The sequence below is a fragment of the Novispirillum itersonii subsp. itersonii ATCC 12639 genome (genome assembly GCF_000381985.1).
GTDB classification, from domain to species: Bacteria; Pseudomonadota; Alphaproteobacteria; order Rhodospirillales; family Rhodospirillaceae; genus Novispirillum; species Novispirillum itersonii.
This window is the reverse complement of the sequence record NZ_KB907338.1, coordinates 286,349-401,691: the sequence shown is the minus strand read 5'-3', so window position 1 is coordinate 401,691 and position 115,343 is coordinate 286,349. Positions and strand designations below refer to the sequence as shown.

Genomic DNA, 115,343 nt, shown 5'->3' with positions numbered 1-115,343 from the left:
TGTCCAACCGCCCGGCGCAGGCCTGGGCGGAATACCAGAAAGTGGTCAGTGATGAAGGCTCGGTCACCCTGCGCGCCGTGCAGGTGGTGGCCGACTTCCTGCGCCGCAACGGCCGCCAGCCGGAAGCCGAGGCGCTGTTTGACCGCTACCGCGCCGATCACCGGGGGTCAGAGCTGATCGAGGCCGCCTATGCCGCCTTCCGCAGCGGCGATGGCCGGGTGCTGCGCACCACCAAAGACGGGCTGGCCGAAGCGATGTACGGCTCCGCCACCTCGGTCGCCGATGCCCAGTCGTTCGATACCGCGCAGGCGTTTGTGCGGCTGGCGCTGCTGCTGCGCCCCGATTTCCCCTATGCCGAGATGATGGTCGGCGATCTGCTGGCCCGTCAGGGCCGCTTTGCCGATGCCGCCGCCCAGTACGCCACCGTGCCGAAAACGGCGCAGACATGGTTCCCGGTCCGCCTGAAGCTGGCCGAGGTCTATCAGGAACTGGGCCGCATCGACGAGGCCCGCAAGATCCTGACCGATCTCGCAGCCCAGTACCCCCACGCCGCTGACCCGATGAGCGATATGGGCGAGCTGGAACGCCGCCTGAAGCACTGGGACGCCGCCGCCGCCGCCTACCGCAAGGCGCTGGACCGCCTCGGCACCCCCAGCCGCGCCCACTGGCCGGTGTGGTACAGTCTGGGCATCGCGCTGGAACGCGGCAAGCGCTGGCCGGAAGCCGAGCAGGCCTTCAAGACGGCGCTGTCGCTGGAGAAAGATCAGCCCAACGTGCTGAACTACCTCGGTTATTCGTGGATTGACCGGGGCATGAACCTGCAGGAAGGCAAGGCGCTGATCGAACGCGCCGTCGCCCAGCGCCCGAACGACGGCTATATCGTCGACAGTCTGGGCTGGGCCCTGTACCTGCTGGGCGACTACCCCGGCGCGGTGCGCGAGCTGGAACGCGCCATCACCCTGAAGCCGGGCGACCCGACCATCAACGACCATCTGGGGGATGCCCTGTGGCAGGTCGGGCGGGAAAACGAGGCCCGCTTCCAGTGGCAGCGGGCGCTGGATCTGAAGCCGGAACCGGAAGACCTTGAGGCCGTGCGCGCCAAGATCGAAGCCGGTCGCCTGCTGAAAAAGCCGGACCAGAAGAAGAGCAAGTAAACCGCATACCCACCCCCTGCACCCCGGTTTTCCCCCTGCGGCCCTGCGCCGCCCGGGGGCCGGGGACGGAACAGGAGTCACTGCACCATGCCTGCCCAGTCTGCCCCGATCCGCGTTGCGGCCCCGGCCAAGGTCAATCTGACCCTGCATGTCACCGGCAGACGGGATGACGGCTATCACCTGCTGGACAGTCTGGTGGTGTTCGCCGGGGTGTTTGACCGGGTCACGGTCGAGGTCGCCGACAGCCTGAGCCTGACCGTGATCGGCCCGCAGGCAACCGGGCTGGGGGCCGTACCGCCACAGGACAACATTGTCCTGAAAGCGGCGCAGGCACTGGCGGCAGCCACCGGCGTCACCACCGGGGCAACCATCACGCTGGAAAAAGCCCTGCCGGTCGCCGGGGGTATCGGTGGCGGCAGTGCCGACGCTGCCGCCACCCTGCGGGCGCTGATGGCGCTGTGGGGCGTGACGGTCCCCCGCGATGCGCTGATGGCCCTTGCCGCCGGTCTGGGCGCCGATGTGCCGGTGTGCCTGCGGGGCCGCCCCGCCGACATGAGCGGCATCGGCGAGCAGCTGCGCGATGCGGTGCCGCTGCCCGGCTGCTGGCTGGTGCTGGTCAACCCGGGGGCCCAGCTGTCAACCCCGTCCGTGTTCCGGGCCCGCAGCGGGGCATTCAGCCCGGCGCTGCCGCTGGAAACCCCGCCCCGGGATGTCGATGATCTGGTGACCGCCCTGAAGGTCCGCCGCAACGATCTGACCGCCGCCGCAATCTCGCTGGCCCCGGATGTCGGGCTGTGTCTGGCGGCGCTGACGGCCCAGCCCGGCTGCCGCCTGAGCCGGATGTCAGGCAGCGGTGCCACCTGCTGGGGCCTGTTTGCCACCGAATACGACGCCCGCACCGCCGCCCGCGCCCTGCGTCAGCAGCAGCCGGGCTGGTGGATCGAGCCCGCCCCAGTGCTGCCCGCCACCGCCGACCCGTTCGCGCTGGCGGCAGAGCCGGTGCTGCGGCGCTGAACCGCCGCAGCACCGCCCACGCTTAACGCCCGAAGTAGCTGTCAGCAATCGCATAGCCAAGGGCGCGGTAAGCTTCCAGCTGATCCTCATCGAAAAACTGGTCGGCGGTACTCTGCTGCGGGAAGGCCGGGTTCTGGGCGGCATAGGCATTGACCGACACCGGCAGCCCGCCGATCAGCGTGGTCTTGAAGTAGACAATGGTGCCGGTGCTGCCGTCGGCATAGGTGACCGTGCCTTCCGCCCAGCCCGCCGCCGCCTGCCGGGTCAGAAAACCGGCATCCCCCTGCGGGATCAGCGCCTTCAGCGCCCCATCCTCAAAGCGGATCACCGCCCCGAAGTCGGCATAGACCCGCTCCACCGCCACCCCCAGATCGGCAAAACGGTACTCAGGGTCTGCCGCGGCATCGACCACATACAGGGTCTTCACCCGGCGGCGGATCAGCTCGTAGACCCCCAGATTTTCAAAATGTCCGCCATCGGCAAGCTGCCGGAACGGCGCGCTGACGCGGTATGCCGCCCCAAACAGCGCCGACAGGCCGGGCCGCCAGATGTTCGGCACCGGGTCCGGTTGCCCGGCACCGTAGCGGGCCCGCACCCACAGCCCCAGCTGTAACCCCAGCAGACCCATCAGCACCGCCACCGGGGTTGACCGGGTCGGCCCCTGCCCTGCCGGGCCGCCATAGGGGTTGACCGCCGCACCGGAGGTCGCCATCGCCGTCGCCAGTGACAGGGCATCCGGCCCGATACCGCAAAAGGCTTCGGCATCGACCCAGCCGGTGACATCGCTGCCGCACCGCCACGGCGACAGCACAAAGTTACAGGCCCCCCGGCCCCGCAGTTTGGCATCGGTGGCATCCACCAGCACCAGCGCGGTATTGATCAGATGCAGCGGGCGCGGATTATCCCGCATCTGGGCCAACCCGGCACAGTTGGCCTGCTGGGCCAGCGGCTTCCAGCCCGCCTCGCCCGCCGCCGTCGCCGGATCCAGCGCCGCGCGGTCCGGCATGAAGGCTTCCATCAGGCGGTCACGGTACATCCGCCCCAGCGACACCAGATTCAGGTTGATCAGCCAGCCGCAGGCCAATGCCAGCACCAGACCGCCAATCCCTGCCGACAGCGCCCGCCAGTCGCCGCCCATCAACGCCTGCAGGTGCAGGGCGGCAATGAAGGTGACAACCGCCATCCCCGCCACCAGCAGGGCAGCCGCCCCGACCAGCACCGGGGTCGATGCCAGAAGGCCCCCGCCGCCTTCCTTTCCGAAATCACCCTTCAGGAACGCCCGCAGCGCCACCCCGGCAGCAACGGCAATCCCGCCGGAGCTGACCCATGCTGATAATTTTGCTGACAGAAAGGGCAGCGCTGCCACCCCCAGAACCGCGACCGTCAGCTGCAACAGCACCCCGATCCGCTGCTGCGAACGGGTCCGCCGCCGGTAGCGCTTATTAACGGCCTCGACGGTATTTTCAATGCCATGCGCCCCGCGCAGGAACAGTAGGATCTCCAGCAGAAACCAGCCCCCCAGCCCCGCTGCCGCCCACAGCAGGCCGTGGCGGTCAAACAGCAGCGGATACACCCCCGGCAGGGTCATCAGCAGAAAGACCAGCAGCAGCAGCCCCATATAAAAGAACAGATGCACCAGCATGGTGCGCAGCACCACCGCCAGCAGCGACGTTGCCGTCAGGCGCTGCCCCGGATCAAGGTAGTTGCCACGCGACCGCAGCCGGTCCGCCAGCCGGTCAAGGGCCTGCACAAAGCCCTGCCCCCGGAACCCCAGATGCGCCAGCCACGACAGCGCCGCCCCGGTGTAGCCACCGCCGGACACCGTCGACAGATAGTCCAGCGTCTCCATCCCCCGCCGCCCGGCATAGGCCTGCGCCACGCCCAGACTGAACGATGCGGCGCGGATCCCCCCGCCGGACAGGGCCAGCCCGCAGGACGGGCGGCCATCATGCCCCAGCAGGGCGGCTTCCTCCGCCGCCAGATCCAGACCGGGCGGAGACCATGCCGTGGCAGGCCTGCGGGTGTCAGACATGTCCGGCGCCGGATGGTCAGGGGAAGCAGGGGACATCTGACAGATCCTTATTCTGCGGGGGCCCCGGCACCGGAAGGCCGGAGAGAACACCTCACAGAATTACACCTTTAAAGAGATTTTTCCCTAAAAATAACCGCTCCCTGCCTCTCCCCGGTCGCCGCCCGCCCGCTCAGGGCAGGCTGGCGGCGATGACCGGGGATCGGTTCCGGGGGGCCGGTTCCGGGGGGGGGGGGGGCGGTTACTGAGTAATCCGCGACAGCAGATCCGGGTCCGTCACCAGCATGCGGACGCCATGAGCATGGTTTTCCTGAAACGGATTATCCGCCAGCCATTTTCCGACCGAAGTAATATCAACCTTCACGACTTTGGGCCGCACGCTCCAGGTCACCTGAAACGGCGACCCCTTCTCGTTGTAGCTGGGTCCGGTGGTCGAACCGGCATAAACAACCGGCTGCCCCAGCGTGGTTGGCAGGTTTGGCACCTGATTCAGGCCATTGATTGTTTCAATCCGGGCCATCTGGGTGAAATCGGCAGCCTTCGGGTCATTGACCAGCACCGCAACCACGGCCTCAACCCGCAGCTCGGGATTTTTAACGGTTTCGCTCAGACAGGTGGCAAGAGTCGGGCCGACCGTTGCCTTCGCCGTTGAGTGAACGAAATGGATTTCAACGGTGTCACCCGGCACCAGTTCCCCGTGCTCACTCAGGCCGACTTTTTCCGCTGTCGGTGCCAGTTCAGCGGCGGTCAGTGTGCCATTGTACTTAAAGCCGGAATGGTTGCCCTGCCCGTCACCGTTTCCGGCGTAGGTGGTAAAGTCCCCGCCCTTATGCTCGGCGTTGGTATGCAGGTGGATATCGCACAGCGCCATCTGTGTCACCGGCGGTGCCAGAGTAAAAATGCGGGGGTTCTGACCGGCCACCGCATCCAGATCGCGCGGAGACTGCGGGCCGAATCCCGCGTCTTTGGTGGCTGCGCTCAGGGCCGCCCGCTGGGCTGCAATCGCGGCATCCGGTACCGCCGCATGCTCTGCCTGCGCTGCGAAAGCAGCCGCCGACAGTGCAAAAACCGAAAAAGACACAGCCGCAGCTGTCAGCGACAAAAGACGTCCTGTCATGGCCTTCCTCACCCCTGAAGATGATGTTCTGTTGTTCCCCCGAAGCACAGGGCCCCGGATTTGGCCGGTCTCCCCAAGGATCCGGCGACAGACAGCCTAACGCGAACGCATGTACACAAACAGAGAGCCATTCTCACTATGCGGGTGATCCCGATAATACCGCCAGATGCATCCGGCCCGGGACGATCGAGAGGACCGGGACAGCGATGCCCCTGAATGTCAATGCCTCAACCAAAAACTTAAAGGGGAATTGACTTATAATTTCTCTTTTAGATTTTAAATCCGACACACTCTATGATCGCCTGACCGGCCCCCCGGTAACCGGCCCTCAACAGGAGAAGCACCGCCTATGTCGCCTGACAGCTACATCGCCTCCATCGGCACCACGCTTGCCCCCTTTGCCCCCACCGGGTGGCTGCCCTGTAACGGGCAGACCCTTCAGATCAACGCCTATCAGCCCCTTTACAGCCTGATCGGCAACCGCTACGGCGGCTCTCCCACCGACGGCACGTTCATGCTTCCGGCGTTCAATCCTGACGGGAAGCCCGACAAAGACGGGCGTCTTGTGGTGATCTGCGTTAACGGTATTTACCCGGCACGGCCTTAACTGCCACGGATCTGGTCATCCAGACGCGGCTCGCGGATTCCGTCAGGGTCGAGGTGAATGATCACCTCGGCCTTGGGGAAGGCGGCGCAGATCGACCGTTCCACCTGATCGGCAATGGCGTGGGCCTTGCGCAGCGGCAGACTGCCATCCACCTCTAAATGCACCTGAATGAAATCGTGCAGCCCGCTGGAGCGGGTGCGCAGGTCATGCGCCCCGATCACCTGCGGATGATCGGTGGCCAGTGCGATAATCCGCGCACGGTCCTCATCGGGGAACTCGCGGTCCATCAGCATGTTGAAGGAATCGCGCCCGATCTCCCACGCGCCTTTCAGCAGGATCAGGGCGATCCCCAGCCCGAACAGCGGGTCAATCCACGCCAGCCCCAGCCATTTGCCCAGCCCCAGCGCCACAATCACCGACAGGTTCATCAGCACGTCGCCGGTGTAATGCAGGCTGTCGGCCCCCACCGCCACCGATCCGGTGCGCCGCACGACGTATTTCTGGAACTGTACCAGCCCCAGCGTCAGGGCGATGGAGATCACCATCACCACCACCCCGACCAGTTCCGCCTGCGGAATCTGCGGATCGCGGAAGCGGTTGAGCACTTCAGACAGCAGAAACCCCGCCGACCCGGTGACAACCGCCGCCTGCACCAGCCCGGCCAGCGGCTCCGCCTTGCCGTGCCCGAAGCGGTGATCGGCATCGGCGGGCTGCACCGCATGGCGCACCGCCAGCAGATTGACCAGCGATGCCAGACAGTCGAGGGTGGAGTCCGCCAGACTGGACAGCATCGCCACCGACCCGGTCATCATCCAGGCCACCGCCTTGATGGTCACCAGCGTCAGCGCCACCCCGACCGCCACCAGCGTGGCGGCGGTCATCAGACGGGCGGCTTTGGGATCAACGGCAGCCATCGGCGGACTCTCCCGGCAGGATACGGTTACGGGTACAGACGCTCGGTTGACCAGCCGCCATCGGCCTGCCGGGTATAAACCACCCGGTCATGCAGGCGGAACGGACGGTCTTTCCAGAACTCAATGCGCTGCGGCACCACCCGGAACCCCGACCAGTGCGGCGGGCGCGGAATACTGCCGATGGCATAGCGGGCGGCATATTCGGCCACCCGGGCCTCCAGCTCGAACCGCCCCTTCAGCGGGCGGGACTGCTGCGACGCCCACGCCCCGATGCGGGAATCGCGGGGCCGGGAGTTGAAATACTCGTCAGCCTCGGCGGCGGACACCGGCTCAACCGCGCCCTCAACCCGGATCTGGGCGCGCAGACTTTTCCAGTGCAGGCACAGGGCGGCATGGGGGTTGGCCAGCAGCTGCTGGCCCTTGCGGCTTTCGAAGTTGGTGTAGAACACGAACCCGCGCTCATCGAACCCCTTCAGCAGCACCATGCGGGATGTCGGGCGGCCATCGGGGGTGCAGGTCGCCACGTTCATGGCGTTGGGGTCATTGGGTTCCGCTGTTTCGGCAACCTTCAGCCACTGCCCGAACTGGACAAACGGATCAAGGTCGGCATCAAGGGTCAGCGCGCTCATTCCGGGGAATCCTTCCCATCAGCAGCAGAGGGGGAGTCTGCAGACATCGTACAGGCCGGGCGCAGGAAACCGCCGCCATCGCCGTATAACCGGATCTGGAGGGGGCGCCCGACTCTCCGCCCGGCAGCATAAGCACCCCCGCCGGATTTTGCCATGCTTTCGCCACGCTTCCGGCTCACGGTGCGCAACAGACCGTCCCGGCGACCGGGATGGCCGCCTTTTCCGGGGTTAAAACCCTGATAAACTCTTGATGTCAGCCCCGGAACGATTAAGTGTTAACGTCTGACTTCCTGCCCTGTCTGTCCGTCTTTCTGTCTGCTCAGGATTACCGATCATGACCTCCGCTTCTATCCGTTCCCCTCTGCGCAAGGCCGCGCTTGCGGTCTGCACCGTTGCCCTCGCCCTGTCGCTGACCGCCTGCGAAAGCGCCCGCAACGCACCGAAGCAGACCGCAGGCGGCCTGCTGGGGGGTGTCGGCGGTGCCGTTGTCGGTGCCCAGTTCGGCGGTGGCACCGGCAAGCTGGCTGCCACGGCGGCAGGGGCCCTGCTGGGGGCATGGCTGGGGTCGGAAGTCGGTAAGTCACTCGACAATGCCGACCGTGCCGCCCTGCATCAGGCCCAGACCAGCGCCTATTCTGCCCCGGTCGGCCAGCCGATCACCTGGAACAATCCGCAGTCGGGCCATTCCGGCTATGTCACCCCCACCCGAGACGGTACCGCCAGTGACGGATCCTATTGCCGTGAATTTCAGAACACCGTGACTATTGATGGCAAGACCGAGCATGCCTATGGTACGGCGTGCCGTCAGTCTGACGGCACCTGGAAGATTGTGCAGTAAGCTGCGGTGACCTCCTCCCCTGACGGGCGGGGCACCGCCCCGTCTGTCAGGAGAACGGAGTTTCCATGCGGGATCCCTATGAGGTTCTGGGCATCAGCCGGTCCGCCAGTGCCGAGGACATCAAGAAAACCTACCGCAAGCTGGCGCGCAGCCTGCACCCCGACGTCAACCCCGGGGATGCCAAGGCCGAGGAACGCTTCAAGGAAGTGACCGCCGCCTACGACCTGCTGTCGGACGAGACCAAACGCGCCCGCTTCGACCGGGGCGAGATCAACCCTGACGGCACCGAGCGGATGCGCAACCCCTGGGGCAATGCCCGGGGCGGACACGGTGGCGGACATGGTGGCGCCCAGCGGGGCGGCTTTGGCTTCGACTCGATGTTTTCGGAAGACGACCTGTTTTCAGAGATGTTCCGCTCCGCCAGCCGTGGCTCCGGCGGCAGACAGCACAGTGCCCCGCGCAAAGGTGCCGACGTCCACTATTCGCTGACCGTCACCTTTGAGGAAGCGGCTCTGGGGGCCGCCCGCGCCATCACCCTGACCAACGGCAAGAAGATCAACGTCAAGGTCCCCCCGGCCTGCGAAGACGGCAAATCCCTGCGCCTGAAGGGCATGGGCAGCCCCGGCCAGCTGGGCGGGGCCGACGGCGACGCGCTGGTGGAAATCACCGTTGCACCGCACCCCCTCTTCCGCCGTGAAAAGCAGGATGTGATCGCCGAACTGCCGGTCACCCTGAAGGAAGCGGTGCTGGGGGCCAAGGTGGTGGTGCCGACCGTTGACGGCCGCGTCACCGTCACCATCCCGGAAGGGTCAAACAGCGGCACTACCCTGCGCCTGCGCGGCAAGGGGATCCCCGCTGCCGCCAACAGCGAAAGCCAGCGCGGCGACCAGCTGGTGCGCCTGCGCATCACCCTGTCAGACCCGCAGGATGCCGCCCTGAAAGCCTTCCTGACGGACTGGGACGATACGGCCCCCAACCCGCGCGTTAAGCTGGGGCTGGAAGACTGATCTTCTGCAGGTGGGGCGCCCCTTTATCAGGGCTCCCCGCCTGCGCTGATCTGCCATACCGTCACCATGCCCCCCAGAAGGGGGGTGCCAGTGACCTGCCAGTCCCCGCCCTCAGGCAGGGCCTGCATCAGTCCGGCATGATCCACCGCCCGGCCCGGCTGCCGCGTCGCCGCCCACAGCAAGAGCCAGCCACGGCCACGCATCCGCCGTAAGCCCTGCCGGTGCAGCCACCGCCACGCCCGGCGCAGCGTCATCTCTGCTGTCGGCTCAACCAGCAGCAGGGTGCCACCGGGGTGCAGCAGCGTCAGCAGATGCCCCAGCCCCTGCCGCCGGTCATCCATCACCGCCAGCAGCGACCCCGCCGACACCACCGCCCCCCGCAGCGGACTGACGGTCAGCATCTCCAGCGATGATACCCGGAACGACAGCCCGTCAGCATGATTACGCGGGGTGCGCTCTGCCGCCACAATCATCGCCGGATCACGGTCAACCGCCGTGACTGTGTAGCCCCGGGCCACCGCCAGCCGGGCCAGAAGCCCGGGGCCGCAGCCGACATCCAGCCAGTGCGCCCCCTGCCCCGGCGGCAGCAGCGACACCGCCCGACGGTGCAGATCCTCATAAAATCCGGCCCCCTGCACCCGCCGGAACAGCGCCGCCGCCAGCCAGCCCATCAGGTGCCCCGCCCGTCCGGCTGCCGCTGCGGCCAGCACAGCAGCAGAACCACCACAAACACCACCGGCAGAAACGAAGCGGTGCTGACCTGCGCCAGCGTTACCGCCCCGGCCAGCAGAAACCGCAGCGTCACCAGCCAGTCCAGCGCCTGCACCCCCACCATCGCCCCGATCCATGACCGGGCCGCCGCCGGATTCCGGGCTGCCAGCCCCATGCCATAAGCAAACCCCAGACAGCGCGCCGCCATCATGCCGAACAGCCAGTCCGCCCAGCCCGGTGCCGGGGACAGCCCCAGCAGGGCCGCCGCCTGCGCCGGCGCCAGCAGAAACGCCAGCCCCAGCACCGCCTGTATGGCCGCAATCCCCCACAGCGTGACGGTCAGCACCGCCCGGCGGCCCGGCGTTGAATCAACCGCGCGCACGCCTTCTGCCACGGGCCCGTGCGGAGCCCGCTTAAACACTGGTGTCATTTTCTCTATCCCCTGTGGCGGGACCGGGAGTATTTTTCAGCGTCGGATCACAGCGGCGATGCCGCAAAACCACCTTGTGGCAGTGCCGCAGAACCATCCTGTTCCTGAAAGAAAACACTCTCCGCTGCGGGCCCCATGCCCACATGCCCGCCACAGACCAGACTGTAGGCTTTTGACTTTGCGGCGGGAAGAGGTTACTTTTTGGTAAGTATTGGAAAAACCATCAGTTTTTGAAAATTTTTTAACTTCAGAAAAACGTTTCCGGTCCCGCGTCAGAGGTTTCCCCATCAAAGGTTACGGCCATGCCCGCTGCTCCGCCCGTTCTGCCGCCTGCCGGATCCCCCTGCCAGCCGGATTGCCCGGTGGCGCTGGCGGCGCGGATTCTCGACGGACGGTGGACCACCCGTATCCTACGCGACCTGCTTGGCGGCACCCGCCGGTATTCCGAACTGCTCCACTCCCTGTCCGGGATCAGCCCGAAAATGCTGTCGCAGCGGCTGCGCTTTCTGGAACAGGAAGGGTTGATCGAAAAGACCACCTACCCCACCGTACCGCCGCGCACGGATTACCGCCTGACCCCGCTTGGCCGACAGGTGCGCCCGGTCGTCGAGGCGATGGCCGCTTTTGGCCGTCAGCTCACTCCCAGCGGATAACCCGGCGGTAGGCATACCACGTCGCATGCCCCAGCACCGGCAGCGTGATCATCAGGCCGAGGAAGCCGGTCAGCAGCCCGATTCCGGTCAGCCCGGCAATCACCGCCGCCCACAGCAGCATCGGCCCGGGATTGGCCAGCACCGCCAGCCCGCTGAGGTATCCGGCGGCAAAGGCATCGACCCGGCGGTCGAGCAGCAACGGCAGGCTGAAGGCCGAAAAGGTAAAGCCGATCACCGCCATCCCGCCGCCCACCACCGTACCGACCGCCAGAAACAACAGGCCGTCCGGCGTCAGCAGCGCCTCGAACGCCGCATGCCACGTCAGGGCGGTATAGGGGAAGAACAGCGCAAAGATCAGGGCCGCGATCCGCACCCAGATCATCATAAACAGCATCAGCAGCAACCCGGCGGTGATGACATGGAAGCTGTTGTCCTGCCACGCGTTCAGGGCCCGCCACAATGACGGCGGCCGGCCCTGCTCGGCATCCCGCGACAGGGCGTAAAACCCCAGCGCCAGCAGCGGCGCGATCAGCAGAAAACCGGCGATCATCGGGGTGATCAGATACAGCATCCCCAGCGCCTTCAGGCCGAACACCAGCCCGTAGCCGAGAAGGACAAACACCGCCCCATAGGCCGTACTGCGCCCCGGATGACGGCAGTAATCCCGCCAGCCCAGACGCAGCCAGCCCCACACATCGGCCCTGCCGATCAGCATCACCCGGTCGCCGTAGGGCAGCATATTCAGCGCCCGCCGCCGGTCAGCGGCAGGATCACGGCCCGGGGCCGGGACGGGTGAAGGACCGGGGACTGGATCAGGAGCGGTCATGGCGGGTCATCCCTACCGGGGCACCTGTCTGCCATTATGGAACCGTTCTACACGACAGCAAGCAGACATCCGGCCACCGCTGTCGACTCCCTTAAAATTATTGGTTGTTTGTTTGGTTTTTTGTTTTTTGGTCCCTTGTTTGTTTGGTCCCTCACGCGCCGGGCGCGGGCCTCCGCCCCTTGGCTTACCCGCTCCCTCCCGGCAGATCGCGCATCACACGGTCCAGCGGCATCGACAGGCTGATCGCCTGCATCCGGGCCGCGCCGGTCAGGGCCTCGGTCAGGGCCGGTCCCAGCATTGCCTGTTCCAGCCCGGCGGGTAAAAGGTCCGCCGGATCCGGCAACCCGATCTCCAGCGCCAGCAGCAGGTCCTGCACCGTTGCATCATGGGGGGAGCGGGTTGACACCCAGCGCCCGTTCTCAGCACGGGCAACAAAATGCGCTGCCGACAGCCGGTTCAGCAGCAGGATCACCGCCTCTTCCGACAGGGCCGTCACAGCCAGCAGCCCCTGCCGGTCCAGCCCGGCCCCGCGCGGGCTCGCCCCCTCCAGCGCCCGCAGCAGGTCCAGCGCCATCACCAGACGCCCCAGCCCGCCGTGGTCCGACAGGCCGATCCGGCGCAGCCGCCATTCCGGCAGGGCTGCCGACAGCTCCGCCCCGCACAGCACCACCACCCACGACAGATAGATCCACACCAGAAACAGCGGGGCCACCGCCAGCGTGCCGTAAATACTCTCATACGTGCGGACATTGCTGATAAAGGCGACAAAGCCGCTGCGCAGCAGCCAGAACAGCGCCGCCGCCGCCGCCGCCCCCAGCAGCGCATCCCACAGCCGTACCCGGCGGTTGGGCACCAGATAATACAGGCCGACCAGCCCGGCGAAAGTCACCGCCCCCGGCGCCAGAGCCGACAGCAGATCCAGCAGTACAGGCACCCCCTGCTGGCGCAGCCCCTGCGCCATCACCCATGACGCCAGCGAGAACATCCCCCCCAGCAGCAGCGGCCCGACCGTCAGGAACGCCCAGTACAGCAGCACCCGCAGCACCAGCGGGCGCGGGCGGCTGACCCGGAAAATCACATTGAAGGTGCGCTCTATGCTGGCCAGCAGCAGCACCGCCGTCACGGTCAGCCCCAGCGTGCCGACCAGCGTCAGCCGCCCCGCTGCCCCGATGAAACGCGCCAGATTACGGTGCAGGGTGGTGCCGACGGTGGGCACGAAATTATCAAAGATAAAGCCCTGCACCGCCCCGCGCACATCCTCAAACACCGGGAACAGCCCCAGCGCCGCCAGCGCCAGCGTCAGAAACGGCACCACCGCCAGCAGCGAGGTATAGCTGAGGGCCCCCGCCGCCCGCAGCACCGCGTCGCGCTGCGCCCGCCGGGCCAGATGCAGCCCGAAAGCCGGTAACCCGGATTCCCGGGCCGTCAGCCGCCGAACCGACAGTTTATATCCGCCCGTTTTATGCCCGTTTCTGGCATTCATCGCTTTTTCCGGCTCCCCTGCCCTAACGGCATCGTCTTCACACTCCTCTTCCGTAATCTTTGACGCCATGCACAACTGGTGTAGGATGCCGCCTTCTTTGTAGCACTGCTGCACGGATTTAACACAGACAGAGGGTTCCCTGATGACCGCGTCCTCCCAGCTTATGGCGGGCAAAAAAGGCCTGATTATGGGCGTTGCCAACGACCGCTCCATCGCCTGGGGCATCGCCAAGGCCTGCGCCGCCCAAGGGGCTCAGCTCGCTTTCACCTATCAGGGGGACGCGCTGGAACGCCGTGTGCGCCCGCTGGCAGAAAGTGTCAACAGTCCGCTGGTTCTGTCCTGCGATGTCACCGATTCTGACAGCATGGACGCCTGCTTCGCCGCCATCGCGCAGGAATGGGACGGCCTTGACTTTGTGGTGCACGCCATCGCTTTCTCCGATAAGGAAGAGCTGAAGGGCCCGTACTACAACACCACCCTGCCCAACTTCCTCAACTGTATGCATGTGTCGGTGTATTCCTTCACCGACGTGGCGCGCCGCGCCCAGCCGCTGATGAAGAACGGCGGGTCGCTGGTCACCCTGTCCTATTACGGGGCGGAACAGGTGATGCCGCATTATAATGTGATGGGCGTCGCCAAGGCCGCGCTGGAAGCCAGCGTGCGCTATCTGGCCGCCGACCTCGGCCCCAACAACATCCGCGTCAACGCCATCTCCGCCGGTCCGATCAAGACCCTTGCCGCCTCCGGCATCGGTGACTTCCGCCTGATCCTGCGCTGGAACGAACTGAACGCCCCGATGGGCCGTAACGTCACCATCGAAGACGTCGGCAACAGCGGCCTGTACCTGCTGTCCGATCTCGGCTCCGGCGTCACCGGCGAAGTGCTGCACGTTGACTCCGGCTATCACACTGTCGGCATGCTCAACCCCGCCAGCGCCGGGGAGCTGTCTGACCTGCTGGCCTATTACAAGAAGGACTGATCCCCCGTGTCTGGCAACGGTTTCGGCACCCTGTTCCGCTTCACCACCTTCGGCGAAAGCCACGGCCCGGCCATCGGCTGTGTGGTGGATGGGGTGCCGCCGCGCATCCCCCTGTCGGAAGCTGATCTTCAGCCCTGGCTGGACCGGCGCAAACCGGGCCAGAACCGCTTCGTCACCCAGCGGCAGGAGCCGGACGCCGTCCGCATCCTGTCCGGGGTGTTCGAGGGACAGACCACCGGCACCCCAATCGGCCTGCTGATTGAAAACACCGATCAGCGGTCGAAGGATTACGGCGAGATTGCCCAGCAGTTCCGCCCCGGCCATGCCGATGTCACCTACTGGCAGAAGTACGGCATCCGCGATTATCGCGGCGGGGGCCGTTCCTCCGCCCGCGAGACCGCGATGCGGGTGGCGGCGGGCGGTGTTGCCCGGGCTGTCCTTAATGCACTGGTGCCCGGCGGGGTTCTCATCCGCGCCGCTCTGGTGCAGCTTGGCCCGCACCGCATCGACCGCAGCCGCTGGGATTGGGAGACGGTCAACACCAACCCGTTCTTCTGCCCTGACCCCGGCGTGGTCGCAGACTGGGAAGCCTATCTTGATTCCGTCCGCAAGGCCGGGTCTTCCTGCGGGGCAATCGTCGAAGTGGTGGCGGAAAACGTGCCCACCGGCCTCGGTGCCCCGGTCTATGACAAGCTGGATGCTGATCTGGCCAAGGCGCTGATGTCGATCAACGCCGTCAAAGGTGTCGAGATCGGCGACGGCTTCGACACCGCCGCCTACAGCGGCGAGGACAACGCCGACGAGATGCGCGTCAACGCGGACGGCGGCATCCGGTATCTGTCCAACCATGCCGGGGGGATCCTTGGCGGCATCTCCACCGGCCAGCCGGTGATTGCCCGTATGGCGGTCAAACCGACCTCCTCGATCCTGACCCCGCGCCAGAGCGTCGATATCCACGGGGCGGATGTGGACGTGCGCACCAAGGGCCGTCACGACCCCTGCGTCGGCATCCGCGCCGTTCCGGTGGCGGAGGCGATGATGGCCGTCACCCTCGCCGACCACCTGCTGCGCCACCGTGGGCAATGCGGGGGATGACACTGTAAAAAAGGAGCCCTGGAGGCTCCTTTTTTATATCACGAGACTGAAGAAGAGGTCCCCTCAGGGCTCCGTCAGGCGCCCGGCACTGTCTCCGCGCCCTCGCCAAGGGCCTTCTGCATGAACACCACATCCAGCCAGCGGCCAAACTTCAGCCCGGCGGCGGCGAACCTGCCGACATGCTGAAAGCCCAGCGCCGTATGCAGCCCGATTGATCCGGCATTCCCGGAATCACCGATCACCGCCACGATCTGGCGATAGCCGCGTGCCTCACATTCCGCCAGCAGGGCGGTCAGCAGCAGTCGGCCCACCCCTTTCCCCTGACAGCCGGGGGCAATGTAGATCGAATCCTCGACCATAAAACGATACGCCGACCGCTCGCGGTAGGGCCCGACATAGGCATAGCCCGCCACGCTGCCGTCAACAGGATCCACCGCCACCAGATAGGGATAGCCGCCGCCCAGCACCTTGGCCCGGCGGGCAGTCATATCCGCCAGCGACGGCGGATCTTCCTCAAACGTGCCGGTGCCGGTCAGCACATGGTGCTGATAGATGGCCTGAATGGCGGGCAGATCGACCTCTTCCGACGGGCGGACCACAAGCAGGGTGCTCATAAAACAGGCTCCGGGGCAGTCTGAACGGGGTTTTGCATAAGGTTTACCCTTGTACTCCGCCCCCGCCGGAACGGCCAGAGACGCCGCTGAAACTTTTTTGAAAAAAGGTCTTGCATCAAACCGTTGGAATGGGTAAAAACCCGCCACGCCAACGACGTCCCCATCGTCTAGAGGCCTAGGACACCGCCCTTTCACGGCGATAACCGGGGTTCGAATCCCCGTGGGGACGCCACTCTCCTCGCAGAGTGCCACATCGAAAAGCGCATCTGAAGATCAGCTTCAGACCCAAACAAGGCTTGCTGGCCTTGTTTTTTTTATTTGTGCCCCGACCATAAACGGCTCACCGTTTCCGTTGAGCAAACAGGCAATGGCCGATGCGATGACACCCCCCTCACGGGTTCACCCATGCCGCCGCCGTCAGCGCCCCATCCGGGCCGTAGTGAAAACGGGCGCGGCGGTTGTCCTGCCGCTGCAGGCGGAACCAGTCGAGCGCCACCGCCTGCACCACGATCACCCCAAAACAGGCGCGGCCTGCGCCATCTGCCGGGGGCTCCGCCCCAAGCGGCTGCCCCGGCCCGGCAAAGGCACGCTCATCCCCCGGCGGGCCACCGGCATAGGTGCTGCGGGTCCACGGCGGCAGACGGTCCCATGCTGCGGCGGCTGTCGGGGTCTCCGGGCCGTGCAGGGTGGCGGTGCCGGGCAGGCGCAGTTGCAGGCGGGTCTGCGCACAGTATCCGAGGACGGTGACGCGCCGGTCGGCGATCAGCTCTGCCCATTTCGGGCTGCGGATATCGGTGTGGATTTCCAGCGTCCGCCGGGCCGGGTCACAGGCCCGCAGCACCACCATCCGCGCCTGCGGGGCCGCGGCGGCATCAACGGAACAGAGCGTCACGGTCCGGAAGCCCGCATGGGGATCCGCCGCTGCCTGCTGCAATGCCGCCCAGCCCGCGGCCTCAATCTCTGACAGGGTCATCGCCCCCCTCCCGTACCTTATCCCGACAGAATAGCGGGTTTCGCCCGGCCCGGAAGAGGGGTGCCAAAAGAGGGGTGCCAAAAGAGGGCAGGCAAATCAGTCGATCGCCCCTGTCCCCGTCATTTGACCTTTCCATCCAGCAGGGGCTGCACCAGATTGGCGTAAATCGCCTCTTCCGCCGCTGACCCGGCCAGCCCGACCACCATTTTTCCCGACTGAAGGGTCTCCGCCTGTTTGCGGGTGTAGGCGGTCTGACCGTTCAGCTCGTCCATCGCCCCCTGCAGATATTTGCCCACCACCCCTTCGTGGAACTCAACAGCCCCCATCGACAGATAAGCGGCAATCCCGGTCAGGGCCTTCGGCGTGTATTTGGTGGCGGGATCATCCCGCTTCAGGTCTTTGGTATCCGCCGCCAGCATGATTGCAATGCCGGGGTTATCAACCTCGGCCATCACCATGCCGAAGTTAAGGCGGTACAGGCACTGGGCGGTGACAACGGTGTCGAGATTGGCGCGGCGGAAGGCCGCCGTCTGTTGCAGGGCCTGCTGTTCTTTCACCGTGGTGACAGTCTGTGCCTCGGCCTCAAGGGCGGTGAGGATCGCAGTCTGGTAGGGGCGCTCGCCGCTGAGGCAGGCGGCAAACGACTGTGCCAGCGCCGGATGGGTGCGGAAGGCGTACAGGGCCCGCAGCCCGGCATACGCCTCCTCCTCAGCCTTTGCGGCGGCGGCAGCGCGGTTTTTGACCATCGCTTCAGTCATCGCCGTCATTTCGGCCACCGCAGCGGTCGATCCGGCGGCGATCAGGGTGTTGGCATCGTCATACAGAAAGGCATACAGCGATGCCCACTTGCCGTTGATCCGGTCCGCCCCCACCGGCTTTTCACCGTTGTAATTCAACAGCGGCTGTCTGCCGCGCCGGGTGCTGTCGCGCTGGCTGTCAACCCGCTCCGGGGTGGTGACATCGTCAGCAAACATCAGAAAAGTGTCCGTCTCCACCAACCGGACCGCGCAGGCATCCAGAATGGTGTTGTACTGGCGCACCAGCTCTGCCTGCTTCTGCGGTTCGGGGGCAGCGGCCCGGATCCGGCGGCTGATCTCCGCCGCCAGCGTGCCCTGTGCGGTATCAAAACGACGGGCAGCGGTGGCGGCAAGCGTATCAGACGACACCCGCTCTGTCGCTGCGGCCCGGACCGCCGCAGTGAATGCCTGCACCGCCGGACTGGCAGCAATCCGTTCGCAGGCCGGATGAAGCCCCTGCTGAATATCCTGCGTCTGCTGGCGGGCGGCAACCGCAGCCCGGCCCAGCGCTTCCAGCCGGGCCGTGGCCTGCCGGGCATAGCCGGGCACAAAACTGTCTGCCCCCTGCATTGCCACCGCCATCGGCAGCACCCAGCGCGGATTCATTCCACGGAACGGCAGACCGGTCGCCGCTTCAATCTCCCGGGTGTTCAGTCCCCCCAGCCCCGATGCCCCCATACTCTGGCGCAGCTGGTCACCCCGCCGGTCCGGGGCGGCATCATAGAAGCGTGGCAGCTCCTGCCCCAGCGGATTAAGAAACAGCACAGCCTGCGGGGCCAGACCGGACTCCGTCTTCATATCGCTGGCACAGGCGGCAAACCACGGCAGATACTGCTGCACCACCTGATCCTGATTATAGGCATCCTGCCGGGGGACCGCGGCGTTGATCCTCTCCAGCAACCGGGCCTGAAGGCTGCCGCTGTCATCATCAATGCCCTGCGCATATAGGCGGGCCAGATCTTTACGGCGGGGGTCCGCCTCCGGCAGGGCCGCAACCGCCTTGGCGACGGTGATCATCGCCACCGCGTATTCTTTCAGCCCGTCAAGGCTGCGCAGGCGGTCACAGTAACTGCGGGCATCGGTCGGGCGCTGCCCGGCTGTATTCGGGCCCGCCGTATTTGAACCCGGCACAGTCTGCGCTATGGACGGAGCCGTCAGGACGGGCTGGCTGGCAGAAACCATCAGGGCAGCGGCCAGAATACGGCAGCGGAGCGACATCGCGGGCATCCTTATGCGCAATGGGGCAAAACAGGGAATAGCCCCACTGTCGCCCGATACAGATGCCTTGAGAATCAGCCGGATGGACCATAGACCACAGGTTCAACCCTGCCCCGAAACGCCCTGCGGCCCAAAAACGCCGGGGTTGAGAGTCAGGCGACGGGCCGCAGGAAAGCGGTGATACGGGCCAGCACCCCGGCCTCATCCTCGCGGTGCGGCATATGGCCGTGACCGGGCATAATCACCGCCTCCGCCGGGCCGCTGACCCCGGCGGCAATGGTGCGGGCATGATCGGGGCCACCGTATTCGTCATCAGCCCCGTGGATCACCAGCGCCGGGCAGCGCACATCGGCCAGCAGCGGGCGCAGCGACCAGCCGGCAAAGGCAGGGTCCAGCCAGGTATCGATCCACGCCGACAGCACCCATGCCGCCTGCGGGCCATGATAGCGGGCCAGCCGCTCCACCGCCCCCGGCTCGGAAAACGCGGCTTTCGCGGCAGACACCCCGGTATGGATATGGTCATCGTTAAAGGCCTGCGCGGCGATGCTGACCAGCCCGGTACAGTCGGTGTGGCGGGCGGCGGTGCAGACCGCCATGCCGCCACCGACACTGTGCCCCATGGCAACAAACGGCCCGATCCCCAGCGCGGCCCGCAGCTGCGGCACCACCACTTCGGCCTCTTCCAGAACGAAATCGCCGCTGACCGTGTCAGTCCGCCGGTCAGCCTGCCCGAACCCCAGCCGGTCGTAGGCGATCACCCGCCGCCCGCTGGCCCGGGCCAGCGCCTCCGGCAGGCCACGCCACAGCGTAATCGAGCCCAGCGAGTCATGGAACAGCAGCACCGGTGCCGCACCGGTATCCCCCTCCGGCAGCCACTCCTGCACCGTCACCTCTCCGGCGGCATGGGGCAGTGTCACCGCCACGCGCTGGATACGGGTCCGGCAGGGGGAAAGGGTCGCGGCATCAGTCATGGCGGCATGGTCCGGGTCAGGGGGAAAGGAAAGAGCGGCTGATAACATCATACAGCGGGGCAACTTGACCAGCCCCGTCCCCCCTCTGCCCTGCATCGCAAAAAAATATGGATATGGTCCCGTTGCATCACAGTAAAAGCCGCAGGACCCTGCTATAAACCGCTTTACAGGAGATCATCCAACCAATACACGCATAACGCACTTATCTTGTGGGGCAGGAGATAGCTATGGTTTCAACACCCGTCAAAGCCGCCGGAGCCGCCGTTGCCGTTCTGGGGGCCGCCGCCGCAGGCTGGATCGGTGCCAGCCATGTGATGGCAACCAAGACCGAGGCCGCCTTCCGCGCCTATGCCGCCCGCCCGGGCACCGAAACCGGCATGGAAATCACCAAGCTGGAACACACCACCGGCCTGCTGTCGGCCAAGGGATCGTTTCAGGTTAAGCCGGTACTGACCGGAGCCGCCATCCCGCCGGAAGACCTGCCGGTCGGCGAAGTCACCTACAGCCTGTCTCATCTGCTGCTGCCGGGCTCAGCCGCACGGATCAACTGGTCGGTCAGCCCGACCGGCGAGATTGACAAAAACCTGACCGAAGTGCTGGGCAAGCGCCTGACCCTCAGCGGGGCCGGCAGCGTCGGCTATCAGGGCCAGATCAAGACCGATTACACCCTGCCGGAAATGAAGGTGAACAAAGACGGCGAAAGCGTCACCACCGCCCCCGCCGGCGGTATGGTGGAAACCGACGGCAAAGCCGCCCGCTTCACCTTCACCTTCCCCAGCGCCGAACTGCGCGGCAAGGGAGAGGCCATTGACGTCAAAGGCTTCTCCGTCACCGGCGATTACTCCGATATCGCGCTGGGCCTTGGCACCGGCACCGTGGCGCTGGAGAAGCTGAGCAGCACCGAAGCCCAGGTCGAAGGGCTGAAATACACCGCCGAGGCGCTGCAGAACGGTGACCGGCTGGATATCCGCATCGGCACCCGCCTGAAGAAGGGCGCCGCCAGCGGCCAGACCGTGTCTGATGCCGCACTGGACATCCACATCACCGGCATGGATCTGGCCCCGCTGAAGCGGATGTCGGACCTGATGGAGAAGTCTGACTTCCTGCAGAACATCACCGCCGAGGAAGATGAAGCCTTCCGCAAAGATCTGCGTGGGGTGATCAACAACGGGTTCGGCATCTCCATTCCGGTGCTGACCGGCACCCTGAACAGTGACCAGATCAACGGCACCGTCGCCGGTAAGATGGCGGTGACCATCGGCAAAGCCCCGTCGGCCACCGGGCCGGTCTCGCTGACCACCCTGCTGTCGTCATCGGGCGAGATCAACGTGTCCAGTAAAAATCTGCCGAAGGAACAGGTGCAGATGGCCGTTGCCACCGGATTCGCCGTCGCCACCGCCGACGGTCTGAAGTCGGAATACTCCCTGAAAGACGCCGTGCTGAAGGTCAACAACCTGCCGCTGGCCGCCGAACAGGTGAAAATGGGCCTGCTGACCGCCGATGAAACCCTGAATGCCCTGCTCGACCAGCCGCTGGCCGAAAGCGGGCTGCTGGGGGGCGGCCTGTATGATGACACTGAGGAATATCCGGACGAGGGCGAGCTGGAAGAAGAAACCCCGCCGGAACCCGCCGTGACACCGGTGCCGCCGAAGAAGTAAAGCCAGACCAAGACACAGACCCCGGACAGAGCCACCTCTGTCCGGGGTTTGCCTTTCTGACCGCGTTCTGTCTGACCGCGTTCTGTCTGACCACGTTCTGTCTGGCCGGGCCAGACCTTTACGCCGGGCGAGGCTGCATCCACAGCCGCAGGGCCACCAGCGCCGACAGCGCCACCGCCGCCGCCCCGGCGGCAAACACCGCCGCCAACCCCCGGCTGTCCGCCAGCACCCCGGCCAGCGGGCCGGTGATCCCCAGTGCCAGATCGAGGAAAGCGACATAGGCCCCCATTGCCAGACCGCGCGTCTGCGGCGGGGCCCGGCGCACGGCCTCCACCCCGAAACCGGGGAAGGCCAGCGAATAACCGAACCCGGTCAGCGCCGCCCCCAGACAGGCCATCGCCGCTGTCTCCGCCCCCCAGATCACCAGCATTCCGACGGCTTCGATCAGCACACTGACCAGCGCCACCCGCGCCCCGCCCAGACGGTCCGGCAACGACCCGAACAGCAGACGGGCAAGGATGAACGCCACCCCAAAGGCGGTGAACACCAGCCCGGCATCGCCCCAGCCCCGGGCGGTGAACAGCAGGGCGGCAAAGGCCGAAATCACCCCCAGCCCGATGCTGGACAGCGCCAGCCCCAACCCCGGCACCCACACCGCCCCCAGCACCCGGTAAAACGGGGTCCGCCGGACCGCCGACGGTGCCACCGTCCGCATACCGCCCAGCAACAGCCCGGCAGCCAGCGGCAGCACAACCGTGGCCAGCCCCACCCCGGTCATCCCCCAGCGCGCCGAGACGGCCACCCCCAGCGGGGCCCCCAGCGCGAAGGCGCCATAGATGGCGATACCGTTCCACACCATCACCTTCCCGGCATTCTGCGGGCCGACCAGCCCGACACCCCAGCCCAGCGCGCCGGTGATGATCAGGCTTTCCCCCACCGCCAGCACCACCCGCCCCAGCAGCAGCACCGCCACCGACAGCGCCGGAACACTCACAAACGGCAGGGACAGCACCGTCACCACGCCGGAGGCCGCCGCCGTCACCAGCCCGGCCCACACCGCCCGCCGACTCCCACGCAGATCGGCAAAGGTGCCCGCCCCGGCGCGGGACAGCAGCGCGGCGGCAAACTGCGCCCCCACCACCACACCAATCACCACCGGCCCCATGCCCAGCACCGTCTTCAGGTGCAGCGGCAGCACCGGCAACTGCATGCCGATGGTCAGAAAGGCCAAAAACACAGCCACCGTCAGCGGCAGCAGGGTGGCGAACACCCGGCTGTCGGTGGCAGGAACAGATCCTGTCATCGCAGATATCCTTCAGAGAGTATGCCGGAGCATCCGGCAGTGCATCGGCGGGCCGGTGCCCCCGGCCCGCCGACGTGCTATAAAACCTGATGGTTTCGTCGTGTTTGATCCTGCGCCCGTCGGGGATCTGCGGCAATTCGCATTCCCGCCCTGAAAGGTCCGTCGTCATGACCAACCGCCAGAACCCGCAGATTTCCTCACGCCGGACCCCGAAGCAGGCCCGCTCTGCCGATCTTGTCGCCGCGATCCTCGAGGCTGCGGTTCAGGTTTTGCGCAGCGACGGTGCCACCCGTTTCACCTCTGCCCGGGTGGCGGAGCGGGCCGGGGTCAGCGTTGGGTCGCTGTACCAGTACTTCCCCAACAAGGCGGCGATCCTGTTCCGCCTGCAAAGTGATGAATGGCGGCAGACCGCCGCCCTGCTGCAACAGATTCTGGCCGATGCCACCCTGCCCCCGCCGGACCGGCTGCGGCGGCTGGCCCATACTTTTCTGCAATCGGAATGTGACGAAGCCGCGATCCGCGGTGCCCTCAGTGATGCCGCGCCGCTGTACCGTGACACCCTGGAAGCGCAGGAGGCCCGCGCCGGAACCGCACAGGCAATGCAGGCCTTCATCGCCACCACCCGCCCTGATCTGCCGCTATCACGGCAGGCACTGCTGGCCGAGTTGCTGATCCATACCTTAAGCGGAGTCGGTAAACAGTTTTCCGCCCGGCCCCGCCCGGCGGAGGAGATCACCGCCTATGCCGATATGCTGAGCGGGATGCTGTGCGCCGCCCTGACCGCCCGCCACCCTGATCCCCCAACAGGCTGACAGGCCTTCCCGTTCCGGCGGAAATAGGGTATCTGCCGCTGCTAGCCCCTTTTGCCGGACCACCATCGCATGACCCCGCAGGAAATTCAGTCCCGAGTGCTGTTCAAAGATCGCCTGATTCTGGTGATCAACAAACCTGCCGGGCTGCCGGTCCATGCCGGGCCCGGCGGCGGCCCCAATCTGGAAGACTCCTTCCGCCATCTGTGCTTCGAACATCCCCGCCCCCCGGCGCTGGCCCACCGGCTGGACCGTGACACCTCCGGCTGTCTGATCCTTGGCCGCCACCACAAGGGCCTGAGGCGGATGGGCAAGCTGTTCCAGCAGGGTAAGGTCGGCAAGGTTTACTGGGCGGTCTGCACCGCCGCGCCGGAGCAGGACAGCGGCACCGTCAGCCTGCCCCTGCGCAAGATGACCCCCACCGGGGGCTGGCGTATGGTGGTTGACCCCAAGGAAGGGCAGGAATCAATCACCGATTACCGCGTTATGGGGCGGTCCCGCGATGGGCTGGCGTGGATTGAATGCTACCCCCGCACCGGCCGCACCCACCAGATCCGCGTCCATATGGCCGCCATCGGCGCGCCGCTGCTGGGCGACCCGCTGTATGGTCAGGCCGACCGCCGGGCCATGCATCTGCATTCCCGTTCCGTCACCATTCCGCTGTATGCCGAAAAGCCGCCGATCACCGTCGATGCGCCGCCGCCGTCGCACATGGTGCAGGCCCTGCGCGCCTGCGGCTGGCAGGACTGAGCCCTAAGCCCTGAACAGGCTTGTCCGCCCAGATATACCCTTACGGATGATACTGCTATTTTCTCGTTTTTGGGGTATGGTTTTTCTTATCTGCTGCCGTGCGTCACGCCACGCAACAACAGAGGGGGGATGACAATGCCGACCAAAGCCATTCTGGAAAAAGCCACCCTGCTGGAAAATCTGGGCCCCTTTGTACTGGTCTGGGAATCGTTGAGCGTGGTCTGCCTGCTGGTGCTGGAAGCACTGGGCCTGCCAACACCGCTGAAGACCGCCGGTGTCGTCTCCGCCATTATGGCCCCGGTTGCCATTCTTGCCCTATGGCAGCTGGAACGCACCTTCGTCGCCACCGGCATGGTGACTCTTAACGACCCGGACACCACGCCGGAACCGGCCCCGGCGGAATAAGGCCCGCCGTCAGTAGGTCAGCACATCCGGCCCGGTCCCGTCCGACCAGTCTTCCGGCCACGCCGGGCCGAGCGGCACCTTGCCCAGCCCGCCGGGCCGGTCGAGAATGTAGGTCGGCAGCCCAAGCCCGGACACCCGCCCGCGCAGACGCTTCATCAGGGCCCGCCCTTCTTCCACCGGCAGCCGGAAATGGCTGGTCCCCGATGCCAGATCGGGATGGTGCAGGTAATAGGGCTTGATACGGTTGCGGACCAACGCCCGGAACAGAGCCTCCAGCGCCTCCGGGGTGTCATTCACCCCGCGCAGCAGCACGCTTTGCGACACCAGCGGAATCCCCGCGTCGGCCAGACGGCGCACCGCCGCCACCACCTCCGGCACAAATTCATCGGCATGATTGGCGTGAATCGCCACCCACGGCACCAGACGAGGGGCCGCGGTCAGCGCGGTCACCAGATCACAGGTGATCCGCGCCGGATCATGCACCGGAAGCCGGGTATGCCAGCGCACGATTTCCACCTGCGGCACCGCATCCAGCGCCTCCGTAATCCGGCGGATGCGGCGCGGTGACAGCAGCAGCGGATCACCGCCGGTCAGGATCACTTCCCACACCTTCGGCTGGGCGGCGATATAGGCCAGCGCTGCATCAAGCTGGGCGTCGTTCAGGGCTTCGCTGCCCGGCCCCACCACCTCGCGCCGGAAGCAGAAGCGGCAGTAAGCGGCACAGACATGCACCGGCTTCAGCAGCAGCCGGTCAGGGTAACGGTGAACGATGCCCGGCAACGGGCTTTTGGCGTCATCGCCGATCGGATCCGCCACTTCATCCGGGGTGGTCACCAGTTCCCGCGCGTCGGGGCGGAACTGCCGCACCAGCGGGTCATCCGGCCCGGCCCCGGCCATCAGCGCCTCGAGGAACGGCGTGGTCTTCACGGCATAGCGGCGGGCCACCGCCTCCAGCTCAGGGGCGGTGCCGATCCCGGAAACGGCAGGGGGGACGGTGTCAGTCATCATGCCCCGCCCTCTATCCCGCCCGCCGGGGAAAATCAAGCCCAGACGGAAAAGGACTTTTCGCCCCGATGGCCCTTAGCCCCGCCGCCCCAGCCGCCGATATCCCCGCTGCCCCAGCCAGTACACCGCCTGCGCCAGCACCAGAGAAAACGGCACGATCAGGCCGACGTTATAGCGGGGGATGCTGACCGAGATCAGCGCCTGCGCCCCGACCATCATACCCAGCGGCAGCAGCAGGGCCAGCAGGCCGGTCCGCTGCGGATGGCTCAGACCACGCAGCACCGGCACCAGCAGCAGCAGCGCCGCCAGCCCCAGCAGGCTGCCGACAAACAGACCGCGCCACGCCAGCAGCACCGACACCAGCAGGCTTTTCACCGGGGTATTGAAGAAATGCTCTGACCACAGGAACGCCTTCGCCTCGGCAACGCTGCCCTTGGCCAGCGCCATCCGGTGCAGGACATCGCGACCGTAGATGTAATAGCTGTGATCCCCCCAGGCCAGCTTCTCGGCAATATCCTGCCCGAACAGGGCAATGGCGGCGTTATCACCGAAGTCCGGCAGGTAGAACAGCACCCCGGCGGCCAGTTCCCGCCAGCCCATCGCATTGTAGCCCAGCCGGTCTGACAGCGGCGCCAGCATGTAACCGCCATCAGACAGACCGACAAAATCCATCACCAGATAATTCCGCAGCAGCAGCGGTGCCATCGCCAGCACCCAGCCCAGTGCAAAGGCCCCCCAGCACTGCCCCCAGACCAACGCCCGGCCCCGGTGCAGCACAAGCATACCCGCCAGCACCAGCAACGACCCGACCGGCAGAGCGCTCCACGCCGGTTTCACCAGCGCCATTCCCCCCAGCGCCAGCCCGGCCAGCAGCCATGGCAGCGCCCGGCCACCGGCCCGCACCGCCCGCATCACTGCCAGCAGAAACAGCCCGCTCATCATCATGAAGGCCGGCTCACTCAGCACATCATGGCTGTAGGCCCGCATTTCCTTGAACGACAGCGCAAACGCCAGCGCCAGCGCCGGACGCAGCCAGTCCCCAAACAGCAGCCGCGCCACACTGACCAGACAGATCAGAAACACCGCAATCTCGACGGAATACATCGCCTTCAGAGAGGTCATTCCCCGGTCACAGGGGGCATGGATGCTTTCCCGCACCGCACATTCCAGCGCTGACCGGGTCCGGTCATCCAGCGCGGCGGCCAGCGCCAGCTCCAGCGAGGTGAACACCCCGCCCTGCGGCAGCCCCGGGGCCGGGGCCTGAGCCGGATCATATGCCCAGCCGCCAGTCAGCACACCATGCTGATACAGGTTAAGGCCCGAGGCGATATAGCGCGGGGAATCCGGCTGGATTCCCAGCCCTTTCTGGAAGATGTGTCCGGCCATCACCGCACAGGCGATCAGCACGCACAGCGCCAGCCCCTTCATCCCCTGCATCATGGCAAAGCCCCGCATGACACCCCCCACAAGAACGGCCCTGTCGATCACTGCTTGTTCAGCGGCACCGTCTTACCCCAGATCGCCGCCTGAAGAAACGGCCTATCCTGTCCGTCCCCGCCGCCGGAAAACAGACAGGGCGGAGATCTGCTCTCCGCCCCCTGTGATGATCCTGCTTTCAGGCCCGGCCGCAGACAGAGCGGTCAGTCGCCGCCCCGGTCCGCCAGATAGCGGTTGGCGGCCACCAGAATGTCGCGCTTGCCGACATGGTTGGCGGCACTGATGATGCCTTCCGCCTCCATCTTCTCGACAATACGGGCAGCACGGTTATAGCCGATCTGCAGATGCCGCTGGATAAAGCTGACCGAGACCTTCTGTTCCCGCAGCACCAGCGCCACCGCCTGATCATAGGGGTCGTCATAGCCGCCTTCGCCCATGGCAGTGGCGTCAAACACCCCGCCTGCATCATCATCGGCGTCGGTGTCGTCTTCTTCCTCGGTGATGGTGTGCAGATAATCCGGCTCGCCGCAGAAGTCTTTCAGGTGGCGCACCACCCGCTCGACTTCCGTATCAGAGACAAACGGCCCATGCACACGGGTCACCCGCCCGCCGGAGGCCATATACAGCATGTCGCCCTGCCCCAGAAGCTGCTCGGCCCCCTGTTCACCCAGAATGGTGCGGCTGTCGATCTTGCTGGTGACCTGAAAAGAGATCCGGGTCGGGAAGTTTGCCTTGATGGTGCCGGTGATCACGTCAACGCTGGGGCGCTGGGTCGCCATGATCAGGTGGATCCCCGCCGCCCGCGCCATCTGTGCCAGACGCTGGATCGTGGCCTCAATCTCTTTACCGGCCACCAGCATCAGGTCAGCCATTTCATCGACCACCACCACGATATAGGGCAGTTCGGTCAGGTCGATGATCTGGTCTTCAAAGGTCGGTTCGCCGGTTTCGCGGTCAAAGCCGGTCTGCACCTTGCGGGTCACCTGCTCGCCCCGGGCGGTCAGCTCGGCGGCACGCTCGTTATAGCCCTCGATATTGCGCACCCCCAGCGCCGCCATATTGCGGTAGCGGGTTTCCATTTCCTTCACCGCCCACTTCAGGGCAACCACCGCCTTTTTCGGGTCGGTCACCACCGGAGTCAGCAGGTGCGGGATACCGTCGTAGACGCTGAGCTCCAGCATCTTCGGGTCCACCATGATCAGGCGGCAGCGCTGCGGCGACAGCCGGTACAGCAGCGACAGGATCATGGTGTTGATGCCCACCGATTTGCCTGATCCGGTGGTCCCGGCAATCAGCAGGTGCGGCATCTTGGCCAGATCGACCACCACCGGATCCCCGCCGATATCCTTGCCCAGCACCAGCGGCAGACGTCCGGAATGGTCAGCATAGGCCGGGCTTTCCAGCATCTCGCGCAAATAGACCGTCTCGCGGGTGGCGTTCGGCAGTTCCACCCCGATGGCGGAGCGGCCCGGCACCACGGCAACGCGGGCCGTAACGGCGCTCATCGAGCGGGCAATGTCATCGGACAGGTTGATCACGGTCGAGGATTTGGTGCCCGGCACCGGCTCGAACTCAAACAGGGTGACGACCGGCCCGGCCTTCACTTCCATGATCTCGCCACGGACCTTAAAATTCTTCAGCACGGTTTCCAGCATCCGCGCCTGCCCGGCCAGACCGGCCTCGTCGGAGTCGTCATCCTCCCGCCCCGGGGCAGCCTGCAGCAGGGTCATCGGCGGGGCCGGATACTCTTCAGGCTCAGCGACCGTCTCCGCCGCCGGATCCGTTGCGCCGTCTGCGTCGGTGTCGGCGTCGGCATCGGGCGCACCGTCAGGTCCGCCGCCGATCACCGCGCCGAACTCTTCAGCCGTCACGGTCTCAGCGTCGGGGAACACCGCCCCGAACCCGGCAGAGAAGTCGGGATCTTCGACCGGTTCGCCGGTCAGTTCATCGGTTTCGGCAAAACGGGCAATGGTTTCCGGGTCAAATGCCGGGGCCCCGTCAGCCGCAGCAGCCAGAATATGCTCCGGCAGAATCCGCACCGCGGCGGGCTCTTCCACCGGGGCTTCCGCCTCTCCGACGGTCAGGCCGGGGTCGGTCACCATGCCGGTCTCATCCCCGTAGACCGCCGGATCATAAGCAGCATCATAAGCCGCAGGCTGATATGCCCCGTCGTCATATCCGCCGCTCTCGTCAGGGGCGGCGATGTCCGGAACGCTGTCCGGGAGATCATCCGGGGTACCAGCCGCATCCAGAGCGGCATAGGGGCTGTCATCCACCGCCTCTTCCCCGGCGAACAGGGCAGACAGCACCTGATCGTCAACCGCCGAGGCCGCCTGAGGCGGCTGCGGGTACGGGGACATGCCAGCCTCGGGGGCCATCATACCCTCAGGGGTTTCCCCCTCGGCAGGACCCTCATCAAAAATCACATCCCCGGGGGTTCCCTCAGCCGGGGCGGGGGCAACGTCGTCATCGGCATGGGCCACCGCCCACGCGGCATCGACGGCCTGCGCGGTCAGGGTCTGGGCCGGGGAATCGGACAGCGCCTCTTCCCAGTCACCGGGCTTTTCTTCCCGCACGCGGATCAGGGCTTCCTGCCATTCGACCCCGGCGACAAAGGCAAAGGCGGCCATTGCCGCCAGATGCTCGTCTTCCTGCGCGGTACCATAGGCAACCGTGCCTTCCGGGCGGCCGGGCATGTATTCCACATCCCATTCCCATGCACCGTCGGGCCAGACATGACGGGCAAGGCGATAGGGTTTGGAATTAACCGCACACCACAGATTGAACTCGCCTGCCGTCAGCTTCTCCTTAAGCTCAGAAGGGGTGCCACGACTGGTGAACTGTTCAACGGACATGCGCCCGGTACTCCATTTATCAAGAGGTCACAACAGGATCAGGAATCAGGAAACGCGGCGCAGCCGTCAGGACTGGTTGGTCAGGCGATAGGCGCTGACCAGCAGCTTGACCACCTCGCCCTGATCATCAAACAGCGGCAGGACCAGCCGTTCCCACTTCTGCACCTCGCCGTCAAAATCGGCTTCGTACAGGCGGGCGACAGGGATGCGTTCCCGCACCACACGGTCGTATTCCTGCTTCAGGATATCGGCCTGCTCCTTCGGCAGCGCCGCCACCGACTTGCCGACGGTATCAGCATGGAAGGCGCTGGCAAAGGTGCGGCCATAGTAGGCGTAGACGAAATCATCGCCATCCACCGACACATCCAGCACCACCAGATTATCCAGCCACGGGCGCAGTTCGACGGGCTCCAGATCCTGGGCCATCGGCAGGTGTTCGCCTTCACACAGCTTCAACCAGCGCTGGTAAAGCTCTTTTAACTGTTGATGGCGCAAAATCAGGACGAGACGGCTCATGGTGTCACTTGGCCCCACGGATGTTCTGGTTTGGTTTACACGACCAGTCTGGCATGTTGTTTACGTCAGCCCCACGGTGCCTTCAAGCGGTTCCTCCGGCAACGGGGGAAATTTCATTATCTTTCAGCGTTTCCGCCGCCTGCTCCAGCGCCTCGACCGCCGCCTCGAACGGCAACATTGCCGAGCCGTGGCGCGACCGCACCATCTGGGCGGGCCGCAGGATCTCCAGATCCTCCCACCGCCCGCCGGGGAAGGTGACCTCCTCCCCCTTCAGCATGGCGCGGACCAGATCGCGGATCCGTCGCAATTCAACCACATCGCACCCCACCGCCGCTGTGATGACAATCGCAGACGCCGCCGCCGAAAGGGCGCAGGCGCGGACCGCATAGCCGGTGGCAGTCACCCGCCCGGCGGCATCCAGCACCAGATCAAGGGTGATCTGGCTGCCACACAGCGGGCTGCGGCGTTTTACGGTCACGGTCGGCGCGGGCAGCCGGTGATCTTCCTTCACCGCCGCCCCCAGCGCCTTCATCCGGGTTGAATAGAGGTCAAGCAGGGCGTCATCCATAGCCTTAGCATCCTTTATCACAGCAACTGCGTCCAGCAGACAATCACAGCGGATGGAGATATGGGGCATCTGCAGCCTGGCCGCAAACCCGGTCGCCCCACCCAGCCCCAGCCCCAGCCTCAGCCCACATTATGAAACGGTCAGTTGACAGCATACAGATCCCGATGCATACGCTTTCGGTGGGGAAAAAAATACCCATCCGCCAGCCGCCGGATGGGATGGGGAAGTCAATCATCGATGCAAACGCTTATAAAACCGGCCACCGCCGGGCTGCACACCCGCAGCATGATCACCAGACTGCTTGGTGTTATCGCCGCAGCAATCCTGTTCATCTTCTCTGCCTTCGCGGTCTACATGGACCTGCATCAGCGGCAGGTGATCCGCGACGATCTGGAAAGCAGCCTGTCTCTGCTGGGGCAAAGCACCAGCGACAGCATCCACAACTGGCTGGAAGCCCGCAGCACCCTGATCACGGCACTGGCAGACATGGCAACGACCGATCCGGCGCCGGATCGGGTCCTGCCGCTGCTGAAGAGTCAGGCCTTCACCGGGGCCTTTGAGAATGCCTTCGTCGGCACCGCCGACGGCACCTTCACCATGTGGCCGCTGGCCAAACTGCCGGATGGCTTCGACGCCCGCACCCGCCCCTGGTACGTCAGGGTCAAGGACAGCGGGACGATGGTTCTGATCCCGCCATTCATGAACGTCGCCACCAAACAGCTGACCATGACCATCTCCGCGCCGGTAAAGCCCGGCGGGACATTCAACGGGGTCGCCGCCGGCAACTTTAATGTCAAAACCCTGTCAGCGATGATTGATGCGATCAGGCTCGGCGGACTGGGGCACGCCTTCATCACGGATGCACAGGGTACCGTGCTGATTCATCCGGATCCCGGCATGGTGACCAAAACCCTGAAAGATCTGTTTCCCGGCGAAACCCCGGCCATCGGCCCCGGCCTGCAAAGCGTCAGCGGTCCCGCGGGCGGCTCTCTGGTGGTCTTCACCCCAATCCGGGTTCCCGGTGCGGAATGGTCGCTGGCTCTGGTCGCAGACCGCGACCGTGCCTTCGCAGGTTTACAGGCATTCCGTGTTTCTGCCCTGATCGCCGGGGTTGCCGCCGCCCTGATCCTTCTTCTGCTGCTGCATCAGGGCCTGCACCGCATTGTTGCCCGCCCGCTGGCCTCCATGACCGCCGCCATGCGCCAGCTTGCTGACGGTCATACCGGGGTTGCCATCCCCGGCGAAGGACGACAGGACGAAATCGGGGCCATGGCGGCAGCCGTGGTGATCTTCCGTGATAACGCCCTGCAGCGGGAACGGCTGGAGCAGGAACAGGAGAACGCCCGCAAAGCCCAGCAGGAACGGGCTGACCGGGTCGAGCAGGCGATTACAGACTTTGATGCCCGCATTTCCTCTGGCCTCGGCAGGGTCGCTGCCTCAGCCCTGAAAATGGAAGAGACGGCCCGCACCCTGACCGCAACGGCAGAACAGTCGGCGCAGGATGCCACCGCCGCCGCCGCCGCGACGGAAGAAGCATCGGTGAACGTGCAGGGCGTTGCCCAGTCCACCGAACTGCTGGCCACCAGCATCGCCAGCATTTCTGACAGGGCGCAGCAGTCACGCGATGTCGCGGAACAGGCCATGTCAGTCACAGAAAAGACGGATCTCACCGTTCAGTCTCTGGTCGAGGCAACCGAACGGATCAGTCAGATCGTCGGCCTGATCAACGATATTGCCAATCAGACCAACCTGCTGGCCCTGAATGCCACGATTGAATCCGCCCGCGCCGGAGAAGCCGGAAAAGGCTTCGCCGTTGTCGCCAACGAGGTCAAAAGTCTGGCAACCCAGACCGGCCGGGCCACGGACGAGATAGGCCGCCAGATCGGCGAGATCCAGCGGGTCTCGGCGGAAGTGGTCGAGGCAATCCGCAGCATCGGAAGCGTGATCGGCACCATCAACGGCCTGTCCGGTGATATTGCCGGGGCGGTGGACGATCAGGGGCAGTCCACCCGCGAAATCGCGCAGAACGTCGCCGAAGCGGCCAAGGGCACGCAGGAAGTCTCCCGCAGCGTCATCGGTGTGACCGATGGATCCCGGCAGACCGGGGAGAGCGCGGAGCAGGTGCTGTCTGCCGCCGCCGATCTGGCCCGGCAGGCTGATACCCTGAAACAGGATGTTGACCGTTTCTTCGGGCACATCCGCAGCCTGTAACATCTGATGGGGATCCATCCGGTCGGGGTTCACCCGGCAGGCCCCCTGACCGGCATCGCATAAAGGGGGCCTGTCTCCGCGGCCCCCTTTATGCCCTTACCCTTTCAGCAGGGCCTTGACCGCCGGGGACAGCACCGCCGTCCCCCGTTCGGCATAGGTTTCGTGGTTCTTTTCGATCTCGGCCAGACGGTAAAGGTAATTGACCATCATCCCCGCCGACTGGGCCATGCCCTTGGCCGAGGTATCGCCCAGCCAGTTCAGCCGTTCGATCCGTGCCCCGTTGGTCAGGTGGAAATGCGCCACCGGGTCCAGCGCCGTCGGCGCCGCCCCCTTGCGCCCGGCCCGCTTTTCCTGCGCCAGATACCGGGCGGTCAGCCGCAGGATCACCGGCTGGAGCATATCGGCCTGACCGGCATCATGCCACCAGCGCACCCCGCCGATGGTGGCCGACAGCGGGGCCACATCCAGCAGCGGTTTCAGGGCCTTCGCCTCTGCCGGGGTCAGCAGGGCCGGGCCACCGGCCTTTTCCGCCTGCTCCTGCTGGGCCAGCCAGCTGAGGAACCCCGGCACCGGGGACAGGGTGGCAAAAGTCTTCAGACCGGGGAATTCCCCCAGCAGCACCTCGACCACCTTCTTGATCAGGAAATTGCCGAAGCTGATCCCGGCCAGCCCCTGCTGGGCGTTGGAGATGGAGTAGAAAATCGCCGTCGTCGCTTTCGCCGGATCCCCCAGCGGGGCCGAGACATCCAGCAGATCCTGAATATTGCCCGCCATTTCCGGCAGCAACGCCACCTGCACGAAAATCAACGGCTCATCGGGCATGCGCGGATGGAAAAAGGCAAACAGGCGACGGTCAGAATCAAGACGGTTCTTCAGGTCATCCCAGCTGCGGATGGCATGCACCGCCTCGTAAGCCATCAGTTTTTCCAGAATCGAGGCCGGGCTGTCCCAGGTGATCCGCCGCAGCTCCAGAAAGCCGACGTCAAACCACCGGGTCAGCAGATTGCGCAGATCGGTTTCCAGCCCCTTCAGCTCCGGGTGCTGGCGGGACAGGGCCATCAGCTCCGCCCGCATATCGACCAGAAACTTCACCCCATTGGGCAGGGCGTTAAACTGGGTCAGCAGCCGCAGGCGCGGCGCTTCCAGCGCCGTGCGCAGGGCCTCTTCCGACGCCGGGCGCTTTTCCGCCGGGGCCTTGGTCAGCGCCTCGACCGCCGCATCCACCGCCGCGCGGTCAACATCGAAATCAGCGGCCATCACGGTCAGAAACCGCCGCCGCCCTTCAGGATCCAGCCGCAGATAGGCCTTGCCCAGCGCTGCGGCCCGCGCCCGCGCCGACACCTCCCCCCCCTTGGCCTCAAGGCAGGCGTTCATCTGTTCCCGCACCCGCCCCAGATCATCGGCGGGCAGAGCGGGCTGAATATTCTCCACCAGATCCGGGGCACGGCTGGACACCAGTTCGTGCCACAGTGAACTCAGCCGATCAAACAGGCCGGGGGCGACATATTCGTTCATCGCAGAGTCCTTTCTCTTATGGCAGATCGGTTGACAGGTCAGTTCGCTGGCCGCATTTCCCTATAATCATAAGGCGTTTTTAGGGCAGACGGCACTCCCTTCCGTCAGGAAAATCACCCCGCCGTTACCGCAGAGCCCCCAGAATGTCCGGCAGGGCTTCGGCCAGATCCTCGGCAATCAGGCCGGGGCCGAGGCGGCGCCCGGCTTCGGCATGCAGCCATGCCCCGGCGGCGGCGGCGGCAAAACCGCCCATCCCCTGCGCCAGCAGGCCGCCGATCACCCCGGCCAGCACATCACCCGACCCCGCCGTCGCCAGATCCGGCCCGGCATTGGCGGTGATGCAGGCCGTGCCGTCGGGGGCGGCGACCACGGTATCCGCCCCTTTCAGCAGCACCACCGCCCCGCTATGCCGGGCCGCCTTCCGGGCCCGGTGCAGGCGCGGGCCGTCAGCCGCAAACAGCCGCAGGAATTCCCCTTCATGCGGGGTCAGCACCACCTGACCGCTGGCGGCCGCGATGGCAGAAAACAGAGTCTCGGCATCCCCGGCGAAACTGGTCAGGGCATCGGCATCCAGCACGCAGTGCCGTCCGGCGGCCAATGCCGCCAGCACCCGCCGCCGCAGCTTTTTCCCCACCCCGCCGCCGGGGCCGAGGACATAAACGGTTTTGCGCAGATCATCGAGCAGCGCACGGAAGCTGCCACGCCCGGCCAGCGGGGCCACCAGCGTTCCCGGTGCATCGGCGGCATAGACCGCCGCCGTCTCCTCCGGGGCTGCCACCGTCACCAGTCCGGCCCCGCTGCGGCGGGCTGCCCGCGCCACCAGCCGGGCCGCCCCGGTCATCTCTGCCCCGCCCAGCACCACCAGATGGCCCCGGGCGTATTTGTGATCCTGCCAGCCGGGCTGCGGCAGGGCCCACAGCGCCGGGCCGTTCAGGAAGGTCTGCGGGGCAATGTCGCCCAGCACACGGTCGGCAATGCCGATATCCGCCACCACCAGCGCCCCCCGCGCCTGCCGCCCCGGATACAGGTAATGTCCCGGCTTGGCGCGGAAAAAGGTGACGGTCGCCACGCACTGCGGGGCAACCCCCAGAATGGCCCCGCTGTCACCCTGCACCCCGCTGGGCACATCAACGGCAATACACGGCAGGCCAAGGGCGTTAACGCGGTCAATCACCGCTGCCGCCACCCCATCCACCGGGCGGCTGAGCCCGGCCCCGAACAGGGCATCAATCACCAGCACCGCCCGGTCGAGCAGGGCCGGATCCAGCGGTTCCACCGCACCGCCCCAGCGCCCGGCCATCACCGCCGCATCCCCGCGCAGGGCCGCCCGGTCCCCCGACAGCGCCAGCCGGACCGGATAGCCGCGCCCGGCCAGCAGCCGCGCCGCCACAAACCCGTCACCGCCGTTATTGCCCGGCCCGCACAGCACCACCACCGGCCCGCGCTGCCCCGGGCAGCCACCGGGCAGATGGCGGAGCCAGCGCAAGGCTTCCTGCGCCACGGCCCATCCTGCGGCCTCCATCAGGGCAAGCCCCGGCAGCCCCCCGGCTATGGTCCGGCGATCGGCGTCATACATCTGATCAACGGTCAGCACCGCCGCCAGCGCTGCGGACGAAGATAAAGTCGGCATCGGAAAAACCCCCTGTGCTCTGGCTGCCGGTGGAAAACACCGGCAGGAGTTCACGCAAACACGGGCACGGCTGATCGCCCTCTTCCCTTCCGGCCAGCCGCTTTCTATAACAAAAGCATAAGCCATACGGAAAAACAGGAGACTTTTCCGTGACGGTTAACCGGCGGCGGTCCCGCCCCGGTGACTCCCCCTGTTGTCTCCCGATGCGGCGGCTGCTGTCCCATGAACGTTCTCGTCCTCGGTGCCGGGGTGGTCGGCACCACCAGCGCCTACTTCCTCGCCCGCGCCGGTCACACCGTCACCGTCATCGACCGCCAGCCCGGCGTGGCGCTGGAAACAAGCTTCGCCAACGGCGGCCAGATCTCTCCCAGTCACGCCATCCCGTGGGCCAACCCGGAAACCGTTCCGCAGGCCCTGCGCTGGCTGGGCCGCGACGATGCGCCGCTGGTGTTCCGCCCGTTCCGCTATGATCCGGCCCTGTGGCTGTGGCTGCTGCGCTTTCTGCGTAACTGCACGCCGGGGCGCACCGCCGTCAATATCGAGCGCACGGTGCGCATCGCCCTGCACAGCCGCGACGTGCTGCGGGCCCTGCGCGCCGACACCGGCATACAGTACGATGCCCTGTCAAAAGGCATTCTGCACGTTTTCCGTAACCAGCAGGCCTTTGACGAACATTGCAAGGGGGCCGAGGTGATGTCCCGCGCCGGTCTGCCGCAGACCGTTATTCCCCGTGTTGACCTGCCAAAAATCGAACCGGCCCTGAGCGCCGTCTCCGGGGCGCTGGTCGGCGGGCTGCTGGCGACTGAGGATGAAAGCGGCGACGTCCACAAGTTCACCCGTGGTATCGCCACGCTGGCCGCAGGGCTGGGGGTCACCTTCCGCTTCGGCGAAACCGTCCACGGCCTTGACCGTGACGGCGACCGCATCAGCGCGGTGGTCACGGACAAAGCCCGGCACACGGCGGATGCGGTGGTGCTGGCCCTGGGCAGCTTCAGCCCCGGTCTGGCCCGCACGCTGGGGTTCCGGCTGCCGATCTATCCGGCCAAGGGGTATTCGATCACCCTGCAACTGGCCGGGCCGGAGCAGGCCGACGCCCCCGGCGCGCCGGTGGTCTCCGTCACCGATGATGAACGTAAGATCGTCAGTTCCCGCCTTGGGGACCGCCTGCGGGTGGCCGGCACCGCCGAACTGGCGGGGTGGGACCCCACTCTGCGCCCGGCCCGCGCCGACCTGATCCGCCGCCACGCCGCCGACCTGTTTCCGCTGGCCGGGGATTATGCCACCGCCACCCCGTGGTGCGGCCTGCGCCCGAAAACCCCGGATTCCGTGCCTTACATCGGGGCCAGCCCGGTGAAAAACCTGTGGCTGAACACCGGCCACGGCACTCTGGGCTGGACCATGGCCGCCGGATCCGGCCAGATTCTCGCCGATCTGATCAGCGGCAGATCCCCCGCGATTGATGTCAGCGGCTACCGTTTCGACCGGTGACAGAGGCGTCCCCCTTCCCCCCTCGCGAGGCATCACGGCCCTTGACCATCATCCTGATCCGACACGGCAGGCCGGATATCCGGACAGACCTGCGCCTTACCGCATCAGAATGGGCAGACTGGGTAGAGCACTATGACCGCACCGGTCTGGACCCTGCCCTGCCCCCTCCTGCCGAGACCATCGCCGTGATCAGGGACTGCCGGCAGTTTGTCTGTAGTTCACTGGCGCGGTCCAGAGAGTCAGCCACCACCCTTGGCGTGACGCCTGACCTCTGCGATGCCACCTTCCGGGAGCTGGACATGCCACGCCCCGGCTGGCGCACCCCGAAACTGCCACTCACCTTCTGGCTGATCCTGCTGCGGGTGTTGTGGCTGCTGGGGTTCTCAGCCCGCTGCGAGTCCGTCAGCGACGGCAGAACAAGGGCCCGGGCCTGTGCCGAACGGCTGACCGCGATGGCAGCCACCCATGGCACGGTTGCCTTTATCGGCCATGGCGCCCTGATCTGGCTGATCGCCAGACATCTGAAAGCCACGGGATGGACCGGCCCCAGGCAGGCCCCCCGTCAGCACTGGGGCTTTGGCATTTACCGCCGCCCTTAAGCGTCGTCATCCGTCGGGTGATACCCCTGCTGCTCCATCACCGCCAGAAAGGCCTGCACCACCTGCGGATCAAACTGCAGCCCGGAGCCGTTGCGGATATAGGCCAGTGCCTGCCCCGGCGGCCACGGGTCTTTGTACGGGCGGCGGCTGACCAGCGCGTCGTAAACATCCACCACCGCGACAATCCGCGCCGACAGCGGGATTTCCTCGCCCTTCAGACCGCGCGGATAACCCTTGCCATCCCAGCGTTCATGATGGCCGGAGGCAATTTCCGCCCCCAGCGACAGATAGGATGACCCCTCGACCAGACTCGCCGCCCGTTCCAGCAGGGCGCCCCCGGCGGTGGCATGATCCTTCATCACCGCCCATTCCTCTTCGGTCAGCTTGCCCGGCTTCTGAAGAATGCTGTCCGGGGTCGAGACCTTGCCGACATCGTGCAGAATGCTGGCCAGACCGATCTGCTCAAGGAACAGATCGTCAATCACGTCGCAGCAGCGGCCCTGCGCCCGCAGCTGGCGGGCGGTGCGGTTGGTCATATCCTCCACCCGCAGCACATGGTCGCCGGTGTCGGTATCCTTGTATTCCGCCAGATCGGCCAGCGCCAGCACGGTGGCCTCATGCGCCCGGCGCAGCTGGTCATACAGCCACAGATTATCAAACCCGGCCGAAACCTTGGCACAGAACACTTCCAGCAGCTGCTCATCCATCGGCGTCAGCTGCCGCCCGGTCTTCAGATAGGCCACCGCCTCGCGGTTGTTGGGGGTGCGGATGTACAGGGCCACCACATCCTGCCGGTAACTGGATGCCTTGGCCTCCAGCACCCGGTGCAGTTCCTCCATCAGGTGTTCGCGGTCCGGCACCGTCAGGGTGCGGTCAGCCTCCTCACCGCCCTCAAACTCACCCGACCCGGCCAGCACGAACAGTCCGTCCTCTTCCCCCACCGCATGGGGGCTGCCTGCCCGGGCCCACTGCACACACAGAATGCCGCTGACATCAGTGCCCAGCAGGGTGGAAAGCTGCGTCAGCACCCCGGAGGCAAAGGACCGCATCGACCGCACCTGAAACAGCGACGCCGAGGCATCAATGATCCGCTGCAGGCCCTGCCGGTTCATTTCCAGCGCCATAATGTCCTCATAGGACCGCAGGCTGGAGATCACCGCCGTGAACAGCTTCTGGGCGGTCAGCTCGGTTTTGGCCTTATAGTCGTTGATGTCATAGTTGATGATGACATCCCGCTCCGGGGCCTGCCCCGGCTGGCCGGTCCGCAGAATAATGCGCACCCGGGTATTGACGATCTCCTCGCGGATGTGACGGACCAGCCGCAGACCGGCATCCTCGCTTTCCATCACCACATCCAGCAGGATGCAGGCAATATCCTGATGGGCGGCCAGAACCTGCTGGGCTTCGGCGGCGCTGTAGGCCGACAGCATCACCACGCCGCGCCCGCGGTAGGTGATATCAGCCATCACCATCGCGGTCATGGCGTGGACCTCCGGCTCGTCATCGACGACCAGAATTTTCCAGCCGGGCTCTGCCCCGCCAGCCTCCGGGCCAGCCGCTGCCCGTGACGCCGACACCGACGGCGGGGCGGCATCGGCCCCGTCTTCGTCGGCAAACAGGAAATCGTCGTCCATCGCCACGTTGCTCCTTAAAACCCTGTTCCATCCCTGTCGGCCTGTGCGGCCTGCGCGTTCCGGCCCTTGTGGCCGGGACCAGCCGGGGTTTGCCCCGGTCCGGTTTTTTATAAGACTCCGGGGTTTTCCCCGGTCCGGTTTTTTATAAACCCAGGGGGTTTTCCCCCGGCTGCTTTACTGTGCCGCCGCAGCAGGCTGCGCCGGCACCCGGCACGGCAGACACAGGGTGAAGCAGACGCCTTTCCCCGGCTCACTGTCAACCGTGATCGTACCTTTAAGGCTTTGTACTACAATGTTGTAGACAATATTCATTCCAAGACCGCTGCCGCCCTGCCCCCGTTTGGTGGTGAAGAACGGATCAAAGATCCGGGTCAGGTTGGCCGCCGGGATCCCCACCCCGTCGTCACGGTATGTCAGCACCACCGATCCGCTCCCCGGCTCCCGCCGGGCGATCATGTGGATCTGGCCGCTGTCCCGCCCGTCAAAACCATGCTGCAACGAATTGACCACCAGATTGGTCAACACCTGCGCAAACGGGCCGGGATAACTGTCCATCAGGATGCCTTCCGGGCAATCCAGCGTCACCACATAGGGGGTACGCTTCAGCTTCGGCCCCAGACTGACCAGCACCTCCTGCACATAAGCCCGCAGGTCAAACTGGCGGCGCTCCTCACAAGTCTGATCAACGGCCACCTGCTTAAAACTCTGGATCAGGTTGGCCGCCCGCAGGCTGTTGGACAGCAGCAGTGTGGTGGCATTGTCGGCCACCCCCAGAAAATCGGCAAAATCCTGTTTGCGGATCCGCCCTTCGTCAAACAGGGTGCGGATCGCCTTCACCTTTTCCTGCAGATGGGTGGTGGTGGTGACGACGATGCCGACCGGCGTGTTGATCTCATGCGCCACCCCGGCCACCAACCCGCCGAGCGACGCCATCTTTTCGGCCTCAATCAGACTTTTCTGGGTGGATTTCAGGGTCCGCAGCGCCGCCTCCGCCTCGTCGCGGGCCCGCTCCAGATCCCCTTCCAGCCGTTTGCGCTCCGAGATATCGTTTGAGGCCACCAGAATCGCCGCCTGCCCCCGGTAGGTCATCAGACTGGCCGACAGCAGTGCCCACATCCGCCGCCCGTCAGCGGTTTTCAGCTCCACCTCAAAGTCCTTGATCGCCCCGTCATCCCCCAGCCGGGACACCAGCCGCTGACGGTCCGCCGGATTGACGTAAATCTCCGTCACCGACCGCTCCGCCTGCGCCGGGTCGGCAGGATCAATGCCGAAGACCTCGCGGGCATATTCGTTGGCGAACAGATACTTCTGTGACTTCAGGCCGGAGACCACCATTGGCAGCGGCATCGCCTCGATCAGGTCGCGGACCTGCTCTTCCGCCTTCCTCTGGTCGGTGACATCGGTGAACGTGCGGACAAAGCTGCCATCGGCCAGCGGTACGTTGCGGCTTTCATAAATCCGCCCGTCGCGGCGGCGGATCTCGGTCATATCATGGCTGCGGCAGGCCGCCTCGCCCAGATATTCCTCGCAGGCCGCATCAAAATCGGGGCCCAGATCGCCACGGTCGAACATATGGCGCAGCAGGCGCGACAGGGCCGGGCGGCCGGTAAACAGGGTCTCCGGCAGGCCGAACATCTCCCGGAAGCGGGCATTGTGGGCAACCAGCCGCTGGTCAGAATCTGCCATAAACAGGCCCTGATCCATATTCTCGACCACTGCCTTCAGCAGTTCCCGCTCCCGCGCCAGATCTTCCTGACTGCGCAGCAGAGCGGCCTCGGCGGTTTTGCGCTCGGTGATATCCCCGGCAGAGCCGATGATCCGCCGCACCTGCCCGGTGTGCGGGTCCCGCACCGCCGTGCCGCGCTGCAAAACCCAACGGTAGGACTGAAGCCCCGGCGCGGCCAGACTGCTCGCCTGCTCACGGAACCGGTATTCCAGACTAAGGCGCGGGCGCATGCCGCGCAGCAGATCGCGCACCGCACTGCGGAAGCGGTGGCGGTCATCGGGATGGATCCGGTCCAGCCACTCCATCGCCGCATAGAGGCCACCGTCATCCGCCCCGATGTCAAACAGCTCGCTCAGACGGGGCGAGGCGATGACGGTCCCCGCCGGGACATCCCAGTCATACACCCCTTCATTCAGGGCGATCACCGCCTGCGCATAGCGTTCCTCGCTCTCGCGCAGGCGCTCGGTCACCAGTCTGGACTCGGTGATATCAGCCACGCTGCCAGTCAGGCGGATGGCGCGCCCGGACCCGTCGCGCAGGGCCAGACCGTGCTGGCGGACCCAGACCACCCCACCGGAGCCAAGCTGCATGCGGTATTCGCAGGAAAACCGCTCGGTATGGCCGCGCAGGTGGTCGATATGGGCGCGGCGGTAGACCGCCACATCTTCCGGCAGAATCCGCGACGACCAGTCTTCCGGGCGCAACGTCCCCGGCGGCAGGCCGAACACCTCCCGCACCCGTTCCGAGAAGAACAGGGTTCCGGTGTCGATATCCCAGTCATAAATGCCTTCGTTGGACGACCGCAGCGCCAGCGCATAGCGTTCGCGGGTGCGTTCCAGCTCCTGCTCTTTCCGGCGCAGGGCGGTGATATCGCTGAAGGTGCGGACAAAGCCGCCATCGGGCAGCGGGTTGCCTTCCACCTGCAGCACCAGCCCGTTTTCCAGCCGCAGCTCATAGCGGTGGCGGCGCTCGTGCGACCGCAGGGTCTTATCCATCAGGGTGCGGACCAGCCCTTCGCGCTCTGCCTCTGACAGGCCTGTCGCCTCCGCCTCGATCTGGGCGGCACGGAAGCGCAGAATATCCTCCCACGGGGTGCCGGGGCGGGTCAGCGCCTCCGGCAGGCCCATCATCTGCCGCCAGCGGAGATTACAGAAGGTCAGACGCAGCCCGGCATCCACCGTCACCACGCCCTGCTCCACGGTATCCAGCACCAGATCCAGCCGCGTCATTGCCCGGCGTCCCCTTTTCCCCCTTGGCTAAGCCCCTGCGACACCGCCCCGGCCCTACCCCGGAACGGCCATGGTCTTACCCCCTTTGATGCAAACGCCCCCTTATCGGGGACCGGACGGGGCCCTGTTCCGCCGCCCGTAGTGCCAAAGCACTATAGCTTTCCCCGGCCTCAGCCGCCATAGGCTGACTGCGCCACACCTGCATTTTTTGCAATACCCCCATGCATGGCAGCGCCTTAGCATCTGCCCGCCCCCCTCCGACTCCCGGGGCGGGAGTCCCGGCAGATTTCCGCATTTTCGCTGCACGGGCTGTTCCCTCACGGGGGGAAAACGCGCTAGTCTGTCGCCGGACGGAGCAGAAGACGCCGCAGCCGGGGGCAACGCAGACATCACCATGCCAGTGTTGAGGCCAGAGCCAGTGTTGAGGTCAGAAAACGGGGGCACCCCCCGCCGGAACAGACCGGCAGGGGGACCGACAGCACGGCTGGGTCTGCTGGGCCTTGCCTGCGCCCTGCTGCTGTCAGCCTGCGGCACCCCGGCAGGCCCCAAATCAGGCAGCACGCGCGTCACCCGCCCTGCTGACGAACAGGGGGCCGCCTGCATGATCAGCCTGTCCTATTCCGGCAGCGCCTTCAACCGGCTGAAAGACACCGACTCGGGTAATGCCTGCGGCATCGGCTCTGCCGTGTCATTGGTGGCGGTACAGGCCAGCCTGTCTAAACCGGCGCCGATGGACTGCGGGCTGGCAATCCGGTACGCCCGCTTTGACGAACAGGTGATCCAGCCCCTGGCGATGGAGCTGTTTGGCCGCCCTGTCAGCGTCGTGCACCATTACGGGTCGTACAACTGCCGGGGCCGCACATCGGACAAAAGCCGCCTGTCGGAGCATTCCTACGGCAAGGCCCTGGACCTTGGGGTGTTTGAACTGCAGGGCGGCGACACCATCTCCGTCACCAAACACTGGAAAGGGGCCGGGGCCAAATCAGAATTCCTGCAGCGGGTGGCCCGGTCCGCCTGCGATTACTTCAGCGTGGTTCTGTCGCCCAATTCCGACAAGGACCATTACGACCATATTCATGTAGACATCGGACCCTGGAAAAAATGCGGCACCTGAGTTCTGCGGTTTTTACCCGTTGCGGCACCCGTCTTCTGCTGTGTTCAGCGCTGGCGCTGACTGCGCTGCTGCCCCTGACCACCCCCGGCGCACAGGCGGCGGACAAAGCCAAAGTCACCGCCCCCACCCCCGGCCAGACTGGCAGCGGCCAGACTGGCAGTGGACAGGGGGCCGGGCCCGAGACCGCAGCCGGGATGGGCACCACCACGCCGCCGGTTTCCCCCACCGCACCGGGTGTAACCCTGACGCCGGACCCCGCGACCCTGCGCACCGGCTATGTGCTGATGGATGCCAAAACCGGGCAGGTGCTGGCCGCTGAAAAGGCGCGGGAGACGTTCATCCCTGCCTCGGTCACCAAAGTGGTGTCGATGATCGGCATTCTGTCGATGGCCCCGCCGGATTTCCGCTTTTCCACCACCGTCACCGCCACCGGCCCGGTGAAAAACGGCATCGTACAGGGCGACCTGATTCTGGTCGGCGGCGGCGATGCCTCGCTGGATATCGATGCCTTCGAAGAGCTGGTTCAGACCCTGAAGGATCAGGGCATCAAGGGGATTAAGGGCAAATTCCTGTACGATGCCACCGCCCTGCCGACCATCCCGGTGCTGGAAGCGACCCAGCCGCCGGAGGTCCCCTACAACCCCGGCCTGTCCGGTCTGGGGGTCAGCTATAACCGCTTCCGCATCGGCTTTGACAAGCAGGGCAAGCCGGTCGGGCTGGAGCAGCCGCTGGCGCTGTATCCCGAGCCGCTGCCCGCAACGCTGGATAAAAGTGACACCGCGCTGGCGGTGCATGACGCCGCCCTGTATGCCGCCCGCACCTTTGTCTGGGTGGCTGACCGCAACGGCCTGAAACTGCCCGCCCCGCAGGCCGCCGCCGGGGTGACCGGCAGTGCGACGCTGGCGCGCCATCTGTCAGAGCCACTGACGGACATGCTGAAGGCCTCGGTCTATCATTCCAACAATGTGGCGCTGGAAACCATGTCGCTGGCGGTGACAGCGGGGAAAACCCTGCAGGAAGCCGCCGACTCCCTGCGCAAACTGGCCCAGACGGCAATCCCCAGCGTTGCCTGGGGCGGGCTGGTGATGCCCAATGCCTCCGGCCTGTCGCCGGAAGGGCGGATGACCCCCGGCCAGTGCGCGGCGCTGGCCCGCTTTGCCGGAACGTCAAGCGTTGCCAACCAGCCGCTGAAGCCGTTTCTGCCCGGCCTGATGCAGGACCCGTTCGGGATTCCGGATGGATATCTTAACTCGCCGTCCACACTGCGCGGCAAAAGCGGCACCATGTTCTACGCCCGGGCACTGGCCGGGGTGTTCACCGCAAAATCCGGGCGGGAAATGGCCTATTGCGTGATGAGTGACGATCAGGTGGCGCGCATCAAATATGACGCCATCCCGTTTGATCAGCGCGAGGCCGATACCAACAAGCTGCCCGCCCGCGACTGGCTGAAATCAGCCCGCGCCAAGGAAGCCGCCCTGATCACCGGATGGATTGAGGCGAACTGACGCCCGGCTACCCCTGACAGGCCCACCCGGAAGAAGCGGTCCGTATGATGGTCTCAGCATACCCAGTCGAAATCGTCATCACCACCCCGGTGGCCGTTGCGGTGCTGGAGCATCACGGTGATCCGGCGTTGTTGCCGGACACCATAGGGCGCTTCATCGGCTGGCGACGGGCCGTGGGGCTGCCCCCGGCGGTCAGCGCCACCTATACGGTGTTCCGCTGCGATCCGGCGGTGACACCGCCGCAGGCGTTCCGGCTGGATCTGTGCTGCGCTGTTGCCGGGGAAGTCGCCCCCAATCCGCAGGGGGTCCGGGGCGGTCAGATCCCCGGCGGGCGGCGCGCCCGGCTGAGGGTGACCGGCGGCGACGCGGCGCTGGAAGCCGCCGCCCTGTTTCTGATCCGCGACTGGCTGCCCGCCAGCGGTGAAACCGCCGGAGACTTTCCGCTGTATTGCCAGCGTCTGCGCTTCCCCCCAGAGGTGCCGGAAGCGCAGACCGAACTGGATCTGTATCTGCCGTTACGTTAATCCGCCCCCGGATCAGGGCAGCACCTGCAGACTGTCAGCATCGACCTCCGGCGACTGTAGGTATTCCTTCTCCACCTCGCCGCGCAGCTCGATCACCGTTGTGTCTGAAACCGGCTGCGACGCAAACAGATGCGGGTCAATCTCGACCCGGATTTCGCCGGTTTTATCCGCAAACAGATATTTATCAGAGCTAAGCTGCTTAACCAGCGTGCCCCGCAGCACCACCGGCTGATCATCCCGGCCATCGGCCAGCACCGCCGCCACAGTCTGGTGAGCGGGGACAGCCCCCGGCCCGGTGTACTGGGCAAACGCCGCAACCGGCACCAGCATCACCGCCACGGCGGCCCCTGTCAGAAAACGGATCATCGCGCAGTCCTTCCTTTTCCGCGTTGTCTCAACACCGCCGTTCTACCCCCGCGTGGGTGAACCCGGTCTGAAACCACCGTTCAGGAAAGCGCATGAAAAAACCGGCGGAGCCTGCGCCCCGCCGGTTTCAGCCAACACGTCAGACCCTGTCAGCCCTTACAGGCCGAGAATCTTCGGCACCCGGTTCTGACGCAGGCGGTAGGCATCCGGCATCCCGGAGCCCAGCAGCGGGCGCAGATACATGCGGAAGGCATCAGTGACATCGGTACCGCAGGGCGAAATGAATTCGTCCGGCATCACCTTGGTCTTCCCGGCGACCTCCAGCAGGTCGGTCAGATGGTAATCGACGGAATAGAAGCCGGTGCGATGAATGGTGACCGAGCCGTCACGGTCGCCCCACATGGCGAACTGCACGGCCTTTTCCCCCACTTCGCGGGCTTCGCGCTGGTCAACGTCGGACACGCAGCCGACGAAAGACCGCTGCACATAGCCGAAGGTATCGCCGCGCACGCGCTTGTAGCCAAGGCGCTTCTTGATCACATCGACCAGCATTTCGGCCAGACCGCCACCGCCGAGCTGAATGTTGCCGTGGGCGTCGCGTTCGACTTCCTCGGCCAGCTTGGTGGCAATCGGCACATGGTTTTCGTCAGCAATGCCTTCCGACACCGCAATCACACAGCGGCCATGCTTATCCATGGTCGCCTTGACCGAGGCCAGGAACTTTTCGATATCAAACGCCCGTTCCGGCACATAGATCAGATGCGGGCCGTCATCGGGGAACTTCTTGCCCAGCGCGGCGGCGGCGGTCAGGAAGCCGGCATGACGCCCCATCACCACACCGATGTAGACCCCCGGCAGCGCCCAGTTATCAAGGTTCGCGCCCATGAAGGCCTGCGCCACGAAGCGGGCAGCCGACGGGAACCCCGGCGTGTGGTCGTTGACCGTCAGGTCGTTGTCGATGGTCTTGGGAATATGGATGCAGCGCAGGGCATAATCGGCCTTGCGGGCTTCTTCCGAAACGATGCGGACGGTATCGGAGCTGTCGTTGCCGCCGATGTAGAAGAAGTAGCCGATCTCATGGGCCTTCAGGACCTTAAAGATCTCCTGACAGTACTTCAGATCCGGCTTGTCGCGGGTGGAGCCCAGCGCCGACGACGGGGTGCCCGCCACCAGTTCAAGGTTGTGGGTGGTTTCCTGCGTCAGGTCGAGAAAATCTTCCTGAACGATGCCACGCACACCATGGAAAGCCCCATAGACCTTCTCGATATTGCGGAACTTGCGGGATTCAAGAACCGCGCCAACCATCGACTGGTTGATAACCGCGGTGGGACCGCCACCTTGGGCGACCAGAACTTTGCCGTTCACGGGCAACTCCGTCTGTGCAGGGACTGCATGTCGTGGGCAGGTATCGACCGGGATACCGCCGTTGCCCGATGCTTTACCGAATTGTCATCAAAAAGGCCAGAGCCGATATACGCGGGCTGCCCTGCGTGGACCGCAGGTGGATTACGCCACCCCCCTGTCCGTCGCCAGAAGAGAATAAATCCGCAGGGATATAAATGCCCCGTCCTTGACCTCGCAGTCCCGCGCCGTGCCTTCATGGGTAAAGCCGCAGCGTTCCAGCAGCCCCCAGGATGCCCGGTTGGGTTCCTCCACCTCCGCCCGCAGGCGGTGAATGTCGGTGGCGGCAAAGACATAGGCTGTAAAGGCCGGCAGGGCTTCTGCTGCATAGCCCTGCCCCCAGAACTCCGGCAGCAGCCAGTATCCCATTTCGGCCCGGCGGTGGTCCGCATCGCGGTCGTTGTAGCCGATGCAGCCGAGGAACCGGCCATCCTCGCGCCGTTCCACCACCAGCCATTCGCCGGTGCCATCGCGGAGAATGCTGTCAAACCAGTCCATCTGCACCTGACAGGATTCATAGGTGTCATAGCTGACACCGTAATGGGCAATCACCTGCGGGTGCGACAAGCCTGCAAACACCGCCGCATGATCCGCCGCCGTCACCGCCCGCAGGCCGATGCGGGGGGCCACGGCCTTATACTCTGACATCTCTCTGTCTCTCCATACTTCCTGATTACAGGGCCTTCCCCATCAGGATCCACTCTCCGTCCGGGTCCGATCCCGGGAACGGGGTAAACGGGCGGCGCTCCCACTCCTCAAAGCCAAGGCGGTGATACAGCCGCCGGGCATCGGTGTTGAAACTGCCGACCATCAGACTCAGCCGGGCAAACCCCTTGGCCCGCCCGGTTTCTGCAGCATGGGCCAGCAGCGCCTCGCCGATCTTACGGCCCCGGAACTCGGGGAACACCGCAGCGGCGACAATGTACCACGTCCCCCCGGCCACCATCTTCAAAGTATTCAGCGGGCGCGTCACCGGCGGGCTGTTTTCGATATACCCGGCCGGAACCTCAACCGGCAGCGCCCAGCCGTTCAGGCCCCCGGCAACCTGCCCGGCCACCTCGGCGACATGCCAGTTGCTGTAATGGGAGAAGTGATCCGCCGCCGTTGCGATCAGGCTGCGCCCGACCTCAAACGCCGACTGCCCGGTCTGTGCCGACAGCCCCCACAGGTGCGACGACAGCCGCCGGGTGGCAGCATCATTGAACAGCGCAAGGTGGGAACAGTCTTCCTGCCGCGCCGGGCGGATGGTGATGTCTGGGGTCATGCCCGGTCCCTCTGTCAGAACGTCGGGCGCGATCCTAAACAGCAACCGAATATGTGTAAATTGGTATATGATGCATCACAAATTATCCCTGCCGGGACTGGCGGATCGACCGGCTGAGCAGAATCACCGGCAGCAGCCCGACCACCACAATCGACAGGGCCGCCAGCGCCGACTGTTCCAGCCGCTCGTCACTGGCGAACTGATAGACGTGGGTGGCCAGTGTCTCGAAGTTAAAGGGCCGCAGCAACAGGGTGGCCGGCAGCTCCTTCATGCAGTCCACAAACACCAGCAGCACCGCCGTCAGCAGACTGCCGCGCACCAGGGGCACATGCACCTGCCGCAACACCTGTGCCGGGCTGCGGCCCAGCGTACGCGCCGCCATATCCAGACTGGGGCGGACCCGGCCCAGACCGGCTTCCACCGTGCCCTGAGACAGGGCCAGAAAACGCACCACATAGGCAAACATCAGCGCCCCGGTGGTGCCGGTCATCAGCAGACCCAGCTTCCAGCCGGTGGCCTCCAGCACCACACCGTCCAGCCAGTTGTCAAAACGGCTGAACGGGATCAGCACCCCCACCGCCAGCACGGCCCCCGGCACCGCATAGCCCAGCGAGGCCAGCCGCACCGTCCAGCGCAGGAACGGGGTATCCCGCCCCAGCCGCACTGCATAGGCCAGAAACAGCCCGATCACCAGCGCCCCGGCTGCCGAGGTGAACGACAGCGCCAGACTGTTTCGGGCCAGCGTGAAGAAGGCATCGGTCCAGCTGTCGGAAAACCGCTGGACGGCAAACACCGTCAGCTGTCCGGCCGGCAGCAGAAAGCCGAGCCCCAGCGGCAGGAAGCACAGCAGCGCCGCCCCGGCGCCTTTCCAGCCGGTCAGCACCAGCGGGCGCACCGGGGTGCTGCGGGTGCCGCTTTCATGATAGCGCCGCCCCTGCCGTCCGGCCCGTTCCAGCCACACCAGCAGCAGGATAAAGGTCAGCAGCACCAGCGCCACCTGTGCCCCGCCGCCCCGGTTCTGCATAATCAGCCAGACATTGAAGACCCCGGCGGACAGGGTGCGCACCGCAAAGAAATCGACGGTGCCGAAATCGTTCAGGGCTTCCATCAGCACCAGCGCCAGCCCGACGGCGATTGAAGGCCGCGCCATCGGCAGCCCGACGCGCAGGAATGCCCGCAGCGGCGAACAGCCCAGCGTGCGGCTGACCTCCAGCACCGCCTGCGACTGCTCCAGAAATGCCGAGCGCGCCAGCAGATAGACATAGGGATACAGCACCAGCGTCATCATGGTGATCGCCCCGCCCAGCGACCGCACCGGCGGGAACCAGTAATCCCGTGGGGTCTTCCAGCCGAACAGCGCCCGCAGGGCAATCTGCACCGGGCCGCCGTAATCGAGCAGGTCGGTATAAACAAAGGCAATGACGAAGGCCGGGATCGCCAGCGGCGTCAGCAGGGCCCATTCAAACACCCGCGACCCGGGGAACCGGCACAGCGTGACCAGACCGGCGGTGGCCGTACCGATCACAAAGGTGCCCAGCCCGACCCCCAGCATCAGCCACAGGGTGGTCAGGATGTAATCGGGCAGCACCGTTTCCATCAGATGCGGCCAGATATTCTCTGACGGGAAGAAAGCCATCCATGCCACGGCGGCCACCGGCAGGCAGACCACCAGCGCCACCAGCAGGGTGCCGGCAGACCACAGATCCAGCCGCCAGCGGCGGCGGGGCGGAAGCGGCACCGGCGCGTCAGAATGCGGGAAACCCCGGCCGGAAGAGTCCCGGCCGGGGTTGACCTCAGCAGCCCCGGGGACCGGGGCCGATGGCACAGACAGATCGTTCAAAACTTACGGACCGGCGTTGAAATCGACTTCGTTGATCAGCTTCAGGGCCGCCGGGCGCAGCTCGCCCACTTTGGCCAGCGCCAGAGTGTCAGCCTTGAAGGTGCCCCACGACTTCACCAGCTTGGACCATTCCACGCCCGGTTTCACCGGATATTCGTTGTTCAGGTCAGCATAAATGTGCTGGGCTTCGTCAGACGACAGGAATTCCATCAGCTTCACCGCCGCATCCTTATGCGGGGCGGACTTGGTCAGCGCCATCCCCGACACGTTCAGGTGGGTGCCGTTGCCCGCCTGATCGGGGAACACGATGTTGACCGCTTCGGCCCAGGCCTTCTGTTCCGGGTCGGCCAGCATGGCAGCCATGTAATAGGTGTTGCCGACGGCAACATCACACAGGCCTTCCTTCACCGACTTGACCTGAGACCGGTCGCTGCCCTGCGGCTTCTGGGCCAGATTGGCCTTCACGCCCTTCAGCCAGTCCTTGGTCTTTTCCGGGCCTTCATGGGCCAGCACGGCAGCGGTCAGCGCCACGTTGTAATCATGATCCCCCGGACGGGTGCAGATACGGCCCTTCCACTTCGGGTCCGCCAGATCGGCGTAGGACTTGATCTCGCCGTCCTTCACCCGGTCCTTGGAGACGTAGAACACGCGGGCGCGGCTGGTCAGGGCCCACCACTTGCCATCTTCCGCCCGGAAGGAGGCCGGGATGTTCTTGGTCAGGGTCTCGCTCTGCACCGGCTGGACCAGATCCTTGGCCACCAGATCAGTCAGGCGGCCGACATCAACGGTCAGCACCAGATCGGCCGGGCTGTTCGCGCCTTCGGCCTTCAGGCGTTCTTCGATGCTCTTGCCGTCAAACACGGTGTTGACCTTGATACCGGTCTTGTCGGTAAAGGCCTTCAGCAGCGGGTCGATCAGCGCCGGCTGACGGCTGGTGTAGACGTTCACTTCCTCGGCGGCGAGGGCCGGGGTGGCCACCGCCATCAGGGCGACGGCGGCAAAAGCGGCGGAAGAACGGCGGGTCATCGGAGACTCCTGTTTCCGGTGTCGGTGAAGATGACGCCACTTTATGCAAGTCGTTTGCATTTGCAAGTCAAACTGTCACCATTTCTCTCTGAAAATGCACAAAAAGCGGCACAGCCGACCCGGCCATACCGCTTTTCGCGAATTGCAAACTCTCATATACCGAAACGAACAGCGTTCATCACGGCGGAGCAGGGTTTAGCCGTGCCCCTGCCCCGCCGGATGCGACGGCGGAGTCGCCCCCGCCTGCCCATGCCCGCCCTGAGCCTCAGGGTCAAGGTGGGGGGCATGGGCCGCCCCGTGGTGGCGCAGCGGGCGGTTGCCCGCCATCGCCCGCACCAGCACATAAAACACCGGCGTCAGGAAGATGCCGAACAGCGTCACCCCCAGCATGCCGGAAAACACCGCCACCCCCATGGCGTGGCGCATCTCTGCCCCCGCCCCGGTGGACAGCACCAGCGGCACCACCCCCATGATAAAGGCCAGTGACGTCATCAGGATCGGGCGCAGACGCAGGCGGGCAGCCTCGATGGCGGCACTCAGCGGGGTCCGTCCGGCAAATTCCAGCTCGCGGGCGAACTCGACGATCAGGATGGCGTTCTTCGCCGACAGACCGACCAGCACAATCAGACCGATCTGGGTGAAGATGTTGTTATCCCCCCCGGTCAGCCACAGCCCGGCCATGGCGGCAAACAGGCTCATCGGCACGATCAGCAGAATGGCCAGCGGCAGGCTCAGGCTTTCGTACTGCGCCGCCAGCACCAGAAACACCAGCAGGATCGCCAGCGGAAACACGATCAGCGAGGAGTTTCCGGCGATGATCTGCTGATAGGTCAGGTCGGTCCATTCATAGGTAAAGCCTTTCGGCAGGGTTTCCGCCGCAATGCGTTCCACCGCCGCCTGTGCCTGCCCGGACGAGAACCCCGGGGCCGGACCGCCGGAAATATCGGCGGCAAGGAACCCGTTGTAGCGCATCGCCCGCTCCGGCCCGGCAGACGGCTGCACGGTCAGCACCGCCGACAGCGGCACCATCTCGCCCGACTGCGACCGCACCTTCAGCCGCCCGATATCCTCGGCATAGGCACGGTACTGGGCGTCAGCCTGCACCCGCACCGAATAGGTACGGCCAAAGGCGTTGAAGTCATTCACATACAGACTGCCAAGATAAATCTGCAGGGTGTCGAAGATATCCGTCACCGCCACCCCCAGCTGCTGGGCGCGGGTGCGGTCAACATCGGCATACAGCTGCGGCACATTAACCTGATAGGAGGTGAACAGATTGGCCAGTTCCGGCGCCTGCATCGCCTTGCCAAGGAAGGCTTTCACCGCGCCGTCCAGCGCCGCGTAGCCCTGCGAGGCCCGGTCCTCCACCTGCAGCTTGAACCCGCCGGTGGTGCCCAGCCCCTGCACCGGCGGCGGCGGGAACATCACCACAAAGGCATCGGTCAGACCGGCATACTTCATGTTCAGCCGCATGGCGACCGCCCCGGCGGACAGGCCGGGGTCCCGGCGGTCCTCAAACGGCTTCAGGCTGGCGAAAACAATGCCGGAGCTGGGCGAGTTGGTGAACCCGTTGATCGACAGACCGGGGAAGGAAATCGCATGCTCAACCCCCGGATCTTCCAGCGCGATCTGGCTCATCCGGCGGATCACGTCTTCGGTCCGGTCCAGCGTCGCCCCGTCGGGCAGCTGGGCAAAGCCGATCAGATACTGCTTATCCTGCATCGGCACAAAGCCGGGCGGCACCGCCTGAAACAGCCCGTAGGTGGCGGCAGTGAACGCCAGATAGATCCCCAGCATCACCGTCTTGCGGCCCATCGACCATGTCAGGCCGCCGCCATAGGCAACGGTGCCCCGGCCAAAAGCCCGGTTGAACCCCCGGAACAGCCAGCCGAGCGACGCATCCATCAGCCGGGTCAGCCGATCTTTCGGGGCATCGTGCCCCTTCAGCAGCAGCGCCGCCAGCGCCGGGGACAGGGTCAGCGAGTTAATGGCGGAGATAACGGTGGAGATGGCAATGGTCAGGGCGAACTGCTTGTAAAACTGCCCGGACAGGCCGGTGATGAAGGCCAGCGGCACAAACACCGCCACCAGAACCAGCGCAATGGCGATAATCGGGCCGGAGACCTCCCGCATTGCCCGGTAGGTGGCCTTTTTCGGGTCGAGCCCGAGGGCGATGTTCCGCTCGACGTTTTCCACCACCACAATGGCGTCATCAACAACGATACCGATCGCCAGCACCAGCCCGAACAGCGACAGCGCGTTGACCGACACCCCCAGCAGGTGCATCACCGCAAAGGTCCCGACCACCGACACCGGCACCGCCAGCAACGGAATGATCGAGGCCCGCCACGTCTGCAGGAACAGAATCACCACCAGCACCACCAGCACCACCGCTTCCAGCAGGGTGTGGACCACCGATTCAATCGACGCGCGGACGAACTGGGTCGGATCATAGACGATGCTGTAATCCACCCCTTCCGGCATATAGCCCTTCAGCTCGTCCATGGTGCTGCGGACCGAGTCAGAGATCGACAGCGCGTTAGAGCCCGGTGCCTGAAAGATCGGGATCGCCACCGCCGATTTATTATCCAGCAGCGAGCGCAGGGCATAATCCGCCGCCCCCATCTCGATGCGGCCCAGATCGCGCAGGCGGATCACCGCGCCGCTGGCATCGGTGCGGACGATGATGTCGCCGAACTGCTCTTCGTTGGCCAGACGCCCCTGGGCATTGACCGACATCTGCACCTCAAGCCCCGGCAGCCCCGGCGAGGCCCCGATCACCCCGGCGGCGGCCTGAATGTTCTGCTGGCGGATTGCCTGCACCACCTCGCCCGCCGACAGGCCATGTTCGGCCACCTTCTGCGGATCCAGCCAGATGCGCATCGAATAATCGCCGGACCCGAACAGCTGCACCTGCCCGACGCCTTCGATCCGCGCCAGCCGGTCCTTGACGTTCAGCACCGCATAATTGCGCAGATAGGCCATATCATAGCGGTCGTTGGGTGAGAACAGATGCACCACCATGGTCAGGTCGGGCGAGCTTTTGATGGTGGTCACCCCCAGCCGCCGGGTTTCCTCCGGCAGCCGTGGCTCGGCCTGTGCCACCCGGTTCTGCACCAGCTGCTGGGCCTTGTCCGGGTCTGTCCCCAGCCGGAACGTGATGGTCAGGGTCATCACTCCGTCGGCGGTGGCCTGACTGCCCATGTAGAGCATCCCTTCCACGCCGTTGATCTGCTCTTCCAGCGGGGTGGCGACGGTTTCGGCAATCACTCTGGGGCTGGCCCCGGGGTACTGGGCCCGCACCACCACCGTCGGCGGCACCACTTCGGGGTATTCTGAGATCGGCAGGCCGCGCAGAGCCAGCAGCCCGGAGACAAAAATCAGGATCGACAGCACCCCGGCAAACACCGGGCGGTCGATAAAAAACCGCGAGAAATTCATGGGTCTGCCCCTCCCGGGGGCACGAAAAAGGCGCAACCGTCCCCACGCGCGCCCACCGGGGCGGCATACAGCCGACCCGGCAGACGCGGGAGACCGCGACGGCACAGCAGGGAGGATACGGGGGACGGGGAGTCCGGTTTCAGATGCCGGGCTTAACGGTTTTCAGCCATGGCCACTTTCTGCGGGGCAACCACCGCACCGGGACGCACCCGTTGCAGGCCGCTGACGATGATCTGATCCCCGGCTTTCAGGCCATCGGTGACCATCCGCAGGCCATCCACCACCGGCCCCAGCACCACCGGGCGATAGGCGGCGCGGTTATCATCGCCGACCACCATCACAAATTTCTTATCCTGATCGGTGCCGACCGCCCGCTCGGCGACCAGCAGGGCCTGTTCCGGCACCGGCTGCCCCAGACTGAGGCGGGCAAACTGGCCCGGCATCAGCAGGCCGTCGGCATTGTCGAACACCGCCCGCACCTGCACGGTGCCATTGCGCGGATCAACGCTGTTGCCGACCATCTGCACATGGCCGTCCACCGGGGCAGCCCCCCGGCCCTGCACCGTCATCCGCACCGGAATGCGGTCCACCTGCAAGGTGCCGCTCGCCGGGTCGCGCACATCAGCCAGAGAGCGCAGCAGGGTGCGCTCACTGGCATCGAACGTCGCATAGATCGGGCTGACGGAAACCAGCGTGGTCAGCACCGGGGCCCCGGCCCCGGCGGGCACCAGATTGCCTGCCGTCACCTCGGCCCGGCCAACCCGCCCGGAAACCGGGGCGGTGATCCGGGTGTATGACAGGTTCAGCTTTGCCGACTCCAGCGCTGCCTGTGCTGCCCGCGCCGCCGCCTGCGCCTCGAAGAAGGCATTGGCCCGGGAATCCACTTCCCGCGTCGGAATGCTGCCGGATTCCGCCAGCGCTTTGGCGCGGTCATATTCGCGCTTGGTGTAGGTCAGCCGCGACTGGGCCGACGCCACCTGTGCCTCAGCCCCGTCAACCTCTGCCTGATAGGGGGCCGGATCGATGGTGACCAGCAGGTCACCCTTTTTCACCAGCCCGCCTTCACGGAAATGCACCGCCAGAACCTGACCGGACACGCGGGAACGGATCTCAACCCGGTCCACCGCCTCCAGACGGCCAGAGAAATCTTCCCACGGCACCACGCTGCGGTGTTCCACCGCCGCCACCTGCACCGGCACCGCCGGGGGGGCTGCCGGGCCATCGCTGGCCTGCGCCGCCTGCTGCGGCGGGATCAGCAGAAACGAGGCCCCGCCCGCCAGCGCCGTCAGCACCACACCGGCCAGCAGCACTGACCGGCCGCTGAACCGGCTGCGGCCCGTTTTATCAAAGTGATCCGTCATTGTCTGTCCGCTCCATTCCGCCCGTATCCGCCGCGCCCTGCCTGTCTGCATCAGGGATCGGGAATGGGATACCGCACGGGCATTTCTGTACCGTTTGGTATGAATGTAGATCTGGACAGCCGGTTGTCAAGGCATTACCTTACCGGAAGGTACATAATTCTTTTCTGACTGTGGAGAGCTTTTTTCATGGCGCTCGGGCGGCCACGGGCCTTTGATATCGACACCGCCCTCAACCGGGCGCTGGAAGTGTTCTGGAGCAAGGGATTCGACGGCGCATCGCTGACCGATCTGACGGACGCGATGGGCATTAGCCGCCCCAGCCTGTACGCCGCGTTCGGTAATAAGGAAGATCTGTTCCGCAAGGCGCTCGACCGCTACAAGACCGAAAAGATGGCCTATATCAACGAGGCCCTTGCCGCCCCCACCGCCCGCACCCTGGCGGAACGCCTGCTGTTCGGGGCGGCGGCGATGCTGACAGATCCGTCTCACCCGGTCGGCTGCCTGTCGGTGAAGGGGGCGATGACCTGCAAAGATGACTCCCTGATTGCCAAAGAAGAGCTGGATCAGTTGCGCCAGTCTTTCGAAACATCGATCATCGACCGCCTGACCCGCGCCATTGCCGACGGTGACCTGCCGCCGGACAGCGACCCGGTGGTGCTGCAACGTTTCCTTGGGACCGTGGCGATGGGCATGTCGCTTCAGGCGTCACAAGGGGCGACGGCAGCGGACCTGATGGCGGTGGCCCGCATGGCCCTGACCGCTTGGCCCGCCCTGCGGTAAGCAGGCCGCAGACAGCAAAAAAGCCCCGGATCGCTCCGGGGCTTTTTGCGTCACAGACCTGACGCTACAGACATCAGGCTTCGGTCTTCTGGAACAGCGACCCGCCCTTTTCAGCGGCATCGCGGCCCGGCAGCAGCAGATTGAGCAGCAGGCCAACCAGCGTCGCCAGCGCGATGTTGGAGATCTTGAAGGACTCACCCACCGTCAGTTCGACACCACCGATCCCGATCACCAGAATCACCGAGGCGATAATCAGGTTACGCTTGCGGCCGAAATCAAGGTGACGGTCCACCATCATCCGCAGGCCGGAAGAGGCAATGACGCCGAACAGCAGCATCGACACCCCGCCCATCACCGCCGTCGGGATGGTCTGGATCAGCGCCGACACACTGCCGAGGAAGCCGAACAGCACCGCCAGAACCGCCGCACCGCCGACAACCCACACCGACAGCACGCGGGTGATGGCGATGACGCCGATGTTTTCGCCATAGGTGGTCAGCGGCGGGCCGCCGAGGAAGGCCCCCAGCATGGTGCCCAGACCATCCCCCAGCAGCGAACGGTGCAGGCCCGGCTTGCGCAGGAAGTCACGTCCGGTCACTTTCGACAGCACCATCTGGTGACCAAGGTGCTCGGTGATGGTCACCAGCGCCACCGGAGCGATAATCAGGATTGCCGACAGCGACACGGTGAACGGCTGGTTGATGCCCGGCAGCACAAAATCAGGCATCGCGAACAGCGGCGCGGCCAGAACGGTGCTGAAATTCACCAGACCCAGCACCAGCGCCGCCACATAGCCGCTGACGATGCCGAACAGCACCGGCACCAGCGCCAGCACGCCCTTGAAGTACATGTTACAGGCGATAGTGATGACCAGCGTAAACAGCGCCACCCCCAGATGCACCAGCGAATAGGCCCCGGTGGCCGGATCATTCATCGCCATCTTCACTGCCACCGGGGCCAGCGACAGACCGATGCACATGATCACCGGCCCGATCACGATCGGCGGCAGCAGGCGCATCAGCCAGTCAATGCCCGAGGTGCGGATGAAAAAGGCCACCACCACAAACACCAGACCGGCGGTCATCGCCCCCACCATCGCCCCGGAGACCCCGGCAAGCTGGGTGGCGACAATGATCGGGGTGATAAAGGCGAAAGACGACCCCAGATAAGCCGGGATCTGCGCCTTGGTCAGCGCAATATACAGCAGGGTGCCGATACCGCTGGACACCAGCGCCACCGACGGATGCAGCCCGGTCAGGAACGGCACCAGAATGGTGGCGCCGAACATGGCGAACAGGTGCTGCGCCGACAGCGGCAGCCATGCCGCCGCCCGGGGGCGGTCGTGAATATCATAAATAAAGTCGTGCTCGGACGGGCCCTGTCCCGCCGCGCCCTTCGGCGCCGGAGTCTCAGCGGTCATTCTGCGTATGCTTTCCCTGTTTTTCGCTGTGATACGCTATCACACAAAATCGCAACGATTTACGCCGCCGGGGCAGAGAAGGCAAGCGGCGTCATCGCCCTTGCCGGGCGCGGCCCGCCGTGCAATTCTGTCTGTTCTCCGACTGTTACTTTATAACACAGACAGAAGACCATGACTGACCACACGCTGACTCTGTTCAATTCCTATGGCCGCGAGCTTCAGGCCTTCGCGCCGATTGATCCGAATGCCGTGCGGCTCTACAGCTGTGGTCCCACCGTCTATAACTATGCCCACATCGGCAACCTGCGGGCCTATGTGTTCGTCGATACCCTGCGCCGGACGCTGGCGTGGAAGGGGTATAACGTCACCCACGTCATCAACATCACCGATGTCGGCCATCTGACCTCTGACGCCGACGAAGGCGACGACAAGATGGAAAAGGCCGCCGCCCAGCAGCAGCGCACGGTGTGGGACATTGCCGAACACTACACCACCGCGTTCAAGACCGACCTGACCCGCCTGAACATCCTGCCGCCGTCGCTGTGGTCGAAGGCCACCGACCACATTCAGGAAATGATCGCCTTCGCCGAAACGCTGGAACAGAACGGCGTCACCTATGCGCTGGACGACGGCCTGTATTTCGACACCTCGAAGGTGGCGGACTACGGCAAGCTCGGCCTGCTGGATCTGGACGGGCAGGAAGCCGGTAAGCGCGTCTCCGCCGGTGGCAAACGTAACCCGTCGGATTTTGCGGTGTGGCGGCGCAGCCCGACCGACAAACAGCGCCTGATGGAATGGCATGCCCCGTGGGGCATCGGCGCGCCCGGCTGGCATCTGGAATGCTCGGTGATGTCGGCCAAGTATCTGGGCGACCGCTTTGACATCCACACCGGCGGCATCGACCACCGGCAGGTTCACCACTGCAACGAAATCGCCCAGAATCAGGCCCACAGCGCCTGTGATCATCCGGGTGCCAACTGGTGGATGCACAACGAATTCCTCGTGCTGCGCAGCGATGGCGACGAAGGCGAGAAGATGTCCAAGTCCAAGGGCAACTTCCTGACCCTGCAATCGCTGATCGACCGCGGCATCCACCCGCTGGCCTACCGGCTGTTCCTGCTGACGGCCTCCTACCGTTCCAACCTCGAATTCTCGTGGGATGCGGTGGCGGCGGCGCGGTCGAACCTGCGGCGGATGCTGCTGCGGGTCGCCCGCCTGCGTGAAGAGGTCGGCCCGGCGGCTGACCGCTGGCTGAAAATCGCGGCGGAAGCGAAGTTCCAGAGCGGCGGGCCGTTCACCTACCTGCGGCGGGAGCTGGAGGCCGGGCTGTCACCGAAGGCCGCCGGTTACATTGATGCCCTTGATGCCGCCCTGTCCAACGACCTGCACACCCCGGATGCGCTGGTGGCGCTGGGCCGTCTGCTCGATGACAAGAAGCTGGCGGCGGAAGAAGCCCTGCGGCTGGCCTGCCTGTTTGACCTGACCCTCGGGCTGGCCCTGACCACCGTCAGCGCCGCCGATCTGGCGATCCGCCCGCAGTCGGCCACCATCACCGATGCCGAGATCACTGCCCTGATCGACCAGCGCACCGCCGCCCGCAAGGCCAAGGACTTTGCGGCCTCCGACGCCCTGCGCGACCAGCTTCTGGCGGCGGGTGTGGAAATCAAGGACACCCCGCAGGGGACTGACTGGGAATGGCGGGCGGTGTAATCCTGCCCGCCCTCTCCTCTTCAACCGCAACGCCCGCCCCTTCCGGCGGGCGTTGTTGTTTTGGGCTCAAAATCCATCTTGAAAAGAAACCGACCGGACGGTATGTTTTTAATGCCAACCGGAGACCCCCCATGCCACCATCAACGCTTACCCCAGCCCTGACCAGTGCCGCCGCCCCCTATGGCTGGCTGATCACCGCAATCCTGCTGGAAGTCGCGGGGACTGCCTGCATGGTCAAAACCGAACAGTTCAGCCGGCTGCTGCCCTCGGTGGCTATGGCGGCTTTTTATGCGCTGTCGTTCTATTGTCTGTCACAGGCCCTGAAAACAATCCCGGTCGGCATCGCCTATGCCTTGTGGGGCGGCATTGGCATTGCCCTGACCACACTGGCCGGGGTCGTGCTGTTCCGTCAGGCCCTGACTGCCGGAGCCGTCGCCGGTATCGGGCTGATCATTGCTGGCGTCGTGGTCCTGAATGTCTTCTCCCGCTCTTCCCTGCACGGATAACGCCCCATCATGAGCCTTGCCCACACCCGGAAGAAACAACCGGAACTGGTCCGCCGTACCATCCTTGACTGTGCCGGGCAGGTCATCGCCGAACACGGCATGGCGGGCCTGAGCATTCAGGCGGTGGCCGATGCCGCCGGTGTCAGCAAAGGCGGGGTCTTTCATCATTTCCCCAACCGGCAGGCCCTGATCGAAGCGATGCTCAACGATCTTCTCGAGCAGGGGGACCGCGACATTGATACCCTGATGGCAGCCGATCCGATTGCCTATGGTCGCTTTACCCGGGCCTACATCCGTCTGGTGCTGAGCGATGACAACCCGGACCGGACAGCCACGTCCATCGCGCTGGTTCAGGGATCGCTGTTTGATCCCCAGACCGGTGGCCTGTGGAACAGCTGGCTGCATGGCCGCCTGCACCGCCATGCGGAAACCGACAGTGATCCGGCGCTGGAAGTGCCCCGGCTCGCCGCCGACGGCGCATGGCTGATCACCTGCATTCAAGATGCCCTGCCCGATGCCCCGCACCCTGACTTCCTGCGCAGTCGCCTGCCCGCCCTGACGGAACGGCTTCTGGCCATGACCTACGGATCTAAATAGAAAACCCGGCCTGTCCGGGCCGGGTTTTTCCTGTGACACCGCTGCCGGTTCCGCCGGATCAGGCAACGCCTTCCATCGGCACCGCGTGCGCCTGTAGCCATGCCGTAAAATCGGGGGCCGACATCGGCTTGGCAAACAGATAGCCCTGTCCCAGCGCACAGTCCTGCTCCAGCAGGAAAGCGGCATGGGTATCGCTTTCAATCCCTTCCGCCACCGCTTCCAGCCCCAGCGTCTGCGCCATCGCGACGATGGTGCGGGTCAGGGCCCGGTCATCCGCATTGGTATCAAGATGCCGGACGAACGACTGATCAACCTTCAGGGTATTCAGCGGCAGCTGACGCAGATACGACAGCGAGGAATAGCCGGTGCCGAAATCGTCGATGGCGATGGCGACGCCCAGCTCACGGATTGCCGTCAGCACCTGTTTAGCCCGGCCCAGATCACGCAGCAGGGCGGTTTCGGTGATTTCCACTTCCAGCGCCCGCGACGGCAGGCCGGTCTGGCCCAGCACATGGGCGACCGTGCCCGGCAGGTTGGGTTCGTCAAACTGACGGCCCGAGACGTTGACCGCCACCGTCAGATCATAGCCCTGCTTCCGCCAGACCAGACAGTCAGCGCAGGATTGCCGCAGCACCCATTCCCCGATCGGCACAATCGCCCCGGTTTCCTCCGCCACCGGAATGAACTGGACCGGGGAGACAAACCCCAGCTCCGGGTGGGTCCAGCGCAGCAGCGCCTCCATCCCCACCACCCGGCGGTCAGCCAGACGCAGCTTCGGCTGATAGACCACCTGAAGCTGATTGCGTTCAATCGCCTTGCGCAGCTCGCGTTCCAGCACATGCTTGCGGTTGGCGGTCTCTTCCAGCGCCGTGGTATAGGCGGCAAAGTCATTTCCGGCCCGGCGGGCAGTAATCATCGCCAGCCCGGCCCGCTGCACCAGCCGGTCAGCATCACTGCCATCCTGCGGGTACTGGCAGGTACCAATCCGGGCATCAAGGATCAGCTCAACCGCATTGCAGCGCATCGGCACCCGGAAGAAATCCATGATCCGCCGGGCCCACTGATCAGCCGCCCCGTACGGGATGACAATCATGAATTCAGTGCCGCCCCAGCAACCGATCCGGGCGTCTTCCGGCAGCAGACCGCGCAGGCTTTCCGCACACTGGCGCAGTGCCGCTTCCCCCAGCACCGTCCCCAGCGCGTCAACCACGCCTTCCAGCCGCTCCACCGAGACCAGCAGCACACAGCCTTCCCCGGCGGCGGCCATCTCCACCATCCGCTCACGCAGGGCGGCGCGGTTGGGCAGACCGGTCAACAGATCATGGGTTGCCATAAAGGCCAGCTCGCGGGTCCGCTCGATCACCAGCTTTTCCAGCTGGGTGGCCTGCTCCCGCCGGTCATTGAACAGCAGCTTGGTTTCCAGGGTGTTGCGGATGCGGTGCAGCACCTCTGCCTGATCAAAGGGCTTGGACAGGGAATCCCGCGCCCCGCCGGCCAGCGCCCGCATCCGGGTCTCGTTATCCGTCTGGGCGGTCAGCACGATCACCGGCAGATAATCATCAACCCCGCTCATCAGGCGGGCCAGAACCTGATGGCCATCCAGCACCGGCATGCGGATATCGAGCAGCACCAGATCAGGGGGCGAGGCCAGCATAGCCTCCAGCGCCGCGACCGGATTTGTGTAACCGGCGACGTTGGTGAACCCGTCTTCCTCCAGCATCGCTTCCAGCAGAAGCACGTTGGTCGGGTTGTCGTCCAGTACGACAATCCGTGCGTCTTTCACCACCAAACCGGTTGCAGCCATCCCGGCTCTCTCCCTGCCGTTTATCGGGCAGTCTGCACGACAGTGTCAGCACTCTCCCCGCGGGCGATATCTACCAGAAGGGAATAAAAGTTCCCATTCTTTTCAACGTAAACCCGTCAGAGCAACCCCGTCATTACATCCCACCACAACCACACCCCACCCCCGGCGCTTGCCAGCCCGGTGTTGCACCGGCCTGTCACCCCCCGGGAAGACGGGCGGGGAACTACTGTTATACTGATATTTTTGTCATAGCCGACAGCCTTCTGTCTACGGACCAATCCAGCAGACATAAAAAACACCCCGCCCAAAACCCGGGCGGGGTGCTTTTAACCCTGAGACGACAAAGGCGGAGCAATCTTCCATCAGCAAGAGAAGACGGAAGGGCGCTCCGGCAACAGTCCGACCAAGCATGGTCTGCCTGATCAAAAAAGTGCCCTGTTTTCAGGAAGTCAGGGCACTTTCCGCGACAGTTCAGCGCCGCTCGGCCAGCAGCTGCGCCTCAACCACGGCCAGCGCGGTCATGTTCAGCAGACCGCGCACGGTGATCGACGGGGTGACGATATGGGCAGGATAGGCCATGCCGAGCAGGATCGGCCCGACATTCAGGCCATCCCCCAGCACCTTGACCATATTGAAGGCGATGTTGGCGGCATCAGCCGACGGCATCACCAGCAGGTTGGCTTCGCCCTTCAGGCGGCTGCCGGGGAAGATACGGTCGCGCAGATCCGCTGACAGGGCGGAGTCTGAATGCATTTCCCCTTCGATTTCCAGATCCGGGGCCCGTTCCCACACCAGATTCAGCGCGTCACGCATCCGCTGCGCCGATTCGCTGTTATCGGACCCGAAGTTGGAATGCGACAGCATGGCAATCTTCGGCTCGATGCCGAAGCGGCGCACTTCTTCCGCCGCCATGGTGGTGATGGCGGCCAGTTCCTCCGCCGACGGCTCGTGGTTGACGTAGGTATCGGTGATGAAGAAGGTCCCCTTCTCCAGAATCACCGCGTTCATCGCCGCACAGACAGAGACACCCGGGCGCAGACCCAGCACATCCTTCACCTGCTTCAGGTGGCCGCTGTACTTACCGGCGGTGCCGCAGATCATCGCCTCGGCCTCGCCCCGGCGCACCATCAGCGCCGCGAAAATGGTGGCGCTGGCCCGCACCGCGACGCGGGCATGGTCCGGCGATACCCCACGACGGCGCATCAGACGCCAGTAGGCGTCAGAGAAGTGGTGATAGCGCGGATCCCGGATGATCTCGACCACCTCGACATCCTCATCCGGGCGCATCCGCAGGCCCAGATCGGCGATCCGCTCAACGATCACCGCCCGGCGGCCGATCAGGATCGGGCGGGCCACACCTTCGTCCAGCGCTGCCTGCGCGGCCCGCAGCACGCGTTCGTCCTCGCCTTCGGCGAACACCACCCGCTTGGCGGCCTGACGGGCCTTTTCCATCACCGGGCGCATGGTCTGGCCGGACCGGAACACATACTGGCCCAGCTGTTCGCGATACAGCTTCAGATCGGCAATCGGGCGGGTGGCAATGCCGCTGTTCATCGCCGCCTCGGCCACCGCCGGGGCAATCACCTGAATCAGGCGCGGATCAAACGGCTTCGGCAGCAGGTATTGCGGCCCGAACACCAGATTTTCCCCGACATAGGCGCTGGCAACAACGTCAGAGGTTTCCGACCGTGCCAGCTCAGCAATCGCTTCGACACAGGCCAGCTGCATCGCCTTGTTGATGTCCTTGGCCCCCACATCCAGCGCGGCGCGGAAGATGAAGGGGAAGCACAGCACGTTGTTGACCTGATTGGGGTAATCAGACCGGCCCGTGGCGATGATGGCGTCATCGCGCACCTTCAGCACTTCATCGGGCATGATTTCCGGGGTCGGGTTGGCCAGCGCCAGCACCAGCGGCTGGGCCGCCATCGACGCCACCATCGCCCCGGTCAGCACCCCCGGGCCGGACAGGCCGAGGAACACATCAGCCCCGTCCATCGCCTGCGTCAGGGTGGTGTCAGACGGCAGATCAGACCGGCCATAGACCGCCTTATGCGGGTTCATATCCTCGTTCCGGCCCTCATAGACCAGACCAAACTTGTCGAACAGGGTGACGTTCTCACGCTTCAGCCCCATCTCGACCAGCAGGTTAAGGCAGGCAAGACCCGCCGCGCCGCCGCCGGTGGAGACCAGCTTAACCTGCGAAATATCCTTATTGACCAGATACAGGCCGTTACGCACCGCCGCGCCGACCACAATGGCGGTGCCATGCTGGTCATCATGGAACACCGGGATGCCCATCTTCTCGCGCAGGCGGCTTTCCACCTCAAAGCATTCCGGGGCCTTGATATCCTCGAGGTTGATCGCGCCGAAGGTCGGCTCCATCGCCGCGATGATCTGCACCATCTCGTCGGCGGTTTCGGCCTTGATCTCGATGTCGAAGGCATCAATCCCGGCGAACTTCTTGAACAGAACCGCCTTGCCTTCCATCACCGGCTTGGCTGCCAGCGGGCCAATCGCCCCCAGCCCCAGCACCGCCGAGCCGTTGGTGACCACCGCCACCATATTGCCCCGGCCGGTCACCTCATAGGCCGCAGCCTCATCATCGACAATCGCCCGGCAGGCAGCGGCAACCCCCGGAGAATATGCCAGCGCCAGATCGCGCTGGGTCGCCAGCGGCTTGGTGGCAGCAATGGCGATCTTACCCGGACGGGGCTGGCGGTGATACTGCAGGGCCAGATCGTCAAGGTTCTCGCTGTGGATCTTCATGGTCGGGTCGCCCGTTACGGAAGGGAGTCGGAAAGGAATGCAGCAGACGTTCCGGCCCCACACGGTGGTGAAAACCGGCCATCCCCTGCCACAAAGCCGCAGGAACCCTGCGGAAGCAAAAGGATGCGCAGATTAATGAGATATCGCGCCCCTGAAAAGCGGGCAGTTCAAAAAACGATGGCAGCCATTACCCGATCCCCCCTGCCCGACGGGATCCGTCCCGTCTGGCGTACCTGTTTTCAACGGTTTGGGAAATATGGGAAAAGCCGCATTTTGCGCCTGCAATATTCTGCGGCAACGCACCACAACAGTCTATCCGGGCAACAGATCCTGCCACGACTCGGCAGGCGGGCCGCAGACTCCTGCATAGAAAAGGGGCCAGATCATCAGACCCGGCCCCTTCCCCCGCCCCGTTAGACCGGGGCAGCTTTCTGGACGTATTTCCTCACATCCCGATGGCAGAATAACACCGGGAATCACCAGACCGGCTCAGGCCCTCAGGCCTGACGGCGGCGCAGCGCCGACCAGGCGGCAACCATCACCGCCATGCCCAGCGCGCTTTTCAGCACGGTGGCAGCCAGGAACGGGGTCACGCCGACGGCGATCGCCTTTTCCAGCCCCATCAGGGACGACAGCCACGCCACGCCGAACACGAAGATCAGGGCATGACCGGCAGACATCGCCACAAAGGCCTTCAGCGGCGACCGGTCCCAGCCACGCTCGGCCAGCAGACCGATCATCGCGGCGGCAGCCACAAAGCCGACCAGATACCCGGCGGTCGGGCCCATCATGTAAGCCGGACCGGCAATGGCCCCGGCGAACACCGGCAGACCGGCCAGCCCCTGCGCCAGATAGGTCAGCACCGACGCGACGGCGAGGCGGGAGCCATAGGCCATGCCCAGAACCAGCACAACAAAGGTCTGCATGGTCATCGGCACCGGCCAGAACGGCACCTGCACCTTGGCAGACGCCGCCAGCAGCAGGGACCCCAGCACCACGGCGCCCACCTTGGCGGCAACACCGGAGGACGGCAGCACCGCAGACAGCAGCGACGGGGTCTTGGCAACGGAAAGGGTCATTTCACACCTCTCGGGGGAGTCTTACAGAAGAAAACAGACCACAGGGACCCTGAAGGACCGGCCGGGTAAGGGGGGCCGGGTGACCGAACCCCGGGAACGGCAGAGTGCCGCTCCCGGGGCCGGAAAAGCCTGACGCATCCGGCGTATCAGGCTGACCGCATCCTTTTGCAGGGTCAGACGGCAGGATCAGGCGAACTCGATGATGATCTGGTCCACCGCCAGCGATCCGCCGGCAGCAGCGTGGATCTTCTTGACGGTGCCGTCCTGCTCGGCGCGCAGCAGGTTTTCCATCTTCATCGCTTCGATGACGGCCAGCTTTTCGCCCGCCTTCACCTCCTGCCCTTCCGCCACGTCGATGCTGACCAGCAGGCCCGGCATCGGCGACAGAAGATACTTCGACATATCCGGCGGCAACTTGACCGGCATCAGCTGATCGTAGGCGGCAGCCTGCGGGCTGAACACCTTCAGGTCAGCCAGCGCCCCCTGCGTGGACAGCACATAGCCGTTGCTGCCCTTGCGGTCAACCTGCACCACCACGTCCCGCTCATCGACGGTGCCCAGCCACAGGTAGTCACCAAAGGCCCAGTCGCCCGACACCTTGTGTTTGCTACCGCCGACGGTGACGACAGAGCCCCAGCCGTCGTCGTCCGGATCATTGGCGATGCTGACCGGCTCATAGCGCTCTTTCGAGAAGCGGACCACGTACTTGGTGCCGACTTCGCGCTCGTACCCGCGCATCTGGCCGGAGATCATCGCCTCACGTTCCTGCACCTGCCGGTGGATCACCGCAGCGACGCAGGCCAGCACGGTCGGATCTTCCGGCGGCAGGTCGGCGGCGTTGAAGCCGTGCGGATATTCCTCGGCGATGAAGTTGGTGGTCAGACGGCCATCCACAAAGCGCTGCTTGCCCAGCAGCGACGCCAGGAACGGAATGTTGTGCGACACCCCGCGGATATAGAACTCATCCAGCGCCCGGCGCATCGCGGCAATGGCGGTGTTCCGGTCCGGCCCGTAAGTCACCAGCTTGGCGATCATCGGGTCATAGTACATGGAGATTTCGCCGCCATCATACACGCCGGTATCGACGCGCACGGTGTCGGACTCATCGGGCGGCTGATAGTGGACCAGACGGCCGGTGGACGGCAGGAAGTTGCGGTACGGGTCTTCCGCATAAATGCGGCTTTCCATCGCCCAGCCGTTCAGCTGCACATCGCCCTGCCGGATGGTCAGCTTTTCGCCGTAGGCGATGCGGATCATCCATTCCACCAGATCGAGGCCGGTGATCAGTTCAGTCACCGGATGCTCCACCTGCAGGCGGGTGTTCATCTCAAGGAAATAGAAGTTGCGCTGACCGTCGACGATGAATTCAACGGTCCCGGCGGATTTGTACTGCACCGCCTTCGACAGGGCGACGGCCTGTTCGCCCATCGCCTTGCGGGTGGCCTCATCCAGAAACGGCGACGGCGCTTCTTCGATCACCTTCTGGTGACGGCGCTGGATCGAGCATTCCCGCTCGTTCAGGAAGATGCAGTTTTCGCCATCCGACAGCACCTGAATTTCGATGTGACGCGGCTGATCGACGAACTTCTCGATGAACACGCGGTCATCACCGAAGGAGGAGCGGGCTTCCGAGGTCGCACGCTCGAAGCCGTCGCGGGCTTCGTCGGCGTTCCACGCCACGCGCATCCCCTTGCCGCCACCGCCGGCAGAGGCCTTGATCATCACCGGATAGCCGATGTCATTGGCAATCTTCACCGCTTCATCGGCATCCTTGATGATGCCCATGTAGCCCGGCACCGTCGAAACCCCGGCGGCAGCCGCCAGCTTCTTCGAGGTGATCTTATCGCCCATCGCCTCGATGGCGTGGGCATCCGGGCCGATGAAGGCGATGCCGTTGTCAGCCAGCGCCTGCTGGAACAGCTTGTTTTCCGACAGGAAGCCATAGCCGGGATGCACCGCTTCCGCCCCGGTGTCCTTACAGGCCTGCACGATCCGGTCGATGACCAGATAGCTCTGGGCGCTGGGGGCCGGGCCGATAAACACCGCCTCATCGGCCATCTGCACATGCAGGGCCTCGCGGTCGGCTTCGGAGAACACGGCCACGGTCTTGATGCCCATCTTGCGGGCGGTCTTGATGACGCGGCAGGCGATTTCGCCACGGTTGGCGATCAGAATCTTTTTGAACATGGTGTGGTTCACCCTTTACGCATCAGGCCGTTAGAGCGGAATGTTGCCGTGCTTTTTCCACGGATTTTCCAGCTTTTTGTCGCGCAGCATCGCCAGCGAGCGGCAGATGCGGCGGCGGGTGCCATGCGGCATGATGACGTCGTCGATGAAGCCACGGGCCCCGGCGACGAACGGGTTGGCGAACTTCTGGCGGTATTCCTCGGTCCGCTCGGCGATCTTCTCGGCATCGCCGATATCCTGACGGAAGATGATCTCCACCGCGCCCTTCGGGCCCATCACGGCGATTTCCGCCTGCGGCCAGGCAAAGTTGACATCGCCGCGCAGATGCTTGGACGCCATCACGTCATAGGCCCCGCCATAGGCCTTGCGGGTGATGACGGTCACCTTCGGCACGGTGGCTTCGGCATAGGCGTACAGCAGCTTGGCGCCGTGCTTGATGATGCCGCCGTATTCCTGCGTGGTGCCCGGCAGGAAGCCCGGCACGTCAACGAAGGTGATCAGCGGAATGTTGAAAGCATCGCAGAACCGCACGAAACGGGCGGCCTTGCGGCTGCTGTCAATGTCAAGGCACCCGGCCAGCACCATCGGCTGGTTGGCGACGATACCGACGGTGGAGCCGTCCATGCGCCCGAAGCCGGTGATGATGTTCTTGGCATAATCCGGGGCGATTTCATAAAAATCGGCCTCGTCCACGACCTTCAGGATCAGCTCCTTCATGTCGTAGGGCATATTCGGGTTGGCCGGGATCAGCGTGTCCAGTGACGGGTCATCGCGGTTAGCCGGGTCCGACGTCGGCCGCACCGGCGGCTTGTCCTTATTGTTGGCAGGCAGGAAATCAACCAGACGGCGGATTTCCAGCAGCGCCTCAACATCGTTCTCGAACGACAGTTCCGACACGCCGGACTTGCTGGAATGGGTGACGGCGCCGCCCAGTTCCTCGGCGGTGACCACTTCGTGGGTCACGGTCTTCACCACGTCCGGCCCGGTGACGAACATGTAGGAGCTGTCCTTCACCATGGCGATGAAGTCCGTCATCGCCGGGGAATACACCGCCCCGCCCGCGCACGGGCCCATGATCACGGAAATCTGCGGGATGACGCCCGACGCCATCACGTTGCGCTGGAACACATCAGCGTACCCGGCCAGCGAGTCCACGCCTTCCTGAATGCGGGCCCCGCCCGAGTCATTCAGGCCGATCACCGGCGCGCCGACCTTCATGGCCTGATCCATGACCTTGCAGATCTTCTGCGCGTGGGTTTCCGACAGCGACCCGCCGAACACGGTAAAGTCCTGGCTGAACACAAACACCAGACGGCCGTTGATGGTGCCATAGCCGGTGATGACGCCATCGCCCGGCACCTTCTGGTCGGCCATGCCGAAATCGGTGCAGCGGTGCTCCTTGAACATATCCCACTCTTCGAAGGAGCCTTCGTCGAGGAGAAGATCAATGCGTTCCCGCGCGGTCAGCTTGCCCTTGGCATGCTGTGCGTCGATCCGGCGCTGGCCACCGCCCATCCGGGCCGCGGCCCGCTTGTTTTCAAGCTGCTGAATGATGTCGTACATGCAGGTTCCGTCCCCTACCGTGATCCCGGGCGCTTTTTCTGCCGCTTTTGCCCCCCGCACGGCAAGGTGCCGGAAGGGGGCGACGGGGTGCGCACAGGTGTTGTGCCAGCCGCCTGCGGGCGGGGGTCTCCCCCTCAGACGCAGGCAGTTGCGTAACCGTTGTATTCGCAAACGCAGCCAAGGAACAGAGCGCCCTTGACCGAAAAAGGGTAACATTGCAAAACTGTTCGCAATTGCTTTTGCCATTTTTGCAAAGTGTGTAAATTCCGGGGCCCCTGCCCCCTGTCTTCCCGCCGGAGCCGTGCGATGAAAAAGAAGCTGTTCCTGGGCTATAAACTGCGCCGCCTGCGGGAACAGCGGAACATGAGTCAGGCCGCCATGGCCCGCCTGCTTGACCTGTCGCCGAGCTATCTCAACCAGCTTGAAAACAACCAGCGCCCGCTGACGGTGGCAGTCCTGCTGCGCATCGCGCAGGAGCTGGAAGTCGATGTCGCCACACTGGCCGAGGATGAAGAGGCCCGCCTTGTCTCTGACCTGCGGGAAACCCTGTCCGACCCGCTGTTTAACGGCGACCCGCCCAGCACGACGGAGCTGCGCACGCTGGCCAGCATGTCGCCGGAAGTGGCGCGGCGGGTGCTGTCGCTGTATCAGGCCTACCAACAGCTGAACGAGCGCCTGCAGGCCATGGCCGATGACCTGCACAACCACGGGCAGGACGAAACCACCGGCAACCCCCACTTTCCGTATGAAGAGGTGCGGGACTATTTTTACTACTGCAATAACTACTTCTCCCCCCTCGACGAGGCGGCGGAGGCACTGGTGGAACGCGAAGGCTTCACCATCGGCGACATGACGCAGGACCTGTCGCTGTACCTGAAGATGAAGCACGACGTCCGGGTGCGGCTGGTGTCAGAAGATGATCTGGCGATGCGGCGGTTTGATCCCGCCACCGGCACCCTGCACATGTCCGCCCTGCTCGACGGGCCCAGCCGCACCTTCCATCTGGCCCATCAGATCGCCCTGATCGGCTTTGGCGGCGTGATTGAGGATCTGGTCAATGCCGCCAACCTGTCATCGGATGATGCGCGCTCGATCTGCCGGGTCGGTCTGGCCAACTACTTCGCCGGGGCGCTGGTGATGCCCTACTCCCGCTTCCTGCGGGCGGCGCGGGAAGTGCGCCACGATATCGAAGTGCTGCAAAGCCGCTTCGGCACCAGCTTCGAGCAGGCCTGCCACCGCCTGTCCACCCTGCAACGCCCCGGTCACAAGGGGGTGCCGTTCTATTTCGTGCGTGTTGACATGGCCGGGAACATCACCAAACGCCATTCCGCCACCCGCCTGCATTTCGCCCGCTTCGGCGGCACCTGCCCGAAATGGAATGTCCACGAGGCCTTCGCCCAACCGGGGAAGATTCTGGTGCAGATGGCGAAGATGCCCGATGACACCCCCTATATCTGCGTGGCCCGCACCGTCACCAAGGGCGGCGGCGCGTTTCTGAAACCCAGCCGCCAGTTTGCCGTCGGTCTGGGGTGCGAGGTGTCCTACGCCGCCGACGTCGTTTATGCCGATGCGGTTGATGTTAATGCGCAGGCCACTGCGGTGCCGATCGGGGTCAACTGCCGCATCTGTGAACGCACCGACTGTCAGCAGCGGGCCTTTCCGCCGATCGGCAGCCGGGTCAGCGTTGACTCCAACAACCGCAGCTTTGTCCCCTACCTGTTTGCCTGACGGCCATCCTGACCGGATGGTTGTCAGCCGTAATTGTCAGACAGTCGCACCCAATTCTGACAGAAACCCAGTCCCGCAGATGCATATAGACTTTTTCGCATCTTCCGTAAAACCCCGTCTTCCTACAGGCTTACGCTATCAGTGCTATGCAGCAATTCAGTAAAATCCGATGCGTTTATGCGTGTTATCTGTAAGATGACGAAGCAATGAAGTAAGAGAAGCCAATATAAAAACTCTATCACTTACTCCCTTTGACAGACCCTGCGGGTCGGCTATACCGATATTGCTGATAAGCAATGTGCGAGTCGTACATCCCAACGATGACAGCCCGCACAGCAATAAATGCCAAAACCGGCACACCAAACAAAAGAAACGTCCTCAGAGATTCAAAACGTTTTAAGGGTCGGCAGGGGGTTGGCACCTGATCTCCTCCGTCGGCCCGCACAGGAGAGGCCGCCGAATGGTCCAGTGGATGTCACGCTTTAAGGTCACGACCCGCATCGTGGCCGCTTTCGCAGCTTTGCTGCTGTTTATCGCCGCGCTGGCCGCCCTGTTTTACGTGGTCGGCAACAAGACCAGCCGCCAGATGGCCATTTATCAGGCGACCGCCCGCGATACGCTGGCCGTGGCCGAGGTGGCCTCTGACGTCGGGCAGATGCGCCGCGATGTGCTGTCCTTCGTGTTCGCCAACATCAATGCCGATGCCGAAAAGGTTCTGCAGGGCCGGGTGCGGATTGAGGAACGGCTGAACAGCCTGATCGCCGCCAGCACCGATGAGGGCCGCACGACCCGGTACCAGCAGATGCTGGATCTGCTGAACTCCTACACCAACACCTTCATCGAGGCCCGCGACCTGAAGCAGAAGCGGGAGAAGATGTTTGAGGATGGTATCGGCGCCCTTGGGCCCCGCACCACCAAACTGCTGGGCTATCTGGTCGATGGCAGCATTCAGGCGTCGGACATGACCAACGCCGTGACCGCCGCCCGCGCCCGGGAAGCCTTCGAGCAGTCCCGGGTGGCCTCCCTGCGGTTCATGAACAATCCGGGGCGCGGCCTGAGCGAGGTTGCCCTGCGCCAGATCGGTGACTTCAACGAAAGGACCACCCGCCTGACCAAAGACCTGGCAGGCAACCCCAACATGCTGAAGCTCGCCAACGACGTGAACGAGCTGGCCCAGCGCTATAAGACCCAGTTTGCCGAAATCTCGGTGATCGCCATCAAGGGGCAGGAGCTGGTGACCGGCCCGATGATTGTGGCTGCCGACCAGTTCAACACCCTGGCGCAGGAAATGCTGCAGGATGGCATGTCCCGGATGGAACAGGTGGAAACGGAAACCACCCGGGTTCTGGCCTCCACCCTCGTGCTGGTGCTGGTGCTGGCCGCAACCGCCCTTGGTGCGGGCACGGTGTTTGCCGTGGTGATCGCCACCGGGATTGCCCGGCCGCTGAAAGCGATGACCAGCGCCATGCAAAGACTGGCCGCCAACGATCTGGCCACGCCGATCCCCGCCACCACCCTGCGCGATGAAATCGGGCAGATGGCTGCCGCGCTGGTGGTCTTCAAAGACAATATGAACGAGACCGCCCGCCTGCAGGAACAGCAACGGCAGGAAAACGAGGCCCGGCTGGCGCGTGCCAACCGTATGGCAGACCTGACACAGGGCTTTGATTCTGCGGTCGGCGGACTGCTGGAAAGCATCACCGCCGCCACCGCCACGCTGGACACGACGGCACAGGGCATGTCCTCCATCGCCGACCGCACCAGCCAGCAGGCCAGTTCCGCCACCGGCACCGCCACGGAAGTTTCGGCAAACGTGCAGACCGTCGCCAGCGCGGCGGAGCAGCTTGGCGCCTCTATCCGTGAAATCAGCCGTCAGGTACAGGACTCCTCTGACAAATCCGCCGCCGCCGCAGAGCGGGCAACCGATGCCAGCGCCGTTATTGAAGGGCTGGAAAGTGCCGCCTCCTCGATTGGTCAGGTGGTCGATCTGATCACCGCCATTGCCGACCAGACCAACCTGCTGGCCCTGAATGCCACCATCGAAGCCGCCCGCGCCGGAGATGCCGGTAAAGGCTTTGCCGTGGTTGCCAACGAAGTGAAGAGTCTGGCCAACCAGACCAGCAAGGCCACCGACCAGATCCGGACTCAGATCGGTCTGATTCAGGAAGAAGTCACCCGCGCCGCCCACGCCATTGACGAAATCGTCGAGGTCGCCCGCGAAGCCAGTGCCATCGCCTCTTCCATCGCCGGGGCGGTGGAGCAGCAGAGTGCGGCGACGCAGGAAATCTCGCTGAACGTCCAGCAGGCGGCCTCAGGGACCGGTGTTGTCTCCGACACCATCGAAACGGTCAGTCAGGCCGCGCAAGAAACCGGCGTGGCATCGGAAGACGTGCTCGGGGCCTCACGCAACCTGAATCTGGAGGCGGAACGCCTGCGGGCACTGGTGATGGACTTCCTGCGGGACGTGCGGGCGGTGTAACCGTCTTTTCAGCCTGCTGCCCTGCCACCCTTTCTCTGTCTTTTTATGACTGCCCCGCAGATGTGTTGCGGGGCAGTCAATCTTTCAGCACCTCCATTGCGAGCATTAGCATTTTCATCAACAGTCAGAAGGCTCCCCCCCGCCTGACAGGAACGGATGCCACCATGCTGCACTGGATGTCCCGCTTCCGGGTGACAACCCGGGTCACGGCTGCCTTCTCAACCCTGTTGCTGTTCATCGCCCTGTTGACCGGGCTGTTCGCCTGGACCGGGGCGGATATACGCTTCCAGCTGTCAGAATATCAGCGGGTCGCCCGCAACACCCTGACGGTCACCCAGACTGTCGCCGATACCGGCCTGATCCGCCGGAATGCCCTGTCCTTTCTCTATTCAGGCAATACGGCCGACGCCGATGCGGTCACAACCCTGCAACAGCGGCTTGACGCCACCCTGACCGGACTGATTGAGACCACCCGCGCCGAACCCCGGAAAGAGCGGTACCGGCAGATGCAGGCGACGATGGCCGTCTATACCGGATATTTCGCTGAGTTGCGCAGCCTGCGCCAGCAGCACAACACCCTTTATGCCGGAACCCTGCGCCCGATGCTGACACAGGCGAATGACCTGCTGTCACGCCTCGCCGCAGAGGCCCTGTCATCCGGCGAGCCGCAGGCCGCATTATCTGCGCTGGAACTGCGCGAGCACTACGAACACGCCCGGATTGCGACACTGGAGTTCTGGGCGGACCCGAGCCGAACTGCCAGTGACCACGCCATCGAGGAAATAAAGGGATTTGGAGAGGAAGTCGAAGCCGCCGCAGCAAAGGTTTCCGACCCCGACTCGAAAGCAAGTCTCACCGCCCTGCAGGATTTCGTCAGTCGCTACCAGCCCGCCTTCACCGAATTCTCCCGCGTCAGCCTGAAAGAACAGGGGATCGCCACCGACGCGATGGTGAAAAGCGCAGCGACGTTCTACGCCCTGGGTGATGAGGCCCTGTCCGACGGTCGTGCCCGCATGCAGGATGTTGAAGATCAGACGGTTGCCATGCTGGGCCGCTCTGCCATGCAGGTTTTTCTGCTGGCGGCGTTGTCTTTGCTGATCGGCACCGGCTTTGCCGTGGTCATGGCGATCGGCATCACCCGCCCGCTGAAAGCGATGACCGCTGCCATGCAGCGTCTGGCGACCCATGACCTGAGCGTAACGATTCCTGCCACCGACTATCGCGATGAAATCGGCGATATGGCCGGGGCAGTGGCTGTGTTCCGGGACCAGATGATCACCGCCGACCGCCTGAAAGCCGAGCAGGAAGCCGAAAATCAGGCCCGCCTTGACCGGGCCAACCGCCTCTCAGCTCTGGCCCACACCTTTGACTCGGCAGTCGCTGATCTGCTGACATCCATCTCCACCGCAGCGGGAACCCTGGACGTCACTGCTCAAGGCATGTCGAGCATTGCCGAGGAAACCAGCAGTCAGGCCCATTCCGTCGCCGACTCTGCCGGGGAAGTCTCTGAAAACGTGCAGACCGTCGCCAGCGCAACGGAAGAACTGGGAGCCTCAATCCGCGAGATCAGCCGTCAGGTGCAGGACTCCTCTGACCGTTCCGCCGCCGCCTCAGCCCGGGCCGCAGAAGCCAATGCGGTGATTGAGGGACTGGAAACAGCCGCCCGGGAAATCGGGCAGGTGGTCGATCTGATCACCGCCATCGCCGACCAGACCAATCTGCTCGCCCTGAATGCCACGATTGAGGCCGCGCGCGCCGGGGATGCCGGTAAAGGGTTTGCCGTGGTCGCCAACGAGGTCAAGAACCTTGCCAGCCAGACCAGCAAGGCCACCGACCAGATCCGCAGTCAGATCGGCACCATTCAGGAAGAAGTCAGCCGCGCCGCCCATGCCATCGACGATATTGTCGAAGCGGCCCGGGATGCCAGCTCCATCGCGTCTGCCATCGCCAGCGCGGTGGAAGAGCAAAGCGCCGCCACGCAGGAAATTTCGCTGAATGTTCAGCGGGCCGCCGCCAGCACCGGCACGGTCTCGGAGACGATCCATTCCGTCAGTCAGGCGGCACGGGAAACCGGGAAAGCCTCTTCCGACGTCCTCGGGGCCTCACGCAACCTGCATGCCGAGGCCGAAGCCCTGCAACGGCTGGTGATGACCTTCCTGAACGACGTTAAGGCGGCTTAGGTGTTGTTTGGTCCTTGTTTGTTCAGCCCCTCACACGCCGGGCGGGCGCATCCGCGCCCTTGGCTTACGTGCCCACGCGGGCACGGGGCCTCAATGGCCCAGTCGGTACGGCAAAGCCGTACCTTCGTTCGTTCAGCCCCTCACACGCCGGAGGGGCGCGGACGTCCACCCGCTTGCCTCAGGGGATCAAGGCAAACCGGTCAGCCCCCGCCGAACAGGCGTTCGTCGGCGATCTTTTCGTCTTCCAGCCACAGGCCGCGCAGGGCCAGGGTTCCATCCGATGCCACAGACGCCTCAACCCAAAGACGGCTGGCCCGGACCTCACCCTCTATCGCTCTTGCCGGTTCACGGGCCAGATAATACCGCTCCAGCGCCGGAAGACTGACCTGCAGCCGGACGTCGTCATTGCGCCAGGCCCAACCGGCCAGAGCAACCTGCCCTGCAGCCAGTGCCACGGGGCGGACCGGCAGCAGATCCAGCGGGCGGTCAGGGGCATCCGCCGCCACCACAATCCACACCGGTCCCTCATCCATCGGGGCAATTGCCGACAGCACCGCAGCCGTCCCCGGCAATTCCGCCATATCGGCCTGTGCCACCGCATAGTGCAGGGTGACATACGCGCCCCGGAACAGATCCCACGGATCAACCGGCACCGCCTTCAGCCGTACCACCGTGCCGTGCTGCAGCAGCCATTCCCGCCACAGCGCCTGTGCCGGAATCGCTGCCGTCATCACCGCCACCACGGCGGCCAGCGTCTGCCAGCGCCACCGCGCCAGCCGGTCAGCCAGAGTCTGCATCACGCCGGTCATTCCTCGCCCTCCGCTGTCTTCGTCCGGTTCCGCCGGGCCAGCACCACCGCCAGCACCGCCAGCCCGCCGCCAACGATCAGGAAGAACAGCGACCCCAACCCGGTCAGGCCAATCCCCACCGCTGTCAGGGCGAGAAAGGCCGCCACCGACAGCCCGGTCAGACCACGCCGCCCCTGCGCCACCGCAAACCCGAGGAACCCCGCGGACAGGGCCAGCCCAAGGCCAAGAATGCCCCACACCGCCCCTTCCCCAACGTCTGAGGCAGACTGCTGCATCACCCCGGACAGCAGAACCGGCAGGGCCGCCACCGCCACCGCCAGCATCCCGCCACCGGACACCCGCCGCTGCCGCAGCATCTGCACCCCGGCCAAGGCCGCCGCCGCCACAGCCAGAACAATCAGCGTCACCACCAGACTGACCGGCGGCTTCAGCGTCAGACCATCACTCAGCCAGACCAGAATCACCCCGACCGGCACCCACAGGGCCACCAGCTGCTGGCTATCCGCCAACCGGGATGCCGCCCAGCGGAGGCCGCGGCTCTGCCCGGCAGAAGGCGCCGGGACCAGCAGCAGCGCAGACCACGCCAGCCCATGCAGAACCGGCAGCAGCAGGAAAGCATCATGCCCGCCCAAAGACCGCAGCGCCGGGGCATCCGCCACCACTGCCACATACAGCCACAGCCACAGCCACAGCCCGAGATGCCCCAGCCACAGCTCCAGCCCCCAGCCCCGGCGTACCGCCAGCGCCAGCGCAGCCCCCAGCGGCAGCACAAACACGGCATGCCAGCCCATCACCGCATCATAAAAGCCGTTCTCCGTCAGCGGGGCGATCCCCCACCCGGCAATCAGCACCACCGCCAGCGTCAGCGTCATCCGCGCCTGTCCGGCCACCAGCGACAGCACCAGCGCCACCAGCCCCCATGCGGCCAGCCAGCCGGCCAGATTCCCGCCGAAGTGGAACATCTGACTGACCAGCAGCAGCCCGACCCCGAACAGGCCCGCACACAGTACCAAGGCCATCTGGGCCGACAGATCGCGCCCGATCTGCGCCACCGGAACCGTGCGCCACCGGGCCACCGCCACCGCACCGCTCCCGGCAACGGCGGCACAGATCAGCCCCAGACGCAGCAGGCGCGGCATCTCTTCCCAGTTCGCGGCCAGAAACGACACCGCCGCCGCCAGCAGCAGCAGCACCGCCACCACCGCCAGCACCGTGACCGGACGGGCCAGCCGCCCGGCACTGTCGAGATCAGACCGCAGGCGGGGCAGATGCTCCGGCGCGATCAGGCCTTCCCCCACCCAGCGGTCGAGCAGGCCGTGCACATGGCTGTGGCGCAGCATCGGCTTACTCTTCGTCGTCGAAATCGTCGTCGTCGTCGGCCATCAGATCATCACCTGCCGCCGGAGTGATCAGCCCCAGCGCCGCACCGTTGACATCGGCGACGATCGCCACCCGGCCCACCCCGGTCACGTCAGCAGGCGGACGCAGGATTTTACCGCCATTACCGGTGGTCATCCCGACCCGGCCATCCACATCATCGACCGCCACATAGGCCAGCCAGTGTTCCGGCACGCCATCGTAGTCGGGGCCTGTCATCTCAAAGAGACCGCCCGCAGGCAGATCATCGCCATCCATGGCGATCCAATACCGCCCCCCGAACGGGCCGGGAAACTCGCTGAACGACCAGCCCAGCGTCTCACCGTAAAAGGCCATCGCCTTTTCCGCCGACCGGGTCATCAGTTCGTTCCAGTAAAATTTGCCGTGCAGGGCGCTCATGGGTCACCTCGGAAGAAAATATCAGGCGGGGGACGATGCCCCCCTGCCCGCACGTTACTCCATTTCCCGCCGGGCCGTCACAGCAGAAACAGCGTTGCCAGCCCCAGCACGGCCAGAAACCCCAGCATGTCGGTCATCATCGTCACAAAAACGCTGGAGGCGACCGCCGGATCAACGCCGACCTTCTCCAGCGCCAGCGGCACCCCCATGCCGACCAGCGCCGCAACAATCATGTTCATCAGCATGGCGGCAGAGACCACCCCGGCCAGCGGCAGATCGGCATACCACAGCCATGCCGCGCCCCCGGCCAGCAGGGCCAGCACCACGCCGTTCATCAGGCCGACCATCAGCTCCTTGCCGACCTGCCCCCAGGCATTGGCCGCAGACAGATCACGGGTGGCCAGACCGCGCACCGCCGCCGTCAGGGTCTGGGTGCCCGCATTGCCGCCAAGGCTGGAGACCATCGGCATCAGCACCGCCAGCGCCACCAGTTTTTCCAGTGTTGCCTCAAACAGGCCAATCACCGACGACACCAGCATCGCCGTCCCGAGATTGACCGTCAGCCACAGGATGCGGGTGCGGGCGGTGGCAAAAGCATCGGCATAGGTCCCGGTCTCTGACAGACCGGCCAGCCGCAGCATGTCATCTTCCGCCTCCTCATCAATCACATCCACCACGTCATCAATGGTGATGCGCCCGACCAGCCGCCCGGCCCGGTCCGTAACCGGGGCCGACAGCAGATCGCGCCGCCGGAACAGCAGGGCGATCTCTTCCTGATCCATATCAACGCTGACCGGTTCCGGCCCGGTATCCATCAGGCTGTCCAGACGGCCCTGACGGGGGGCCCGCAGCAGCGACGACAGCCGCACCAGCCCCAGCGGGCGATGGCGCGGATCGACCACAAACAGCTCGGTGAACTCTTCCGGCAGCCCGGCCGCCGCCCCGTGCAGCCAGTCAATGGCATCGGCCACCGTCCAGTATGACGGTACCGCCACCAGTTCCCGCTGCATCAGGCGTCCGGCGGAATATTCCGTATAGGACAGGCCCTGCTCAATCACCGCCCGGTCCGCATCGGGCAGGCGGTCAAGCACTGCCGCCCGCTCGGTGGCATCGAGATGATCAATCAGATAAACCGCATCATCGGAATCCAGTTCCGCCACCAGTGCGGCGAAATCAGCATAGCCGAAGGCATCCAGCACCAGATCGCGGATGGCATCATCCAGTTCCGGCAGGATTTCCGGGTTAAACTGGCCCTTCAGCAGCGCCAGCAGCGCCGTCCGGTGGCCTTCATCCAGCCGCTCGATCAGGTCGGCGGCATCGGCATAGTGCAGACCCAGCACCTGCTCCCGCACCTCGGTGGCACGGTCAGGGTCATCCAGCGCGGCGCGGATGTCCTGCACGAACTCCGGGGCCAGATCGAAGGTTTCCTCATCATGACTGGGGGCGGGGTGCAGGCCGGGCCGGGTCTGCATCGGGCGGTTGGTGGTGTGCGTCATCGGCACCTCCCTCACGCGGGCCAGCCGGACGGTGCCGGGGGCCTGTCATTTTTCCGACATCTGGAGAACCCCCCAGAACCGCAAAAACCCTGAAGCATCAGCTTCAGGGTTTTTGTGTGGGCTGTTACGCCCGGAAACTTGGTGCGGTCGAGAAGACTCGAACTTCCACGGCCTTTCGGCCACAACGACCTCAACGTTGCGCGTCTACCAATTCCGCCACGACCGCATAGTCTCTTCCCGTTTCACTCAGGAGACCTTAAGTTCAGAGCCTTGCAGATCAGAACCTTAAGTCCGCCCTTGCGTTTGCGGGAGCAGTGAAATAGCACTTTGCCAGAGACCGATCAAGAGGTGTTTTTATGGCTCCCGAAAATTTTTCGTCCCCCCCGGCCCCGCAGTGGCCGGAACCGGAATGGCAGATCGCGGAGGACCGCGTCGCCTACCCTGATGCGCTGGCCGTGATGGAAGAGCGGGTCAGTGCCCTGACCAAAGGGGACCCGGCAACGCGGGAACTGGTGTGGCTGGTTGAACACCCGCCCCTGTACACCGCCGGGACCAGCGCCCGCGCCGAAGACCTGCTGGGCGGCAACAGCTTCCCGGTCTACGACGCCGGGCGCGGCGGCCAGTACACCTATCACGGTCCCGGGCAGCGGGTCGGCTATCTGATGCTGGACCTTAAGCGCCGCAGCCCTGATGTCCGTTGTTATGTCCACGCGCTGGAAGACTGGCTGATCCGCACGCTGGACTGCTTCAACGTACGCGGCGAACGGCGGGAAGACCGCGTCGGCATCTGGGTTGCCCGGGGCGGTGGCCGGGAAGACAAAATCGGCGCCATTGGCGTGCGGGTGCGCCGCTGGGTCACCTTTCATGGCTTTGCACTGAATGTGGAGCCCGACCTGTCCCACTTCGGCGGTATCGTGCCCTGCGGCATCCGTGAACACGGCGTCACCAGCCTGTGGGATCTGGGGATCCATGTCACCATGGAAGAGGTCGACAGCGCGCTGCGCCGCACGTTTGACGATGTGTTCGGCCCGGCGGCGTCAGGGCCGATGCGTCTCGGCGGCGGCGGCGCCTGCCAGGGGGTGTAACGGCGCGCGGAACGGCATGGCCGGGTCGGTCAGCACCTCGGCCACCGTTTCGAGCAGGGCGGGAATATCCACCGGCTTGGTCAGATAGGCGGCAAAGCCGGAGTCCCGCGCCCGCTCCACCGCAGACGCCAGCGCGTTGGCGCTGAGGCAAATGACCGGAATCCCCCGGGTCACGGGGTCAGCCCGCAGCTGCCGCTGGGCGGCAAAACCGTCAATTCCCGGCAAATTCAGATCCATCAGAATCAGGTCGGGTGGCAGCTCGCGGATATGGGCCAGCCCGATTTCTGCCGTCGGGGCCAGCTCCAGCCGTACCTGCGGCTGGGTCCGGAACACCTCTTCCATCAGGGTCCGGTTGCCGGAATTATCCTCGATATACAAAATCCGGCAGGGCGGAATACCTCCGGCTCCCCCCGCCCCCTCCGGATGGGCAGGAGCGGAGGAATCCTCCGGCAGCGCCACCGCAGACAGGGCTGGCCTGACAGCAGGGCCGGGCGGCAGGGTCGGATCAAAACAGGCAACCTCACCGGACAGCGGCAGCTCAAACCAGAACGTACTGCCTGTCCCCCGCAGGCTTGAAAAGCCGATCTGGCCCCCCATCCGCTCCACCAGAGCCTTGGTGATGGTCAGGCCTATCCCGGTCCCCTCAATCGGGGTCTGCTCCTGCCCCAGACGGTTAAACGGTTCAAACAGGTGGCCCTGCTTGTCCTCAGGGATCCCGATGCCGGTATCAACCACGGTAAAGCGCATCCGCCCGGTGTCGGTACAGTCCAGCAACAGGCTGACGCTGCCCCCCTCGACGTTGTACTTCACGGCATTGGACAACAGGTTAAGCAGCACCTGCCGGGCCCGGGTGACATCGGCCAGCAGCATGGCCCGGTGGTTGGCCCCCGGCTGATAGGCGATGCTGACGTTGCGCCCCTTGGCCAGCACCCGCGCCACCCCCAGACAGTGATCGACCAGATCGGCGATGCTGACCCGCTCCACCGACAGCCCCAGACCGCCGCTTTCGATCTTCGCCAGATCCAGCACCTCGTTGATCAGGGTCAGCAGCAGATCACCGGACTGGGCGATGTGATCAACATACTCTTTCTGGCGCGGGGTCAGGGTGGCATTGCGCCCGCTGCGCAGCAGTTGGGCAAAACCGAGAATCGCGTTCAGCGGGGTCCGCAGTTCATGGCTCATGCTCGACAGGAAGTCAGATTTGGCGCGGTTGGCGCGGTCAGCCTCTTCCTTGGCATGGCGCAGGGCCTTTTCGTAGGCGAGCGTCGCGGAGATATCACGGCAGAAGCCAAAAGACCCCAGCAGGGTGCCCTCGGCATCAAACAGGCTGGACGCCGCGACATCGGCGGTGACGACCGATCCGTCCCGGTGCAGAAAATCAAGCCGGTAGGTGCGGTGGGCCGTGCGGGTCCGGCTGTCGAGCTGCAGACGGACAAAGGCCTGTGACGCCGGGGCAATAATCGCGCTCAGGCGGGTGCCGAGCAGGTCTTTCTCGGTCCAGCCGAGCAGACTTTCAACCGCTGCATTGACCTCGATGATGGTTTCGTCAGCATCAATCTGAAAATAGGCTTCGCCGGTGGTGCTGATGATGCTACGCAGGCGGCCCAGCATCGCCTCCCGCTCGCGCCGGGCCTCCATCTCTGCCGTGATGTCCAGCAGCATGGTGCAGATTGCCGGCTCACCATCCCAGTCAAGGGTGAAGGAGACGTTCTTACACCAGAAATCCTCGCCGTTATCCTGCCGGAGACAATGCAGCGGATACTGGCGCGGCCCCTCTTCTCCCCGCAGACGACGCTCGTGGATATCGCGCACCCAGTCGCGCATCTCCGGTGCCAGAATCTGGGCGGTCGAGGTCAGCGCCGAAAACTCCGACCGCGACTTAAAGCCGAACATATCCAGCATGGTCTGGTTGGCAAACAGCGGGTGAAAGTGGCGGTGCACGTAAATGCCGATCGGTGCATTCTCGGTCAGCACCCGGAACCGGCGGCGGATCCGCTCCAGCAGGTCCTGCTCCAGCCGCGACGACGTCACATCGCGGATCAGGCCGATAAAACCGTCCTCAACCCCCGTGCCGCTGTACGGCAGAACCTTCAGGGTGATTTCCAGCGTGCCACCGTCACGGTGGCGGGCCTCCAGCGCGCGGGCGGCAGAAATAACCCGCGGCTCATACAGGCGGGATTGCCGCAGGAAGGCATCATGCGGCGCATGCTGATCCGTCTTCAGCAGTACATTCAGGTGTTGCCCCATCAGGTCCGCAACCTGATAGCCAAAAATTGCCGCCGCCGCCGGGTTGATCCCGGCGATGCGCCCGGTGCGGTTGATGACGATCACCCCGTCCTGCAGGGCTTCCATTACCGCCGCATGCACCGATGGGCTGATGCCGGACCCGACCGCCGCCACCGCCCGCCGCCGCTGCGCCAGACGACCGAACCAGACTGTCAGACCGGCCAGCGCCAGCACCGACGCCCCGACCCCGGCATTCAGCAGCACCGGCAGGCCTTCCACCTCCAGCGCCGGACCGGGCGACAGCACCGCCATCGGCACCCCGGCAGAGGTCAGCAGCACCACATCATAGGGATTGACCACCCCGGACGGGGGGGCTGCCTCCAGCGTCTGTACCCCCAGCGCGGCGCGGGTCTGTTCCAGCCACCGGGCATCAAGGGCCTGCACCAGCACCACCGCAGACTGCCGTGGCCCGGTCGCCCCGGACAGATGCGGCACCCCGGCCACCGCCGCCAGCAGCAGAGCCTGCGGATCCCCCAGAAAGGCCGTCATTACCGGCGGCAGGCCGGCGGACGGTGCCCCCTGACGGATCAGAGGTGCCGACCGGGACAGATTAAGCCCGGTGGCATCGGCGCGGCGCAGGTGATCGGCCAGCGCCTGCACCTGCAGCACAAGGCGGGCATCCTCCGCCGGGGGCGGGGCCATGGCCTGATCGCGGATTTCTCGCACCAGCCCGGCGTCACTGACTGCAAAAATCCGGCTGACCCCGGCGCGGGCGAGCAGCGACGTTGACGGTACAGGCACCGCCTGATCACCCCCGGCGGCCTCCGACACAGCGTCGGGGTGCAGTCCGCTACGCGGATCCATCGCCAGATCAATAGCCAGCGTTGCCAGCGTCTGCCGCTGCTGCTCGACCTGAGCGACCAGCCGGTCATGGATGAACAGACGCAGACGGTGATCAAGATCCCCCGCCGACTGCCGGATCAGCAGCAGCGCCGACAGCACCCCGGCGACGCTGAAAAACAGCAGAACCCACCATACCGGGCGCCCAACCCGGTGCAGCACACGTTCAGCCATCGCTTTCAGGCGCGGTGTCAATGGCAGCGTCCATCCCTGTCATGTATTTTAAACTCTTCATAGGACTATACCGGAGGAGACCGCGAACCCATAGGTTCGTTTTCAGGTCCGGCACAGAACCTGATACCTCCGTTCCGCGGGGTCAGCCTCTGTGGTTTTTTTCTTTGCTCAATCACCGGAATCATCTATAGATCCCGGCACTTCTCCGTGGTTTCCCGGGGGCGGGGCGCAACCCTGCATTGCCTTCACCGAAACCACGCCGGGGGCCCGTAGCTCAATGGTTAGAGCCGACCGCTCATAACGGTCTGGTTGGGGGTTCAAGTCCCTCCGGGCCTACCATCTCCCCTTTCGCCGTTCTTCGCAGTCATCCGCAAAGGCCCGGAACACCCAGCATCCGGGCCGCCTGAATAATCTCCTTCAGCTTCGGCACCATCCGCAGCCTGTCGGGGTTGGCGGCAGACTGGAAAAATTTGTCCTTCCCCTTCGTCGTAAAATGGATTTCCCCCAGTTGCGGATGATCGACAAAGGACGGCCTGATCACCCGGCCCCTGGAATCGGTTTCCGCCTTCAGGGTCCTCATCCACCACGTCGTTGCCGCGTCGCGCAGGGTCTTCAGGTCTGCCCCTGCCGGGGCCAGTTCATCCCCCCGGATTTCGACGGGGGCTGACGGGTCGGTCTGGTAGAAACCCAGCAGGGTTTGATCTAAACTGCGATCAGAGGTGTCGGTACGGCTAGCTGTGTCATCCTTACCCGCGAGAGCGCCAATGTCTGTCGTAGTGGCGTCGCTACCTCCTGCCGTGCTGGGGTTGGCCGAGCGGAACAGCGTGATCACATCGGTATCAGGGGCGTAGGTGCCACGGGGGCCGATCCCCGCATCTTGGTAAAATTCCGGGGTGGTGCGACGCCCCTTGACAAGATTGCGCTCTGAGAGCATCTTCAGGTTCTGGCTTCGGACTTTCGAGACCGCAGGGATTGAGACCCTCGCCTCTTTTGAAAGGCCCGAAGCCTTTTTGCTGTTCATGTACAGCACATCGCCCGCATTAACGACCCTCTCAAGCCACTTCTGCGCCCCGGTGTCCGCAGGATTAGCCGGGGTCCTATCCTTCCCGTACAGGGATTTCAGGCCATGAAACGTCACCGTCCCCTGCCACGGATGGATGGCCGCGATCAGAAAATCCCCGTCGCTGTCCACATCATCCAGCAACGCCGCCAGCGGAGAGCCGGGGGCCACCCCGCCCTGCCCGCGCAGGGTATCCAGCACCGGGGTGCGGGCCGCCTGCACCGTGTTTCCGGGGCGCAGCCGTTCCAGCGACAGGTTACGCCGCGGTAACCTGAATCTTAAAAGCTGCACCCTCTTCAATCTTGTAAAAGTGGTCCGTGTGCCTTTGATCTGGGGTCCGTTTCCCGAAACACTCCAGAGGCCTGAAAATGTCCAAGACCCTTGATCTGCTGCGCTGGCGCTATGCGACCAAAAAGATGGATGCCGCCCGCGCCGTGCCGGAAGAGGCCGTCGCCCGTATTGTCGAGGCGGTGCGCCAGACCGCCAGCTCCAGCGGCCTTCAGCCCTACGAGCTGCTGGTGGTGACCAACAAGGACCTGCGGGAAAAGATCCGCGCCGTGGCGTGGAATCAGGCACAGGTCACCGATGCCTCTCACCTGCTGGTGTTCGCCGCGTGGGACAATTACACCGCCGAACGCATCAACGCCGCCTTTGATCTGGTCAATGACGAGCGCGGCTTCCGCAACGAAGGCTGGGAAGCCTACCGCCAGCAGCTGCTGGCCAATTACACCGCCCGCGATGCCGAAACCAACTATCAGCATGCGGCCCGTCAGGCCTATATCGGTCTCGGCACCGCCCTGCTGGCCGCTGCTGAAGAGCAGGTGGACAGCACCCCGATGGAAGGCTTCGACCCCGACAGCGTCGACCAGATCCTCGGCCTGCGGGAAAAGGGCCTGCGGTCGGTGATTCTGCTGCCGCTCGGCTACCGCGCCGCAGAAGGCGACTGGCTGGTCAACCTGAAAAAGGTCCGCCGCCCGCTGGATCAGTTTGCCACGACCGTTGCCTGAGACCGGTAAAACCGGTTGCAGGGTGTTTTTCGGTTGATTGTATGTTTAGGTCTTAATTTGTTCGGCCCCTCAGGCGCCGGGCGCGGGCATCCGCCCGCTTGGCTGGCGCGCCCACGCGGGCGCGGGCCCTCAATGGGCCAGTCGCTGCTCTCCGGTTTGTTCGGCCCCTCAGGCGCCGGGCGCGGGCATCCGCCCCGCCGCACACAACAACAGGGCACCCCGGTGGTGCCCTGTTGACGTTTCAGCCCGGTCACGGCAGAGTTTTTGCCCTTTCTGCCCCACCGGAGTGCGGACCATGGCCTTTGACCTGTGGCTGGTGTTCATCCCCGCCGTGTTCCTGCTGAACATGGCCCCCGGCCCCAACAACCTGCTGGTGATGAATAATGCCGCCCGCTTCGGGCTGGGCACCGCCACAGTGGCCGGAATGGGCCGGATGCCTGCCTTTGCCTTTCTGGTCGGCCTGACCGCCGTCGGGCTGGGGGCGGTGCTGGCGGCCTCGGAAATGGCCTTCACGGTGATCAAGTGGGTTGGTGCCGTCTATCTGGTATATCTTGGCATCAAACTGTGGCGGGCCCCGGTGGAAGACACCGTGCTTGCCGAACGCAGCCGCGAGGCCGTCAACATCCGCGCTCTGGCAACGCAGGAATTTTTGTCGGCGATTGCCAACCCCAAGGCGATTCTGGTGTTCACCGCATTCTTCCCACAGTTTATGGATGCCAGCCAGCCGCCGACCGGGCAGCTGCTGATTATGGGGGCGACATTTCTGGTGCTGGAAGCGGTGGCTCTGGTGCTGTATGGCCTCGGCGGGGCCGGGATGGGGCGCTTTTTCGCCACCGCACGCGGGCGGCGGATCATGAACCGGGTGAGCGGCGGGGCACTGGTGATGGCCGGTGCGGCGCTTGCGGCCGCACGGAAGTAAATGACAACGCCGCGCTTGCGGCCGCACGGAAATAAAACCAACAGCGGCGCTTGCGGCCGCACGGAAGTAAAACCGGGGCGAAGCCTGCCGCAGGCCCGGCAGCGCACTTCCGCAATTTCCTTCCCCTTCCCGGTGTGGTGGGGTAAAACCGCCGCAACCCTGATTCCGTTTACTCGATGCCGGAGGACCTATGGCCGCCTATCAATACATCTACACCATGCGGGACCTGACCAAGATCTATCCCGGTGGCAAAAAGGTGGTGGAAGGGGTGTACCTGTCGTTCCTGCCGGGTGCCAAGATCGGCGTGCTGGGCTACAACGGCGCCGGTAAGTCGACCCTGCTGCGCATCATGGCCGGTGTGGATAAGGAATACAGCGGCGAGGCCTGGGCGGCGGACGGCGTGCGCGTCGGCTTCCTGCAGCAGGAACCGCATCTGGACCCGAAGAAGACCGTGCTGGAAAACGTCATGGAAGGCGTCGGCGAAGTCTACGCCCTGCGCCAGCGCTTTGACGAAGTCTCTGCCAAGTTCGCCGACGTCAGCGACGACGACGAGATGAATGCCCTGCTGGAAGAACAGGGCAACCTGCAGGAAAAGATCGACGCCTGCGATGGCTGGGATGTCGAGCGCAAGGTCGAAATCGCCATGGACGCGCTGCGCTGCCCCGATGGCGCCGCTGAGGTGACCAAGCTGTCCGGCGGTGAAAAGCGCCGTGTGGCGCTGGCCCGCCTGCTGCTGTCGCGCCCCGACATGCTGCTGCTCGACGAACCGACCAACCACCTTGACGCCGAATCGGTGTGGTGGCTGGAACGCTTCCTTGAAGAATATGAAGGCACCGTCGTCGCCGTCACCCACGACCGCTACTTCCTCGACAATGTCACCGGCTGGATCCTGGAACTGGACCGGGGCCGTGGCATTCCGTACGAAGGCAACTATTCCTCGTGGCTGGAACAGAAGCAGAAGCGTCTGGAACAGGAACAGCGCGAAGAAGCTGCCCGTCAGCGCACCATCTCGCAGGAACTGGAGTGGATCCGTTCCAACCCGAAGGGCCGTCAGGCCAAGCAGAAGGCGCGTATCACCGCGTTCGACGATCTGGTGGCCAAGTCTGCCGACCGTCAGCCGGGCACCGCGCAGATCGTGATCCCGACCCCGGAACGTCTGGGTGGCGTGGTGATCGAAGCGGAAAACCTGACCAAGTCGTTCGGCGACCGTCTGCTGATCGAAAACCTGTCGTTCCGTCTGCCGCCGGGCGGCATCGTCGGCGTCATCGGCCCGAACGGTGCCGGTAAGACCACCCTGTTCAAGATGCTGACCGGGGCCGAACAGCCCGACAGCGGCAGTGTCCGTATCGGGGAGACCGTCAAGCTCGGCTATGTTGACCAGAGCCGCGACGCGCTGGACGACAACAAGACCGTGTGGGAAGAAATCTCCGGCGGTCATGACGAAATTGACCTTGGCAAGCGCAAGATCCAGTCGCGTGCCTATGTCGGCTCCTTCAACTTCCGTGGCGGCGATCAGCAGAAGAAGCTGAGCCAGCTGTCGGGCGGGGAACGCAACCGCGTCCATCTCGCCAAGATGCTGAAGTCCGGCGCCAACGTCCTGCTGCTTGACGAACCGACCAACGACCTTGACGTTGATACCCTGCGCGCTCTGGAAGACGCCCTGCTCGACTTCCCCGGCTGCGCCGTGGTCATCTCCCACGATCGCTGGTTCCTTGACCGTGTCGCCACCCACATTCTGGCCTTTGAAGGCAACAGCCATGTGGAATGGTTTGAAGGCAACTTCGAAGACTACGAAGCGGATAAAAAGCGCCGCCTCGGCTCTGATGCCGAGCAGCCGCACCGCATCAAGTACAAGCCGGTGCACCGTTAATTCCTGATCAAAGGCCCGCCCCTCCGGCGGGCCTTTTTTCTGCCCGGCCCGCCCCTGCCCGCGGACGTTCCGTAATCCCCACGATCTTCCGAGTCACTCAAAATCCGGCTATGCTGCGTCGCAAAGCCGTTTTCACTGCGCCGGGACCGCCACTGCCCCATGAAACTGATCGAAGTCTTTATCGAACGCACCCTGTTCGCCAGCCGCTGGCTGCTGACCCCGATGTATCTGGGGATGACGCTGCTGCTGGTGCTGTTTGCCGTAAAATTCTTTCAGGAACTGATCCATCTGGCACCGCACATTCTGGAAATGGCGGAAACCGATCTGATTCTGGTGGCTCTGGCCCTGATTGACCTGACCCTGGTCGCCAATCTGATCATCATGGTGATTATCTCCGGCTACGAAAACTTCGTCAGCCGGATTGATCTGGATGAAAAAGCCGAAAAACTGTCCTGGGTCGGCAAGCTGGATTCCGGCACGCTGAAGCTGAAGGTTGCCGCCTCGATCGTCGCCATTTCGTCGATCCACCTGCTGAAAGCCTTTATGAACACCAGCAAGACCGACACCAGCACGCTGATGTGGCTGGTCATCATTCATATGACCTTCGTGGTGTCTGCCCTGCTGCTGGCGTGGCTGGATAAAATGGCGTTCCGGCACGATCACTGACCCCCGGCTCACACCGGATCCCCAAGGCCCCGCCCGCCCGGCGGGGCCTTCTGTCATCCGGGCGGCCCGGTTATCCTTCGGCCTCGCACGGTGTCAGGTCTGTCACCGCCCGCCCCTGCCGCCGCCCCAGCCACACCAGCCCGAGACCGGACGCTGCCAGCACCCCACCGGCCACCGGCACGGCAGCATAGCCAAGGCCGGCACTGATCACCGCCCCGCCAACGGCTGCCCCGATGGCATTGCCAAGATTAAAGGCCCCGATGTTGATTGAGGAGGCCAGCCCCGGCGCGTCCGCCGCCACCTGCATCACCCGCATCTGTACCGGCGGAACGATGGCAAAGGCTGCCGCCCCCCACAGCAGCAGGCTCACCGCCGCCCCGGCAGCACTGCCGAACACCAGCGGCATCGCCAGCATAATCAGCGCCAGCGCGGCAAGAAACAGTGCCGTCGCCCCATCCAGCGACCAGTCCGCCACCCGGCCCCCCAGACCATTCCCCACCGTGAAGCCAAGGCCGATCAGCACCAGCGCCAGCGTGACAAAGCTGCCCGAGGCCTGCGTCAGGGTTTCCAGCATCGGCGCGACGTAGGTATAGAGGGTAAACATCGCGCTGGACCCCAGCACCGTGGTCAGCAGGGCGAGTATCACCGGCGCGCGGGTCAGCACCGCCAGCTCCCTCCGCACCTGTGGCCGCGTGCCACGCCCGCCCTTCGGCAGGGCCAGACCAAGGGCGGCAATGGCGATCAGCCCCAGCACAGCGGTCCCGGCAAAGGACATTCGCCAGCCGATCTGCTGGCCGACCCATGTCGCCAGCGGCACCCCGCCGATATTGGCAAGGGTCAGCCCCATGAACATGGTGGCGACCGCACTGGCCCGCCGTTCCGGGCGGACCACACTGGCCGCCACCACTGCCCCAAGACCGAAAAAGGCCCCGTGGTTCAGGCTGGTGATCAGGCGGGAGGCCAGCAGGCTCCAGTAATCCGGGGCCAGCGCCGACAGCAGGTTACCGAGGGTGAAAATCACCATCAGGCCGATCAGGGCACTGCGGCGGCCAAACCGGCTGAACAACAGGGTCATCACCGGCGCCCCAAGAGTGACGCCGATAGCATAGGCGCTGACCAGCAGCCCGGCGGTGGGAATCGAAACCCTGACCCCATCAGCGATGACCGGCAACAGGCCCATCGGTGAAAACTCGGTGGTGCCGATCCCGAAGGCACCAATGGCCAAGGCCAGCAGCGGCCAGCGCCCGGTGTCCGGGGCACTGGCGGCGGGGGTCTCCTGATCTGTCTGCATCCTCTGTGATCCTCTGCTTCTGGTGGGCGGTACAACCCCGGCCCATGCGTGGAAAGACAGATAGGCCCTCTGCCGAGACTTGATAATTCGGCGCCGTGCCACATTATCTATGAAATCAGTTCACAGATGAGGGCACAGATGGATAACCGCGCCGGGGAAATGGATGTGTTCCTGCGGGTGGTGGACAGCGGCAGCTTTTCCGAAGCCGCCCGGCAGCTGCGGATGACACCGTCGACGGTGTCCAAGCTGATCAGCCGGATTGAGACCCGCCTCGGGGTCCGCCTGCTGGAGCGGTCCACCCGCCGCCTGTCGCTGACAGCGGAGGGGCAGATTTACTATGACCGCAGCCAGACCCTGCTGGCCGATCTGGCAGAGATTGAACGGGATCTGTCCAACGGGGCGACCAGCCCCGGCGGCACCGTGCGCGTCACCGCCTCGGTCGGCTTTGGCATGGTGGCGGTGGAACCCCTGTTGCCCGCCTTCTGGCAGGCCTACCCGGACATCGTCGTCGATCTGTCCCTGTCCGATGAGATCATCGACCTGTATCTGGACCGGACTGACATCGCCTTCCGGGTCGGGGCGCTGTCCAGCTCTGCCCTCACCGCCCGGCGGCTGGGCACGGCCCCGCGCAAATTTGTCGCGGCCCCGGCCTATCTGGCCCGGCATGGCACCCCGCGCAGCCTGCACGATCTGGCCGGGCACCGCTGCCTTGGTCTGAATTTCCGCCGGTCGGTGCCCCTGTGGGCCGGATATGCGGACTCCTGCCCGCTGCTGGCCAACAACGGCGAGACCGTGCGGCGGATGGCACTGGCCGGGATGGGGCTGGCCCGCATGGGGGAATTCCATATCCGCGAGGATCTGCGCACCGGGGCGCTGGTTGAGATCCTGCAGAACGACAGCGCGGGCGACAGCGAGGACATCCACATGCTGTTTCTTGGCACCGACCGCATGCCGCACCGGGTGCGGGCCTTCATCGACTTTATGGCCCCCCGCCTGAAAGCCTTCCTCGAAGGCGGCCCCCTGACGCCATAAAGCAACAGGGCGGGACCCACCGGCCCCGCCCTGCATCACGCCTGCCTTACCAGCTTCTGAACCGCGACGGACGCCCGGCGGTCAGACAGTCAGCCGCATCAACAATGCTCTGCACATCAATGTGGTGATGGGCATACAGCTGGGCGATGGTGCCGCTCTGGCCGAAATGCTCAACCCCCAGCGGATGCACCGCATGGCCGCCGACCCCGCCGATCCAGCTCAGGGTCGCCGGATGGGCATCAATCACCGTCACCAGCCCGGCATGACGCGGCACCTGCGCCATCAGGGTATCAATGTGGCTGCGGGCGTCACGGTCACCGCGCATCCGAGCCCGCCGGGCCGCATGCCACGCCGCACACAGGCGGTCGGCAGAGGTGACGGCCAGCACCGCCACATCGCGCCGGTCCTGCGCGATGCGCCCGGCCGCCTCAATGGCTTCCGGGGCGATACAGCCCTGATAGATCACCACCACCTCGCAGTTGGGGCCGGGGGCCCGCAGCCAGTAGGCCCCCTGAATCATCCCTTCCACCATCTCCGGCGTCAGGGTGCGCTGCGGCTGATCAAGCTGGCGGGTGGTCAGGCGCAGATACACGCTGCCGCCCTTTTCATCACGCAGCCAGGTGTTTTCTTTTTCCTCGTCGCCTTCGCGCTGCACGTATTCAAACGACCAGCGCATGATTTCAGCCAGCTCATCGACATAGGCGGGCTCAAAGCTGGCCAGACCATCCTGCGCCATGCCGATCAGCGGCGAGTTCATCGACTGATGCGCCCCACCTTCCGGGGCCAGCGTGATCCCCGACGGGGTGGCGACCAGAATGAAGCGGGCATCCTGATAACAGGCGTAATTCAGCGCATCCAGACCACGGGCAATGAACGGGTCGTAAACCGTACCGACCGGAATAATCCGCTGCCCGAACACGCTGTGCGACAGGCCGAAGGCCGCCAGCGCGGTGAACAGGTTGTTTTCGGCGATCCCCAGTTCCAGATGCTGGCCGGTCAGGCTTTTCGCCCACTTCTGGGTCGATGGCACCTTCTGTTCGCGGAACACGTCGGTGGTCTCGACGGTGCCGAACAGCCCGCGCCGGTTGACCCAGCCCCCAAGGTTGGTTGACACCGTCACATCCGGGCTGGTGGTGATCAGGCGGTCGGCCAGCGGCTCCTTCGACCCGGCCAGATCGTGCATGATCCGCCCGAACCCTTCCTGCGTCGAAGCCCGGTCCGGCCGCTGGAACGACAACGTCGCCGGAACCGGAATCCGGTCCGCCCGGAAGCGGCGGGTGCCCCGGCTGTTGAACGGCACAGCGGACAGAAACCGCTGCAACTCGGTCGCCGCGACATCAGACCCGGCGAACGGCTCCCACTCCAGACCGGCGGGCACCCCCATGGCGGTGCGGAACCCGGCCATCTGCGCCTCGTTCATCAGCCCGGCGTGGTTATCTTTATGCCCCTGCAACGGCGTGCCATAGCCCTTGATGGTATAGGCGATGAAGCAGGTCGGGCGGTCGTGGTCGATACCATGAAAGGCCTCGAGAAGGCTCTTCAGGCAGTGTCCGCCCAGATTGGTCATCAGGGTGTGCAGTTCGGCATCGCTGCGCCGCCCGATCAGATCCAGCGCCGCAGTGTTGCCGGCCAGATCGGCGGTCAGGCGGGCACGCCAGGCCGGGCCGCCCTGCCATGTCAGCGCAGAAAACAGGGCATTGGGGCATCCGTCAATCCAGTGCTTCAGGGTTTCGCCACCCGGCTCGGCAAAGGCGGCCTGTTGCAGCGCCCCGTACTTCAGCTCCACCACCTCCCACTCCAGAGAGCGGAACACGGCGCGGATCCGGTCGCTCAGGCCTTCCGACACCACACCGTCAAGGCTCTGGCGGTTGTAGTCAACAATCCACCAGGTATTGCGCAGGGCGTGCTTGTGGCCTTCCTGCATCGCCTCAAAAATATTGCCTTCGTCCAGTTCGGCGTCGCCCATCAGGGCGATCATCCGGCCTTTCGGGGCGTTGCCGGTGGCGCTGCGGTCCCAGCCGTGGGCGTGTACATAATCCTGCGTCAGACTGGCAAAGGCGGTCATCGCCACCCCCATGCCGACCGAGCCGGTGGAGAAATCGACGTCGTCCTTATCCTTGGTGCGCGACGGATAGGACTGTGCCCCGCCGAAATTACGGAAGTTTTCCAGCCGGTCGCGGGTCTGGTGCCCCATCAGATACTGAATGGCATGAAACACCGGGCTGGCATGCGGCTTGACCGCCACCCGGTCTTCAGGCCGCAGCACATGGAAGTACAGCGCCGTCATCAGCGACACCATCGACGCGGAAGAGGCCTGATGCCCGCCCACCTTCAGGCCATCCAGATTAGGGCGGATATGGTTGGCATTGTGGATGGTCCAGCAGGCCAGCCACAACACCCGCTGTTCCAGCGCCTTCAGCACCCGCAGGGTGGCGGCATCAGCGGACGGCGGGGCAGAGGCAACGGGCGGACGAAACGCGGTGGCGGGCATGGCAGGGTGTCTCCGGGCTGTGCGTGTCTGTTTTGGACGGTCGCCGCGCCAGGAGGCATCTCAGGCTCTCCAGCGTGTTGTTTTGTTGCGCTGACGACCCTGAAACACTAACGAACTTTGCCGGAAATCTGGTTTCGATGTTGGGGCCGGTTTTCGCAGAGGCTGCGAGAAAGCCCCGGTCACCGGTAATTTTCGGAAAGAGGGCCGCTTTTACGCGTCGCCGGAGCGGAACGGGAAGCCCATCTCCGGCGTCCCCTCGTCCGGCGTCGCAGCGCCTGCTGCCGGGGCCGGGGTCTCTGGGGTCGGGGTCTCTGGGGTCGGGGTCTTTGGGGCCGGGCTTTTTTCCGGCGGTGCCGCCTGCGGCCCCTCTCCCTCCTGATCCCCTTCACTCTGGGCCAGACGGGACAGAATATCGATTTCCAGCGCGAACAGATCGATGTCGGCGATCACCTCGACATCGCTGGTCTGATTGGAGAAACTGCGCAGCCAGGGCGACTCCCGGTCCCGGGAGGTCAGGCGGTTAATCCCTTCCGCCGAAGCCCGCAGATCGTTGAGGTGCTGATCACTCAGCCCCGCCGCCAGAGTGCCGAGATAGGTGACATAGCGCATAAAACCTTCCCGCAGGGCCACCGACTTCCCCAGCGGATGGGCCTGCTGCGCACAGTGGGCCTCCGCCGTGGCGCGGATTTCGCGGATCCGGTCGAACGCCACATCCAGCCCGACGCGGGTGACATAACGGCGGACCCGGTCAACCTCTCCGGCAATGCGGGTCCGGGTTTCCGGGGTGATCGGGGTATCGGCGGTGCTTTGCAGCAGCGCCATCAGGTTGGCCAGACGGTCAATGTCGGCAATCAGTTCTTCCGTCAGACGGGGGCGGTCCGCCGCCGGACTGCTGAGCATATGATCCCGCCGCTGCCGGAACCGCCGCGCCGCATCATGCATTGCGGAGATGACGGTCTGCGCCTGTGAATCGGGATTTTGCCGTGCATGCCGGTCGGCCATCGGCTCACCTCACTGTCTGCCTGCGTTCCTGTCCGGGAAGAATACAGGCAGACAGCCGGTTTTTCACGCACTTCCGCGCGGTTGCGACGGGACGGTGATATTACAGCGGTGCAGTGGCATCCTTCAGCCACCCCTGCACCTCGGCCGGTACGTGCGGCCCGATCTCCTGCGCCACCCGCTGGTGATAGGCATTCAGCCAGCCGCGTTCCTCGGCTGTCAGCAGCGCCACATCGATCAGGCGGCGGTCAATCGGCACCAGCGTCAGCGTCTCGAACCCCAGCATGGCCCGTTCGGCCCCCTCGGGCTGCGGCTTGACCGGGCGCACCGCCTGCAGGTTTTCGATGCGGATGCCGTATTCGCCATCCTTATAGTATCCGGGCTCGTTGGACAGAATCATCCCCGGGCGCAGCGCAATGGTGTTGGGGGCCTTGGAAATCCGCTGCGGCCCTTCATGCACCGAAAGATAGCTGCCGACACCATGGCCGGTACCGTGGTCATAATCCACGCCGTCAGCCCACAGGAACTGCCGGGCCAGCACATCAAGCTGGCTGCCGGTGGTGCCTTCGGGGAAGCGGACCACCGACAGGGCAATATGCCCTTTCAGCACCTGCGTGTAGCGGCGGCGCTGCTCTGCCGTCACCGGACCGACGGCAATGGTCCGGGTGATGTCGGTGGTGCCGTCAACAAACTGCCCGCCGCTGTCAATCAGATAGACCGGGCCGGACGACAGCGCAATGTTGCTGTCCTCTGTCGCCCGGTAATGGCAGATCGCCCCATGCTCTCCGGCCCCGGAGATGGTGGCGAAACTCTGGTCACGGTACAGGGCCACCGTGCGGCGCAGGCTGTCGAGATGATCGGAGACCGACAGTTCGGTCAGCGGCTCTCCCGCCGCCACGGCGGCATCCAGCCAGGCCAGAAACCGGATCATCGCCACCGCATCGCGGCGGTGCGCCGCCCGGGCCCCTTCCAGCTCCACCGCATTCTTACAGGCGCGCGGGATTGCGCAGGGATCATCCCCCTGCACCGCCACCGCCCCGGCCCGGGCCAGACGGTCAGCAATCGCCCATGCCGCCGACAGACGGTCAAGGCGCACCGTCTTCCCGGCCAGACGGTCAAGCCCGGTCAGAAACGCGGACGGCGCATTGAAATTGACCCGCGCATCACGGGCCAGATGCGCCCGCACATCGCCGGTGATCTTGGCCGGATTGACGAACAGGTCAATCAGCCCGTCGGCATGCACGATCACATACCCCAGCAGGAACGGGGTAAACGGCAGATCGGTGCCGCGCAGGTTCAACAGCCAGCACAGGCTTTCCGGGGCGCTCAGCACCACCGCATCCTGCCGGGCATCCCGCAGGACCCCGGTGATGCGGGCCAGCTTCTGGGCCACGGTTTCCCCGGTGTACTCAAACGGCTGGACTTCAGCCGGATTGGTCTTCGGCTCCGGCCGGTCAGTCCACACCGCATCAAGCGGTGAGGAGTCAACCGCCACCAGCGTCGCCCCGGTGGCCTCCACCGCAGACCGCAGGCGGGCGATCCCGTCCATGGTGTGCAGCCACGGATCAAAGCCGACCACACAGCCGGTGCCGGTGGCCTCCAGCACCCCGGCCAGCCAGCGTTCCGGCGGCTGTTCGATCAGGTGGCAGTATTCATATAAGGTGCCATCGGTCTGCTGACGGACCTGAATGGTATAGCGGCCATCGCTGAAAATGGCGGCGCGGTGCGCGGTGACCACCGCCATACCCGCCGAGCCGGTAAAGCCGGTCAGCCATGCCAGACGCTCATCTTCCGGCGGAACGTATTCACCCTGATGCTGATCTGACCGGGGCACCAGAAAAGCATCCAGTCCCCGGCGGGCCAGTTCATCCCGCAGGGCAGTAAGGCGTTCGGCCTGAGCACGGCTATCCATACCAACTCTCTCCAGTCATCGCGACGGATACAGGGGCACCGCCCCGGCAGGTGCCCGGCGGATATAGCTGCATCCTTCTGTCATGTATCGCCTTCCCACCGCCCCGGCAAGGGCAGCAAGACGGATATTACGCCTTTGGGCCATCCCCCGCAGACCGGAAGCCTAAAAAATGAGCAACTTCCAGAAATGCCCAATCCATGCACAAAACGCATGGCTCTTTTCACTCCACCCGGCAGGCAGGCGGTTAACAGGATCCTAACCATGCGTGACTCGCATTGCTGCACCGCGAAAGCTGCGCAACTATCTTTCTGCCGGATGATCTATAAACTGGTCATCCCGATGCAGCGGCGGCAACGCAGCGCAACGGAGAGACGGAATACCCCGGCCGCCCGGGGGTCCGCGCCGCGAAGACAGCCCGCCAGACTTACCCCCTGACGGGCAGCCGCAGCGCCAAGACCGGCGGACCACTGAACACAACCGCACTTTTGATTTTAATTCAATCGCTGCGGCACCGCATCGCTGATCGCCCCGCTTACCCACGGCTGGCGATCCGGCTTGATACCGTGCCGCCGCACACACGGAGCAAAACCATGTCTAACGTTTCTTTCATCGGCAATCTCGTCAACCGTTTTCACTCCTGGCGTGAACAGCTGCGCGAAGCTGACCTGCTGCGCAGCATGTCCGACCGCGAACTGTCCGATCTGGGCCTGACCCGCGGTGATGTGGAACGCGTGATCTCCGGCACCTACCTCGACAAGCGCGCCGCCAACGACGCCCGTCGTCTGGCCGCCTGATCCCCGCCCCGGTTTTTCCGGGGACGGTACAGCACACTGATGACTGACAGCAGGGATGCATCCGCGTCCCTGCTGTTTTGTTTTTTCACATGCATACACACAGCGCATACCCTTATAGAACAAGCCTGTAACCCGCATGAAACCATGCATCCGGCGCAGCGCTGCACCGCAAAATCTGCGCAGGAAAGGTCACGGTGTATGACCTATGGTCTTCCCAACGAAAACACCCCGGCGCGACGCCGGGCCGCTGACGGAACAGGGCCTGATGCCCGTACCCCCGGCCCGCAGGACGATGCGCCCATCCCCCCGGAGTAACACCGATGTCCATTCTCTCCTCCCTGATCGCCCGTTTCTCCCGCTGGCAGGAAGAACGCGCCGAAGCCTACCTGCTGCGCACCATGTCTGACCGTGGTCTGGCTGATATCGGCCTGACCCGTGGCGATGTCGATCAGGTGCTGAACGGCGCCTACGAAGACCCGCGTGACGCCATCTTCGCTGCCCGCGCCGAGGCCCGCGCCCGCCGCGACGTGAAGGTTGACCAGATGCCGCAGCGTCTGGCCGCGTAACACACTGCTGTTTTCACCGTCACCGGCCCGATTACAGGAACGCCGGAGCGTGCCATCGGTGACGGTTTCCGGCAGGCAGTCCCTGTGCTGGCCGGATCTGACGCCTGTGGCGTCCTGACCGGGATTCCCCATCAGGGTTTACCATCAGGATTCCACAGGGACCTCCCCCCACAAAACCGCCGGACCGGCCCAGCCAGTCCGGCGGTTTTGTGTCTGCATCCTGCGCATTCGGCGCTGTTTTTCCGCCTCTGCCTTCCGTATAGTGCCGCCGACAGACCACAGCCAACGGCCCCTGCGGATCCCGGATCATGACTGCCCTGGCGGACCAACTCGAAAGCGCAATCGCCCTGACCGGCATCGCACAGAGCCTGTTTTTCATCGGCCTGCTGCGGGCAGAGGGGCCACGCGCCCATGCGGCAAACCGCTGGCTTCAGGTTTTCCTGATCGCAACCGCCCTGACCATGGGCGAAGGAGTGATCGAAGGCCAGCAGCTGTATGCCAGTGTCCCGTGGCTGTTTCTGGTCACTCTGCCGCTGACATTTGCACTGGCCCCGGCAGTTATCCTCTACCTGAAGGCTCTGGCCGGGGAACCCAGCCGTCATCCATGGCGCCACCTGTTCCACGTCCCGCTGAGTATGGCCGTCAACCTGCCGATTCTGCTGCTGCCGTCGGACACCAAGCTACAGATCATCAACGACGGAACCCTGTCTGATGCCGATGAAACCCTGTTTCTGACCTGCATCCTGACCCTTGTGGTATGGCTGCTGGTTCAGACCACCGCTTACACGTTGTACGGTTGGCGGCTGCTGGCCCGTTTCAGCGGGCGGCTGTGCCGGGATTTCGGGGCTACCGGCGGCGCACCGCTGTACTGGATGCGCTGGGTCATGGTGTGCCTGACCGCCGTTTACGGCATTTATGCCATCACGCAGATCGGGGCGCTGCTTGACCTCTATTCCTCTCGCTGGCTGGATTTGACCGTCACCCTGATGCAGGTTCTGATGGTTTTCATGCTGGGGTACCGGGGGCTGCGAACCCCCGTTCTGTTCACCGGCAGCGACGATGCCGTGCCTGTGCCCGCAGCCCCGGCCCCCCAGACCCCGGCTTCCACACCCCAGGCCCCGGCGGACCCGCCCGCGCCGGAGTCCCGCCCCCTGCCCGACCCTGATGCTGCGGCAGCCATCGCCGCCCGGCTGCTGGAAGCAATGCGCCGGGACTCGCCATACCTTGACCCTTTACTGACCCTGCCCCGGCTGGCGGTGCGGGCAGGCACATCGGCCAACACCCTGTCTGCGGTGCTGAACCAGCATCTGGGGGTCAATTTCTTCGACTTCGTCAACGGCTACCGTGTCGAAGATGCGACCCGGCTGCTGCTGGCCGACCCGGACCGGACCGTTCTTGATATCGCCATGGAGGTCGGATTCAATTCCAAGTCCACCTTCAACGCCGCTTTCAAGAAACACACCGGCACCACCCCCAGCGCATGGCGGAAAGCCGGACTGCCCGCACGCGCCTGACCCCATAAAAATCAAAATATTGATTTTTAAATAAAAAATGACCATCCGGACGAAATTCGCACTGTCCGGATGACCATCCGGACGTCGATTAGAACCGTTTGGACGTCCGAACAAATGATCCCGGACGCCATCTGTCTGCCTCTGCGGCACTGTCCGGCCCGACATCAGCCACCCCACTCTTCCAGTTGATGTCAGCGGCTTTCACGGATCATTTCCGAAGGACAGTTTCATGTCGCTTTCTCTCCCCACGCCCCCCGGATTCATGACCCTGCCCCCGGCGGCGGATCGCACCGGCAGGAGCAGACACTCCCTGACCGGGGGCCTTCTGCTGGCCACCGGAGTCGGTGCGCTGGTGGCAGCCATTGTGCTGCTGCTGGCCTCCCCCGTGCAGGCCGCATCGGCCAAGCCCGGTCAGCCTGCCCCGGCCGGGCAGCAGCCACCGATGACATTTCCGTCTTTTCAGCCCCCGCCTGCCCCCACAGATCCGTGGTTTGACGGCAGCTGGACCATCGGTGCCGGGGCCGCCGTTGCATCCAGCCTGTACAAAGGTAAGGATACCGAGGTCTCACCGCTGCCGATCATCAGCTTTGACAGCGAGCGGCTGCACATCGGCGGCGATGGCCTTGCCGTCACCGCCGTCACCTTCGGCGACACTCTGGCACTCAAGGCGCTGGCCGGATATCAGGACAAACCGTTCAAGCAAAAAGACAGCGATATGCTGCGCGGTCTTCACACCCGCAAAGCCGCCATCGAAGGCGGGGCCAGTCTTGAATATGCCAGTCCGCTGGGGGCGGTCAGCCTGACCTACCTCACCGCGCTGAACAACGCCTATGACGGCGGCAGCGTTGACCTGAGCTATGACTGGGGACTGGAACGGAACCGCTGGCGGCTGGGGGCCGGGGTCGGCCTGATGTGGCAGAGCGCCGGTCTGGTTGACTATTACGTCGGCGTCCGCAGTGACGAAGCCCGCGCCGACCGCCGGGCCTACGACCCCAAGGCCGCCCTGCTGCCCCACGCCTCGCTGTCGGCGGGGTATGCCCTGACCTCTGACAAGGCGTGGTGGCTGAATGCCGGGGTCGAAGTGACCGGACTGCCGAAGGAATACACCGACAGCCCGATCGTCGATGCCGATGCCATGGTCAGCGGGATGCTGGGCATCAGCTACACGTTCTGACCGGGGCCGGAGCCGGGGCCAGCAACGTCAGCGGTTGACCGTCCCCATGGACTCGGCGGGGTAGCGGTCTCCGGCGGCAGCCCGCAGGGGAAACGCTGCCTCCAGCCCGGCACGCTCTTCCGCCGTCAGGGTCAGGGCAACGGCGGCGACGTTCTCGTCAAGCCAGCGGCGGCGTTTGGTGCCGGGAATGGGAACCACATGCGGCCCCTGTGCCAGCACCCACGCCAGAGCAAGCTGTGATGCCGAAACCCCGCGCCGGGCGGCCATCTGCCGCAGGGCCTCCACCAGATGCAGATTGCGGAGGAAGTTTTCCCCCTGAAAACGGGGACTGTGACGGCGGTAATCATCCGGGGCGAAATCGTCCGGGCTTTTCAGCTCCCCGGTCAGGAAGCCGCGCCCCAGCGGGGAATAGGGCACAAACCCGATGCCCAGCGCCGCACAGGTCGCCAGCACACCGGTTTCTTCCGGGTCACGGGTCCAGAGAGAATATTCACTCTGCACCGCCGTGACCGGGTGCACCGCATGGGCCCGGCGGATGGTGTCAGTGGCGGCCTCCGACAGGCCGATAAAGCGGATTTTTCCATCCGCCACCAGATCGGCCAGCGCCCCGACAGTGTCTTCCACCGGCACCGCCGGGTCGATGCGGTGCTGGTAGTACAGATCAATCCGGTCGGTGCGCAGGCGGCGCAGGCTGCCTTCCACCGACTGGCGGACATAGTCAGGATGCCCGCTGACACCCCGGTGCTGCGGGCGGGCCGGATCCCGCAGGATGCCGAACTTGGTGGCCAGAAACACCCGGTCACGGTGCGGGGCGAGGACTTCCCCCAGAAGATCCTCGTTGGTGAACGGGCCGTACATATCAGCGGTGTCAAACAGGGTGATGCCCTGTTCCACCGCACGGTGAAGGGTGGCGGCAGCCTCGGCGCGGTCCTGCCCGGTGGAATAGAAGTCGGTCATGCCCATGCAGCCCAGCCCGATGGCGGAAACCTGCGGGCCGGACGGGCCAAGAGTACGGATGTGCATTGGTAAACCTCCTGCACTGTCAGTCAGGGGGCCGGGGAACACCCCCGGATCCGGCCATCACAGTGACTGTTACCGTCGGGACGATAAATCTCAGAAAGCGTTCCGCATTATTCAAAAACAGGTTCTAATCTCGGTACGGATACAGGTGAAGGATCATGGACCGTATTCAGGCGATGCAGATTTTCGTTCAGGTGGTGACGCAGGGCAGCTACAGCCGCGCCGCGACGCTGATGGGTGTGCCCCGGGCCGCCGCCACGCAGGCGGTGCAGCAGCTTGAGGCCCGGCTGGGAGTCCGGCTGCTGAACCGGACCACCCGCCACGTCAGCCTGACGCTGGACGGGGATCTGTACTTCCAGCGCTGTCAGGTGATTCTGGGGGATCTTGAGGACACGGAAGCCACCTTCCGCGCCGGGCGGACCCTGCCGAAAGGGCGGCTGCGGGTGGATATGCCCGGCGCCCTCGGGCGGCTTCTGGTGATCCCGGCCCTGCCTGAGTTCACCCGCCGCTACCCCGACATCACGCTGGAACTGGGGGTACGTGACCGCACCGTCGATCTGATCCGCGAAGGGGTCGACTGCGTGCTGCGGGCCGGGGATATCAGCGACACCTCACTGGTCTGCCGCCCGGTCGGGGTGCTGGAACAGATCACCGCCGCCAGCCCGGACTACCTGAAGCGCCACGGCACCCCGCTGACCCCGCAGGAGATCGGCAGCGGTCACCGCATGGTCGGTTACCTGTCCAGCCGCACCGGCCGCCCCTATGACCTCGACTTTGTTGAAGGCGGCATCCTCAGCCACGCCAGCCCGCCAGTCACCGTGACGGTCAGTGATGCCGGGGCCTATATCGCCAGCGGCGTCGCCGGGTATGGTCTGGTGCAGGGGCCGCGCTATCACCTTGACCCGCTGATCGCCTCCGGCCAGATGACCGAGGTTCTGTCCGGGTTCCGCCCCCCGGCCATGCCGCTGTCGGTGCTGTATCCGCCGGGGCGGCACCGCCTGCCGCGCCTGCGGGTGTTCATCGACTGGCTGTGCGCCGCACTGGCCCCGGCGACGGCTTCGCCTGCCTCCATCGCCGCAGAATAACGGGCCGCACCGGGAAACACTGGTCAGGCCTCTGGAAAGGCTCCATAGTGCCAGACCTCCCCGTCGGCTGCGGTTGCGGACCGCCGGGGCTGACCTTACGTGAAGGTACAACCGCCCACAGGAGTAGGAGCGCCGCATGGCTGACCTCGCCGTTACAGAAGATCTGTTCTTCACCCGTGCCGGACTGGACAAAGACGGGGCGCTGCGCTCCCTGACGTCGGCGCTGGAGGGCATGGACGACGGCGAGCTGTATCTGGAATACCGTCAGTCTGAAGCAGTCAGCCTTGATGACGGCAAGATCCGCTCTGCCACCTTCGACACCGCACAGGGTTTCGGCCTGCGGGCGGTGGCGGGCGAGACGGCGGGCTATGCCCATGCCTCCACGCTTGATAACGCCTCAATCGAGCGCGCCGCCGAAACCGTGAAGGCGGTGCGCGGCGGCCATTCCGGCACACTGGCAGCCGGGCCGGTGGGGACCAATCAGGCGCTGTATACCGATCTCAACCCGATTGCCCCGGTGCCGTTTGAAACCAAGGTCAAACTGCTGTCGGAAATCGACGCCTATGCCCGCAGCCGCGACCCGCGCGTCAAGCAGGTGATGGCATCGGTCGTCGGATCGTGGCAGGCGGTGCATATCCTGCGCGCGGATGGCGCTGCGGCGGACATCCGCCCGCTGGTGCGCCTGAACGTGACGGTAATGGTCGAACATGGCGGGCGCCTTGAGACCGGCACCCACGGCCTTGGCGGCCGCACCGGCTTTGACATGATCCTTGATGAGGCGACCTGGAAGGCCGCCACGGATGAAGCCCTGCGGCAGGCGCTGGTCAATCTGGACAGCATCGACGCCCCGGCAGGCGAAATGCCGGTGGTGCTGGGCCCCGGCTGGCCGGGCGTGCTGCTGCACGAAGCCGTCGGCCACGGGCTGGAAGGCGACTTCAACCGCAAGAAGACCTCGGCATTTTCAGGGCTGCTCGGCAAGCGGGTGGCCGCCCCCGGCGTAACGGTGGTGGATGACGGCACCCTGCCCGACCGGCGCGGGTCGCTGACGATTGATGATGAAGGCACCCCCAGCAGCCGCACTGTGCTGATCGAAGACGGGATCCTGACCGGCTATCTGTTTGACCGGATGAATGCCCGCCTGATGGGCATGAAGCCGACCGGCAATGGCCGCCGTCAGTCTTACGCCCACAAGCCGCTGCCCCGCATGACCAATACCTTCATGCTGGGGGGTAAGGATGACCCGAAAGATATTCTCGGCAGCGTCAAAAAGGGCCTGTACGCAGTGAATTTCGGCGGCGGGCAGGTGGATATCGTGTCAGGGAAGTTTGTGTTCTCCTGCACCGAAGCCTATCTGATCGAAGACGGCAAAATCACTGCCCCGGTCAAGGGGGCGACCCTGATCGGCAACGGGCCGGACGTGCTGACCCGGGTCTCGATGATCGGCAACGATATGGCGCTGGACCCCGGTATCGGCACCTGCGGCAAGGACGGTCAGGGCGTGGCCTGCGGCGTCGGCCAGCCGACCCTGAAGGTTGACCTGCTGACCGTCGGCGGCACCAGTGTTTAACAGCCCCTAAAACAGCGGGCCGGCACGGCCCTCTCCACAAGATCCATGACAGGAAACAGGCGGCGGGGCCATCGCTCCGCCGCCTGCTTTTGTTAAACCGGGGGCTGCTGCTTACTGCGCGGTCCAGCCGCCATCCACCGGCAGGGTGGTGCCGGTGATGTTGTGGGCGGCTTCCGAACACAGGAAGGCTGCCAGCGCCCCGATGTCTTCCGGGGTGGAAAAGCGCTTTGACGGCTGTTTTTCACCGACCAGCGACCGTTCGCCATCCAGCAGGTTGCCGCCGACAAGGGCGGCGCGGGCCTCGATCTGCGGCTGCACCAGCGGGGTCTTGACCCAACCGGGGCAGATGGCGTTGCAGGTGATGTTGGCCTCGGCATTTTCCAGCGCCACCACCTTGGTCAGGCCGACCACGCCATGTTTGGCCGCCACATAGGCCGCCTTGTGGATCGACCCCACCAGCCCATGCACCGAGGCGGTGTTGATGATGCGCCCCCAGCCCCGCGCCTGCATGCCCGGCAGGGCGGCGCGGATGGTGTGGAAATACGACGACAGATTGATCGCCAGAATCGCATCCCACTTCGCCACCGGAAAATCCTGCGTCGGGGCGACGTGCTGGATGCCGACATTGTTGACCAGAATATCCACCCGCCCAAAGGCGGCTTCGGTCTCGGCGATCAGGGTCGAGCAGGCATCCCCCTGCGACAGGTCCCCCGCATTAAACCGCACATCGACCTTAAACTCTTTTTCCATCGACGCCCGCAGCCGTTCCAGATCAGCCGGGTCGCCGAAGCCGTTGATCATCACATTGGCCCCCTGCGCCGCCAGCGACCGGGCAATGCCCAGACCGATGCCGCTGGTGGATCCGGTGACAACCGCGCTTTTGCCTTTCAGCATCGTTTCTCTCTCCTGCACTGCCCCGACCGGCGGGGCCTGAAACCCTGTGTCCCCGGTCAGCGGGGTTTAAAAAACGCTTCGGCGGCGCTGCGGGCGCTGGTCTTACGGGCAATCGCGTCGCGGGCGCGGGCAATCTCCGCCTCCAGCCCGGCGATGTACTCGTTCAGCTGCTCCAGCCCCATCACCTCAAGATCACGCTTTTCCGCCGGGGTGGCCCCCAGAAAGCTGCCCGCCACCGGGCGGGGCGGATCAAGGTCGTCGGTGTCCATTGTCATCTCCCGCAGGCATCCGCCAGAAAAGAGTCTTGCCTTCAAGGGTGCCGGGTCAGAGACTGTCTGGCAAGCTTTTCAGACTGTTCCGCAGCGCCGGGAGACATCCGCCATGCCCCAGACCGCCATGCCCGCCATCCCCCCGACCATCCCCCCGGCCCTTCGGTGCGTCACCATCGCCGGTCCCGGCGGGCCGGAGGTTCTGGTGCCGGCGGAACGGCCGATGCCCCAGCCGGGGCCGGGCGAGGTGCTGATCGCGGTGGCCGCCGCCGGGGTCAACCGGCCCGATGTAATCCAGCGGCAGGGCAGCTATCCGCCGCCGCCCGGCGCGTCCGATCTGCCGGGGCTGGAAGTGGCGGGCACGGTGATCGCCACCGGGCCGGATGTGACCTCGCCGCAGGTTGGCGATACCGTCTGCGCCCTGCTGACCGGCGGCGGTTACGCCAGCCATGCCATCGCCGCCGCACCGCTGTGCCTGCCGGTTCCGGCGGGTCTGTCGCTGACCGAGGCCGCCGCCCTGCCGGAAACCCTGTTCACCGTCTGGCACAATGTGTTTGAGCGCGCCGCCCTGAAAGCCGGGGAAAGCCTGCTGATCCACGGCGGATCTTCGGGCATCGGCACCACCGCCATTCAGCTTGCCACCGCGCTGGGGGCCCGGGTGACCGTCACCGCTGGCAGTGCCGAAAAGTGCGCCGCCTGTATCGCGCTGGGGGCCGAGCGGGCCATCAATTACCGCGAGGAAGATTACGTCGCGGTCTTTAAGGAAGCCGGACTGACCGCCGATGTGGTGCTGGATATGGTCGGCGGCGATTACATCGGCCGCGACCTGAAAGTGATGGCGGTGGAAGGACGGCATGTGAATATCGCCTTCCTCAACGGCTCAAAGATCCAGATTGATATGATGCCGGTGATGCTGAAGCGCCTGTCGCTGCTCGGCTCGACCCTGCGCCCGCAGCCGGTGGCCAACAAAGCGCGGATGGCCGCAGGCCTGCGGGCCACCGTCTGGCCGCTGATTGAAGCCGGCAGGCTGAAGCCGCAGATCCACGCCACCTTCCCGCTGGATCAGGCCGCCGCCGCCCATGCGATGATGGAAAGCAGCACCCACATCGGCAAAATCGTGCTGACGGTGGATTGACGCCCGCACCGGCGCGCCCGTTCATCCGGGCTGCGCCGGATATCTGATCTCCTTCCTCAGCAGGCCCCCCGGTTAAGACACAGTGCAGGCAGACAAAAATTTTTGCCCCCCGCAAACCCGCATAAACAGGCTGTTTTCCCCTTGATGCCCCATCGCAACCCTTGTTTGAAAGCGCGATTTACCGTAAAGGATCAGATCTGAATATGTTTACGGGTTTTTTCCGAAAGGGATTGTGACATGGCGCTGCCGCTCATGCCGAAGGCAACGGCCGTCTGGCTGGTGGAAAACACCGCTCTGACCTTCGAACAGATCGCCGCGTTCTGCGGTATGCATGAACTTGAGGTGCAGGCCATTGCCGATGGCGAAGTCGCCACCGGGATCGTCGGGCTCGACCCGCTGGCCAACGGCCAGCTGACCAAGCAGGAACTGGAGCGCTGCGAGAAGGACTCGCGCTACCGTCTGGTGCTCAGCGCGTCTGACATTCCGCGCCCGCAGGCCCGTGCCAAGGGTGCCCGCTATACCCCGGTGTCCAAGCGTCATGACCGCCCCGACGCCATCGCATGGCTGCTGAAGCACCATCCGGAACTGACCGACGCCCAGATTTCCAAGCTGATCGGCACCACCAAGCCGACCATCAGCACCGTGCGCGATAAGTCGCACTGGAATGCCGCCAACATCAAGGCGCGCAACCCGGTGACGCTGGGGCTGTGTTCGGAAATGGATCTGGAAAAGGAAATCGCCCTGGCGCCGCGCCGCGCCGGTGTGGTGGTTGCCCCGCAGGTCGATTATGCCACCGAAGCGGAACAGGCACCGGAACGTGACCGCCATGAAGAGCGCGTTGACGAAGCCGTGCCCGCCTTCCTGCGCACCAGCCCGGTGAAGCAGGAAGAGAACGAAGACGACTTCTGATCTTCCGGCTGACTGCCCCGAAGAAACCCCGCCGCAAACGGCGGGGTTTTTCGTTTGAAGACAGATCTCATCCGCCGATCACAGGCGTGGACTGTTGAGGCCACGGATTTTCCCCCGCGCGCAGCCACCGCAGACTGTCTGCCCAGAACCCATCGGCGTGGCTGTCATGAAATAGGGCAAAGTGGCCGATCCGGTCACGCCCGTAATCAGCCGGTGACAGACGCACCATTGTGCGCTCCGCCCCCCTGTAATAGGCCAGCGTGCGGGTAATCGCCGGAACAGTGCCAAACTCGTCATCAGCCATTGTGACGGCCAGCAGCGGGGCACGCACCGCCGCCATCCGCCGCAGAATCTCCGCCCGTTCTGCCGGTGGATGGCTGCGTTCAAAACGCGGACCACGGAAACTCCATTCATTGGCAACCCCGGCGGGCAGATCTTCCAGCCATCCCAGCCGACGCCCGGGAAAATACCCATACAGCGCGGTCAGCAGTGGCATCGCCAGATGCCATTTCAGCAGCAGCCCGGGACGCTTCTGCCGGGCATAGTCGCCACACCATGCATACTGGGCCCCCATCGTCAAAATCCGGTCAAGCCGTGGTGCAGCCTCTGCCAGACCGGGCAGAAACCCCCCGATACTGTGCCCGACCAGCATCAGCGGTCCGGCTCGGTGTTGCTGATCCAGCAGCCGCAGCGCCGCATCACAGTCCAGTGTGCCCCAGTGATACCAACGGATGCCGCTGCCGCGCAGCCGGGTCGGGCGTGACAGGCCAATCCCCCGGTAATCATAGGTCAGCACATCAAAGCCCTGCCCGGCCAGAAAGCGGGCGTAGCGGTGATAATAACGGGAAAGGACGCCGGTGGCGCAGTTTATCAGCACACTGCCGGACGGCGTAAGGTCGGCCGTCCGCCACAGGTGGCCGCCCAGAATGAAACCATCACGGCAGAGGATACTGACCGGCTGGCCTTCAGGGGCGGCGGGGGGTGTCTCGGTATGGGTCATGCCCCACGATAGCCACGGGGGCGGCATTGTGTATATACACTGGTCGGTATACCATCATCCCCATGCCAAACACACCGCCCCCTCTTCCGCCACCGGACCCGGCCCCCGAAAAGCCAACCCGCGACCGCATTCTGGATGCGGCGGCAAAGCTGTTTCAGGCCAGCGGCGTGCGGGCGGTCAGCGTTGACGCGGTGGCCAGCCGGGCCGGTGTGACCAAGCGTACCCTGTATTATCACTTCCGCAGCAAAGACGACCTGATCGCCGCGTATCTGAGCGGGCGCGATGCGCCCAACCTGACCCTGTTCCGTCAGTGGTACGACAGGGCAGACGGCGACTGTGCCGACCGCACCGCCGCTCTGTTCCGGGGGCTGGCACAGGCGGTCAGGCACCCGAAATGGAAAGGGTGCGGGTTTCTGCGTACCGCGGTGGAACTGATTACCCTGCCCGGCCATCCCGCCGTGGTTGCCGCCCGCCGCCACAAACACAGGGTCGAAGACTGGCTGACAGCCGCATACACGGCCGTATACCCCCCGGATGTCGCCCGTGCGCTGGCCCGGCAGGTCTGTCTGCTGATTGACGGGGCCTTCGCCCTGGTGATGCTGCACCGCGACCCAGCCTATATGGACTGTGCCGGGCAGGCTGCCGCGGCATTGCTCCGCAGCAGCCTGCCCGGACAGATCAGCCCGGACGCAGATCAGAACTTAACCTGACCGCGCAGCCAGACGGTGCGCCCCGGCTCATTGACCCGGGTGGTCTGTTGATAGCCGTCTCCGGCAAGGGTGTTGGTCCCCGCCTTGCTGACGTACTCGGCATAGGTCTTGTCGAGCAGGTTATCGACCCCGGCGGTCATCGTCACCGCCTCCAGCGGGCGCCAGCCAAGGCTGAGGTTGACGGTGGCAAAGCCTTTCGACGGCGCGATATCGGTGCCGACAATGTTGCCCCAGCCGACATCGGTGCGGTCCTGTTCCGCCACGGCCCGCAACTGCACCCCGCCCATGAAGGTGCCGTCGTCGTAGCGCACACCGACGGTTCCTTCCAGCGGTGAAATCTGCGCCAGCGGCTTGTCTTCGGTGGTGTTCTCGCCCCGGGTATAGGCCAGCGCGGTTTCCACCCGCCACGACGGCAGGACCTGATAGCCGACCTCGGCCTCGCCGCCGAACAGCCGGGCATCAATGTTCTTGCCGGTGGCGGATGACAGCAGGATGTAATCCGCCGTCTGCCCGGCAAAGCCGGACAGGCCGATCCGCCACGGGCCGCTGTCGTGCAGGGCACCGATATCAATCTGGGTGGTGCGCTCTTTCTCCAGATCAAACTTCTTTGACCGCTCCCAGTAATCCGGGGCGCGCTGGGTGTGCGACAGGGCACCGTAAACCGTCACCGGCAGGCCAAGATCCAGATCGTGTTCGTACCGCGCCAGCAGGGCGTGCAGGGTGTCGCTGTCTGACGGGGTGCCGACGCCGTCGTTGTCGGTGGTGTCCACATCGGTCAGCCGGTAGCCCAGCGTGCCCCGGCTGGTGTCGGTCAGGTCCTGCGTCACCTCGGCATACAGGCTGTGACTGTTAAAGGTCATATCCGTGACGCGGGCTTTATCCTCATACCGGACCCCGGCCAGATACTCGGCCCGGGTCAGGCCGCGGGCGGTGCGGACATCCTGATTATAGTCAAAGCCGACTTTCAGCAGCATGCCCTTGACCGGATCGAAATCCCCCTGCAGCCGGAAGCCCTGATTGGTCCGCTCCGGGTTGCTGAGGGCCGACATCATGGATGTCCGGTCAAACTGCCGCAGGCTGAAGCGGTCCATCACATGGTCAACGTAGTTATAATAGGCCTGCCCTTTCAGCTGCACCACGCCGGGGGCGACATTCCTGCGGATCAGATCCAGCTTCAGGTCGCGGCGGTCAAACACCGTGCCGTCCATCATGCGGTCGGCGTAGGCGGCCTCAGCTTCGCTGACGTCAATCCCCAGCTCGACCGTGGTGTCTTCGTTGGGGGTGAACCCCAGCAGGGCCGTGCCGCTGGTGCGTTCATACTGCGAATGAACCCGCTGATCAGAACCATCCTTGTAGTCATTGGACCGGGAATGGGTGCCGATGGCCCGGATATAGCCTTCCTTCGCGCCGCCGGTGGCATCCAGCATCTGGTCATTGCGGCCATACCCGCCGATCAGGGCGCTGGCATTGCCCCGCATGCCCCAGTCGTCAAAGGGCTTGGTGTCCCGGTTGAACAGAATAGTCCCGGCACTGGCCCCACCGCCGTAAACCACCGACTGCGGCCCCTTGAGGACAGTGATGCTGTCGTACGATTCCGGGAAGGCATAGGTGGTCGGCGGGTCCATCCGTCCGGCACAGCCCCCCAGCAGCGGGGTATCATCCAGCAGGATGTTCAGGCGTGATCCGGTCTGGCCGCGCAGCAGTGGTTCGCCGCCGGTGCCGCCCTTCCGGATCATGGTAAAGCCGGGTACGGACTTCAGATAGGCCCCGCCATCCGCCGCCGGAATCGGCGTCTGCGCCGCCTTGGGGTCCAGCGTCAGCACCATCGGCTCAGTCAGTTCAGGCGCGGTGATGACCATCGGGGTCAGGGTGGAAGAAGAGGACGGCGCAACCGTCTGCGCAGCGGCGGAGGTCAGAGCCAGAACCGACACGGCACAGCCCGACGCACCGCGCAGCAGCACGGTACGGGAAACAGAAAACACGGACATCAGAAGATCCCCACGGCATGAAAGGGGTCAGCGGCAAGCCTGCCCCCCCTGCGTGGTCAGCAGCGGGGTGGGCCTATGCGGAAAGACAGGGCTGACACCCCGGCGGCGGGGCCCGGCTGGCACAGGCAAAGCGCCACAGCAGACGCGGCGGGGCGGTGATCCGCACACTCCGGCGGACCGCCTCCGCCCGGCGGAGATCCGGCACCAGCAGCATAACGGCGATGAAAACCGCCAGCGCCACCGCAGCGGCGCCACTCATCCACCAGCAGCAGTCATGGGCGGATGACAGCGGGTTGGCGGCTATTCTGTCACCGCTGTCGGTCATTCCGGCGCACAGTTCAGCCGTCAGAAACACCGGCCCCCCGTCTGCCGCCGCCAGCAGCGACCCGCCGACCGGCGACAGGGCCCGCCCCAGCACCACCAGCCCCAGCAGCAGCGACAGCAGGGCCATCCGCAGGCCCGGCAACCGGGCCCGCAGCAGGCGCGGCAGCGCGGCTGAGGCAGGAGAAAACGGCATTCAACAACACCGGACAGTGGAATGACTGAGCGGACCCTAATCCCACATTTAAAAAATAGCTATCGAAAATCCGCCACCGCCGCCGCCAGACGGCGCACCGCCTCGGGGATCTGCTCCGGCCCGACGCTGCCGACGCTCAGCCGCAGGGACGATGCAAACCCCCCGACCGGCGAGAACAGCGGCCCCGGCACCACCGACAGACCATGGCGGCGCGCGGCGGTCATCACCGCCATCGCCTCCAGCCCCTGCGGCAGGGTCAGCCAGAGATTCATCCCCCCCTGCGGCTCGGCAACCGTGGTTTCCTGCGGCATGTGGCGGCGCAGACCGGCAATCAGCAGATCAATCCGGCGGGTGTATTCCGCCACGGCCCGCCGGGCCAGCCGGGCATGGCCGCCACTGTCAAGAAAGCGGGCAATCACCGCCTGCGCCGGGGACGGATGCGACAGATGC

At 64.8% G+C, this 115,343-nt stretch carries 93 protein-coding genes and 3 tRNA genes (2 of these 96 running past the window's edge); 42 read left to right on the top strand and 54 right to left on the bottom strand.

Going from position 1 to position 115,343, the window contains the following annotated elements:
* Positions 1 to 1,154 carry the 3' portion of a tetratricopeptide repeat protein gene (locus tag G365_RS20420; protein ID WP_019644427.1) on the top strand. It extends 706 nt beyond the left edge of the window, so the window shows 1,154 of its 1,860 coding nt (coding positions 707–1,860); its start codon lies off the left edge, out of view; it ends in the stop codon at positions 1,152 to 1,154.
* An 87-nt stretch (positions 1,155 to 1,241) separates the two neighbouring features.
* Positions 1,242 to 2,168 (top strand): 4-(cytidine 5'-diphospho)-2-C-methyl-D-erythritol kinase, encoded by a 927-nt coding sequence (locus tag G365_RS0105085; protein WP_019644426.1) that lies wholly within the window; start codon positions 1,242 to 1,244, stop codon positions 2,166 to 2,168.
* A 22-nt stretch (positions 2,169 to 2,190) separates the two neighbouring features.
* On the opposite strand, the gene G365_RS0105080 is transcribed toward G365_RS0105085, so the two are convergent.
* Positions 2,191 to 4,236, bottom strand: coding sequence for a patatin-like phospholipase domain-containing protein (locus G365_RS0105080; RefSeq protein WP_019644425.1), 2,046 nt, complete (start codon positions 4,234 to 4,236; stop codon positions 2,191 to 2,193).
* 202 nt (positions 4,237 to 4,438) lie between these two features.
* The gene (locus tag G365_RS0105075; protein WP_051089838.1) at positions 4,439 to 5,314 is read right to left on the bottom strand and encodes a delta-class carbonic anhydrase; all 876 of its coding nucleotides are present in this window, start codon (positions 5,312 to 5,314) and stop codon (positions 4,439 to 4,441) included.
* Positions 5,315 to 5,663: 349 nt separating this feature from the next.
* Between G365_RS0105075 and G365_RS0105070 the strand changes: the two genes are divergently transcribed.
* The gene (locus G365_RS0105070; protein WP_019644423.1) at positions 5,664 to 5,921 is read left to right on the top strand and encodes a tail fiber protein; all 258 of its coding nucleotides are present in this window, start codon (positions 5,664 to 5,666) and stop codon (positions 5,919 to 5,921) included.
* On the opposite strand, the gene G365_RS0105065 is transcribed toward G365_RS0105070, so the two are convergent.
* Positions 5,918 to 6,835 carry a cation diffusion facilitator family transporter gene (locus tag G365_RS0105065; RefSeq protein ID WP_019644422.1) on the bottom strand — a complete coding sequence of 306 codons (918 nt, stop codon included), beginning with the start codon at positions 6,833 to 6,835 and terminating at the stop codon, positions 5,918 to 5,920. The two genes, G365_RS0105070 and G365_RS0105065, sit on opposite strands and share 4 nt — an antisense overlap.
* 26 nt (positions 6,836 to 6,861) lie before the next feature.
* Positions 6,862 to 7,464: a pyridoxamine 5'-phosphate oxidase gene (gene pdxH, locus G365_RS0105060; RefSeq protein ID WP_019644421.1), complete on the bottom strand. Its 603-nt coding sequence runs from the start codon at positions 7,462 to 7,464 to the stop codon at positions 6,862 to 6,864.
* A 334-nt stretch (positions 7,465 to 7,798) separates the two neighbouring features.
* On the opposite strand from pdxH, the gene G365_RS0105055 reads away from it, so the two are divergent.
* Both G365_RS0105055 and G365_RS0105050 read left to right on the top strand, forming a co-directional pair.
* Entirely contained in the window at positions 7,799 to 8,302 is a 504-nt protein-coding gene (locus tag G365_RS0105055) for an RT0821/Lpp0805 family surface protein (RefSeq protein WP_019644420.1), read from the top strand.
* A 65-nt stretch (positions 8,303 to 8,367) separates the two neighbouring features.
* Positions 8,368 to 9,309, top strand: coding sequence for a DnaJ C-terminal domain-containing protein (locus tag G365_RS0105050; protein WP_019644419.1), 942 nt, complete (start codon positions 8,368 to 8,370; stop codon positions 9,307 to 9,309).
* Positions 9,310 to 9,335: 26 nt separating this feature from the next.
* Here the strand turns inward: G365_RS0105050 and G365_RS22725 are convergent, their stop codons facing one another.
* Together G365_RS22725 and G365_RS24075 are read right to left on the bottom strand one after the other, a co-directional pair.
* Positions 9,336 to 10,019: a class I SAM-dependent methyltransferase gene (locus G365_RS22725; RefSeq protein WP_211217657.1), complete on the bottom strand. Its 684-nt coding sequence runs from the start codon at positions 10,017 to 10,019 to the stop codon at positions 9,336 to 9,338.
* On the bottom strand, positions 9,980 to 10,450 hold the full coding sequence (locus G365_RS24075) for a hypothetical protein (RefSeq protein WP_019644417.1): 471 nt from the start codon (positions 10,448 to 10,450) through the stop codon (positions 9,980 to 9,982). Before G365_RS24075 ends, G365_RS22725 begins: the two co-directional genes overlap by 40 nt.
* A gap of 302 nt (positions 10,451 to 10,752) precedes the next feature.
* Here G365_RS24075 and G365_RS20410 point away from each other — a divergent pair, with 302 nt between their 5' ends.
* The gene (locus G365_RS20410) at positions 10,753 to 11,103 is read left to right on the top strand and encodes a winged helix-turn-helix transcriptional regulator (RefSeq protein WP_155976120.1); all 351 of its coding nucleotides are present in this window, start codon (positions 10,753 to 10,755) and stop codon (positions 11,101 to 11,103) included.
* On the opposite strand, the gene G365_RS0105030 is transcribed toward G365_RS20410, so the two are convergent.
* Complete coding sequence (locus G365_RS0105030) at positions 11,087 to 11,929, bottom strand: DUF2189 domain-containing protein (protein ID WP_019644415.1); 843 nt, start codon at positions 11,927 to 11,929, stop codon at positions 11,087 to 11,089. The two genes, G365_RS20410 and G365_RS0105030, sit on opposite strands and share 17 nt — an antisense overlap.
* Positions 11,930 to 12,113: 184 nt before the next feature.
* Positions 12,114 to 13,412 carry a YihY family inner membrane protein gene (locus G365_RS20405; RefSeq protein ID WP_019644414.1) on the bottom strand — a complete coding sequence of 433 codons (1,299 nt, stop codon included), beginning with the start codon at positions 13,410 to 13,412 and terminating at the stop codon, positions 12,114 to 12,116.
* Positions 13,413 to 13,554: 142 nt separating this feature from the next.
* On the opposite strand from G365_RS20405, the gene fabI reads away from it, so the two are divergent.
* Entirely contained in the window at positions 13,555 to 14,391 is an 837-nt protein-coding gene (gene fabI, locus G365_RS0105020) for an enoyl-ACP reductase FabI (protein WP_019644413.1), read from the top strand.
* A gap of 6 nt (positions 14,392 to 14,397) precedes the next feature.
* Positions 14,398 to 15,486, top strand: a complete 1,089-nt coding sequence (aroC, locus tag G365_RS0105015; RefSeq protein ID WP_019644412.1) for a chorismate synthase — start codon at positions 14,398 to 14,400, stop codon at positions 15,484 to 15,486.
* 74 nt (positions 15,487 to 15,560) lie between these two features.
* Here aroC and G365_RS0105010 read toward each other — a convergent pair whose 3' ends face one another.
* On the bottom strand, positions 15,561 to 16,100 hold the full coding sequence (locus G365_RS0105010; protein ID WP_019644411.1) for a GNAT family N-acetyltransferase: 540 nt from the start codon (positions 16,098 to 16,100) through the stop codon (positions 15,561 to 15,563).
* Positions 16,101 to 16,256: 156 nt separating this feature from the next.
* On the opposite strand from G365_RS0105010, the gene G365_RS0105005 reads away from it, so the two are divergent.
* Positions 16,257 to 16,332 (top strand) — tRNA-Glu (locus G365_RS0105005).
* A 159-nt stretch (positions 16,333 to 16,491) separates the two neighbouring features.
* Here G365_RS0105005 and G365_RS0105000 read toward each other — a convergent pair.
* From G365_RS0105000 to G365_RS0104990, 3 genes are all read right to left on the bottom strand, one after another.
* Positions 16,492 to 17,073: a pyridoxamine 5'-phosphate oxidase family protein gene (locus G365_RS0105000; RefSeq protein ID WP_019644410.1), complete on the bottom strand. Its 582-nt coding sequence runs from the start codon at positions 17,071 to 17,073 to the stop codon at positions 16,492 to 16,494.
* Between the two features lie 119 nt (positions 17,074 to 17,192).
* The gene (locus G365_RS0104995) at positions 17,193 to 19,088 is read right to left on the bottom strand and encodes a hypothetical protein (protein ID WP_019644409.1); all 1,896 of its coding nucleotides are present in this window, start codon (positions 19,086 to 19,088) and stop codon (positions 17,193 to 17,195) included.
* 152 nt (positions 19,089 to 19,240) lie between these two features.
* Positions 19,241 to 20,059: an alpha/beta fold hydrolase gene (locus tag G365_RS0104990; RefSeq protein ID WP_019644408.1), complete on the bottom strand. Its 819-nt coding sequence runs from the start codon at positions 20,057 to 20,059 to the stop codon at positions 19,241 to 19,243.
* Positions 20,060 to 20,286: 227 nt separating this feature from the next.
* Here G365_RS0104990 and G365_RS0104985 point away from each other — a divergent pair, with 227 nt between their 5' ends.
* Positions 20,287 to 21,717, top strand: coding sequence for a DUF945 family protein (locus G365_RS0104985; RefSeq protein ID WP_019644407.1), 1,431 nt, complete (start codon positions 20,287 to 20,289; stop codon positions 21,715 to 21,717).
* A gap of 118 nt (positions 21,718 to 21,835) precedes the next feature.
* On the opposite strand, the gene G365_RS0104980 is transcribed toward G365_RS0104985, so the two are convergent.
* Positions 21,836 to 23,020, bottom strand: a complete 1,185-nt coding sequence (locus G365_RS0104980; RefSeq protein WP_019644406.1) for an arabinose transporter — start codon at positions 23,018 to 23,020, stop codon at positions 21,836 to 21,838.
* A gap of 167 nt (positions 23,021 to 23,187) precedes the next feature.
* Between G365_RS0104980 and G365_RS0104975 the strand changes: the two genes are divergently transcribed.
* The 3 genes from G365_RS0104975 (at position 23,188) to G365_RS0104965 (ending at position 24,984) form a co-directional block, all read left to right on the top strand.
* The gene (locus tag G365_RS0104975; RefSeq protein WP_019644405.1) at positions 23,188 to 23,832 is read left to right on the top strand and encodes a TetR family transcriptional regulator; all 645 of its coding nucleotides are present in this window, start codon (positions 23,188 to 23,190) and stop codon (positions 23,830 to 23,832) included.
* Positions 23,833 to 23,901: 69 nt separating this feature from the next.
* Positions 23,902 to 24,579: an RluA family pseudouridine synthase gene (locus G365_RS0104970; RefSeq protein ID WP_019644404.1), complete on the top strand. Its 678-nt coding sequence runs from the start codon at positions 23,902 to 23,904 to the stop codon at positions 24,577 to 24,579.
* Between the two features lie 135 nt (positions 24,580 to 24,714).
* Complete coding sequence (locus G365_RS0104965) at positions 24,715 to 24,984, top strand: hypothetical protein (protein WP_019644403.1); 270 nt, start codon at positions 24,715 to 24,717, stop codon at positions 24,982 to 24,984.
* A gap of 9 nt (positions 24,985 to 24,993) precedes the next feature.
* Here the strand turns inward: G365_RS0104965 and G365_RS20400 are convergent, their stop codons facing one another.
* From G365_RS20400 to G365_RS20390, 5 genes are all read right to left on the bottom strand, one after another.
* Complete coding sequence (locus G365_RS20400) at positions 24,994 to 25,992, bottom strand: lysine-2,3-aminomutase-like protein (RefSeq protein WP_019644402.1); 999 nt, start codon at positions 25,990 to 25,992, stop codon at positions 24,994 to 24,996.
* Positions 25,993 to 26,064: 72 nt separating this feature from the next.
* Positions 26,065 to 27,444, bottom strand: coding sequence for a hypothetical protein (locus G365_RS0104955; protein ID WP_019644401.1), 1,380 nt, complete (start codon positions 27,442 to 27,444; stop codon positions 26,065 to 26,067).
* Positions 27,445 to 27,629: 185 nt separating this feature from the next.
* A complete protein-coding gene (locus tag G365_RS23415; protein ID WP_019644400.1) occupies positions 27,630 to 30,281 on the bottom strand; it encodes a DNA translocase FtsK in 2,652 nt (883 codons plus the stop codon).
* Between the two features lie 66 nt (positions 30,282 to 30,347).
* Positions 30,348 to 30,797: a PAS domain-containing protein gene (locus G365_RS0104945; protein WP_019644399.1), complete on the bottom strand. Its 450-nt coding sequence runs from the start codon at positions 30,795 to 30,797 to the stop codon at positions 30,348 to 30,350.
* 82 nt (positions 30,798 to 30,879) lie between these two features.
* On the bottom strand, positions 30,880 to 31,365 hold the full coding sequence (locus tag G365_RS20390; RefSeq protein WP_019644398.1) for an iron-sulfur cluster assembly scaffold protein: 486 nt from the start codon (positions 31,363 to 31,365) through the stop codon (positions 30,880 to 30,882).
* Positions 31,366 to 31,602: 237 nt separating this feature from the next.
* On the opposite strand from G365_RS20390, the gene G365_RS0104935 reads away from it, so the two are divergent.
* Entirely contained in the window at positions 31,603 to 33,576 is a 1,974-nt protein-coding gene (locus G365_RS0104935) for a methyl-accepting chemotaxis protein (RefSeq protein WP_019644397.1), read from the top strand.
* A 96-nt stretch (positions 33,577 to 33,672) separates the two neighbouring features.
* Here G365_RS0104935 and G365_RS0104930 read toward each other — a convergent pair whose 3' ends face one another.
* A complete protein-coding gene (locus G365_RS0104930; RefSeq protein ID WP_019644396.1) occupies positions 33,673 to 35,091 on the bottom strand; it encodes a malonyl-CoA decarboxylase in 1,419 nt (472 codons plus the stop codon).
* Between the two features lie 124 nt (positions 35,092 to 35,215).
* Entirely contained in the window at positions 35,216 to 36,721 is a 1,506-nt protein-coding gene (locus G365_RS0104925) for a bifunctional ADP-dependent NAD(P)H-hydrate dehydratase/NAD(P)H-hydrate epimerase (RefSeq protein ID WP_019644395.1), read from the bottom strand.
* A 180-nt stretch (positions 36,722 to 36,901) separates the two neighbouring features.
* Between G365_RS0104925 and G365_RS0104920 the strand changes: the two genes are divergently transcribed.
* Complete coding sequence (locus G365_RS0104920; protein WP_281163879.1) at positions 36,902 to 38,209, top strand: D-amino acid dehydrogenase; 1,308 nt, start codon at positions 36,902 to 36,904, stop codon at positions 38,207 to 38,209.
* Between the two features lie 41 nt (positions 38,210 to 38,250).
* A complete protein-coding gene (locus G365_RS0104915; protein WP_019644393.1) occupies positions 38,251 to 38,808 on the top strand; it encodes a histidine phosphatase family protein in 558 nt (185 codons plus the stop codon).
* On the opposite strand, the gene G365_RS0104910 is transcribed toward G365_RS0104915, so the two are convergent.
* Entirely contained in the window at positions 38,805 to 40,442 is a 1,638-nt protein-coding gene (locus G365_RS0104910) for a DUF3369 domain-containing protein (RefSeq protein WP_019644392.1), read from the bottom strand. The genes G365_RS0104915 and G365_RS0104910 overlap by 4 nt on opposite strands.
* A 174-nt stretch (positions 40,443 to 40,616) precedes the next feature.
* The gene (locus G365_RS22720) at positions 40,617 to 43,397 is read right to left on the bottom strand and encodes a PAS-domain containing protein (RefSeq protein ID WP_019644391.1); all 2,781 of its coding nucleotides are present in this window, start codon (positions 43,395 to 43,397) and stop codon (positions 40,617 to 40,619) included.
* Positions 43,398 to 43,818: 421 nt separating this feature from the next.
* Between G365_RS22720 and G365_RS22715 the strand changes: the two genes are divergently transcribed.
* The 3 genes from G365_RS22715 to G365_RS0104890 are packed head-to-tail and all read left to right on the top strand — an operon-like array spanning position 43,819 to position 46,540.
* Entirely contained in the window at positions 43,819 to 44,511 is a 693-nt protein-coding gene (locus tag G365_RS22715) for an extensin-like domain-containing protein (RefSeq protein WP_019644390.1), read from the top strand.
* Positions 44,499 to 46,016 (top strand): D-alanyl-D-alanine carboxypeptidase, encoded by a 1,518-nt coding sequence (locus G365_RS0104895; protein ID WP_019644389.1) that lies wholly within the window; start codon positions 44,499 to 44,501, stop codon positions 46,014 to 46,016. Before G365_RS22715 ends, G365_RS0104895 begins: the two co-directional genes overlap by 13 nt.
* Positions 46,017 to 46,060: 44 nt before the next feature.
* Positions 46,061 to 46,540 (top strand): AraC family transcriptional regulator, encoded by a 480-nt coding sequence (locus tag G365_RS0104890; RefSeq protein WP_019644388.1) that lies wholly within the window; start codon positions 46,061 to 46,063, stop codon positions 46,538 to 46,540.
* 12 nt (positions 46,541 to 46,552) lie between these two features.
* On the opposite strand, the gene G365_RS0104885 is transcribed toward G365_RS0104890, so the two are convergent.
* The 8 genes from G365_RS0104885 to G365_RS0104850 form a co-directional block, all read right to left on the bottom strand.
* Entirely contained in the window at positions 46,553 to 46,906 is a 354-nt protein-coding gene (locus tag G365_RS0104885; RefSeq protein WP_019644387.1) for a NirD/YgiW/YdeI family stress tolerance protein, read from the bottom strand.
* A 156-nt stretch (positions 46,907 to 47,062) separates the two neighbouring features.
* Positions 47,063 to 48,271 carry a 6-phosphofructokinase gene (locus G365_RS0104880; RefSeq protein ID WP_019644386.1) on the bottom strand — a complete coding sequence of 403 codons (1,209 nt, stop codon included), beginning with the start codon at positions 48,269 to 48,271 and terminating at the stop codon, positions 47,063 to 47,065.
* 141 nt (positions 48,272 to 48,412) lie between these two features.
* The gene (locus G365_RS0104875; RefSeq protein ID WP_019644385.1) at positions 48,413 to 48,955 is read right to left on the bottom strand and encodes a GNAT family N-acetyltransferase; all 543 of its coding nucleotides are present in this window, start codon (positions 48,953 to 48,955) and stop codon (positions 48,413 to 48,415) included.
* A 25-nt stretch (positions 48,956 to 48,980) separates the two neighbouring features.
* Complete coding sequence (locus tag G365_RS0104870) at positions 48,981 to 49,571, bottom strand: GNAT family N-acetyltransferase (protein ID WP_019644384.1); 591 nt, start codon at positions 49,569 to 49,571, stop codon at positions 48,981 to 48,983.
* Positions 49,572 to 49,653: 82 nt separating this feature from the next.
* On the bottom strand, positions 49,654 to 51,309 hold the full coding sequence (locus G365_RS0104865; protein ID WP_245554696.1) for an ABC transporter permease: 1,656 nt from the start codon (positions 51,307 to 51,309) through the stop codon (positions 49,654 to 49,656).
* Positions 51,310 to 51,414: 105 nt separating this feature from the next.
* Positions 51,415 to 52,437, bottom strand: a complete 1,023-nt coding sequence (locus G365_RS0104860) for a Fe(3+) ABC transporter substrate-binding protein (RefSeq protein ID WP_019644382.1) — start codon at positions 52,435 to 52,437, stop codon at positions 51,415 to 51,417.
* 195 nt (positions 52,438 to 52,632) lie between these two features.
* Positions 52,633 to 55,878, bottom strand: coding sequence for an efflux RND transporter permease subunit (locus tag G365_RS0104855; RefSeq protein WP_019644381.1), 3,246 nt, complete (start codon positions 55,876 to 55,878; stop codon positions 52,633 to 52,635).
* Between the two features lie 152 nt (positions 55,879 to 56,030).
* Entirely contained in the window at positions 56,031 to 57,239 is a 1,209-nt protein-coding gene (locus G365_RS0104850; RefSeq protein ID WP_019644380.1) for an efflux RND transporter periplasmic adaptor subunit, read from the bottom strand.
* A gap of 186 nt (positions 57,240 to 57,425) precedes the next feature.
* On the opposite strand from G365_RS0104850, the gene G365_RS0104845 reads away from it, so the two are divergent.
* Positions 57,426 to 58,019, top strand: coding sequence for a TetR/AcrR family transcriptional regulator (locus tag G365_RS0104845; protein WP_019644379.1), 594 nt, complete (start codon positions 57,426 to 57,428; stop codon positions 58,017 to 58,019).
* Between the two features lie 73 nt (positions 58,020 to 58,092).
* Here G365_RS0104845 and G365_RS0104840 read toward each other — a convergent pair whose 3' ends face one another.
* On the bottom strand, positions 58,093 to 59,439 hold the full coding sequence (locus G365_RS0104840) for a solute carrier family 23 protein (RefSeq protein ID WP_019644378.1): 1,347 nt from the start codon (positions 59,437 to 59,439) through the stop codon (positions 58,093 to 58,095).
* A gap of 171 nt (positions 59,440 to 59,610) precedes the next feature.
* Here G365_RS0104840 and cysS point away from each other — a divergent pair, with 171 nt between their 5' ends.
* The 3 genes from cysS (at position 59,611) to G365_RS0104825 (ending at position 62,252) form a co-directional block, all read left to right on the top strand.
* A complete protein-coding gene (cysS, locus tag G365_RS0104835) occupies positions 59,611 to 61,149 on the top strand; it encodes a cysteine--tRNA ligase (RefSeq protein ID WP_019644377.1) in 1,539 nt (512 codons plus the stop codon).
* Between the two features lie 131 nt (positions 61,150 to 61,280).
* Complete coding sequence (locus G365_RS0104830) at positions 61,281 to 61,655, top strand: DMT family transporter (protein WP_019644376.1); 375 nt, start codon at positions 61,281 to 61,283, stop codon at positions 61,653 to 61,655.
* A 9-nt stretch (positions 61,656 to 61,664) separates the two neighbouring features.
* Positions 61,665 to 62,252 (top strand): TetR/AcrR family transcriptional regulator, encoded by a 588-nt coding sequence (locus G365_RS0104825; RefSeq protein ID WP_019644375.1) that lies wholly within the window; start codon positions 61,665 to 61,667, stop codon positions 62,250 to 62,252.
* Positions 62,253 to 62,310: 58 nt separating this feature from the next.
* Here the strand turns inward: G365_RS0104825 and G365_RS20375 are convergent, their stop codons facing one another.
* The 5 genes from G365_RS20375 to G365_RS0104800 form a co-directional block, all read right to left on the bottom strand.
* Complete coding sequence (locus G365_RS20375) at positions 62,311 to 64,056, bottom strand: putative bifunctional diguanylate cyclase/phosphodiesterase (protein WP_019644374.1); 1,746 nt, start codon at positions 64,054 to 64,056, stop codon at positions 62,311 to 62,313.
* 471 nt (positions 64,057 to 64,527) lie between these two features.
* Entirely contained in the window at positions 64,528 to 66,822 is a 2,295-nt protein-coding gene (locus G365_RS0104815; protein ID WP_019644373.1) for an NADP-dependent malic enzyme, read from the bottom strand.
* Positions 66,823 to 67,319: 497 nt separating this feature from the next.
* On the bottom strand, positions 67,320 to 67,901 hold the full coding sequence (locus G365_RS0104810) for a biotin transporter BioY (RefSeq protein WP_019644372.1): 582 nt from the start codon (positions 67,899 to 67,901) through the stop codon (positions 67,320 to 67,322).
* 186 nt (positions 67,902 to 68,087) lie between these two features.
* Entirely contained in the window at positions 68,088 to 70,088 is a 2,001-nt protein-coding gene (locus G365_RS0104805) for an acetyl-CoA carboxylase biotin carboxylase subunit (protein ID WP_019644371.1), read from the bottom strand.
* Between the two features lie 30 nt (positions 70,089 to 70,118).
* Entirely contained in the window at positions 70,119 to 71,651 is a 1,533-nt protein-coding gene (locus G365_RS0104800; protein ID WP_019644370.1) for an acyl-CoA carboxylase subunit beta, read from the bottom strand.
* 306 nt (positions 71,652 to 71,957) lie between these two features.
* On the opposite strand from G365_RS0104800, the gene G365_RS0104795 reads away from it, so the two are divergent.
* From G365_RS0104795 to G365_RS20365, 3 genes are all read left to right on the top strand, one after another.
* Positions 71,958 to 73,379 (top strand): helix-turn-helix domain-containing protein, encoded by a 1,422-nt coding sequence (locus G365_RS0104795; RefSeq protein ID WP_019644369.1) that lies wholly within the window; start codon positions 71,958 to 71,960, stop codon positions 73,377 to 73,379.
* 460 nt (positions 73,380 to 73,839) lie between these two features.
* Positions 73,840 to 75,858: a methyl-accepting chemotaxis protein gene (locus G365_RS22710; RefSeq protein WP_019644368.1), complete on the top strand. Its 2,019-nt coding sequence runs from the start codon at positions 73,840 to 73,842 to the stop codon at positions 75,856 to 75,858.
* A gap of 164 nt (positions 75,859 to 76,022) precedes the next feature.
* Positions 76,023 to 78,038, top strand: a complete 2,016-nt coding sequence (locus G365_RS20365; protein WP_019644367.1) for a methyl-accepting chemotaxis protein — start codon at positions 76,023 to 76,025, stop codon at positions 78,036 to 78,038.
* A 200-nt stretch (positions 78,039 to 78,238) separates the two neighbouring features.
* On the opposite strand, the gene G365_RS0104780 is transcribed toward G365_RS20365, so the two are convergent.
* The 5 genes from G365_RS0104780 to G365_RS0104760 form a co-directional block, all read right to left on the bottom strand.
* Positions 78,239 to 78,847: a GDYXXLXY domain-containing protein gene (locus G365_RS0104780; protein ID WP_019644366.1), complete on the bottom strand. Its 609-nt coding sequence runs from the start codon at positions 78,845 to 78,847 to the stop codon at positions 78,239 to 78,241.
* On the bottom strand, positions 78,844 to 80,187 hold the full coding sequence (locus G365_RS0104775; RefSeq protein WP_019644365.1) for a DUF2157 domain-containing protein: 1,344 nt from the start codon (positions 80,185 to 80,187) through the stop codon (positions 78,844 to 78,846). Before G365_RS0104775 ends, G365_RS0104780 begins: the two co-directional genes overlap by 4 nt.
* Before the next feature lie 4 nt (positions 80,188 to 80,191).
* Complete coding sequence (locus G365_RS0104770; protein ID WP_019644364.1) at positions 80,192 to 80,623, bottom strand: VOC family protein; 432 nt, start codon at positions 80,621 to 80,623, stop codon at positions 80,192 to 80,194.
* Positions 80,624 to 80,700: 77 nt separating this feature from the next.
* On the bottom strand, positions 80,701 to 82,119 hold the full coding sequence (gene mgtE, locus G365_RS0104765; protein WP_019644363.1) for a magnesium transporter: 1,419 nt from the start codon (positions 82,117 to 82,119) through the stop codon (positions 80,701 to 80,703).
* Positions 82,120 to 82,258: 139 nt separating this feature from the next.
* A tRNA-Leu gene (locus G365_RS0104760) sits at positions 82,259 to 82,345 on the bottom strand.
* 130 nt (positions 82,346 to 82,475) lie between these two features.
* Here G365_RS0104760 and lipB point away from each other — a divergent pair.
* Positions 82,476 to 83,204: a lipoyl(octanoyl) transferase LipB gene (lipB, locus tag G365_RS0104755; protein WP_019644362.1), complete on the top strand. Its 729-nt coding sequence runs from the start codon at positions 82,476 to 82,478 to the stop codon at positions 83,202 to 83,204.
* On the opposite strand, the gene G365_RS22705 is transcribed toward lipB, so the two are convergent.
* Positions 83,157 to 86,525 carry a PAS domain S-box protein gene (locus G365_RS22705; protein WP_155976118.1) on the bottom strand — a complete coding sequence of 1,123 codons (3,369 nt, stop codon included), beginning with the start codon at positions 86,523 to 86,525 and terminating at the stop codon, positions 83,157 to 83,159. The genes lipB and G365_RS22705 overlap by 48 nt on opposite strands.
* 242 nt (positions 86,526 to 86,767) lie before the next feature.
* Between G365_RS22705 and G365_RS0104745 the strand changes: the two genes are divergently transcribed.
* Positions 86,768 to 86,843 (top strand) — tRNA-Ile (locus tag G365_RS0104745).
* 25 nt (positions 86,844 to 86,868) lie between these two features.
* Here G365_RS0104745 and G365_RS0104740 read toward each other — a convergent pair.
* Complete coding sequence (locus G365_RS0104740) at positions 86,869 to 87,855, bottom strand: LPD3 domain-containing protein (RefSeq protein WP_019644360.1); 987 nt, start codon at positions 87,853 to 87,855, stop codon at positions 86,869 to 86,871.
* A gap of 77 nt (positions 87,856 to 87,932) precedes the next feature.
* On the opposite strand from G365_RS0104740, the gene G365_RS0104735 reads away from it, so the two are divergent.
* The 4 genes from G365_RS0104735 to G365_RS0104720 all read left to right on the top strand — a co-directional run bounded on the left by G365_RS0104735 (position 87,933) and on the right by G365_RS0104720 (position 92,026).
* Positions 87,933 to 88,571: an NAD(P)H-dependent oxidoreductase gene (locus G365_RS0104735; RefSeq protein ID WP_019644359.1), complete on the top strand. Its 639-nt coding sequence runs from the start codon at positions 87,933 to 87,935 to the stop codon at positions 88,569 to 88,571.
* Between the two features lie 295 nt (positions 88,572 to 88,866).
* Complete coding sequence (locus G365_RS0104730) at positions 88,867 to 89,490, top strand: LysE family translocator (RefSeq protein ID WP_019644358.1); 624 nt, start codon at positions 88,867 to 88,869, stop codon at positions 89,488 to 89,490.
* Positions 89,491 to 89,680: 190 nt separating this feature from the next.
* Positions 89,681 to 91,360, top strand: a complete 1,680-nt coding sequence (gene ettA / locus G365_RS0104725; RefSeq protein ID WP_019644357.1) for an energy-dependent translational throttle protein EttA — start codon at positions 89,681 to 89,683, stop codon at positions 91,358 to 91,360.
* Between the two features lie 159 nt (positions 91,361 to 91,519).
* Positions 91,520 to 92,026: a TIGR00645 family protein gene (locus G365_RS0104720; protein WP_019644356.1), complete on the top strand. Its 507-nt coding sequence runs from the start codon at positions 91,520 to 91,522 to the stop codon at positions 92,024 to 92,026.
* A gap of 70 nt (positions 92,027 to 92,096) precedes the next feature.
* Here G365_RS0104720 and G365_RS0104715 read toward each other — a convergent pair whose 3' ends face one another.
* Entirely contained in the window at positions 92,097 to 93,317 is a 1,221-nt protein-coding gene (locus G365_RS0104715; protein ID WP_019644355.1) for an MFS transporter, read from the bottom strand.
* A gap of 138 nt (positions 93,318 to 93,455) precedes the next feature.
* On the opposite strand from G365_RS0104715, the gene G365_RS0104710 reads away from it, so the two are divergent.
* The gene (locus G365_RS0104710) at positions 93,456 to 94,349 is read left to right on the top strand and encodes a LysR family transcriptional regulator (RefSeq protein ID WP_019644354.1); all 894 of its coding nucleotides are present in this window, start codon (positions 93,456 to 93,458) and stop codon (positions 94,347 to 94,349) included.
* Between the two features lie 46 nt (positions 94,350 to 94,395).
* Here the strand turns inward: G365_RS0104710 and G365_RS0104705 are convergent, their stop codons facing one another.
* The 3 genes from G365_RS0104705 to G365_RS24450 form a co-directional block, all read right to left on the bottom strand.
* Entirely contained in the window at positions 94,396 to 96,840 is a 2,445-nt protein-coding gene (locus G365_RS0104705; RefSeq protein ID WP_019644353.1) for a 1-deoxy-D-xylulose-5-phosphate synthase N-terminal domain-containing protein, read from the bottom strand.
* Positions 96,841 to 97,050: 210 nt separating this feature from the next.
* Complete coding sequence (locus tag G365_RS0104700) at positions 97,051 to 97,842, bottom strand: hypothetical protein (protein WP_019644352.1); 792 nt, start codon at positions 97,840 to 97,842, stop codon at positions 97,051 to 97,053.
* Positions 97,843 to 97,942: 100 nt separating this feature from the next.
* Positions 97,943 to 99,751 carry an aminopeptidase P family protein gene (locus G365_RS24450; protein ID WP_019644351.1) on the bottom strand — a complete coding sequence of 603 codons (1,809 nt, stop codon included), beginning with the start codon at positions 99,749 to 99,751 and terminating at the stop codon, positions 97,943 to 97,945.
* A 590-nt stretch (positions 99,752 to 100,341) separates the two neighbouring features.
* On the opposite strand from G365_RS24450, the gene G365_RS20355 reads away from it, so the two are divergent.
* The 4 genes from G365_RS20355 (at position 100,342) to G365_RS20340 (ending at position 103,799) form a co-directional block, all read left to right on the top strand.
* Positions 100,342 to 100,545: a DUF1127 domain-containing protein gene (locus tag G365_RS20355; protein ID WP_019644350.1), complete on the top strand. Its 204-nt coding sequence runs from the start codon at positions 100,342 to 100,344 to the stop codon at positions 100,543 to 100,545.
* A 320-nt stretch (positions 100,546 to 100,865) separates the two neighbouring features.
* Positions 100,866 to 101,111 carry a DUF1127 domain-containing protein gene (locus G365_RS20350; protein WP_019644348.1) on the top strand — a complete coding sequence of 82 codons (246 nt, stop codon included), beginning with the start codon at positions 100,866 to 100,868 and terminating at the stop codon, positions 101,109 to 101,111.
* Between the two features lie 308 nt (positions 101,112 to 101,419).
* A complete protein-coding gene (locus tag G365_RS22700; protein ID WP_019644347.1) occupies positions 101,420 to 102,625 on the top strand; it encodes an AraC family transcriptional regulator in 1,206 nt (401 codons plus the stop codon).
* A gap of 229 nt (positions 102,626 to 102,854) precedes the next feature.
* A complete protein-coding gene (locus G365_RS20340) occupies positions 102,855 to 103,799 on the top strand; it encodes a MipA/OmpV family protein (protein WP_081628440.1) in 945 nt (314 codons plus the stop codon).
* A gap of 27 nt (positions 103,800 to 103,826) precedes the next feature.
* Here the strand turns inward: G365_RS20340 and G365_RS0104665 are convergent, their stop codons facing one another.
* A complete protein-coding gene (locus tag G365_RS0104665) occupies positions 103,827 to 104,822 on the bottom strand; it encodes an aldo/keto reductase (RefSeq protein ID WP_019644345.1) in 996 nt (331 codons plus the stop codon).
* A 155-nt stretch (positions 104,823 to 104,977) separates the two neighbouring features.
* Between G365_RS0104665 and G365_RS0104660 the strand changes: the two genes are divergently transcribed.
* Entirely contained in the window at positions 104,978 to 105,904 is a 927-nt protein-coding gene (locus G365_RS0104660; protein ID WP_019644344.1) for a LysR family transcriptional regulator, read from the top strand.
* A gap of 136 nt (positions 105,905 to 106,040) precedes the next feature.
* Positions 106,041 to 107,471 carry a metalloprotease TldD gene (gene tldD, locus G365_RS0104655; RefSeq protein ID WP_019644343.1) on the top strand — a complete coding sequence of 477 codons (1,431 nt, stop codon included), beginning with the start codon at positions 106,041 to 106,043 and terminating at the stop codon, positions 107,469 to 107,471.
* Positions 107,472 to 107,582: 111 nt separating this feature from the next.
* Here tldD and G365_RS0104650 read toward each other — a convergent pair whose 3' ends face one another.
* Together G365_RS0104650 and G365_RS0104645 are read right to left on the bottom strand one after the other, a co-directional pair.
* Entirely contained in the window at positions 107,583 to 108,365 is a 783-nt protein-coding gene (locus tag G365_RS0104650; RefSeq protein ID WP_019644342.1) for a 3-hydroxybutyrate dehydrogenase, read from the bottom strand.
* A 56-nt stretch (positions 108,366 to 108,421) separates the two neighbouring features.
* Positions 108,422 to 108,634, bottom strand: coding sequence for a DUF1192 domain-containing protein (locus tag G365_RS0104645; RefSeq protein ID WP_019644341.1), 213 nt, complete (start codon positions 108,632 to 108,634; stop codon positions 108,422 to 108,424).
* A gap of 112 nt (positions 108,635 to 108,746) precedes the next feature.
* On the opposite strand from G365_RS0104645, the gene G365_RS0104640 reads away from it, so the two are divergent.
* On the top strand, positions 108,747 to 109,769 hold the full coding sequence (locus tag G365_RS0104640; protein WP_019644340.1) for an NAD(P)H-quinone oxidoreductase: 1,023 nt from the start codon (positions 108,747 to 108,749) through the stop codon (positions 109,767 to 109,769).
* A gap of 237 nt (positions 109,770 to 110,006) precedes the next feature.
* Positions 110,007 to 110,678 carry a DUF1013 domain-containing protein gene (locus tag G365_RS20335; protein WP_019644339.1) on the top strand — a complete coding sequence of 224 codons (672 nt, stop codon included), beginning with the start codon at positions 110,007 to 110,009 and terminating at the stop codon, positions 110,676 to 110,678.
* Positions 110,679 to 110,745: 67 nt separating this feature from the next.
* On the opposite strand, the gene G365_RS0104630 is transcribed toward G365_RS20335, so the two are convergent.
* Positions 110,746 to 111,678: an alpha/beta hydrolase family protein gene (locus G365_RS0104630; protein ID WP_019644338.1), complete on the bottom strand. Its 933-nt coding sequence runs from the start codon at positions 111,676 to 111,678 to the stop codon at positions 110,746 to 110,748.
* 62 nt (positions 111,679 to 111,740) lie between these two features.
* On the opposite strand from G365_RS0104630, the gene G365_RS0104625 reads away from it, so the two are divergent.
* Positions 111,741 to 112,388, top strand: a complete 648-nt coding sequence (locus G365_RS0104625) for a TetR/AcrR family transcriptional regulator (RefSeq protein WP_019644337.1) — start codon at positions 111,741 to 111,743, stop codon at positions 112,386 to 112,388.
* Here the strand turns inward: G365_RS0104625 and G365_RS0104620 are convergent.
* The 3 genes from G365_RS0104620 to G365_RS0104610 all read right to left on the bottom strand — a co-directional run.
* The gene (locus tag G365_RS0104620) at positions 112,373 to 114,376 is read right to left on the bottom strand and encodes a TonB-dependent copper receptor (protein ID WP_019644336.1); all 2,004 of its coding nucleotides are present in this window, start codon (positions 114,374 to 114,376) and stop codon (positions 112,373 to 112,375) included. The two genes, G365_RS0104625 and G365_RS0104620, sit on opposite strands and share 16 nt — an antisense overlap.
* Before the next feature lie 73 nt (positions 114,377 to 114,449).
* A complete protein-coding gene (locus G365_RS0104615; RefSeq protein WP_019644335.1) occupies positions 114,450 to 114,893 on the bottom strand; it encodes a hypothetical protein in 444 nt (147 codons plus the stop codon).
* A 59-nt stretch (positions 114,894 to 114,952) separates the two neighbouring features.
* Positions 114,953 to 115,343: the end of an aminotransferase-like domain-containing protein gene (locus G365_RS0104610; RefSeq protein WP_169545048.1), read on the bottom strand. The gene runs 1,064 nt beyond the window's last position; the window shows 391 of its 1,455 coding nt (coding positions 1,065–1,455); its start codon lies off the right edge, out of view; its stop codon occupies positions 114,953 to 114,955.

What these genes read in the sequence shown, in the direction of transcription:
- G365_RS0105085 (WP_019644426.1), top strand. Translation starts at nt 1,242, where the DNA reads ATGCCTGCCCAGTCTGCCCCGATCCGCGTTGCGGCCCCGGCCAAGGTC.
- G365_RS0105080 (WP_019644425.1), bottom strand. Translation starts at nt 4,236, where the DNA reads ATGTCCCCTGCTTCCCCTGACCATCCGGCGCCGGACATGTCTGACACC.
- G365_RS0105075 (WP_051089838.1), bottom strand. Translation starts at nt 5,314, where the DNA reads ATGACAGGACGTCTTTTGTCGCTGACAGCTGCGGCTGTGTCTTTTTCG.
- G365_RS0105070 (WP_019644423.1), top strand. Translation starts at nt 5,664, where the DNA reads ATGTCGCCTGACAGCTACATCGCCTCCATCGGCACCACGCTTGCCCCC.
- G365_RS0105065 (WP_019644422.1), bottom strand. Translation starts at nt 6,835, where the DNA reads ATGGCTGCCGTTGATCCCAAAGCCGCCCGTCTGATGACCGCCGCCACG.
- pdxH (WP_019644421.1), bottom strand. Translation starts at nt 7,464, where the DNA reads ATGAGCGCGCTGACCCTTGATGCCGACCTTGATCCGTTTGTCCAGTTC.
- G365_RS0105055 (WP_019644420.1), top strand. Translation starts at nt 7,799, where the DNA reads ATGACCTCCGCTTCTATCCGTTCCCCTCTGCGCAAGGCCGCGCTTGCG.
- G365_RS0105050 (WP_019644419.1), top strand. Translation starts at nt 8,368, where the DNA reads ATGCGGGATCCCTATGAGGTTCTGGGCATCAGCCGGTCCGCCAGTGCC.
- G365_RS24075 (WP_019644417.1), bottom strand. Translation starts at nt 10,450, where the DNA reads ATGACACCAGTGTTTAAGCGGGCTCCGCACGGGCCCGTGGCAGAAGGC.
- G365_RS20410 (WP_155976120.1), top strand. Translation starts at nt 10,753, where the DNA reads ATGCCCGCTGCTCCGCCCGTTCTGCCGCCTGCCGGATCCCCCTGCCAG.
- G365_RS0105030 (WP_019644415.1), bottom strand. Translation starts at nt 11,929, where the DNA reads ATGACCGCTCCTGATCCAGTCCCCGGTCCTTCACCCGTCCCGGCCCCG.
- G365_RS20405 (WP_019644414.1), bottom strand. Translation starts at nt 13,412, where the DNA reads ATGAATGCCAGAAACGGGCATAAAACGGGCGGATATAAACTGTCGGTT.
- fabI (WP_019644413.1), top strand. Translation starts at nt 13,555, where the DNA reads ATGACCGCGTCCTCCCAGCTTATGGCGGGCAAAAAAGGCCTGATTATG.
- G365_RS0105010 (WP_019644411.1), bottom strand. Translation starts at nt 16,100, where the DNA reads ATGAGCACCCTGCTTGTGGTCCGCCCGTCGGAAGAGGTCGATCTGCCC.
- G365_RS0105000 (WP_019644410.1), bottom strand. Translation starts at nt 17,073, where the DNA reads ATGACCCTGTCAGAGATTGAGGCCGCGGGCTGGGCGGCATTGCAGCAG.
- G365_RS0104995 (WP_019644409.1), bottom strand. Translation starts at nt 19,088, where the DNA reads ATGTCGCTCCGCTGCCGTATTCTGGCCGCTGCCCTGATGGTTTCTGCC.
- G365_RS0104990 (WP_019644408.1), bottom strand. Translation starts at nt 20,059, where the DNA reads ATGACTGATGCCGCGACCCTTTCCCCCTGCCGGACCCGTATCCAGCGC.
- G365_RS0104985 (WP_019644407.1), top strand. Translation starts at nt 20,287, where the DNA reads ATGGTTTCAACACCCGTCAAAGCCGCCGGAGCCGCCGTTGCCGTTCTG.
- G365_RS0104980 (WP_019644406.1), bottom strand. Translation starts at nt 23,020, where the DNA reads ATGACAGGATCTGTTCCTGCCACCGACAGCCGGGTGTTCGCCACCCTG.
- G365_RS0104975 (WP_019644405.1), top strand. Translation starts at nt 23,188, where the DNA reads ATGACCAACCGCCAGAACCCGCAGATTTCCTCACGCCGGACCCCGAAG.
- G365_RS0104970 (WP_019644404.1), top strand. Translation starts at nt 23,902, where the DNA reads ATGACCCCGCAGGAAATTCAGTCCCGAGTGCTGTTCAAAGATCGCCTG.
- G365_RS0104965 (WP_019644403.1), top strand. Translation starts at nt 24,715, where the DNA reads ATGCCGACCAAAGCCATTCTGGAAAAAGCCACCCTGCTGGAAAATCTG.
- G365_RS20400 (WP_019644402.1), bottom strand. Translation starts at nt 25,992, where the DNA reads ATGATGACTGACACCGTCCCCCCTGCCGTTTCCGGGATCGGCACCGCC.
- G365_RS0104955 (WP_019644401.1), bottom strand. Translation starts at nt 27,444, where the DNA reads ATGCGGGGCTTTGCCATGATGCAGGGGATGAAGGGGCTGGCGCTGTGC.
- G365_RS23415 (WP_019644400.1), bottom strand. Translation starts at nt 30,281, where the DNA reads ATGTCCGTTGAACAGTTCACCAGTCGTGGCACCCCTTCTGAGCTTAAG.
- G365_RS0104945 (WP_019644399.1), bottom strand. Translation starts at nt 30,797, where the DNA reads ATGAGCCGTCTCGTCCTGATTTTGCGCCATCAACAGTTAAAAGAGCTT.
- G365_RS20390 (WP_019644398.1), bottom strand. Translation starts at nt 31,365, where the DNA reads ATGGATGACGCCCTGCTTGACCTCTATTCAACCCGGATGAAGGCGCTG.
- G365_RS0104935 (WP_019644397.1), top strand. Translation starts at nt 31,603, where the DNA reads ATGCAAACGCTTATAAAACCGGCCACCGCCGGGCTGCACACCCGCAGC.
- G365_RS0104930 (WP_019644396.1), bottom strand. Translation starts at nt 35,091, where the DNA reads ATGAACGAATATGTCGCCCCCGGCCTGTTTGATCGGCTGAGTTCACTG.
- G365_RS0104925 (WP_019644395.1), bottom strand. Translation starts at nt 36,721, where the DNA reads ATGCCGACTTTATCTTCGTCCGCAGCGCTGGCGGCGGTGCTGACCGTT.
- G365_RS0104910 (WP_019644392.1), bottom strand. Translation starts at nt 40,442, where the DNA reads ATGGACGACGATTTCCTGTTTGCCGACGAAGACGGGGCCGATGCCGCC.
- G365_RS22720 (WP_019644391.1), bottom strand. Translation starts at nt 43,397, where the DNA reads ATGACGCGGCTGGATCTGGTGCTGGATACCGTGGAGCAGGGCGTGGTG.
- G365_RS0104895 (WP_019644389.1), top strand. Translation starts at nt 44,499, where the DNA reads ATGCGGCACCTGAGTTCTGCGGTTTTTACCCGTTGCGGCACCCGTCTT.
- G365_RS0104890 (WP_019644388.1), top strand. Translation starts at nt 46,061, where the DNA reads ATGATGGTCTCAGCATACCCAGTCGAAATCGTCATCACCACCCCGGTG.
- G365_RS0104885 (WP_019644387.1), bottom strand. Translation starts at nt 46,906, where the DNA reads ATGATCCGTTTTCTGACAGGGGCCGCCGTGGCGGTGATGCTGGTGCCG.
- G365_RS0104875 (WP_019644385.1), bottom strand. Translation starts at nt 48,955, where the DNA reads ATGTCAGAGTATAAGGCCGTGGCCCCCCGCATCGGCCTGCGGGCGGTG.
- G365_RS0104870 (WP_019644384.1), bottom strand. Translation starts at nt 49,571, where the DNA reads ATGACCCCAGACATCACCATCCGCCCGGCGCGGCAGGAAGACTGTTCC.
- G365_RS0104860 (WP_019644382.1), bottom strand. Translation starts at nt 52,437, where the DNA reads ATGACCCGCCGTTCTTCCGCCGCTTTTGCCGCCGTCGCCCTGATGGCG.
- G365_RS0104855 (WP_019644381.1), bottom strand. Translation starts at nt 55,878, where the DNA reads ATGAATTTCTCGCGGTTTTTTATCGACCGCCCGGTGTTTGCCGGGGTG.
- G365_RS0104850 (WP_019644380.1), bottom strand. Translation starts at nt 57,239, where the DNA reads ATGACGGATCACTTTGATAAAACGGGCCGCAGCCGGTTCAGCGGCCGG.
- G365_RS0104845 (WP_019644379.1), top strand. Translation starts at nt 57,426, where the DNA reads ATGGCGCTCGGGCGGCCACGGGCCTTTGATATCGACACCGCCCTCAAC.
- G365_RS0104840 (WP_019644378.1), bottom strand. Translation starts at nt 59,439, where the DNA reads ATGACCGCTGAGACTCCGGCGCCGAAGGGCGCGGCGGGACAGGGCCCG.
- cysS (WP_019644377.1), top strand. Translation starts at nt 59,611, where the DNA reads ATGACTGACCACACGCTGACTCTGTTCAATTCCTATGGCCGCGAGCTT.
- G365_RS0104830 (WP_019644376.1), top strand. Translation starts at nt 61,281, where the DNA reads ATGCCACCATCAACGCTTACCCCAGCCCTGACCAGTGCCGCCGCCCCC.
- G365_RS0104825 (WP_019644375.1), top strand. Translation starts at nt 61,665, where the DNA reads ATGAGCCTTGCCCACACCCGGAAGAAACAACCGGAACTGGTCCGCCGT.
- G365_RS20375 (WP_019644374.1), bottom strand. Translation starts at nt 64,056, where the DNA reads ATGGCTGCAACCGGTTTGGTGGTGAAAGACGCACGGATTGTCGTACTG.
- G365_RS0104815 (WP_019644373.1), bottom strand. Translation starts at nt 66,822, where the DNA reads ATGAAGATCCACAGCGAGAACCTTGACGATCTGGCCCTGCAGTATCAC.
- G365_RS0104810 (WP_019644372.1), bottom strand. Translation starts at nt 67,901, where the DNA reads ATGACCCTTTCCGTTGCCAAGACCCCGTCGCTGCTGTCTGCGGTGCTG.
- G365_RS0104805 (WP_019644371.1), bottom strand. Translation starts at nt 70,088, where the DNA reads ATGTTCAAAAAGATTCTGATCGCCAACCGTGGCGAAATCGCCTGCCGC.
- G365_RS0104800 (WP_019644370.1), bottom strand. Translation starts at nt 71,651, where the DNA reads ATGTACGACATCATTCAGCAGCTTGAAAACAAGCGGGCCGCGGCCCGG.
- G365_RS0104795 (WP_019644369.1), top strand. Translation starts at nt 71,958, where the DNA reads ATGAAAAAGAAGCTGTTCCTGGGCTATAAACTGCGCCGCCTGCGGGAA.
- G365_RS22710 (WP_019644368.1), top strand. Translation starts at nt 73,840, where the DNA reads ATGGTCCAGTGGATGTCACGCTTTAAGGTCACGACCCGCATCGTGGCC.
- G365_RS20365 (WP_019644367.1), top strand. Translation starts at nt 76,023, where the DNA reads ATGCTGCACTGGATGTCCCGCTTCCGGGTGACAACCCGGGTCACGGCT.
- G365_RS0104780 (WP_019644366.1), bottom strand. Translation starts at nt 78,847, where the DNA reads ATGACCGGCGTGATGCAGACTCTGGCTGACCGGCTGGCGCGGTGGCGC.
- G365_RS0104775 (WP_019644365.1), bottom strand. Translation starts at nt 80,187, where the DNA reads ATGCTGCGCCACAGCCATGTGCACGGCCTGCTCGACCGCTGGGTGGGG.
- G365_RS0104770 (WP_019644364.1), bottom strand. Translation starts at nt 80,623, where the DNA reads ATGAGCGCCCTGCACGGCAAATTTTACTGGAACGAACTGATGACCCGG.
- mgtE (WP_019644363.1), bottom strand. Translation starts at nt 82,119, where the DNA reads ATGACGCACACCACCAACCGCCCGATGCAGACCCGGCCCGGCCTGCAC.
- lipB (WP_019644362.1), top strand. Translation starts at nt 82,476, where the DNA reads ATGGCTCCCGAAAATTTTTCGTCCCCCCCGGCCCCGCAGTGGCCGGAA.
- G365_RS0104735 (WP_019644359.1), top strand. Translation starts at nt 87,933, where the DNA reads ATGTCCAAGACCCTTGATCTGCTGCGCTGGCGCTATGCGACCAAAAAG.
- G365_RS0104730 (WP_019644358.1), top strand. Translation starts at nt 88,867, where the DNA reads ATGGCCTTTGACCTGTGGCTGGTGTTCATCCCCGCCGTGTTCCTGCTG.
- ettA (WP_019644357.1), top strand. Translation starts at nt 89,681, where the DNA reads ATGGCCGCCTATCAATACATCTACACCATGCGGGACCTGACCAAGATC.
- G365_RS0104720 (WP_019644356.1), top strand. Translation starts at nt 91,520, where the DNA reads ATGAAACTGATCGAAGTCTTTATCGAACGCACCCTGTTCGCCAGCCGC.
- G365_RS0104715 (WP_019644355.1), bottom strand. Translation starts at nt 93,317, where the DNA reads ATGCAGACAGATCAGGAGACCCCCGCCGCCAGTGCCCCGGACACCGGG.
- G365_RS0104710 (WP_019644354.1), top strand. Translation starts at nt 93,456, where the DNA reads ATGGATAACCGCGCCGGGGAAATGGATGTGTTCCTGCGGGTGGTGGAC.
- G365_RS0104705 (WP_019644353.1), bottom strand. Translation starts at nt 96,840, where the DNA reads ATGCCCGCCACCGCGTTTCGTCCGCCCGTTGCCTCTGCCCCGCCGTCC.
- G365_RS0104700 (WP_019644352.1), bottom strand. Translation starts at nt 97,842, where the DNA reads ATGGCCGACCGGCATGCACGGCAAAATCCCGATTCACAGGCGCAGACC.
- G365_RS24450 (WP_019644351.1), bottom strand. Translation starts at nt 99,751, where the DNA reads ATGGATAGCCGTGCTCAGGCCGAACGCCTTACTGCCCTGCGGGATGAA.
- G365_RS20355 (WP_019644350.1), top strand. Translation starts at nt 100,342, where the DNA reads ATGTCTAACGTTTCTTTCATCGGCAATCTCGTCAACCGTTTTCACTCC.
- G365_RS20350 (WP_019644348.1), top strand. Translation starts at nt 100,866, where the DNA reads ATGTCCATTCTCTCCTCCCTGATCGCCCGTTTCTCCCGCTGGCAGGAA.
- G365_RS22700 (WP_019644347.1), top strand. Translation starts at nt 101,420, where the DNA reads ATGACTGCCCTGGCGGACCAACTCGAAAGCGCAATCGCCCTGACCGGC.
- G365_RS20340 (WP_081628440.1), top strand. Translation starts at nt 102,855, where the DNA reads ATGTCGCTTTCTCTCCCCACGCCCCCCGGATTCATGACCCTGCCCCCG.
- G365_RS0104665 (WP_019644345.1), bottom strand. Translation starts at nt 104,822, where the DNA reads ATGCACATCCGTACTCTTGGCCCGTCCGGCCCGCAGGTTTCCGCCATC.
- G365_RS0104660 (WP_019644344.1), top strand. Translation starts at nt 104,978, where the DNA reads ATGGACCGTATTCAGGCGATGCAGATTTTCGTTCAGGTGGTGACGCAG.
- tldD (WP_019644343.1), top strand. Translation starts at nt 106,041, where the DNA reads ATGGCTGACCTCGCCGTTACAGAAGATCTGTTCTTCACCCGTGCCGGA.
- G365_RS0104650 (WP_019644342.1), bottom strand. Translation starts at nt 108,365, where the DNA reads ATGCTGAAAGGCAAAAGCGCGGTTGTCACCGGATCCACCAGCGGCATC.
- G365_RS0104645 (WP_019644341.1), bottom strand. Translation starts at nt 108,634, where the DNA reads ATGGACACCGACGACCTTGATCCGCCCCGCCCGGTGGCGGGCAGCTTT.
- G365_RS0104640 (WP_019644340.1), top strand. Translation starts at nt 108,747, where the DNA reads ATGCCCCAGACCGCCATGCCCGCCATCCCCCCGACCATCCCCCCGGCC.
- G365_RS20335 (WP_019644339.1), top strand. Translation starts at nt 110,007, where the DNA reads ATGGCGCTGCCGCTCATGCCGAAGGCAACGGCCGTCTGGCTGGTGGAA.
- G365_RS0104630 (WP_019644338.1), bottom strand. Translation starts at nt 111,678, where the DNA reads ATGACCCATACCGAGACACCCCCCGCCGCCCCTGAAGGCCAGCCGGTC.
- G365_RS0104625 (WP_019644337.1), top strand. Translation starts at nt 111,741, where the DNA reads ATGCCAAACACACCGCCCCCTCTTCCGCCACCGGACCCGGCCCCCGAA.
- G365_RS0104620 (WP_019644336.1), bottom strand. Translation starts at nt 114,376, where the DNA reads ATGTCCGTGTTTTCTGTTTCCCGTACCGTGCTGCTGCGCGGTGCGTCG.
- G365_RS0104615 (WP_019644335.1), bottom strand. Translation starts at nt 114,893, where the DNA reads ATGCCGTTTTCTCCTGCCTCAGCCGCGCTGCCGCGCCTGCTGCGGGCC.